This is a genomic window from Pseudomonas sp. 1L-E-NC-VB-C3 (assembly GCF_057291535.1).
In genome coordinates, this window is sequence record NZ_JBXAWD010000006.1 from 57672 (window position 1) to 173014 (window position 115343).

71 protein-coding genes and 8 tRNA genes (2 of these 79 cut by a window edge) are annotated in these 115343 nt (G+C 61.6%); 56 read left to right on the forward strand and 23 right to left on the reverse strand.

What is annotated here, in order from left to right; genetic code table 11:
* Positions 1–687: the beginning of a cytochrome-c oxidase, cbb3-type subunit I gene (gene ccoN / locus AC0Z5Z_RS11825; RefSeq protein WP_024012337.1), read on the reverse strand. 738 nt of this gene lie to the left of the window's left edge; only the first 687 of its 1425 coding nucleotides appear in the window; its start codon is at positions 685–687; the stop codon falls past the left edge of the window.
* A 90-nt stretch (positions 688–777) separates the two neighbouring features.
* On the opposite strand from ccoN, the gene AC0Z5Z_RS11830 reads away from it, so the two are divergent.
* Complete coding sequence (locus AC0Z5Z_RS11830) at positions 778–1458, forward strand: alpha/beta family hydrolase (RefSeq protein ID WP_150635807.1); 681 nt, start codon at positions 778–780, stop codon at positions 1456–1458.
* Positions 1459–2790: 1332 nt separating this feature from the next.
* The gene (locus AC0Z5Z_RS11835; RefSeq protein ID WP_133338899.1) at positions 2791–3144 is read left to right on the forward strand and encodes a DUF6124 family protein; all 354 of its coding nucleotides are present in this window, start codon (positions 2791–2793) and stop codon (positions 3142–3144) included.
* 172 nt (positions 3145–3316) lie between these two features.
* On the opposite strand, the gene AC0Z5Z_RS11840 is transcribed toward AC0Z5Z_RS11835, so the two are convergent.
* From AC0Z5Z_RS11840 to inhA, 4 genes are all read right to left on the reverse strand, one after another.
* Positions 3317–3787 carry a hypothetical protein gene (locus AC0Z5Z_RS11840; protein ID WP_052392185.1) on the reverse strand — a complete coding sequence of 157 codons (471 nt, stop codon included), beginning with the start codon at positions 3785–3787 and terminating at the stop codon, positions 3317–3319.
* 310 nt (positions 3788–4097) lie between these two features.
* Positions 4098–5663, reverse strand: a complete 1566-nt coding sequence (locus tag AC0Z5Z_RS11845; RefSeq protein ID WP_041479077.1) for a methyl-accepting chemotaxis protein — start codon at positions 5661–5663, stop codon at positions 4098–4100.
* 102 nt (positions 5664–5765) lie between these two features.
* On the reverse strand, positions 5766–6557 hold the full coding sequence (locus AC0Z5Z_RS11850) for a CPBP family intramembrane glutamic endopeptidase (protein ID WP_485611123.1): 792 nt from the start codon (positions 6555–6557) through the stop codon (positions 5766–5768).
* 209 nt (positions 6558–6766) lie between these two features.
* On the reverse strand, positions 6767–7453 hold the full coding sequence (gene inhA / locus AC0Z5Z_RS11855) for an isonitrile hydratase (RefSeq protein WP_485611124.1): 687 nt from the start codon (positions 7451–7453) through the stop codon (positions 6767–6769).
* Between the two features lie 89 nt (positions 7454–7542).
* On the opposite strand from inhA, the gene AC0Z5Z_RS11860 reads away from it, so the two are divergent.
* Positions 7543–8526 (forward strand): GlxA family transcriptional regulator, encoded by a 984-nt coding sequence (locus tag AC0Z5Z_RS11860; protein WP_485611125.1) that lies wholly within the window; start codon positions 7543–7545, stop codon positions 8524–8526.
* On the opposite strand, the gene AC0Z5Z_RS11865 is transcribed toward AC0Z5Z_RS11860, so the two are convergent.
* The 3 genes from AC0Z5Z_RS11865 to AC0Z5Z_RS11875 all read right to left on the reverse strand — a co-directional run bounded on the left by AC0Z5Z_RS11865 (position 8495) and on the right by AC0Z5Z_RS11875 (position 12188).
* The gene (locus AC0Z5Z_RS11865; protein WP_485611126.1) at positions 8495–9382 is read right to left on the reverse strand and encodes an alpha/beta fold hydrolase; all 888 of its coding nucleotides are present in this window, start codon (positions 9380–9382) and stop codon (positions 8495–8497) included. The two genes, AC0Z5Z_RS11860 and AC0Z5Z_RS11865, sit on opposite strands and share 32 nt — an antisense overlap.
* A gap of 186 nt (positions 9383–9568) precedes the next feature.
* Positions 9569–11395 carry a glycoside hydrolase family 15 protein gene (locus tag AC0Z5Z_RS11870; protein WP_485611127.1) on the reverse strand — a complete coding sequence of 609 codons (1827 nt, stop codon included), beginning with the start codon at positions 11393–11395 and terminating at the stop codon, positions 9569–9571.
* Complete coding sequence (locus AC0Z5Z_RS11875) at positions 11388–12188, reverse strand: glucose 1-dehydrogenase (protein WP_252885671.1); 801 nt, start codon at positions 12186–12188, stop codon at positions 11388–11390. Before AC0Z5Z_RS11875 ends, AC0Z5Z_RS11870 begins: the two co-directional genes overlap by 8 nt.
* Positions 12189–12422: 234 nt before the next feature.
* Between AC0Z5Z_RS11875 and AC0Z5Z_RS11880 the strand changes: the two genes are divergently transcribed.
* A complete protein-coding gene (locus AC0Z5Z_RS11880) occupies positions 12423–13595 on the forward strand; it encodes an MFS transporter (protein WP_485611128.1) in 1173 nt (390 codons plus the stop codon).
* 111 nt (positions 13596–13706) lie between these two features.
* On the opposite strand, the gene AC0Z5Z_RS11885 is transcribed toward AC0Z5Z_RS11880, so the two are convergent.
* Positions 13707–14840 (reverse strand): cupin-like domain-containing protein, encoded by a 1134-nt coding sequence (locus tag AC0Z5Z_RS11885; protein ID WP_485611129.1) that lies wholly within the window; start codon positions 14838–14840, stop codon positions 13707–13709.
* A 136-nt stretch (positions 14841–14976) separates the two neighbouring features.
* On the opposite strand from AC0Z5Z_RS11885, the gene AC0Z5Z_RS11890 reads away from it, so the two are divergent.
* The 6 genes from AC0Z5Z_RS11890 to AC0Z5Z_RS11915 all read left to right on the forward strand — a co-directional run bounded on the left by AC0Z5Z_RS11890 (position 14977) and on the right by AC0Z5Z_RS11915 (position 41509).
* Entirely contained in the window at positions 14977–15717 is a 741-nt protein-coding gene (locus tag AC0Z5Z_RS11890) for a thioesterase II family protein (protein WP_150741409.1), read from the forward strand.
* A 39-nt stretch (positions 15718–15756) separates the two neighbouring features.
* Positions 15757–16740 (forward strand): TauD/TfdA family dioxygenase, encoded by a 984-nt coding sequence (locus AC0Z5Z_RS11895; RefSeq protein WP_485611130.1) that lies wholly within the window; start codon positions 15757–15759, stop codon positions 16738–16740.
* 187 nt (positions 16741–16927) lie between these two features.
* Entirely contained in the window at positions 16928–20329 is a 3402-nt protein-coding gene (locus AC0Z5Z_RS11900) for an amino acid adenylation domain-containing protein (RefSeq protein WP_485611131.1), read from the forward strand.
* The gene (locus tag AC0Z5Z_RS11905) at positions 20326–28149 is read left to right on the forward strand and encodes an amino acid adenylation domain-containing protein (protein WP_485611132.1); all 7824 of its coding nucleotides are present in this window, start codon (positions 20326–20328) and stop codon (positions 28147–28149) included. The genes AC0Z5Z_RS11900 and AC0Z5Z_RS11905 overlap by 4 nt, the downstream gene beginning before the upstream one ends.
* 13 nt (positions 28150–28162) lie before the next feature.
* Positions 28163–40477 carry a non-ribosomal peptide synthase/polyketide synthase gene (locus tag AC0Z5Z_RS11910; RefSeq protein WP_485611133.1) on the forward strand — a complete coding sequence of 4105 codons (12315 nt, stop codon included), beginning with the start codon at positions 28163–28165 and terminating at the stop codon, positions 40475–40477.
* Between the two features lie 69 nt (positions 40478–40546).
* Positions 40547–41509: an alpha/beta hydrolase gene (locus tag AC0Z5Z_RS11915; protein WP_485611134.1), complete on the forward strand. Its 963-nt coding sequence runs from the start codon at positions 40547–40549 to the stop codon at positions 41507–41509.
* An 892-nt stretch (positions 41510–42401) separates the two neighbouring features.
* Here the strand turns inward: AC0Z5Z_RS11915 and AC0Z5Z_RS11920 are convergent.
* The 5 genes from AC0Z5Z_RS11920 to pvdM all read right to left on the reverse strand — a co-directional run bounded on the left by AC0Z5Z_RS11920 (position 42402) and on the right by pvdM (position 50331).
* Positions 42402–44885, reverse strand: a complete 2484-nt coding sequence (locus tag AC0Z5Z_RS11920; protein ID WP_177342708.1) for a TonB-dependent siderophore receptor — start codon at positions 44883–44885, stop codon at positions 42402–42404.
* Between the two features lie 115 nt (positions 44886–45000).
* Positions 45001–46650: a cyclic peptide export ABC transporter gene (locus tag AC0Z5Z_RS11925; RefSeq protein ID WP_485611135.1), complete on the reverse strand. Its 1650-nt coding sequence runs from the start codon at positions 46648–46650 to the stop codon at positions 45001–45003.
* Between the two features lie 109 nt (positions 46651–46759).
* The gene (gene pvdO, locus AC0Z5Z_RS11930) at positions 46760–47647 is read right to left on the reverse strand and encodes a dihydropyoverdine dehydrogenase (protein ID WP_252885681.1); all 888 of its coding nucleotides are present in this window, start codon (positions 47645–47647) and stop codon (positions 46760–46762) included.
* Positions 47648–47683: 36 nt separating this feature from the next.
* Positions 47684–48970, reverse strand: coding sequence for a pyoverdine-tailoring periplasmic protein PvdN (gene pvdN / locus AC0Z5Z_RS11935; protein WP_485611136.1), 1287 nt, complete (start codon positions 48968–48970; stop codon positions 47684–47686).
* Complete coding sequence (pvdM, locus tag AC0Z5Z_RS11940; RefSeq protein ID WP_095179475.1) at positions 48967–50331, reverse strand: pyoverdine-tailoring dipeptidase-like protein PvdM; 1365 nt, start codon at positions 50329–50331, stop codon at positions 48967–48969. The genes pvdN and pvdM overlap by 4 nt, the downstream gene beginning before the upstream one ends.
* Before the next feature lie 207 nt (positions 50332–50538).
* Here pvdM and pvdP point away from each other — a divergent pair, with 207 nt between their 5' ends.
* A complete protein-coding gene (gene pvdP, locus AC0Z5Z_RS11945) occupies positions 50539–52164 on the forward strand; it encodes a pyoverdine maturation tyrosinase PvdP (protein ID WP_485611137.1) in 1626 nt (541 codons plus the stop codon).
* 580 nt (positions 52165–52744) lie between these two features.
* On the opposite strand, the gene AC0Z5Z_RS11950 is transcribed toward pvdP, so the two are convergent.
* From AC0Z5Z_RS11950 to AC0Z5Z_RS11960, 3 genes are read right to left on the reverse strand one after another with little or no spacing between them, the layout of a single operon-like run.
* Positions 52745–54139, reverse strand: a complete 1395-nt coding sequence (locus tag AC0Z5Z_RS11950; RefSeq protein WP_485611138.1) for an efflux transporter outer membrane subunit — start codon at positions 54137–54139, stop codon at positions 52745–52747.
* 7 nt (positions 54140–54146) lie between these two features.
* Positions 54147–56117 carry a MacB family efflux pump subunit gene (locus AC0Z5Z_RS11955; protein WP_485611139.1) on the reverse strand — a complete coding sequence of 657 codons (1971 nt, stop codon included), beginning with the start codon at positions 56115–56117 and terminating at the stop codon, positions 54147–54149.
* A complete protein-coding gene (locus tag AC0Z5Z_RS11960; protein WP_485611140.1) occupies positions 56118–57281 on the reverse strand; it encodes an efflux RND transporter periplasmic adaptor subunit in 1164 nt (387 codons plus the stop codon).
* A gap of 280 nt (positions 57282–57561) precedes the next feature.
* Between AC0Z5Z_RS11960 and AC0Z5Z_RS11965 the strand changes: the two genes are divergently transcribed.
* The 11 genes from AC0Z5Z_RS11965 to AC0Z5Z_RS12015 all read left to right on the forward strand — a co-directional run bounded on the left by AC0Z5Z_RS11965 (position 57562) and on the right by AC0Z5Z_RS12015 (position 73942).
* Entirely contained in the window at positions 57562–58044 is a 483-nt protein-coding gene (locus tag AC0Z5Z_RS11965) for a sigma-70 family RNA polymerase sigma factor (RefSeq protein ID WP_485611141.1), read from the forward strand.
* Between the two features lie 133 nt (positions 58045–58177).
* Positions 58178–59515: a lysine N(6)-hydroxylase/L-ornithine N(5)-oxygenase family protein gene (locus tag AC0Z5Z_RS11970; RefSeq protein ID WP_016773905.1), complete on the forward strand. Its 1338-nt coding sequence runs from the start codon at positions 58178–58180 to the stop codon at positions 59513–59515.
* 675 nt (positions 59516–60190) lie between these two features.
* Positions 60191–62890, forward strand: coding sequence for a magnesium-translocating P-type ATPase (gene mgtA, locus AC0Z5Z_RS11975; protein WP_485611142.1), 2700 nt, complete (start codon positions 60191–60193; stop codon positions 62888–62890).
* A gap of 230 nt (positions 62891–63120) precedes the next feature.
* The gene (locus AC0Z5Z_RS11980) at positions 63121–63555 is read left to right on the forward strand and encodes an ANTAR domain-containing protein (RefSeq protein WP_041478514.1); all 435 of its coding nucleotides are present in this window, start codon (positions 63121–63123) and stop codon (positions 63553–63555) included.
* 125 nt (positions 63556–63680) lie between these two features.
* Positions 63681–64313 (forward strand): response regulator transcription factor, encoded by a 633-nt coding sequence (locus tag AC0Z5Z_RS11985; protein ID WP_056784337.1) that lies wholly within the window; start codon positions 63681–63683, stop codon positions 64311–64313.
* 10 nt (positions 64314–64323) lie between these two features.
* Positions 64324–67530 carry a transporter substrate-binding domain-containing protein gene (locus tag AC0Z5Z_RS11990; RefSeq protein WP_485611143.1) on the forward strand — a complete coding sequence of 1069 codons (3207 nt, stop codon included), beginning with the start codon at positions 64324–64326 and terminating at the stop codon, positions 67528–67530.
* 158 nt (positions 67531–67688) lie between these two features.
* A complete protein-coding gene (locus tag AC0Z5Z_RS11995) occupies positions 67689–68555 on the forward strand; it encodes a pirin family protein (RefSeq protein WP_150741426.1) in 867 nt (288 codons plus the stop codon).
* Between the two features lie 330 nt (positions 68556–68885).
* A complete protein-coding gene (locus AC0Z5Z_RS12000) occupies positions 68886–70328 on the forward strand; it encodes a mechanosensitive ion channel family protein (RefSeq protein WP_110646436.1) in 1443 nt (480 codons plus the stop codon).
* A gap of 83 nt (positions 70329–70411) precedes the next feature.
* Complete coding sequence (gene xth / locus AC0Z5Z_RS12005; protein ID WP_485611144.1) at positions 70412–71206, forward strand: exodeoxyribonuclease III; 795 nt, start codon at positions 70412–70414, stop codon at positions 71204–71206.
* 100 nt (positions 71207–71306) lie between these two features.
* The gene (locus tag AC0Z5Z_RS12010; RefSeq protein ID WP_236169448.1) at positions 71307–72140 is read left to right on the forward strand and encodes an arylamine N-acetyltransferase family protein; all 834 of its coding nucleotides are present in this window, start codon (positions 71307–71309) and stop codon (positions 72138–72140) included.
* Positions 72141–72418: 278 nt separating this feature from the next.
* The gene (locus AC0Z5Z_RS12015; protein WP_024012376.1) at positions 72419–73942 is read left to right on the forward strand and encodes a nucleobase:cation symporter-2 family protein; all 1524 of its coding nucleotides are present in this window, start codon (positions 72419–72421) and stop codon (positions 73940–73942) included.
* Between the two features lie 113 nt (positions 73943–74055).
* On the opposite strand, the gene AC0Z5Z_RS12020 is transcribed toward AC0Z5Z_RS12015, so the two are convergent.
* Positions 74056–74131 (reverse strand) — tRNA-Asn (locus AC0Z5Z_RS12020).
* 219 nt (positions 74132–74350) lie between these two features.
* Here AC0Z5Z_RS12020 and AC0Z5Z_RS12025 point away from each other — a divergent pair.
* Complete coding sequence (locus AC0Z5Z_RS12025) at positions 74351–74581, forward strand: hypothetical protein (protein ID WP_024012377.1); 231 nt, start codon at positions 74351–74353, stop codon at positions 74579–74581.
* Here the strand turns inward: AC0Z5Z_RS12025 and AC0Z5Z_RS12030 are convergent.
* Positions 74578–74778 carry a hypothetical protein gene (locus tag AC0Z5Z_RS12030; RefSeq protein WP_056784354.1) on the reverse strand — a complete coding sequence of 67 codons (201 nt, stop codon included), beginning with the start codon at positions 74776–74778 and terminating at the stop codon, positions 74578–74580. The genes AC0Z5Z_RS12025 and AC0Z5Z_RS12030 overlap by 4 nt on opposite strands.
* A 230-nt stretch (positions 74779–75008) precedes the next feature.
* Entirely contained in the window at positions 75009–76205 is a 1197-nt protein-coding gene (locus AC0Z5Z_RS12035; protein WP_016773918.1) for an amino acid aminotransferase, read from the reverse strand.
* A 337-nt stretch (positions 76206–76542) separates the two neighbouring features.
* Here AC0Z5Z_RS12035 and uvrB point away from each other — a divergent pair, with 337 nt between their 5' ends.
* The 13 genes from uvrB to AC0Z5Z_RS12100 all read left to right on the forward strand — a co-directional run bounded on the left by uvrB (position 76543) and on the right by AC0Z5Z_RS12100 (position 88239).
* Entirely contained in the window at positions 76543–78558 is a 2016-nt protein-coding gene (uvrB, locus tag AC0Z5Z_RS12040; protein ID WP_016773919.1) for an excinuclease ABC subunit UvrB, read from the forward strand.
* 163 nt (positions 78559–78721) lie between these two features.
* Positions 78722–80203, forward strand: coding sequence for a glutamate--tRNA ligase (gene gltX / locus AC0Z5Z_RS12045; protein ID WP_095180271.1), 1482 nt, complete (start codon positions 78722–78724; stop codon positions 80201–80203).
* Between the two features lie 188 nt (positions 80204–80391).
* Positions 80392–80467 (forward strand) — tRNA-Ala (locus AC0Z5Z_RS12050).
* 79 nt (positions 80468–80546) lie between these two features.
* Positions 80547–80622 (forward strand) — tRNA-Glu (locus AC0Z5Z_RS12055).
* Between the two features lie 53 nt (positions 80623–80675).
* Positions 80676–80751 (forward strand) — tRNA-Ala (locus AC0Z5Z_RS12060).
* A gap of 80 nt (positions 80752–80831) precedes the next feature.
* Positions 80832–80907 (forward strand) — tRNA-Glu (locus tag AC0Z5Z_RS12065).
* A 181-nt stretch (positions 80908–81088) separates the two neighbouring features.
* On the forward strand, positions 81089–81628 hold the full coding sequence (locus AC0Z5Z_RS12070; RefSeq protein WP_041478525.1) for a TetR/AcrR family transcriptional regulator: 540 nt from the start codon (positions 81089–81091) through the stop codon (positions 81626–81628).
* A 30-nt stretch (positions 81629–81658) separates the two neighbouring features.
* A complete protein-coding gene (locus AC0Z5Z_RS12075; RefSeq protein ID WP_150635760.1) occupies positions 81659–82492 on the forward strand; it encodes an alpha/beta fold hydrolase in 834 nt (277 codons plus the stop codon).
* Positions 82493–82538: 46 nt separating this feature from the next.
* Entirely contained in the window at positions 82539–82982 is a 444-nt protein-coding gene (locus AC0Z5Z_RS12080) for an acyl-CoA thioesterase (RefSeq protein ID WP_056784363.1), read from the forward strand.
* A 174-nt stretch (positions 82983–83156) separates the two neighbouring features.
* Positions 83157–84116 (forward strand): tRNA dihydrouridine synthase, encoded by a 960-nt coding sequence (locus tag AC0Z5Z_RS12085; RefSeq protein ID WP_056784367.1) that lies wholly within the window; start codon positions 83157–83159, stop codon positions 84114–84116.
* Between the two features lie 119 nt (positions 84117–84235).
* Entirely contained in the window at positions 84236–84682 is a 447-nt protein-coding gene (locus tag AC0Z5Z_RS12090) for an Hsp20 family protein (protein WP_016773925.1), read from the forward strand.
* A 192-nt stretch (positions 84683–84874) separates the two neighbouring features.
* Positions 84875–85570, forward strand: coding sequence for a DUF1266 domain-containing protein (locus AC0Z5Z_RS12095; protein ID WP_485611145.1), 696 nt, complete (start codon positions 84875–84877; stop codon positions 85568–85570).
* Positions 85567–88239 (forward strand): DUF805 domain-containing protein, encoded by a 2673-nt coding sequence (locus AC0Z5Z_RS12100; RefSeq protein ID WP_485611146.1) that lies wholly within the window; start codon positions 85567–85569, stop codon positions 88237–88239. The genes AC0Z5Z_RS12095 and AC0Z5Z_RS12100 overlap by 4 nt, the downstream gene beginning before the upstream one ends.
* On the opposite strand, the gene AC0Z5Z_RS12105 is transcribed toward AC0Z5Z_RS12100, so the two are convergent.
* The 3 genes from AC0Z5Z_RS12105 to AC0Z5Z_RS12115 form a co-directional block, all read right to left on the reverse strand.
* Positions 88236–89927 carry an Hsp70 family protein gene (locus tag AC0Z5Z_RS12105; protein WP_375123387.1) on the reverse strand — a complete coding sequence of 564 codons (1692 nt, stop codon included), beginning with the start codon at positions 89925–89927 and terminating at the stop codon, positions 88236–88238. The two genes, AC0Z5Z_RS12100 and AC0Z5Z_RS12105, sit on opposite strands and share 4 nt — an antisense overlap.
* Positions 89928–90021: 94 nt before the next feature.
* On the reverse strand, positions 90022–93300 hold the full coding sequence (locus tag AC0Z5Z_RS12110; protein WP_071171649.1) for a PAS domain S-box protein: 3279 nt from the start codon (positions 93298–93300) through the stop codon (positions 90022–90024).
* Positions 93301–93363: 63 nt separating this feature from the next.
* Positions 93364–94254 (reverse strand): LysR family transcriptional regulator, encoded by an 891-nt coding sequence (locus AC0Z5Z_RS12115; RefSeq protein WP_039762039.1) that lies wholly within the window; start codon positions 94252–94254, stop codon positions 93364–93366.
* A gap of 139 nt (positions 94255–94393) precedes the next feature.
* Between AC0Z5Z_RS12115 and leuC the strand changes: the two genes are divergently transcribed.
* The 20 genes from leuC to AC0Z5Z_RS12215 form a co-directional block, all read left to right on the forward strand.
* Positions 94394–95824: a 3-isopropylmalate dehydratase large subunit gene (leuC, locus tag AC0Z5Z_RS12120; RefSeq protein ID WP_485611147.1), complete on the forward strand. Its 1431-nt coding sequence runs from the start codon at positions 94394–94396 to the stop codon at positions 95822–95824.
* A 2-nt stretch (positions 95825–95826) separates the two neighbouring features.
* A complete protein-coding gene (gene leuD / locus AC0Z5Z_RS12125; RefSeq protein WP_024012386.1) occupies positions 95827–96471 on the forward strand; it encodes a 3-isopropylmalate dehydratase small subunit in 645 nt (214 codons plus the stop codon).
* 95 nt (positions 96472–96566) lie between these two features.
* Entirely contained in the window at positions 96567–97334 is a 768-nt protein-coding gene (locus AC0Z5Z_RS12130; protein WP_485611148.1) for a class I SAM-dependent methyltransferase, read from the forward strand.
* 55 nt (positions 97335–97389) lie between these two features.
* Entirely contained in the window at positions 97390–98472 is a 1083-nt protein-coding gene (gene leuB, locus AC0Z5Z_RS12135; RefSeq protein ID WP_016773933.1) for a 3-isopropylmalate dehydrogenase, read from the forward strand.
* A gap of 66 nt (positions 98473–98538) precedes the next feature.
* Positions 98539–99651: an aspartate-semialdehyde dehydrogenase gene (gene asd, locus AC0Z5Z_RS12140; protein ID WP_016773934.1), complete on the forward strand. Its 1113-nt coding sequence runs from the start codon at positions 98539–98541 to the stop codon at positions 99649–99651.
* A gap of 245 nt (positions 99652–99896) precedes the next feature.
* Positions 99897–100907, forward strand: coding sequence for an aspartate-semialdehyde dehydrogenase (locus AC0Z5Z_RS12145; RefSeq protein WP_150635754.1), 1011 nt, complete (start codon positions 99897–99899; stop codon positions 100905–100907).
* A gap of 209 nt (positions 100908–101116) precedes the next feature.
* A complete protein-coding gene (locus AC0Z5Z_RS12150) occupies positions 101117–103777 on the forward strand; it encodes a motility hub landmark protein FimV (RefSeq protein ID WP_150635753.1) in 2661 nt (886 codons plus the stop codon).
* A 266-nt stretch (positions 103778–104043) separates the two neighbouring features.
* A complete protein-coding gene (truA, locus tag AC0Z5Z_RS12155) occupies positions 104044–104868 on the forward strand; it encodes a tRNA pseudouridine(38-40) synthase TruA (protein ID WP_016773937.1) in 825 nt (274 codons plus the stop codon).
* Between the two features lie 64 nt (positions 104869–104932).
* Positions 104933–105565, forward strand: coding sequence for a phosphoribosylanthranilate isomerase (locus AC0Z5Z_RS12160; RefSeq protein ID WP_150741437.1), 633 nt, complete (start codon positions 104933–104935; stop codon positions 105563–105565).
* 198 nt (positions 105566–105763) lie between these two features.
* Positions 105764–106684: an acetyl-CoA carboxylase, carboxyltransferase subunit beta gene (accD, locus tag AC0Z5Z_RS12165; RefSeq protein WP_016773939.1), complete on the forward strand. Its 921-nt coding sequence runs from the start codon at positions 105764–105766 to the stop codon at positions 106682–106684.
* The gene (gene folC, locus AC0Z5Z_RS12170; protein ID WP_485611149.1) at positions 106681–107988 is read left to right on the forward strand and encodes a bifunctional tetrahydrofolate synthase/dihydrofolate synthase; all 1308 of its coding nucleotides are present in this window, start codon (positions 106681–106683) and stop codon (positions 107986–107988) included. The genes accD and folC overlap by 4 nt, the downstream gene beginning before the upstream one ends.
* Entirely contained in the window at positions 107972–108631 is a 660-nt protein-coding gene (locus tag AC0Z5Z_RS12175; protein ID WP_041478538.1) for an SPOR domain-containing protein, read from the forward strand. The genes folC and AC0Z5Z_RS12175 overlap by 17 nt, the downstream gene beginning before the upstream one ends.
* Positions 108632–108729: 98 nt before the next feature.
* Positions 108730–109290, forward strand: a complete 561-nt coding sequence (locus AC0Z5Z_RS12180) for a CvpA family protein (protein WP_016773942.1) — start codon at positions 108730–108732, stop codon at positions 109288–109290.
* 41 nt (positions 109291–109331) lie between these two features.
* Positions 109332–110837: an amidophosphoribosyltransferase gene (gene purF / locus AC0Z5Z_RS12185; RefSeq protein ID WP_485611150.1), complete on the forward strand. Its 1506-nt coding sequence runs from the start codon at positions 109332–109334 to the stop codon at positions 110835–110837.
* A gap of 71 nt (positions 110838–110908) precedes the next feature.
* Positions 110909–112120 (forward strand): O-succinylhomoserine sulfhydrylase, encoded by a 1212-nt coding sequence (locus tag AC0Z5Z_RS12190; RefSeq protein ID WP_485611151.1) that lies wholly within the window; start codon positions 110909–110911, stop codon positions 112118–112120.
* A complete protein-coding gene (locus AC0Z5Z_RS12195; protein WP_252879799.1) occupies positions 112117–112893 on the forward strand; it encodes an SDR family oxidoreductase in 777 nt (258 codons plus the stop codon). The genes AC0Z5Z_RS12190 and AC0Z5Z_RS12195 overlap by 4 nt, the downstream gene beginning before the upstream one ends.
* A 166-nt stretch (positions 112894–113059) precedes the next feature.
* Positions 113060–113135 (forward strand) — tRNA-Val (locus AC0Z5Z_RS12200).
* 55 nt (positions 113136–113190) lie between these two features.
* Positions 113191–113267: transfer RNA gene (locus AC0Z5Z_RS12205), tRNA-Asp, on the forward strand.
* 93 nt (positions 113268–113360) lie between these two features.
* Positions 113361–113437: transfer RNA gene (locus tag AC0Z5Z_RS12210), tRNA-Asp, on the forward strand.
* A gap of 490 nt (positions 113438–113927) precedes the next feature.
* Positions 113928–115343 carry the start of a xanthine dehydrogenase family protein molybdopterin-binding subunit gene (locus AC0Z5Z_RS12215; RefSeq protein ID WP_252869129.1) on the forward strand. 1416 nt of this gene lie beyond the right edge of the window, so 1416 of the gene's 2832 nt are visible here — the first part of the coding sequence; it begins with the start codon at positions 113928–113930; the stop codon falls past the right edge of the window.

The following is a 115343-nucleotide window of genomic DNA, read 5'->3' on the forward strand; positions in this document are numbered from 1 at the left end:
CTGTTTCGGCACGAAGTAATACATCATCCCGAGGAAACCGGCGGTGAGGAAAAAGCCCACAGCGTTGTGGCCGTACCACCACTGCACCATCGCGTCGGTTGCACCGGCGTACACCGAGTAGGACTTGGTGAAACTCACCGGCAACTCAAGGTTGTTGACGATGTGGAGGATCGCCACGGTGATGATGAACGCGCCGAAGAACCAGTTGCCCACATAAATGTGTTTGGTTTTGCGCTGCATGATCGTGCCGAAGAACACGATCGCGTAGGCGACCCAGACGATGGTGATCAGGATGTCGATCGGCCATTCCAGTTCGGCGTATTCCTTGGAGCTGGTGTAACCCAGCGGCAGGCTGATCGCCGCCAGCAGGATCACCAGTTGCCAGCCCCAGAAGCAGAACGCGGCGATTTGCGGCGCAAACAATTGCGTTTGGCAGGTGCGTTGCACCGAGTAGAAGGAGCTGGCGAACAGCGCGCAGCCACCAAAGGCGAAGATCACCGCGTTGGTGTGCAGCGGGCGCAGACGGCCGAAACTGGTCCAGGGCAAATTGAAGTTGAGTTCCGGCCAGACCAATTGCGCCGCGAGAAAAACCCCGAGGCCCATGCCGACGATGCCCCACACCACCGTCATAATGGCGAATTGGCGGACCACCTTGTAGTTGTAGGCGGTACTGATAGAAGTGTTCATGGTTCCCCATCCACGGTTCAGCCGAAGTGAGCGCGCAAACGGCGCGAATCCTTCGCCTGGAGTTATAGGCAGACTAAAAGCGAGGCAAGCATGGACAAACAGCACAAGGCCAGTATTGACGGGGATCAATGGGCGCAGTGTGTGCTCGATCATGGGTGGCTTTGGGATGCCGCTGTTGGTGAGGCTTCGGCAACGCTGATTCTGGCGCACGGGGCGGGGGCGCCGATGGATAGCGACTGGATGATCGACATGGCTGGGCGCCTTGCTGGGCTTGGGGTCAACGTGTTGCGCTTTGAGTTTCCGTATATGGCGCAGCGGCGGGTGGATGGGGTTAAGCGGCCGCCGAATCCTGCTGGCAAGTTGCAGGAATGTTGGCGGGAGGTGTTTGCGGTTGTGCGGCGTCATGTCGCTGGGCCGTTGGCGATTGGCGGCAAGTCGATGGGCGGGCGGATGGCGAGTCTGGTGGCGGATGAGTTGGGGGTGGATGCGTTGGTATGTCTGGGGTATCCGTTTTATGCGGTGGGGAAGCCGGAGAAACCGCGGGTTGAGCATTTGGCTTCGTTGCGCACGCGGGCGTTGATTGTGCAGGGGGAGCGGGACGCTCTGGGGAATCGCGAGGCGGTTGAGGGCTATTCGTTAGCGCCGGGGATTGAGGTGTTTTGGTTGGTGGCGGGGGATCATGATTTGAAGCCGCTCAAGGCTTCTGGCTTTGCGCATTCCGATCATTTGGCGGGTGCTGCGCAGAAGGTGGCTGAATTTCTCGGTGACTGATTTTGAGCCGGGCCGGGATTTTGCGTTGCATGAAGACCTGCTCCCTTTCCCCCTCGCCCCCTTGGGGGAGAGGGTTGGGGTGAGGGGGCTAGCTTTTGATCTTGCTCTTGGGGGCATATCCGTTGCTTCGGGAGCTGCGGCTGGCGGTTTCGCCTGACGGCGACTTACTTTTTTACAAGCGCCTAAAAAAGTAAGCAAAAAACGCTAGCTCCTGCGTTCGGCCCTCGCAGGCTCGGGTCCCTTCGCTCCGGGATCGATCCGGGCGCAGCGGCTCCGGTTTGCTTCGCTGCACCTCCTTCCGCTGTGTCTGGCTGCGCCAGACGGTCGCTGCGCTCCCACCCCCGGATCAATCCCTCCACTCAGCCTTCCGACGTCGCCGGTGGATCAAGATCAAGAGCACTCGAGCTTGCGCTCATTGTTGAGTGGTGCGGCTTCGCCGCGGGCAGCTGCGCTGCCTTGCTTTTCTGTGGGAGCGAGCTTGCTCGCGAAGGCGGCCTGACAGCCGACCTGATTCTTCCTGATGTACACCGCGCTCCTTGTAGAAGTGAGCCAGCTCGCGATGGCGGTCTCCCAGTCGACCAATCTCTACCGTTTGGACCAAATCTCTGTGGGAGCTGGCTTGCCAGCGATGGCGGCCTCCAAGCCGACCAATCCTCACTGACGTACCCGATCCAAATATGGGAGCGAGCCTGCTCGCGAAGGCGGCCTGACAGCCGACCTGATTCTTCCTGATGTACACCGCGCTCCTTGTAGGAGTGAGCCTGCTCGCGATGGCGGTCTCCCAGTCGACCAATCTCTACCGTTTGGACCAAATCCCTGTGGGAGCTGGCTTGCCAGCGATGGCAGCCTCCAAGCCGACCAATCCCCCACTGATGGACCCGATCCAAATGTGGGAGCGAGCCTGCTCGCGAAAGCTCCCTTCCAGACGACATCAAACCACCTGCCTGTCAGAGGCAATCTCTGAACTTAAACATCATCAAATACCAATGTTTAAACTACACGACCCGTTACGCCATCCCGGCTACAACTCCTTGCGCCATTGCCTACGCCTACGCCAGAATCCGCCGGCTTACGCGTCTAGGCGGCGGGCTATATCGTTTGTCTGTCACTGAGAAACAGTGATGGGGTTTGGTAGCCCGCGTCGAAACCGTTGTATAGCGTCACCGTATGCAGTCCCGTTTCGGGGCTCGACTTTTATGGTGGGCATGCGTGGGGCTCCTTTGTGAGCGCCGGGTTTCCTGTTTCGACCGGTCTACCAACCTGCGTATGACCACCACCTTTCGTTTGGTAGCGAGGGTGTTGGCTCCCAATATTCGAAACCGGAGTACGCCCATGTTCAAAGTCACCCCCAACCCGCCACCCCCCCACGACCGCGCTCTCGATCCGCAAAAAATCCAGGAAGCCACCGACCGCGCCCTCGATTACTACCTCAAACCCGAAGATCTGGCCGCTCCACCAAGCTCTCCAAAATATCGCCCGGTCTATGTCGTGGACCCCACGCTGGATGACGAAACCCTGTTGGTCGAGGCCTGCGAGTCGCTTTCATACGCGCATGCCATGGCCGGTAACATCGCCAACTCGATAGGCGGCCCGGAACGCAAACCACTGCTGGCGCTGCAACAGGTGATCATGCTCAACGAACTGTTGGTCAATCGACTGCTGGATAAGCTGAAGTTGCCTCAATAATTTCGCTGGCTGTTATGGCCTCTTCGCGAGCAGGCTCGCTCCCACAGGGGATTGGTGTCTGGCACCTAATCTGTGATCACCGCAGATCCAATGTAGGAGTGAGCCTGCTCGCGAAGCGCCATACGGCTAAAAGTGCGGGGATGCAATCTGATCGAAACGTTGTCGCGAAAAATCACAAATCATCCCTAAGCAAGTTGAAAGTACCTATAGGCTGCGTTCGGTATCCATGGCTTTTGAACTTTGCTTCAAATGTACCTTTAGCAATCCCCTTGGTGGGATGGATGTCGATAGTGACCGTGGCTTCATCAGCATCAACATAAGTAAATCCATAAAACCCAGAGGGTCCAGGTGACGAGTGGCCGTGCTGGAATGTCAGCCCGTCTTCCAACGTATAAGTTTTATGGAACGGGGCGTCACTGGTATAGGGGATCGAGAAAGAGTAGAGAAAGATGTTCTTCTCCTCCAGCGTTCCTGTAGATCCTGAGATTGACCAGCTCTTTTCGCCCGTCGGAATAAAATGACGTAGCTCAAAAGAAATTATAGTGGCCGTGGTTTCAGGGTTGGTGCCGAATTGCCAAGTGAAGACATTAGACTGTTTTGCAATGGCACCTGGTTTTGGGATGAGGATGCTATGTTTGCTCATTTTTTAGCTCCTTGGTCATATCGTGATAACAATGAAAACCATCTGTTCAACGATTTATAGATATGCCCCTGAAGCTTGAATGTCTACTGTAAGACCTGACAGTAGACATACGCTGTGTTCTGTGGATTTTCGCCAGGATTTCCGAATGTGCAGCGCAAAACTTTCTGATGAAGTTCAATATTAGATGTCTCGGTTTTGCAGGCGGCGCAATGCACGACTGAACTACTCAAGTCCTATTGAGTAGTTCATTGACACAACAAAAAACCCGGAAAGCTCACGCCATCCGGGTTTTTTCATTCCAGCCTTCCAATCAGCGGTTAAACCGCGCCACCAACGAATACTGCGTGTTGGCGGTCTTCGTCAGTTCTTCACTGAGCAACGCCGAGTTGTGCGCTTGTTCCGAGGTCTGATCCGCCAGTTCCGAGATATTGCTGATGTTGCGGCTGATCTCTTCAGCCACGGCACTTTGCTCTTCGGTCGCGGCGGCGATCTGGGTGGTCATGTCGGTGATGTTGGCCACCGCTTCGCTGATGCCGACCAGTGCCTGATCCGCTTCCAGGACCCGCGCCACGCCTTCTTCAGCCTGGCGATGCCCGGCTTCCATGGTTTGCACGGCGCTGGAGGCAGTCTGTTGCAACTTGGCGATCAGGGCATGAATCTGCCCGGTGGATTCGCTGGTGCGTTGCGCCAGTTGGCGGACTTCGTCAGCCACGACCGCAAAACCACGGCCCATTTCACCGGCACGCGCTGCTTCAATCGCAGCGTTGAGGGCGAGGAGGTTGGTCTGGTCGGCAATGCCTTTGATCACGTCGACCACGCCGCCAATTTCGTCGCTGTCCTTGGCCAGTTGCGTCACGGTCAGGCCGGTTTCGCCGACGACCACCGACAGGCGCTGAATCGCTTCGCGGGTTTCCCCGGCAATGTCGCGGCCGCGGCCGGTCAGGCGGTTGGCTTCCTGGGTGGCGTCAGCGGTGCGCTGTACGTGGCTGGCGACTTCCTGGGTGGTGGCGGCCATCTGGTTGACGGCGGTGGCGACCTGTTCGGTTTCCACGCGCTGGCGTTCCAGGCCGGTGGAGCTGTTGTGCGCCAGGGCGTCGGACTGCTTGGCCTGTTCGGTCAAGTGCTCGGCGGTGTCCTGCAGACGGGTCAGACAGGTTTTCAGGCGCGCTTCCTGGCTGAGGATCGACATTTCCAGACGCGCCTGGGCGCCACGGCTGTCGGTGTACATCTGCGCGATCAACGGGTCGGAGGTGGTCTGTTCGGCCAGGCGCAGCAGGCGCTTGAGCCCGCGTTGCTGCCATTGCAGGCCCATCAGGCCCAACGGCACCGAAAGACCGGCGGCGAGGGCGAAGCCCCACTGCGAGTTCAGCGTCGCGCCGATCATGAAGCTCAGCTGGCTGACCAGAATGAACGGCAGCCAGTCCTGCAGGAGCGGCAGCCATTTGTCCGTCGAAGGAATCGCCGACTTGCCCTGGTTGATGCGTTGGTAGAGCGCTTCGGCGCGGCGGATCTGTTCGGCGGTGGGCTTGACGCGCACGGACTCGTAACCGATCACCTGGCTGCCATCGAACACCGGTGTGACGTAGGCGTTAACCCAATAGTGGTCACCGGATTTGCAGCGATTCTTGACGATGCCCATCCATGGCAAGCCTTGTTTCAGTGTGCCCCACATGTGCGAGAACACCGCCGATGGCACGTCAGGGTGGCGGACCAGATTGTGCGGCGCACGGATCAGTTCCTCCCGCGAAAACCCGCTGATCTCGACAAAATCGTCGTTACAGTAGGTGATCATGCCCTTGGCATCGGTGGTGGAAATCAACCGTTGCTGAGCTGGAAAGGTCCGCTCGCGTTGTGTAATGGGCTGGTTGTTACGCATGGTTTTTCAATCCGCAAGGCTTTGAATGGTTGTCGGCGCCGACAGGTTTTTATTGAAGTTTTTTTTCAGATTTAAGTACGCCGTCGCAAAACCGCGCTTGCGTCAACTGGCCAGCATCGGATAGGTGAACAGGCCGAAGTGCAACAGATTCAGGCTGAAATGGGTGGCGATCGCCGCGCCCAGTCCGCCGAAACGGTAGGCCAGACCATAGCCGACCCCGGCCAGTCCCGCCAGCAACACCCAGGTCCAGCCAGCGCCGACATGCACCAGACCAAACAACAGCGAGGCCAACAGCAGCGCGAGGTTGTCGCCGTAGGGCAGGTGCTTGAGGCGACGGCTCAGCCCGCCCTGTATATAGCCGCGAAACAGCGCTTCCTCGACCAGCGTCACCAGCAGCAGATTGTTCAGCACCCACAGCCAGGCCTGATCCGGCCATTTCGGTGCCCAGGCGATCACGCCAAGTAAAAGCGCGCCGCCGAGGGCGAGAATCGCGCACAGCGTCAGGGCGAGGGCGGTGGCATAGACCGTCAGGCGCAACGATCGCCGCGCGACGATCCACGGACAAACCAGCAGCAACCAGAAGCCCACCAGCGGTTTGTCGAGATTGAGGTACATCGCGAACGGCACGGCGTTGTCAGTGAAACGTTGCGGATTGATCACGCGGCCGTTGGCGAAGCCCGGCAGCCAGTGCAGCGCCAGTGCCACGGCCAGAACGATGAACAGGCCATGGCCGAGCCAGCGCGCGACTGGCACTTGTTGCTGGCGCACGGCGAATGCGGCGAACAGCAAAAGCCCCACGGAGATCAATGCGAGCCAACCGAGCTGGCCGTAGCTCAGGGCCAATCCGTAACCGAGGCCGAGCAACGCGAGATAGAGCCAGGGCAGCGCCTTCATCGAAAGTCCTTGTGCGAGATTTCTGGAAGGGGCTTTCTACACGGGCGAGGGAGGTGGGACAAGTGAAGGTGTGGCAGTCATGCCAGACACAAATCAAATGTGGGAGCGAGCCTGCTCGCGAAAGCGGTCTTCCAGATGACGTCACTGGCGACTGACACTCCGCTTTCGCGAGCAGGCTCGCTCCCACAGGTTTTGCATTCGGCTGGATATCAGCGCAGGCCCAGTTTGGCCGCCGCGCGTTCAGTAATCTCGGTGCGCAGCTTCAACGAAGGCGCCGCGCGCAACCGCGCTTCATTGACCACCGCACTCGGTGCCACGTCCGGGCTGCCGGCATTGAACGGCGGTGCCGGGGCATATTCCAGTTGCAACTGCACCAGTTGCGCTGTGTCGGCATCGACCAGTTCCGCCGCCAGCACCAAGGCAAAATCGATCCCGGCAGTGATTCCGCCACCGGTAAACAGATTGCCGTCGCGTACCACCCGATCCTTCACCGCAACCGCGCCCAGGGTCGGCAGCAACTCGTGATAGGCCCAGTGCGTAGTCGCGCGCTTGCCCTGCAGCAGGCCCGCCGCGCCGAGCACCAGCGAGCCGGTGCACACCGAGGTTACGTAACGTGCCTGGGCGGCCTGGCGTTTGATGAAATCCAGCGTCTGCTGGTCTTCCATCAACGGCCCGACACCACTGCCGCCGGGCACGCAGATCACATCCAGATCCGGGCAATCCTCAAAGGTCGTAGTCGGTTTCAGCAGCAGCCCGGTGCTGGATGTCACTGGCATCAGATCCTTCCAGATCAGGTGTACCTGCACGCCGGGCAACGAGGCGAGGACGTCGTAAGGGCCGGTGAGGTCGAGTTGCTGGACCTGCGGGAATAACAGAAAACCGATCTGCAGCGTCATCGTTCTTGCTCCGTTGAAAGAAGTGGACGACTGCACTGTAGGCGCGTAGGTTCTGGCGCATACGCCAATCACCCCACGAATTACGCCAAATGCCCAAATCCATTCACGTCCTCGCGTTCGCCAACATGCAGATTCTCGATGTTACCGGGCCATTGCAGGTGTTCGCCTCGGCCAACGATCTGGCCCGCCAGCGCGGCATGTCGGTGCCGTATGCGCCGAGCGTGATCGCCAGCGGTGGCGGGGCGGTGCTGTCATCGGCGGGGTTGGCGGTGCTCGCAGAACCGTTGCCGCAAATGCCCAGCGACACATTGATCATCGCCGGTGGCTGGGGCACTTATGCGGCATCGGAAGATCTGCAACTGGTCGACTGGGTACGCGAACATGCGCGCGGCTGCCGGCGCGTGGCTTCGGTGTGCACCGGGGCCTTTCTGCTCGCCGCCAGCGGCTGGCTCGATGGCCGCCGCGTGGTCACCCACTGGACGCGCTGCGAGCAACTGGCCGCGCAACATCCGAATCTGCACGTGGAAGCCAATCCGATTTTCATCAACGACGGCCCGGTGTGGACTTCCGCCGGGGTCACGGCCGGCATCGATCTGGCGTTGGCCATGGTCGAAGAAGACCTCGGCCGCGATATCGCCCTCGACGTCGCCCGGCACTTGGTCGTCTTCCTGAAACGCCCGGGCGGACAGTCGCAGTTCAGCGTGACGCTGTCGCTGCAACAACAGGGCAACCGCTTCGATGAACTGCACGCCTGGATCGCCGAAAACCTGACCTGCGACCTCGGCATCCCGACCCTCGCCGAACAGGCCGGCATGAGCGAACGCAGCTTTATCCGCCACTACCGCGCCGACACCGGCCAGACCCCGGCGCGGGCGATCGAATTGATCCGCGTCGAAACCGCCCGCCGACTGCTCAGCGATACCGGCCTGCCGGTGAAACGCATCGCCGCCAATTGCGGGTTTGGCAGTGAAGAGACGCTGCGGCGCAGTTTTCTGCGAGCGATTGGCGTGACGCCGCAGGCTTATCGGGAGCGGTTTTCGGTCAGCGTTGCAGCAGATCCAGTATTGCCTTGAGGGTTTCCTGCGGCGCTTCTTCGGGAATGTTGTGGCCGACACCCGCGAGCACGCGCCGCTCATAAAAGCCGCTGAAATGCTCGGCATCTTCATCAATCAGCGAAGGCGGGCCGACGCCATCATCGCCACCGCACAGCGAAATGCTCGGTACGCGGATCACCGGCTGTGTGGCCAGCGCTTCTTCCATCCACTCCAGGGCTGGATCGCCCGGGGCGTAGCCGAAGCGATGCCGATAGGAATGAATCACCACGTCGACAAAGTCAGGATTATCAAAAGCGCCAGCGGTCAGCGGGTAGCGTTCGTCCTTTCGCGCCCATGTCGGCGACCACAGCCGCCAAAGCAACTGACACAACGCCCGGCGATTCTGCTTAAGTCCTTCGACGCCACGCGGCGTGTGGAAGTAGTACTGATACCAGAGCCGATGCTCGTCTTCCGGGTCCAACGGCTGGTTCGCATGGACGATGTCCTGCACGAGGTAGCCGTCGCCGCTGACCAGTCCGCGCACCCGCGCCGGAAACAACGCCGCGACAATACACGCTGCCCGACCGCCCCAGTCATAACCGCAAAGCGTGGCCTGTTCGATGCCCAGCGCATCCATCAGATCGAGCAAGTCCTGCGCCATCGCAGCTTGCTGACCGGAGCGCAGGGTTTGCGCACTGTTGAACCGGGTCGGCCCGTAACCGCGCAAGTACGGCACGATGACGCGGTAGCCTCGCGCGGCCAGCGCCGGGGCGACTTCGTCGAAGGTGCGCGGGGAATAGGGGAAGCCGTGGAGCAGAATTACCGGGGCGCCGTTGTTCTGACCGTGCTGTTCGTAGGCAATGGTCAGGGTTGGGGTAAGAACGCTCTCGATCATGACGAACCACTCCGTTTGAATCGTATTCAGACACTCTGGATCTGCGAACGGAATGCGGGTCACCGCTGCGCAGGTTTCACCATGAATATGGGCCTGAGCCAGTTGTCTGGCATGCAGGCCCGTTGTGGAAACATACCTGTCGATCAGAGATCGGTCTGACAAGCGCTGGCGAAAAAGCGCTCAACGCTACGGCTGCCAGGAACTCTTCTCGCCACTCAACTTGCGATCAAGAAAACTCGCCGCACTGATCAACGCCAGATGCGTCAGCGCTTGCGGCGTGTTGCCCAGGTGCCGCCCATGGCTGTCGAACTCTTCGGCGTACAGCCCAAGCGGATTGGCATATCGCAACAATTGCTCGAACTCCAGGTGGGCTTTTTCCACCTGGCCGGCGCGGGCCAGGCATTCGACGTACCAGAACGAACACGCGGCGAACGCGCCTTCAGTGCCACTGAGGCCATCGATGTTGGCGTCCTCGTTGCGATAGCGATAGACCATGCCGTCACGCACCAGGGTTTTTTCGATTGCTTCCAGAGTCGACAGCCAGCGCGGATCCTTGGCGCTGACGAAGCGCACCAGCGGCATCAGCAGCATCGAGCCATCCAGTGCGGTACCGCCCTTGTACTGGACGAAATGCCCGCGTTCTTCGTCCCAGAAGTTTTCCCAGATGTCGGTGTAGATCGCTTGCCGGGTGTCATCCCAACGGGCGAACGGCGCCGGCAGCGAACGCTTGGAAGCCAGACGGATCGCCCGGTCCAGCGCCACCCAGCACATCAGCCGCGAGTGCAGGAAATGATGGGTCTCACCGCGCATTTCCCAAATGCCGACATCTTCGCTCTGCCAGTTTTCGCAGACCTGATCGACCACTTCGCCGACATGCCGCCAGCCTTCGTGGGAGATCGCATCACCGTACTTGTTGACCAGATACACCGCGTCCATCAGCTCGCCGAAGATGTCCAGTTGGACCTGATCGTAGGCACCATTGCCGATGCGCACCGGTTGCGCGCCGCCGTGGCCGGCCAGATGCGTCAGTTCGGTTTCCGGCAATTCCTGCTGGCCGTCGATGGCATAGAGGATGTTGAGTTTCATCGGTTTGCCGCAGCAATCGCTGACCCGTCCGCGCAGCCATTGCATGTAGTGGTTGGCTTCATCGACAAAGCCCAGGCGCATGAACGCGTAAACGGTGAACGAGGCATCTCGGATCCACGTGTAGCGGTAATCCCAATTGCGCTCGCCGCCGGGAGTTTCCGGTAGGCCGAAGGTGGCGGCGGCGAGAATCGCACCGTGGCGACGCGAGGTCAGCAGTTTCAGGGCGAGGGCGGAGCGATTGACGATTTCCCGCCAGCGCCCGCGATAGTTGGATTGGCCGATCCAGCCGCGCCAGTATTTGAGGGTGCGCTCCATGCACAACTCGCCGGCGCCTTTGGCAAAACGCGGATCGTCGCTGCCGCCGAGCATGAATGCGGCGGTTTCATTGTGCTTGAGGGTGAACTGCGCGACGGCCGCTTGCGCATCGATTTGAAGTGCTTGATCTGAAGCCAGGCGTATCGACGGCTGGCCAGCGGCATGGAACGTTACGTCCTTTGCGTCCATCTCTGCCCGGGTGTCGGCGCGGCCATAGTCGTGGCGCACCGCGCAACGCAGATTGAACGTCGCCGAGCCGCTGACCACGCGCACCCGGCGCATCAGCAGCGGCAGGGCGTCGACATCGTCCCCGATGGGCAACAGATCGGTGATTTCCACCACTGCGTGTTCGCTTAGCCAACGGGTCTGCAAGACGTTGGTGTCGGGCAGATAAATCTGTTCCCGGCGCGCATCCGGCAAGTCCGGCGCGAGCTGGAAAATCCCTGCTTGCGGGGTGTCGAGCAGCGAGCAGAAGATCGTCGGGCTATCGAACTCCGGCCAGCAGAAAAAATCCACGCTGCCCTTGTCGTTGACCAGTGCGGCGCTGCGCATGTCGCCGATGATCCCGTGGGCACCGATGGGACTTTGTTGTTCCATTTCAGGCTCAGCCATTGCCGCGAAACTCCGGATAGAGGCTCATCCCGCCATCGATGAACAGGGTGGTGCCGACGATGTAATCGGACAGATCGGAAGCGAGGAAAACCACTGCGTTGGCGACATCCTCGACATCGCCGATGCGCCCGTACGGAATCAGCTCAAGAAGTTTGTCGCCGGCCGCGCCTTCAGTGGCTTCTGTGTTGATGGCCGTGCTGATCGCACCGGGCGCGATGCTGTTGATACGGATGCGCTGGTGGCTGACTTCCTGGGCGAGGCTCTGCATCAATTGATCGACGCCGCCCTTGGACGCGGCGTAATTGACATGCCCGGCCCATGGAATGCGCTGGTGCACCGAACTCATGTGAATGATCTTGCCCGCCGCGCGCGACACGCCTTCGCGCACGCCCTGACGCTGGAAAATCCGCAACGCCGCCCGTGCGCAGAGGAACTGCCCGGTGAGGTTGACGCCGATCACCGTGTTCCAGTCGTCGAGGGTCATGTCCACGGTGGCAGCGTCTTTTTGCAGACCGGAGTTGGCCACCAGAATGTCCAGCGAGCCGAAGGCTTCGACGGTCTCTTTGAACAGCCGCTCGACATCTTCTTCTTTCGAAACATCGGCGCCGATGGCGAGCGCCTTACCGCCTTCGGCGTTAATTTGCGCGGCCAGTTCTTCGGCGGGTTCGGCGCTGCTGTTGTAGTTGATCACGACCGCAGCGCCGGCCGCAGCGAGTGCTTTGGCGGCGGCATGGCCGATGCCGGAGCTGGCACCCGTGACCAGCGCCACCTGATGAGCGAGGGAAATCTGCATGACGATTCGCGCCTTGGTTCCAGAGACTTAAGTAGCTGACTGATGGCAGACGCTGAGAGTTCATTTGCTGGATGCGGTGATTGCGCCGGCCCCTTCGCGAGCAGGCTCGCTCCCACCGGGGGACGGCATTTCGAATGTGCGAGCGAAGGGGCCTTCACAGACCGCTAACAATTGCGCGCTTCCACGGCATTCAAGGCTATGGCAACTTGGCCGCCCCTGATGAGGCTGCAATCGATGGCAAATCCCTACCGCGAATTGTTCACCGCCCCCGGCGCCCGTGCGTTTGTGCTGGCCGGGATGCTGGCGCGCATGCCCATTTCCATGACCGGCATCGGCCTCATCACCATGCTTGCGCAGTTGAACGGCGGTTATGCGCTGGCGGGGGCGGTGGCGGCGACGTTTGCCTTGGCCACGGCGTTTTGCGCGCCACAGGTATCGCGTCTGGTGGACCGTTACGGGCAGGGGCGGGTGCTGCCGATCGCAGCGCTGACCGGTGGCGGCGGGTTGTTGATGTTGCTGCTGTTCACGCGTCTGCAGGCGCCGAACTGGACGTTGTTCGTGTTCGCCGCGCTGGCCGGGTGCATGCCGAGCATGTCGGCGATGGTGCGGGCGCGCTGGACCGAGATCTACCGTGGCCAGCAGCAATTGCAGACGGCGTATGCGCTGGAGTCGGTGCTCGACGAAGTGTGTTTTATCGTCGGGCCGCCGCTGTCAGTAGGCTTGTCGGTTGCGGTGTTTCCCGAGGCCGGGCCGCTGGCGGCGCTGTTGGCCTTGGCCATTGGCGTGACGGCGTTTGTCGCCCAGCGCAGCACCGAGCCACCGGTGCACGCGCAGGAGTCGCAGCATCAGGGCTCGATCATTCGCTCGACCGACGTGCAATGGCTGCTGGCGTTGATGCTGGCGATGGGCGTGATCGTCGGAGTCATCGATGTGGTCAGCGTCGCTTTCGCTCAACATCAGGGCCAGCCGGCAGCGGCCAGTATTGTTTTGTCGGTGTACGCGATCGGCTCATGCCTGGCCGGCATCGCCTTCGGTGCGATGCGTTCGAAACTGCCGCTGCCGCGCCTGTTTCTCTACGGCGGTGTGGCGACGGCAGTGACCACGCTGCCGCTGTTATTGGCGAGCAATATTCTCGGCTTGTCGATCGCGGTATTTATCGCCGGGCTGTTCTTCTCACCGACGCTGATCGTCGCGATGGCGTTGATCGAACGCATCGTGCCACCGGCCAAACTGACTGAAGGCCTGACCTGGCTGGTGACCGGACTGAGCATCGGCGTGGCGATCGGCGCCGCCGGTTCCGGCGCGCTGGTCGATGCGTTTGGCGCGCGCAGCGGCTTCTGGCTGGCGATTGCGGCGGGGGCGGTGGTGCTGATTTCCGCGTTTCAAAGTTTCCGTCACTTGAAATGAAATTCCACTGTGGGAGCGAGCCTGCTCGCGAAGGCGGTGTGTCAGTAAATATCTTCATACCTGATACAACGCCTTCGCGAGCTGGCTCGCTCCCACAGTTATTTTGCGGTGTTACCAGCCGCGTCCTGAGTTGATCCAGAAGTTGACTGACAGCGACGTCGACACCGACTCCACCTGATGGAACCATCCCTCTGGCAAAAACAGCAGATCCCCAGCCTCCAGCGTCACCCGCAAAAACGTCACCTCCCGCGCTGCCGGGAAACGCTCATAGTCCGGCGCGTCCGGGTTGAAATCGCAGCCATCCAGGCCACCCTTGGGCGCGGTCGACCAGGTGCCCAGCGCTTCGCGATGATGTGGTGCGGCAAGGGTGAATTTTTTCTGCCCCCAAACCTGGGCGAAGAGGTTGTCGGTGTCATCGCGGTGCAACGGCGTCAGCGTGCCCTTGGGGCCGATCCAGATACGTGGCGGAATGAACAGCGACGTGTCGAAGTAGGGCGGGTACTGGATCTGCTGCAACAATTGCGCGGGCAGGATGTTGTTGCCCATGTACGCCGACGGCTCGCCGTCCGCGCCTTTGACTGCCGGGCTGTCCAGCGAGGCGATGAACTCGGCCATTGAGGTCGAGCGGAAATCACGCTCGGTGGAAAACGTCTTCTTCACATAATCGCCATGGCGGGTGATGCCCTGCAGTTCAGCGAAATGCACCAGCGACTCCTCGCGGCTCAGGCTGAACAATGGCCAGTCGCGCAGGGCATTGCTGATCACCAATGGAATGCCGTTGGGCAGATAACGGGTTTCGAATTCGTGCCGGCTCAACCCTTCGCGCGCACGGCGTTCGACGCTGGTCTGCCGAGGCAGCGCGGCAGTGAGCTTTTCGCTGAAGCGCGGTGGCGTCGGGTAGCGCTTGTTCATGTCGACCTTTTCCACCGTGCCGCCTCCCTGGCGGGCGTGGTCGATGATCTGCGGCAGCATTGTCGCCAGGCCCATGTTGCCACCGATCTTCAGGCGACCGCTGGCGAACAGTTCCTCGACGTTGACCACGCCGGCCATGATCCCGAGAAAGTCCTTTTCCGCGACTTCGATGGTCACGTCCGGACGCGGGTGGCGCCCGATTTCCGTGCGCTGGCTGGTCTTGATGTCGTACCAGTACGCCTGTTGCGCGCTGAAGATGAACTGGAAAACGCCCTCGATGCCGACCGCGCCGGCGTTGGCGAACAACTTGCCCAGAATGCTCTGCAGGTCCACGGTGATTCCCTCGCGATTGTTGTTTTTTTCCTGAACAGGCAACGAGCGGCTGGCGGGGGAATTTAGCGACCGGGCGACTAATTTGTCCGGCGAGTGATCCGTCTTTCTTGCAGACACATTTTTCAAGGAAAGCGCGGTGACCAAGCTGACATTGCTGTGCCTGCCCTATTCGGGCGCCAGCGCCATGGTTTACAGCCGCTGGCGGCGTCAACTGCCGACGTGGCTGCAATTGCAACCGGTGGAACTGCCGGGACGTGGCGCGCGGTTCGATGAACCGCTGCAAACCGACATGCGCGCACTGGCGCGGCAACTGGCGCGCGAGCACAAGCCGGGGCTGCAAGGCCCGTATGCGTTGTTCGGGCATAGCCTCGGTGCGTTGCTCGCCTGCGAAATGGCCCATGCCTTTCGCGAATTGGGTGTGCCGGAGCCGCTGGCGCTGTTCGCCTCCGGCACCGCCGCACCGTCCATGCGCAGCGATTACGACCGCGGCTTTGCCGAACCGCGCAGCGATGAGGAACTCATCGAACAGTTGCGCACCTTTCAGGGCACCAGCGAAGAAATCCTCGCCAATCAGGAATTGATGAGCCTGACCCTGCCGGTGCTGCGCGCCGATTTCATGATGTGCGGGCGCTTCACGCCTGCCGAGCGGCCCTTGCTCAATTGCCCGGTGCACGTGCTCGGTGGCAAGGAAGACCGCGCCACCACCGAACAACTGATCGGCTGGAGCAAAGAGACCCTGGGCAGTTTCTCGGTGGACATGATGACCGGCGGGCACTTCTTCATTCATGAGCACGAAGCGCGGGTCATTCGCACGATCAAGACGCATCTGGAAGTGCATCACCGGCGCCATGCGCAGGCCGCGCAACCGGCGTTCTGAGACGCGACTCATCTATCACGCATATTCAGGAGGCCAGTCATGACTGTTGCTCTGGGATTTTCCGTTCGGCCATTGCTGCCGCAGCGCGGACGCTTGCCGCTGTTGATCGAGGCGGACGATGCCGACACCGATCTGTTGGCGGTATTCGATGAATTGAAGGCGCTGGTCGACGAGCATCTGCTGCGCGACGGTGGCGTGCTGTTTCGCGGCTTCCGCCTCGACGGCGCCGAGCAGTTTCGCCAGTTTGCCGCGAGTTTCGGCCATCCATTGCTCAACTACGAGTTCGGCTCGACGCCGCGTACCAACGTCACCCAAGGCGTGTACACCTCCACCGAATACCCGGCGCACCAAAGCATTCCGCTGCACAACGAACAGGCTTATTCCCGCGACTGGCCGATGAAGATCTGGTTCTACAGCATGATCGCCGCCAGGTCCGGCGGTGAGACGCCGATTGCCGACAGCCGCGAAGTGTACCGGCGCATCCCGGTGGCGATCCGCGAGCGTTTCGTCAGCAAAGGCCTGATGTACGTGCGCAACTTCGGCAATGGCCTCGATGTGGCCTGGGAAGACGTGTTCAACACCGAAGACCGTGAAGTCGTCGAGGCCTACTGCAAGGCTCACGGCATTGTCTGCGAGTGGAAGGACGACGGTGAGCTGCGCACGCGCCAGACCTGTCAGGCGGTGGCGGTGCACCCGGTCACGGGCGAGCACGTCTGGTTCAATCAGGCGCACCTGTTTCACATCTCCAACCTGCCAGCGGACGTGCGCGAAAGCCTGCTCGACATCGTTGACGAAGAAGACCTGCCACGTAACGTCTACTACGGCGACGGCTCGCCGATCGAAGACGAAGTGCTGGCGCAGATTCGCGCGGTGCTCGACGACTGTGCGATCAGTTTCCCCTGGCAGGAGGGCGATGTGCTGATGCTCGACAACATGCTCTCGGCTCACGCGCGCTCACCGTTCGAAGGGCCGCGCAAAGTCATCGTGGCCATGGCCGAGGGGCATTCGCAGGACGTGCGCTGACCTGTTCGCAACCCTTCAACTCAAATGCCGAATCCGGGCCTGTACCGGCTTCGGCATTTGTCTGTCTGGCCTTTGAACCGTCGGGCCGTGATTGCCGCTGGCGCGCTAAATCATCGCGCGGGCCATTCGTTCTTGTTGATACGACCGGGTCTCCAGGTCACGCCGCCGATCAGCAAGGACTCCACGCATGAATGCCGCAGACGCACAGAAACTAGCCCGCCGCTTTATCGAATTGCCCCAGGACAAACGCCGTCTGTTCCTCGCCGGCATGGCCCGCGAAGGCATCGATTTTGCGCAGCTTCCCATGACCGCCTGCGACGGCATCGCCGAGCGTGACGGCCTGTCTTACGCGCAGCAGCGCATGTGGTTTCTCTGGCAGCTGGAGCCGACCAGCGCCGCCTACAACCTGCCGATGGCGGTGCGTCTGGATGGTGAGTTGCAAGTCGAGGCACTGGAGCAGGCCTTCAGCCGTCTGGCGGCGCGCCACGAATGTTTGCGCACCACCTTCGGCCAGGACGGCGAGTGTGCCTTCCAGCGTGTGGCCGAACCAAAGCCACTAAAACTGCCCGTCACTGACCTGAGCACGGTGCCCGAAGCGCAGCGCTGGCCGCTGGCGCAGCAGCACATGATGGCCGAGGCGACCCAGGCCTTCGACCTGCAGAACGGCCCGCTGCTGAGTCTGCGTCTGTTACGCCTGGCCGAGCAGGAACATGTGCTGCTGCTGACCCTGCATCACATCATCGCCGACGGCTGGTCGATGAACATTCTGATCGACGAATTCATGCGCACTTACGACGCGTTGGTCGCCGGGCGTGATCCGACGCTGGCGCCGTTGAGCGTGCATTACCGCGACTACGCACTGTGGCAGCGCAGCTGGCTGGAGGCCGGTGAGCGCGAGCGGCAATTGGACTACTGGCGCACGCAACTGGGCGACGAACATCCAGTGCTGGAATTGCCCACCGATCGCGCCTATCCGGCGCAGTCCAGTCATCAGGGCGCACGCCTGGAAACGGTGATCGACGCACCCCTGCGCGAAGAGCTGAAAAACCTTGCCCAGCGTCAGGGCGTAACCTTGTTCGTGGTGTTGCTGGCAGCGTTCAAGACCCTGTTGCATCGCTACAGCGGCCAGACCGATATTCGTGTCGGCGGGCTGATCGCCAACCGCACCCGCAGTGAAACCGAAGGGTTGATCGGCTTCTTCGTCAACACGCAGATTCTGCGCAGCGTGGTCACCGCACAAACGCCCTTCACCGAGTTGCTGCAGAACCTGCGCCAGGCCGCCCTCGGCGCCCAGGCCCATCAGGATCTGCCGTTCGACGCCCTGATCGAAGCCCTGCAACCGGCGCGCAGCCAGAGCCACAATCCGCTGTTCCAAGTGATGTTCAACCACCAGCCGCTGGTCACCGATCTGCACCAGGCGCAACTGGCCTCGGGTTTGCGCGTGGGCTATTTGAGCGAGGAGCAACTGGCCGGCAGCGGCCGGCAACATGCGGCCACCAGTGACCTGATGCTCGACACTCGCGAGGAGGGCGAGCAATTGTTTGCTGCCTTCACTTACGCCACGGATATTTTTGATGCTTCAACCATCGCCGCGCTGGCCGGGCATTGGCGCAACATTCTCCAGTCGGTGTGCCGCGATCCGCAGCAGTTGATCGGCGAAGTGGCGATGCTCGCCGACAGCGAACGCCACGGGTTGATCCAGGCCACCGCGCCAGCGCCTCGTTTCACTAGCGTGCAAAGCCTGTTCGAAGCGCAAGTCGCACGGACTGCGCAAGCGCCGGCGGTGCGGTTGGCCACAGCGTCTGCGCCGGCATTCAGCTACGACGAACTCAACACTCGCAGCAATCGTCTGGCCCACCATTTGCGCGCACAGGGTGTCGGCCCGGACGTGCTGGTCGGTGTTGCGCTGGGGCGTTCGCTGGAACTGGCGATGGCGCTGTTGGCCGTGCTCAAGGCCGGCGGCGCCTACGTGCCGCTGGATCCGCAGACCCCGGCCGAACGCTTGCGCCATGTGCTCGCTGACAGTGGTTTGCAACTGTTGCTCGGCGACCAGCAAAGCCTCGCCAGCCTGCCGCCGCTCGACGGCATCGAATGCCTGTGTCTGGAGCAGTTGCCCGCCAGCGAGCAGAGCGACAACCTGCCGGTCACGGTCGAAGCCGACAACCTCGCTTACGTGATCTACACCTCTGGCTCCACCGGACGGCCGAAAGGCGTGGCGGTCAGTCATGGCGCGCTGAGCGAGTTCATTGCCCGCGCCATCGATTACAGCGATCTGCGCGAAGGCGACCGGGTTCTGCAATTCGCCACCAGCAGTTTCGACGGTTTCGTCGAGCAGTTTTTCCCGCCGCTGTGCCATGGCGCCAGCGTGGTCATGCGCGATGCACCGCTGTGGGACAGCGCGACGCTGCATCAGGTGATCATCGATCAGGGCATTACCCTGGCTGATCTGCCAGCGGCCTACTGGTATTGGCTGGTGCAGGAATATGCGGCGAAACCCCCGGCAAATTTCGGCGCGCTGCGGCAGATTCACGTCGGCGGTGAAGCCATGGCGGTGGACGGTTTGCGCTTGTGGCAACAGGCCGGGCTCGGCCATGTGCGCCTGCTCAATACCTACGGCCCGACCGAGGCCACGGTGGTCTCGACGATTCATGACTGCACTGCGCTGACCGCGCAGGACGTGTCGTGGCGCGGCATGCCGATCGGCAAGGGCCTGGCGGCGCGGCGTCTGTACGTGCTCGACGATGATCTGAACCTGCTGCCGCAAGGCGCGGTGGGCGAGTTGTACATCGGTGGGCCGGGGCTGGCGCGCGGTTATCACCGTCAGCCGAGCCTCAGCGCTGAGCGTTTCATTGCCGACCCGTTTGCCGACGGCCAGCGCCTGTATCGCACTGGCGACCGTGCACGGCTGCGCGGCGATGGCGCGCTGGAGTATGTCGGCCGGGTCGATCATCAAGTGAAGATTCGTGGCTTTCGCATCGAACTGGGCGAGATCGAATCGCGCCTGCAGCAATGTTCGGGCGTTCGCGAAGCAGTGGTGTTGGCGGTGCCGTTCGCCGGCGGTGCGCAACTGGTCGCCTACGTTGTGACAGAACCTGCGGTGCTCGCCAGCGCGGCGACGCAAGCGGCATTCCGTCAGCAGACCCGCGCCGCGCTGCAAGCCAGCCTGCCGGATTACATGGTGCCGGGGCATCTGCTGTTGCTGGCGAACCTGCCGCTGACACCGAGTGGCAAGCTCGACCGCAAGGCCTTGCCAGCGCCGGATCCTGCGCAGTTGCAGGGCGATTACCGCGCCCCGCAATCACCGGCTGAACAATGTCTGGCGCAGGTCTGGGCCGAGGTGCTGCACGTGCCGCGTGTGGGCCTGGATGATCACTTTTTTGAACTGGGTGGTCATTCGTTGTTGGCCGCGCAGGTGATTGCCCGGGTCAAGGAGCAGATGGGCGTGGTGCTGCCACTGCGCAGCCTGTTCGAAAACCCGCTGCTGGCGGATCTGGCCGAGGTGCTCGGGCAACTGGCCGAGGTGAGCGGCGACGACGACTGGTCCGACATGGATCAGTTCATGAATGCTTTGCAAGGAGAAGAAGTATGAGCGGCACGATGGCGGAACGTATTGCAAAAAGGTTCGTCGGCTTGCCGCTGGAACAGCGTCGGCTGTTTCTCGCCAAACTGCGCGAGGAGGGCAAGGACTTCAGCCTGTTGCCGTTGCCGGTCAGCCGCCACGACTGCGGGCAGATTCCCCTGTCGTTCGCCCAGCAGCGCCTGCTGTTTCTCTGGCAACTGGAGCCGCAAAGCGCCGCGTACAACATGGCCGCTGGCTTGCGTCTCAAAGGTTCGCTGAATGAGTCAGCCCTGAGCCGCTCGTTCGATCATCTGCTGGCGCGCCATGAAGTGTTGCGCACGGTGTTTCACACCGACGGCGATCAAGCGCATCAGCTGATCCTCGAGCAGCAAAGTATTGCGCTGCAACGCTTCGATCTGACCGGCACCGCCGCGCAAGAGCGCGAAGAACTGCTCGCGCAACACGTGCAAGACGTCACCGCGCAACCGTTCGATCTGCGCCACGGCCCGCTGTTGCGCGCCAGCCTGTTTGCTTTGGCCGACGATGAGTTCGTGCTGGTGGTGAGCATGCATCACATCGTCTCCGATGGCTGGTCGATGGACGTCATGGTCAAGGAATTCGTGCAGTGCTATCAGGCGTTCAGCCTGCAGCGCGAGCCGCAATTGCCGGCGCTGCCGTTGCAATACGCCGACTATGCGATCTGGCAGCGGCGCTGGCTGGAGGCCGGCGAGGGTGAACGCCAGCTCGACTACTGGCGTCAGCAATTGGGCGACGAACATCCGCTGCTGGAAGTGGCGCCGGACTTTGCCCGACCGCTGACGCAAAGCTTTGCAGGACAGACCCTGAGCTTTGATTTCGGCACCGACCTGTCGCAACAGCTCAACGTCTTCGCGCGCAGCCAGGGCATCAGCCTGTTCATGCTGGTGCTGGCCGGGTTCTCGCTGTTCCTTTCGCGTCTGGCCGGCGAGCGCGACATTCGTGTCGGCGTGCCGAATGCCAACCGTGGCCGCGCCGAAGTCGAGGGACTGATCGGTTTCTTCGTCAACACCCAGGTGCTGCGTTGCCAGGTCGATGAGCGCGGCAGTTTCGCCGATTTGCTCGCGCAGGTGCGTGAAGCGGCGTTCGGCGCACAGGCACATCAGGAGTTGCCGTTCGAGCAACTCGTCGACGAATTGGTCGCCGAACGCACCCTGGGCCACAACCCGCTGTTCCAGGCCAAGTTCAACCAGAACGTCGGCATGCAGAAACAACGCTCGATGGCCTTGCCCGGCCTGACTGTCGGCGAATACCCGCTGGCCAAGGACGGCACGCACTTCGATCTGGCCTTGGATATCACCGACGACGGCGCGCTGATCCACGGCCAGATGACCTACGCCAGCGATCTCTATCGGGCGGAAACGGTCGCCGGTTTTGTGCCGATGTTGCTGGACCTGTTTACACAGTTGCTCAACTCGCCGCAGGCGCCGCTCCACACGGTAGCGACGCCACGGCCTGCTGCGCTTGCCAGCCAACGCGAACCGGCGTTGACGGTGTTGCAACACTGGGCGCGTGAAGTGGCCCGGCAGCCGCTGGCGCTGGCCGCTCGGGATCTCAAGCAAACGGTGACTTTCCAGGCGCTGGATGAACAAGCCAACCGTCTCGCCCATTATTTGCGTGCGCAGGGCGTCAGTGTCGGCGAACCGGTGGCGGTGCTGCTGGAGCGTTCGCTGGACTGGCTGACTTGCCTGCTGGCGATTTTCAAGGCTGGCGCGGTGTACATGCCGCTCGACGTCAAGGCGCCAAGCGCGCGCCTGCAACAGATGCTCGGCGCTGCGCAGGCGCGGGCGCTGATCGGTGCTGAAGGCGACGCACGGCTCAGCGAATTGGCGGCTGAGGGCTGTCAGGGTCTGGAATTTGCACAGGGGCAATGGCAGTCACTGCCGGCATCCGCGCCTGAGTTGACGCTGTATGCGCAGTCGCCGGCCTACGTGATTCACACCTCCGGTTCCACCGGGCAACCCAAGGGCGTGCTGGTCAGCCACGGCGCGCTGGGCAGTTACGTGCGCGGCGTACTCGAACGTCTGGCTCCTGCGCCGGAGGCGAGCATGGCGCTGGTCTCGACCATCGCCGCCGACCTTGGCTTCACCGTGCTGTTCGGCGCGTTGTGCTCCGGTCGTTTGCTACATGTGCTGCCAGAAGAACTCGGCTTCGACCCGGATCGTTTTGCCGAATACATGGCCCGCCATCGCGTTGGCATGTTGAAAATCGTCCCCGGGCATCTCGCCGCGCTGTTGCAGGCGGCCAAGCCTGCCGATGTGCTGCCGGAACACGCACTGATCGTCGGCGGCGAAGCCTGTTCGCCGGCACTGGTCGAGCGTGTGCAGCAACTTAAACCGGGCTGTCGCCTGATCAATCACTATGGCCCTAGCGAAACCACCGTGGGTGTGCTGACCCATGAGGTCGAAGAACTCCCCGCGCAGGCGCGCAGTGTTCCTATCGGCACGGCGTTGGCCGGTGCCCATGTCTATGTGCTCGACGATGTGCTCAACCCGGTAGCCGATCAGGTCGCCGGTGAGCTGTACATCGGCGGCGACAGCGTTGCCCTTGGTTACCTGAATCAGCCGGCGCTGACCGCCGAACGCTTCCTGCCCGACCCGTTCGGCGCAGCGGGCGCGCGGGTCTACCGCAGCGGCGACCGGGTCCGGCGCAATCGCGAGCAGGCGCTTGAGTTCATCGGTCGTGCCGACGATCAGGTCAAAGTTCGCGGCTACCGTGTGGAGCCTGCGGAAGTCGCGCGGGTGTTGCTCAGCCTCGATGACGTCAGCGAAGCCGCCGTGCTCGCGCTGCCACTGGATGACGATCCGGCGCGCCTGCAACTGCTGGCATGGTGCGTGCCGGCAGTGGGCGCGAAGGTGCAGGCGCAGGATCTGCGCGAGCAATTGCAGGCGCGGCTGCCGGATTACCTGGTGCCGGCGCAGTTAGTGTTGCTGGAAAAGCTGCCGCTGACCGCCAACGGCAAGCTCGACAAGCGTGCGTTGCCAGTGCCCGGGGTGGTCAGCCAGCAGTTCGTCGCGCCGGTCGGTGAGATCGAGGAGAAACTCGCCGCGATCTGGGCCGAGGTGCTCAAGCTCGAAAGGGTCGGCAGCAGCGATAACTTCTTCGAACTGGGCGGCGACTCGATCCTCAGCTTGCAGATCATCGCCCGGGCCAAGCGCCAGGGCATCAAGCTCAGCCCCAAGCAGTTGTTCGAAAAACAGACCATCGGCCAACTGGCTGCCGTGGCCAGACTGATCGAAGCCAAACCGGCTGCCGTCGCCGCACCAGTGGCTCGCGGGCCGTTGCCGTTGCTACCGATTCAGGTGCGTTTCTTCGAGACGCCGATTGCCCAGCGCCAGCATTGGAACCAGTCGGTAATGCTGCAACCGACCCTGGCGCTGGACGCCGTGCATTTTCGCAAGGCGCTGGCGACGTTGGTCGAACAGCACGAAGCGCTGGCCTTGAGCTTTGTGCAGTCGGGCGATCACTGGCAGGCACTGCCGCAGCCGCAGGGTGATGCCGAATTGCTCTGGGTTCGCGAGCTGGACAACCTCGATGCCTTGCCCGTCGTGGCCGACGCAGCGCAGCGCAGCCTGGACCTGCAGCGCGGGCAGTTGCTGCGCGCGGTGCTGGTCAACCTGCCGAACGCCGAGCAGCGCTTGTTGCTGGTGATCCATCATCTGGTGGTCGACGGCGTGTCGTGGCGCATTCTGCTTGAGGACTTGCAGCAGGCTTACCAGGCATTGGCGGCGGGGACGGCGCCGGTGTTGCCGGGCCAGAGCAGTTCGCTGCACAACTGGGCCGAGCAGTTGCATCGTTATGCACAGAGCGAAACGTTGGCGGCCGAAAGCGCTTATTGGCGCCAGACCCTGGCGGCGGCTGACGCGGCACTGCCACGGGATTTCGCCGAGGACAGCCAGACCCGCGCCCAGGCTGCCCGCGCCAGTACGCGCCTGAGCCAGACATTGACCGACAAACTGCTGAAAGTCGCCCCGGCGGCCTACCGCACGCAAATCAACGACCTGTTACTGACCGCATTGGCGCGGGTGTTGTGTGACTGGAGCGAGCAGCCTTCGGTGTTGATCCAGCTCGAAGGCCATGGTCGTGAAGACCTGTTCGACGACATCGACCTGAGCCGCACGGTCGGCTGGTTCAGCAGCCTGTTCCCGGTGCGCCTGACCCCGCAGGCCAATCCCGCTGCATCGCTGTGTGCGATCAAGGAGCAACTGCGCGCCGTGCCGGGCAAAGGCATCGGTTATGGCGTGCTGCGTTACCTCACGCGTGCTGCCGAGTTGCAGACGCTGGCGCAACCACGGGTGACCTTCAATTACCTCGGTCAGTTCGACGGCGCGTTCAGCGCCGAGCAAGGCGCGTTGTTCTTGCCAAGCAGCGACGGCACTGGCGCCAATCAGGATGGACAGGCACCGCTGGGCAATTGGCTGAGCGTCGACGGACAGGTTCTCGGCGGTGAGCTGGAACTGACCTGGACCTTCGGCACCGGCATGTACCGCGCCGAGACCATCGAGGCGCTGGCCGAGGCCTATCGCCGCGAACTGCGACGCCTGATCGAACATTGCTGCGCGAGCGGCGCAGGTGGCGTGACACCCTCGGATTTCAACCTCGCCAACCTGACCCAGGCGCAGCTGTCGGCGCTGCCGATGGCGCCGCGTGACATCGTCGATCTGTACCCGCTGTCGCCGATGCAGCAAGGCATTCTGTTCCACAGCCGCAACGAGCCGGACAGTCCGGCTTACACCAATCAGCTGCGCGTCGACGTCGAGCAGCTCGACGCCGAGCGCTTCCACCAGGCCTGGCAGCAGACCCTCGAAGCCCACGATATTCTGCGTACGGCGTTCGTCTGGCCGCAGGATGCCGCCGCGCCGGTGCAGGTGGTCCGCAGCCGTGTGCAGATGCCGTGGCAGGTGCAGGACTGGCGCGGTCGCGCTGGCCTGGATGCCGCGCTTGATCATCTCGCCGCTGAAGATCTGCACAACGGTTTCGATCTGCTCGACGCACCGCTGTTGCGCGTGACGTTGGTGCGCATCGATGAGCACACTCATCACCTGATCTACACCTGCCATCACATCCTCATGGACGGCTGGAGCACTTCGCAGTTGTTCGGCGAAGTGCTGCAACGTTACGCCGGCATCGTGCCGAGCACAGGGCAGGGGCGTTATCGCGATTACATCGAATGGCTCGGCCAGCGCGATCCGCAAGCCAGTCGGCAGTTCTGGAGCACGGCGCTGGCGGATCTCGAAGAGCCGACGCGACTGGCCAGTGCCATGCCGGTCAGGCTCGCGGCCAGCGGCTATGCCGATCACCAGCATGTGTTCAGCGAACCGCTGACCGCGGAACTGAACCGCTTCGCCCGCGAGCAGAAAGTCACCCTCAACACGCTGGTACAAGCGGCGTGGCTGCTGCTGTTGCAGCGCTACACCGGCCAGGATCACGTGGCGTTCGGCGCGACTGTCGCCGGGCGGCCGACGGATTTGCCGGGTGTCGAGCAGCAGATCGGTCTGTTCATCAACACCTTGCCGGTGGTAGCGGCGCCATCGCCGGAGATCGGCGTCAGCCAATGGCTGCAACAGGTGCAAGACCTCAACCTGGCCTTGCGCGAGCACGAACACACGCCGCTGTATGACATTCAACGCTGGGCCGGTATGGGCGCCGGGGCGTTGTTCGACAGCATTCTGGTGTTCGAAAACTACCCGATGGCCGAGGCCTTGGCGCAGGGCCCTGAGACGAGCCTGAAGTTCTCGGCAATCCGCCGGCAGGAGCAGACCAACTATCCGCTGACGCTGGTGGCGGTCACCGGCCGCGAGCTGAGTCTGGGCGTGAGTTACGATCAGGCCAGTTTCGACGCTCAAGCGATCAATGCGTTGAGTGCGCAGTTGCAAGGCCTGCTCGAGCAGTTCCTCGCCGACGCCACGCAGCCGCTGGGGGCGCTGCAACTGCTCGCCGAGCCACAACGGCAACAAGCGATCGAGTGGGGCAAGGCACCCGCGACCGCGCCGGATCAACGCACGGTGCTGGCGTACATTGCCGCGCAAGTGCAACGTCAACCGCAGGCGAACGCGGTGCTGTTCGCTGAGCAATCCATCGCTTACCAAAACCTCGATGCCCGAGCCAATCGTCTGGCGCACAAGCTGCAAGGCATGGGCGTCGGGCCGGAAGTGCGCGTCGGCGTGTGCATGCGCCGCACGCCGGACATGCTGGTCGGCTTGCTGGCGATCCTCAAGGCCGGTGGCGCCTACGTGCCGCTCGATCCGGATTACCCGCAGGAACGCTTGCTGCACATGCTCGACGACAGCCGCGCGGCGGTGCTGCTCACTGAGCCAGCGGCATTGGCGATGCTGCCCGAAACCTTGAGTGCGCAGGTGCTGCTGGTGGACGAGAACGTCGCCAGCGAATGCCCGGCCACTGCGCCGCTGGTTAACCTCGCGGCTGAAAATCTGGCGTACGTGATCTACACCTCCGGCTCCACCGGCAAACCGAAAGGCGTAGCCATCAGCCACGGCAATCTGTCGGCGCTGATTCAATGGTCGGCGGGGGTCTATCGCGAAGAGCAATTACGCGGTGTGCTGGCTTCGACTTCGATCTGCTTCGACCTGTCGGTGTGGGAAATCTTCGTCACGCTGGCCTGCGGTGGCTGCCTGGTGCTGGCCGACAACGCTCTGGCGCTGGCGGATTTGCCGGCGCGCGATCAGGTCACGCTGATCAACAGCGTGCCGTCGGCGATTGCCGCGTTGCAACGGGCCGGGCAGATCCCGACTTCGGTCGGCACCATCAATCTGGCCGGCGAGCCGCTCAAGCAGAGTCTGGTCGACAGCCTCTACGCCAGCACTCAGGTGCAGCAGGTCTACGACCTCTACGGGCCGTCGGAGGACACCACTTATTCGACCTTCACCCTGCGCACACCGCAGGGCCGGGCGAACATTGGCCGGCCGCTGGACAACACCGTGGTCTACCTGCTCGACAGTCAGTTGCAGGCGCTGCCCGAGGGCGTGGCGGCCGAGCTGTATCTGGCGGGTGCCGGGGTGACGCGCGGCTATCTGCGCCGCGCCGCGCTGACCGCCGAACGCTTTGTGCCGAATCCTTACGCGAGCAATGGCGAGCGCCTGTACCGCACCGGCGATCTGGTGCGCCAGGGCGACGATGGCAACATCGAGTACATCGGTCGCGCCGACCATCAGGTGAAGATTCGCGGCTTCCGCATCGAACTCAGCGAGATCGAAGCGCGCCTGCTGGAACTCGACGATATCGGCGAAGCGGTGGTACTGGCGCAGGACGGCGCCGCTGGCAAACACCTGCATGCCTACCTCGTCGCCGCGCCGGACAGCGAGCGGTCGACGCTGACCGAGCGGGTACGCAATGCCTTGGCCAGTCGCTTGCCGGCGCACATGGTGCCGGGGCATCTGCACCTGATCGACGCGATCCCGCTGACGCCCAACGGCAAGCTCGATCGCAAGGCGCTGATGGCGTTGGGCGAGAGCCCGACGCAGGAGCAATACCAGGCACCGCAAAGCGACTTGCAGTGGGAGGTCGCGACGATCTGGCAGCAAGTGCTGGAAGTCGAGCGGGTAGGGCTGGCGGACAACTTCTTCCAGCTCGGCGGCCATTCGTTACTGGCGACGCTGGTGGTGACCCGGGTGCAGGAACGTCTGGGCGACAAGGTGCCGCTCAAGGCGCTGTTCGAAACCGACACGCTCAAGGATTTCTGCGCGCGGATCGAAGCGCTGCGCGTCGAAATGTCGCCCGTTCAGGATGAATTGGCTAAATCACTGGAGGCCCTCAAACGTCTATCCCTCGATGATCTGGAAAAACTGATTTCTTGAGAGGGAAAAACGCGTGCAAGAGTTAATCGAGTCGGTAGGACAACTTTCGGCTAAGCAAAGAAAGGCTCTGGCGGTTCTGCTCAAGCAGAAAGGCGTCAACCTCTTTGACATTGCCCCGGTTTTCAAGCGCGCGGCTGAAGAGCCGCTGCTGCTGTCCTACGCTCAGCAGCGCCAGTGGTTCCTGTGGCAGTGGGCACCGCACAGCGCGGCCTACAACATTCCGACGGCCCTGCGCTTGCAGGGGCCGCTGGATGTGCCGGCACTGGAACGCAGCATTGCGGCGCTGATCGAGCGCCACGAAACCTTGCGCACGGTGTTCTCTCAAGACAGCGCGCAACCCTTGCAAGTGGTCCTGCCCGCAGGACCTTTTACCCTCGATATTCACAACCTGAGCGCTGATCTGGCGAATGACCCGGAGCACTCGATCGAGGCTTTCGTCCAGACCCAGAGCCAGAAGACTTTCGATCTGCAGCACGGCCCGTTGCTGCGAGCCGCGCTGCTGCAGGTCAACCCCGCTGAGCATGTGCTGGTGCTGACCCTGCATCACATCGTTTCCGATGGCTGGTCGCTGCAAGTGATGATCGAGGAACTGGTGCAGCTCTATGCCGGTTTCAACCTCGGTCACGACGCCGGTCTGCCGGCGCTGCCGATTCAATACGCCGATTACGCCTTGTGGCAGCGCCAGTGGATGGAGGCCGGTGAGCAGGAGCGACAACTGGCCTACTGGCAGGCAAAACTCGGCGGCGAACAACCGGTGCTGGAGTTGCCGCTGGATCGCCCGCGCGCGGTCGATCAAAGCTTCGCCGGCGCCAGCCATAACCTGATTCTCGACCCGGCGCTGAGCCATGCCCTCAAAGCGTTTGCCCGGCAGGAAAACGTCACCCTGTTCGTATTGCTGCTGGCTTCGTTTCAGGCCTTGCTGCATCGCTACAGCGGGCAAAGCGACATCCGTGTCGGCGTGCCGGTGGCCAACCGTGGCCGGGTAGAAATCGAGCGCCTGATCGGCTTCTTCGTCAACACCCAGGTGCTCAAGGCGGACATCGACGCAGAGCTGCCGTTTGTCGAACTGCTGCGTCAGGTCAAACAGACCGCCCAGGAGGCGCAGGCGCATCAGGACTTGCCCTTCGAACAACTGGTCGAAGCGCTGGAGCCGGGCCGCAGCCTCAGCCACAGTCCGCTGTTCCAGGTGATGTTCAACCACCAGGCCGAGCGCCGTGCGAGCGTTGCGACGCGCCTTAACGGCCTGAACATCGAACCGCTGGAATGGCAGAGCCAGACCGCGCAATTCGACCTGACCCTCAACACTACCGAACAGGCGCACGGCATCGAAGCGGTACTCAAGTACGCCACCGACCTGTTCGACGCAGCGACCATCGAGCGCCTGGCGCAACACTGGACCGCGCTGTTGCAGGCGATCGTCGCCGAGCCGACCCGGTGCATCGGCCAATTGCCGATGCTCGACGCCGGCCAGCAGCAACAGCTGTTGGCGCAATGGAATCCGTCGCTGATTGAACAACCGCTGACGCCGTGCATCCAGCAAGCCATTGAGGCCCAGGCCGAGCGGCATGCCGACGCGGTGGCCGTGACCTTCGCAGGACAACGCCTGACCTACGCTGAACTCAATCGCCGCGCCAACCTGTGGGCGCATACGCTGCTCGAGCAGGGCGTCGGCCCGGACGTGCGCGTCGGCGTGGCGGTGGAGCGTTCGCTGGACATGATCGTCGCCATTCTCGCGGTGCTGAAAGCGGGCGGCGCCTATGTGCCGCTGGACCCGAGCTACCCGGATGAGCGCTTGAGCTACATGATCGACGACAGCGGTATTCGATTGCTGTTGACCCAAGGCCATTTGCTCGGGCAATTGCCGCTGCCGCCGGGGCTGGTCTGCCTCGATCTGAATCAGGCGCCGGAACACGGCATCTCGAGTAACCCGCCATGCCTGACCACGCCGGACAATCTGGCCTACGTCATCTACACCTCCGGTTCCACCGGCAAACCCAAGGGCGCGTTGCTGCCGCACGGCAACGTCATGCGCCTGTTCAGCGCCACCGCGCACTGGTTCGATTTCGGCGCGCAGGACAGCTGGACGCTGTTCCACTCCTACGCGTTTGACTTTTCGGTGTGGGAGATTTTTGGCGCGCTGCTGTACGGCGGCAAACTGGTGGTGGTGCCCCACGATGTCAGCCGTTCGCCAGAGGATTTCTACACGCTGCTGTGCGATGAAAATGTCACGGTGCTGAACCAGACACCGTCGGCGTTCAAGCCGTTGATGCAGGTCGCCTGCGAGTCGAGCCGCAGTAATACCCTGCGTTACGTGGTGTTCGGCGGCGAGGCGCTGGAAGTACAGAATCTGCGCCCGTGGTTCGAACGTTTTGGCGACCGCACGCCGACGCTGATCAACATGTACGGCATCACCGAAACCACCGTGCACGTGACCTACCGGCCATTGTCGCTGGCCGATCTGCACAGCAATCACAGCAGCCCGATCGGCGCGCCAATTGTCGACCTGTCGTGGTACTTGCTCGACAGTTCGCTCAACCTGGTGCCGCAAGGCTGCATCGGCGAGTTGTACATCGCCGGCGCCGGTCTGGCCCGTGGTTATCTGAATCAGGCCGGAATGAGCGCCACCCGCTTCGTGCCCGACCCGTTCAACCGCAACGCCGGCCAGCGCCTGTACCGTACCGGCGACCTCGCACGGCTGCGCGGCGACGGGGTGATCGAGTACATCGGTCGTATCGACCACCAAGTGAAGATCCGTGGTTTCCGCATCGAGCTCGGCGAAATCGAAGCGCAATTGCTCAAGCATCAACAGGTGCGCGAAGCGGTGGTGCTGGCGGTGGACGGCCTCAGCGGCCAGCAACTGGCGACCTGGGTGGTGCCCGTCGAGACTTTGAATGCGGACGAGCAGGGCGCGCTGCGCGATTCGATCAAGGCGCACCTGCGCGAAACCCTGCCGGATTATATGGTCCCGGTCAGTTGGGCGTTCCTCGACCGACTGCCGCTGACCGCCAACGGCAAGCTCGATCGCAAGCAACTGCCGCAGCCGGACGTTGCGCAGGTGCAAGAAGCCTACGTGGCGCCGCGCAGCGAACTGGAACAGCGTCTGGCGGAGATCTGGCAGGACGTGCTCAAGGTCGAGCGGGTAGGGCTTCACGATAATTTCTTCGAGCTGGGCGGCGATTCGATCATTTCGATTCAAGTGGTCAGCCGCGCTCGGCAGGCTGGCATTCGCTTCACGCCCAAGGACATTTTTCAGCATCAGACCGTGCAGCGTCTGGCCACCGTCGCGCAACAGAGCGACGCGGTGCAAACGGAGCAGGGCGAAGTGTTTGGCGATGCGCCACTGACGCCGATCCAGCAGTATTTCTTCCACAGCGACATCCCGGCGCGGCATCACTGGAACCAGTCGATCCTGCTGACTCCGGCAAACACCCTGCAAGCCGCGGCGCTGCAACAGGCCCTGGCGCAGGTGCAAAAACAGCATGACGCCTTGCGTCTGCGTTATCGCCAAACCGAGCAGGGCTGGCAGCAAAGCCACGGCGCGGCGGATCAGCCACAAGCGTTGTTGCGTACTTTCACGCTGGACGACGGCGCGGCATTGCCAGCGCTGTGCCTTGACCTGCAACGCAGCCTCGACCTGCACAACGGCCCGCTGATCCGCGCGGCGCTGATCGATATGCCGGACGCCAGTCAGCGTCTGTTGCTGGTGATTCATCACCTGGTGGTCGATGGCGTGTCGTGGCGGATCCTGCTCGAAGACCTGCAGAACGCCTATCAGCAGATCAGCAGCGGACAGAGCGTGCATCTGCCGGCCAAGACCAGCGCGTTCAAGGACTGGGGTTTGCGCCTGCAAGAACATGCGCGCAGCGCGGCGCTGGGCAGCGAACTCAGCTACTGGCGCGAGCAGTTGCGCGACGTTCCGCTCGGTTTGCCGCTGGATAATCCGCAGGGCCAGTTGAACAACCGCTTCGAACGCAGCGTCGACACGCGGCTGGACGCCGAACGCACTCGCCAGTTACTGCAACAGGCCCCGGCGGCCTACCGCACTCAGGTCAACGACCTGCTGCTGACCGCACTGGCGCGGGTGCTCTGCGAGTGGACCGCTAGCGACAGCGCGTTGGTGCAGCTCGAAGGCCATGGCCGCGAAGACCTGTTCGATGACATCGACCTGAGCCGCACCGTGGGTTGGTTCACCAGCATGTTCCCGGTGCGCCTGACGCCAAACGCCAGCCTGGAAACCTCGATCAAAGGCATCAAGGAGCAACTGCGCGCGATCCCCAACAAGGGCATTGGCTATGGCTTGCTGCGTTATCTCGGCACCGCCGAAGCACAAGCGGCACTCCATGAACTGGCGCAACCGCAGGTGACGTTCAACTACCTCGGCCAGTTCGATAACAACTTCGATGAAGACGCCTTGTGGCGGCCGGCCACCGAGGACAAGGGCGCCGGTCAGGACGCGAACGCGCCGATGGCCAACTGGCTGACCATCGATGGCCGGGTTTATCAGGGCCAGTTGAGCCTGACCTGGACCTACAGCAGCGACGTTTTCGAAGAGGCGACCATTGTCGGTTTGGCCCGTGCCTACGAAGTGGCGCTGAGCGAATTGATCGACCACTGCCTCAGTCATTCCGGGGGGCTGACTCCGTCCGACGTGCCGCTGGCCGGTTTGTCCCAGGCGCATCTGGACAGCCTGCCGATCGCCGCCCAGCGCATCGAGGACATCTACCCGCTGGCGCCGATGCAGCAGGGCATTCTGTTCCACAGCCTGTACGACGCGGATGCCAGCGCCTACGTCTATCAGATGCTGCTGGACATCGACGGCCTCGACGTCGCGCGGTTCCAGCAAGCCTGGCAGCGCGTGGTCGACCGCCATGAAGTGCTGCGCGCCGGTTTCATCTGGGGCCGCGATGGCCTCGATGCACCGTTGCAGGTGATCAATCGCCAACTGACCCTGGAAATGCCGGAAGTTGATGTACGCGATGCCGCTGATCTGCCGGCGGTGCTTGAGGCGCGGGCGCAGGCCGACCGCGAGCGCGGCTTCGATCTGCAGAATCCGCCGCTGTTGCGTCTGTGCCTGCTGCGCACTGCCGACGATCGCCATCGGCTGATTTTCACCTGCCATCACATCCTCATGGATGGTTGGAGCAACTCGCGGATGTTCGGCGAAGTGCTGCAGGATTACGCCGGCCAGCCGGTGCCGAGCGCGCAGGGCCGCTACCGCGATTTTCTGGTCTGGCTGCAAGGCCAGGACAAGGCTGGGGCACAGGAATTCTGGCGCGGGCAACTGGCCGAACTCGACGAGCAGACCCGACTGGCCTCGGCCTGCCACGGACGCACCGTGCCGGGGCCGGGCAAACAGATGCATCGTCTGCATTTCGATGAAGCGTTGACCCAGCGTCTGAACACCTTCTCCCGTCAGCAACAGGTGACCCTCAACAGTCTGGTGCAGGCAGCGTGGCTGCTGGTGTTGCAGCGCTACACCGGCCAGGCCACCGTTGCGTTTGGCGCCACGGTATCCGGGCGGCCGGTGGATTTGCCGGGCATCGAAGAACAGTTAGGGCTGTTCATCAACACTCTGCCGGTGATCGCCAGCCCGCAGGCCAGCCTCAGCGTCGGCGATTGGGTGCGCTGCGTGCAGGACAAGAACCTGTTGCTGCGTGACTACGAACAGACGCCGTTGCAGGACATTCAGCGTCTGGCGGCGTTGAGTGGCGAAGCGTTGTTCGACACCTTGCTGGTGTTCGAGAACTATCCGGTGTCCGATGCGTTGGAGGCCAATCCGGGCGGGCTGCGTTTTTCCGGTCTGGAGCATCGCGAGCAGACCAACTACGGTCTGACCCTGATCGCCGGCGCCAGCCAAGTGCTCAACCTCGATTTCAACTACCTCACCGAGCACTTTGCCGAACGCAGCGTGCTCGCTCTGGCCGCGCATCTGCGTGAAGTGCTGGAGCAATTTATCGAGGCGCCGCAACGGGCACTCGGCGAGATCGGTCTGCTGCCGCTGGCCGAGCGTCAGACGCTGGCGCAGTGGAACGACAATCACGCGGCTTATCCGGCCGAGCGGTTGATCTCGCAGAGCTTTGAAGCAAGGGTCGCAGCGCATCCGCAGGCACTGGCGTTGAGTCATGCCGGCGTGGCCCTGAGCTACGGCGAACTGAACCGCCGCGCAAACCAGTTGGCCCGGCATCTGGTGACGCTGGGTGTCACCGCCGAAGTGCGCGTCGGCGTGGCGCTGCCGCGTTCGGCGGAACTGGTGATCGCCCTGATGGCGGTGCTCAAGGCCGGCGGCACCTACGTGCCGCTGGACCCGGACTACCCGGCCGACCGCGTGGCCTACATGCTCGATGACAGCCAGGCGAAAGTCCTGCTGACCCAGCAAGCGTTGCTGGCGCAACTGCCGTCCAGCGAAGCACACGTGGTGCTGGTCGAGGCCGGTGGCGAGGCGTTCGCCGCGCAGGCACCGGACAACCTGCCGGCGCGCGCCGACTCGGCCAATCTGGCCTACGTGATCTACACCTCCGGTTCCACCGGCAAACCGAAAGGCGTGGCCATCGCCCATCGCAACGTACAGGCGCTGATCCAGTGGTCCGCCGAGGTCTACAGCGAGGACGATCTGCAAGGCGTACTGGCCTCGACGTCGGTGTGCTTCGACCTGTCGGTGTGGGAGATTTTCGTCACCCTTGCGCGCGGCGGATCCATGGTCATCGCACGCAATGCTCTGGAGCTGGCGGACTTGCCCGAGCGTGATCAGGTGCGCCTGATCAACACCGTGCCATCGGCGATTGCCGCGCTACAACGCATCGGCCAGATCCCGCCGGGCGTACGCATCATCAATCTGGCCGGCGAGCCGCTCAAACAGGCGCTGGTTGACACCTTGTACCGCGAGACTTCGGTCGCCCACGTTTACGATCTGTACGGGCCTTCCGAAGACACCACGTATTCGACCTGGACCCGTCGCGAACTCGGCGGCCAGGCCAATATCGGCCGGCCACTGCGCAACACCACCGCGTACCTGCTCGACGGGCAATTGCAGGCAGCACCGCTCGGCATCGCAGCGGAGCTGTATCTGGCCGGTGAGGGCATCACCCGTGGCTATCTGTTGCGCCCGGGCCTGACCGCCGAACGTTTCGTGCCCAACCCGTTGGCGAGCAACGGCGAGCGTATGTACCGCACAGGCGACCTGACGCGCTGGCTGGATGACGGCCGTATCGAATACGTCGGCCGCATCGACCATCAGGTCAAGGTGCGCGGCTTCCGTATCGAACTGGGGGAAATCGAAGCGCGTCTGCTGGCCCAGGCCAGCGTGCGCGAAGGCGTGGTGCTGGCGGTGGACGGCGTTGGCGGCCAGCAACTGGTGGCTTATGTGGTGCCGGCGGAGGCTGATCAGAGTCTTGCGCAACTGGACGCGCTGAGCACTGCGCTGCAAGCCGCGCTCAAGGCGCATCTGCCGGATTACATGGTGCCGGCGCAGTGGCTGTTCCTCGAACAATTGCCCCTGACACCCAACGGCAAACTTGATCGCAAGGCTTTGCCGGCACCGGATGCCAGACAGGCACAACGCGATTATGTCGCGCCGTCGACGCCGCTGGAGCAGCAGCTGGCCGAGGTCTGGCAGGACATTCTGAAGATCGAGCAGGTCGGCGTGACCGACAACTTCTTCGCCCTCGGCGGCGATTCGATCATCTCGATTCAACTGGTCAGCCGCGCGCGGCAGCAGGGCATTTGCTTCACGCCCAAAGACCTGTTCCAGCAGCAGACGGTGCAGAAACTGGCCGCAGTGGTTTCGCTTGAAGACGCGCAATCCGCCAGCGCCAGCGACTACCCGTTGGCGCAATTGGATCAGGCGCAACTCGATGCCTTGCCGGTGCCGGCGGAGCTGATCGAAGATGTCTATCCGCTGTCGCCAATGCAGGAAGGCATGCTCTTCCACACCCTGTCTGATAACGGCAGCAGCCTCTATGTGCAACAGGTCAGCCTGCCGATCAAGGGCCTCGACGTGGAGCGTTTCCGCCAGGCCTGGGAATTCATCATTGTGCGGCAGGCGATCCTGCGCACCAGTTTCCATTGGCAGGATGGGCTGGCCAAGCCGTTGCAGGTCGTGCATCGCCAAGCGCCGTTGCAGATGCAGGTGCTCGATTGGCGTGGGCAGGACTGCAGCGAGGCGGCGATTGCCGAATTTGCCAGTGCCGACCGCGCGCTGGGCTTCGACTTGTCCGAGGCGCGTTTGCAGCGGGTGACCCTGCTGCAGCTGGGCGACGAGCAGTACCAGATGATCTGGACCAGTCACCACATCCTGATGGACGGCTGGAGCAGTTCGCGGTTGTTCGGCGAGGTCTTGCAGTACTACTCCACGGGCGAGGTGACTGGCGAAAATGGCCGCTATCGCGACTTTATTGCCTGGTTGCAGGCGCAGGATCAGGATGCCCAGGAGCTGTTCTGGAAAGCGCGTCTGGCGGTGGTCAACGAACCGACCGCGCTGAGTCAGGCGATGCACCCGCGTCATAGTGCCGACGTTACTGGTCACGATGCTATCTATTCGAACTGGGACAAAGCGCAAACCGCGCGCCTGCTGGAGTTCTGCCGTGATTTGCGCATCACCCCCAACACGCTGATCCAGGGCGCGTGGCTGCTGCTGTTGCAACGCTACACCGGCCAGCAGACGGTGACCTTCGGCGCCACCGTATCGGGGCGTCCGGAAAGTCTGCCGAACGTCGGCAACATGCTCGGCCTGTTCATCAACACGTTGCCGATCATTCAGACGCCGCAGGCCGATCAGCGCCTGGCCGACTGGCTGGGCGAAGTGCAGGCGTACAACCTCGACATTCGCGATTACTCCCAGGCACCGCTGGCCGATGTGCAGCGCTGGTCGAACCTCGGTGGTCAGGCGCTGTTCGACAGCATCGTGGTGTTCGAGAACTTCCCGATCGACGAGCGCTTGCAGGAAGAAACCGACACAGAGCTGACCTTCGGCAAATCCATCGGCCACGGCGTGACCAACGTGCCGATGGACCTTGCGGTGATGCTCGGCGACGAGTTGTCGATCGAGTACCTGTACCTGCGCAGCCACTTCAGCGCCGAGGCGGTAGAAGGCATTCGCCTGACCCTGGAAAACACCCTCGCGGCGATGATGGCCGCGCCGTATGAGCGACTGGGCAATTTGCAGCGTCTGTCCGCCGAACAATGGCAAGCGGCGCAGACCTGGAGCGCCGAGCCGGCGCACCGCCATGAACCGCGCCTGTTGCCGGAGCTGATCAGCCGTCATGCGCAACAGCAACCGAATGCGATCGCAGTGCAGTGCGCCGGTGAAAGCCTGACCTACGCAGAGCTGGAGCGGCAGGCCAATCGACTCGCGCAGTGCCTGATCGCCCACGGCGCCGGGCCGGAAGTGGTGATCGGCGTGGCGTTGCCGCGCTCGCTGGAAATGCTGGTGAGCTTCCTCGCCGTGCTCAAGAGCGGTGCGGCGTACGTGCCGCTGGACATCGATTATCCGCCCGAGCGCTTGGCGTACATGATCGAAGATTCGCGCATGGCCCTGCTGCTGACGCAAACCAGCCTGCGCGCGACGTTACCGGCGCCGCATGGCGTGTTGCGCCTGGAAATCGATCAGCTCGATCGCAGTCTTTACAGCGATGCCGCACCGGTCTGCGATGTTCACGAGCAGAGCCTGGCGTATCTGGTTTACACCTCCGGTTCCACCGGGCGGCCGAAAGGCGTGGCCGTGACTCAGGGACCGCTGAGCATGCACTGCCAGGCGATCGCCGAGTTGTACGATATGGACGCGAGCAGTTGCGAGCTGCACTTCATGTCCTTCGCTTTCGACGGCGCTCACGAACGCTGGCTGAGTACGCTGTACAGCGGCGGTCGTCTGGTGATCCGTGACGGATGCCTGTGGACCCCGGAGCAGACCTATCAGGCCCTGCACGATTACGGCGTGACCATCGCCTGCTTCCCACCGGCCTATCTCAAGCAACTGGCCGAGTACGCCGCCGCCAGCGGCATTGCACCGCCACCGGTACGCATCTACTGCTTCGGTGGCGACGCGGTGCCGGAACAGACTTTCGAACAGGTGAAAGCGGCGTTGCGTCCGCAGTACTTCACCAACGGCTATGGCCCGACCGAAACCGTGGTCACGCCGATGCTCTGGAAAGTCGCCATCAGCCAGCAGTGCGAAGCGGCATACGCGCCGATCGGTCGCGCGGTCGGTGCGCGTTCGCTGTACGTGCTCGACGACGATCTGAATCCGCTGCCGCCGGGTTTTGCCGGTGAGTTGTACATCGGCGGTTACGGCGTCGCCCGTGGTTACTACGGACGCCCCGACCTGACCGGCGAGCGCTTCGTGCCCAACCCGTTTGCCCCGGGCGAACGCCTGTACCGCAGCGGCGATCTGGTGCGTCGTCGCCCGGACGGCGTGGTCGATTACGTCGGGCGTATCGACCATCAGGTCAAGGTGCGTGGCTTCCGCATCGAGCTGGGCGAAGTCGAGGCCAGCCTGCGTCAGTTGCCGGCGGTCAGCGATGCGCTGGTGATTGCCCGCGACAATGCCTCCGGCAAGCAACTGATCGGTTACGTGGTCACCGCCAGCGGTGAAGACATCGGCGATGAACTCAAGGCCGGGCTGCGCGCTTCGCTGCCGGAATACATGGTGCCGGCGCAGATCGTCTGCCTGAGCGCGTTCCCGGTCACGCCCAACGGCAAACTCGATCGCAAGGCCTTGCCGGAGCCGGAGTTCAAAAGCGACGAATATGTTGCCCCGCGCACCGAGCAGGAAACCTTGCTGGCCGAGATCTGGGCGCAGGTGTTGCAGGTCGAGCAGGTCGGTATCAGCGATAACTTCTTTGAACTGGGCGGCGATTCGATCCTCAGCCTGCAAGTGATCTCGCGGGTGAGAAACCACCCGACCCTGCAGATGGAGCTGAAGCTGCGTGATCTGATGCGCTATCAAACCATCGCCGGCATTGTCGAGCAGCAAGTGGCGAAGGAGGGCGCCGGGCAAGCGTTGCCGGACCAGACTCAGGTTGCCGCAGAGGGTGCGTTCAATTTGCTGCCGATCCAGCAATGGTTCTTCGCCGAAGGCATGGCCGAGGCGCATCACTACAACCAGTCGTTGCTGCTCAGCGCACGTCAGCCGCTGGATCTCGATGCCCTGGAACAGGCGCTGGGCTTGATCGAACAGCATCACGATTCGTTGCGTCTGCGTTTTTCCAATGACGGCGGGCGCTGGTTGCAGCGCTATAGCAGCAGCGCGTCCGACGAGGCTGTGCTGTGGCGCCGTGAAGCGCAAAACAGCGAAGAGGTCGAAGCCTTGGCCAACCTCGCGCAGCGCAGCCTCAAACTCGATGACGGGCCGGTCTGGCGGGTCATGCATGTGGCCTTGCCGGATGGCCAGGCGCGGTTGTTGGTGGTGATTCATCACCTGGTGGTCGACACCGTGTCGTGGCGGATTCTGCTCGACGATCTGAAAGTCGCTTATGAGGCGTGCGTGCAGGGGCTGGCGCCGCAACTGCCGATTCGCACCAGCAGCTATCGTTCGTTTGCCGAGGCATTGCAGGCGCAGGCCCCAGTGATTGCCGAGCAGGAATTGAGCTATTGGCTGGAGCAACTGGATCAGCCCGGCGTTGATCTGCCGTGCGACAACCCGCGCGGCAAGAACCTCGTGCGGCAACAGGCGCAGGCACGGCTCAAGCTGTCCCGCGAGCACACCGAACAACTGCTCAAACAGGCCCCGGCGGTGTACGGCACGCAGATCAACGACTTGCTGTTGTCAGCGCTCAGCCGCGCCCTGTGCCGCTGGAGCCAGCAACCGTCGGCGTTGATTCTGCTCGAAGGGCACGGGCGCGAAGACCTCTTCGAATCGATCGACCTGAGCCGCAGCCTCGGCTGGTTCACCAGCATGTTCCCGGTGCGTTTGCGCCCGGACAGCGATGACATCGGCCAGTCGATCATCGATGTGCAGGCGCAACTGGCGGGCGTACCGCAGAAGGGCATCGGCTATGGCGTGCTGCGTCATCTGGCCGGGCCGGAAATCTCGGCGCAACTGGCTGCATTGCCGCAGGCACGGGTGACGTTCAACTACCTCGGGCAGTTCGACCAGAGCTTCGATGAACAGGCGTTGCTGGTGCCGGCACTGGAGGAGACCGGCGACAACTACAGCCTCAAGGCGAATCTGGGCAACTGGCTTGAAATCGTCGGCCAGGTCTATGACGGGCAACTGGCCTTGCGCTGCATCTACAGCAGCCAGCGTTACCGCGCCGGCACCATGGATGCGCTGATGAGCGATTACCAGCGCGAGCTTGAAGCGTTGATCGAGCATTGCATGGCGCGGGTGGGTTGATCGCCCGGTCTTTTGCGCGGGCGCTGCCCAGGCGCGCCCGTCCTATTGCGGATACAAGGATTTTTATCGATGTCGTTACACCCTGATCTGGAAGCTTTCCTCGACCTCGCTCAAGACAGCCAGGACGCCGGCCTGCCGGCCATGCACCAACTGACCCCGAGCGAGGCCCGCGCCACCTTCGAGCAGACCACCGCGCAACTGCGCTGGCCGGCGCCGCAGGATCTTGAAGTCAGCGAGATTGAGACACTGGCCCGCGATGGTGCGGCGCTGGCGTTGCGTTTGTATCGGCCCAACGGTATTGAATCGCCGCTGCCGGTGCTGGTGTATTTCCACGGTGGCGGGTTCGTGGTTGGCAGTCTGGATTCCCACGACGGCGTCTGCCGCGAGTTTTGCCAGCGCACGCCGTGTGCGGTGCTCTCGGTCGGTTATCGACTGGCGCCGGAGCATCGCTTTCCGACGGCGCTGGAGGATGGCGAGGACGCTTTGGCCTGGCTGGCCGAACAGGCTGCGAGCCTCGGCCTGGATGGTTCGCGCGTTGCGTTTGGTGGCGACAGCGCGGGTGCCACGTTGGCGACGGTGCTGGCGATTCAGGCAGTGCGGTGGCCGCACACGGTGGCTATCGCGCCCAAGGTGCAGTTGTTGTGTTATCCGGTGACCGATGCTTCGCGGGTGCATGATTCGCGGCTGTTGTTTGGCGAGGGGTACCTGCTCGAGAACGACACGCTGGAGTGGTTTTATCAGCACTATGCGCGTGGGCCGGAGGATTATCTGGATTGGCGTTTTTCGCCGTTGCTGGCGGAGGATCTGCGCGGGGTTGCGCCGGCTATTGTGCTGCTTGCCGGGTTTGATCCGTTGCTGGATGAGGGGCAGGCTTATGTCGACAGGCTGCGCGGGCAGGGGGTCGAGGTCGAGGTCGAGGTTTGTGCCGGGTTGACTCATGATTTGTTGCGGTTGGGGGCGGTGGTGCCTGGGGTTCTGGAGGTTTATTCGAGGGTGGGTGGGGCGCTTGCGCGGGCTTTTTGGATGGGGTGAATATCCGTTTTTTTTGGTGTTGCTGCTGGCGGTTTCGCCCTTACGGCGACTTACTTTTTTACAAGCGCCTAAAAAAGTAAGCAAAAAACGCTAGCTCCTGCGTTCGGCCCTCGCAGGCTCGGGTTCCTTCGCTGCGGGATCGATCCGGGCGCAGCGGCTCCGGTTTGCTTCGCTGCACCTACACTCGCTGTGTTCGACTTCGTCGAACGGTCGCTGCGCTCCCACCCCCGGATCAATCCCTCCACTCAGCCTTCCGACGTCGCCGGTGGATCAAGATCAAAAGCACTCGAGCTAACGCTCATTGTTGAGTGGTGAAAAGCGTGTGGTCTGCTTTGGATCTGTGTTGGATTCGCCCCTCACCCCAGCCCTCTCCCGAGGGAGAGGGAGCCGATTTTTGCGGTGTTCAAAACCTGCATTCGACTCGGTATCGCAAGTCGGCGTGTTTCGCCCAAACACCTCGGTCAGTCCCCTCTCCCTCTGGGAGAGGGCTAGGGTGAGGGGCTCTTGATCTGGCTTTGGCTTTTGCTTTTGATCTTTTGCCCCTTCGGCAGGCTTCGTTACGGGATCGATCCGGGGGTGGGAGCGTAGCGACCGTACGACGCAGTCGTACACAGCGAGTGTAGGTGCAGCGAAGCCAACCGGAGCCGCTGCGCCCGGATCGGTCCCGTAACGAAGGTACCCCGAGCTCCAGCGAGCGGGCCGTACGCCGGGGCAAAGCCTTTTGGGTTACCTTTTCGGCGTTTGGAAAAGGTGACTCGCTGTAAGAGCGAAACCGCCAGCGGCAGCACCCGCAGCAACGGATATGCCCCCCAATCCCCAATCCCAAAAACCAAAAAGCCCCGCATCTCACAATGCGGGGCTCTCTCACAGCTCAAATCAAAAAATCAAAAAATCAGAAATCAGCCTTCACCGACATCACAAAATTGCGCGGATCACCGTAGAAGTTACCGAACCCCTCGGTACCAATGGTCGCGTAATAACGCTTGTCGAACAGGTTGTTGCCGTTCAACGCCACCGACCAGGTGTCATCAATCCGATAACCAATGCGACCGTTCCAGACCGCATAACCCGCGCCGTCGACATTGTCCCCGCCCAGAGGCGAAACCCGGTAGGTGCCCGTCTGCGCATTGACACCCGCACCAATCGTCACACGGTCCAGCGGCCCGCTCAGGGCGTAATCACCCCAGACGCGCAACAGGTGACGCGGCACGTAGGAGTTGTAGACCGCGCCATCCTGAGTGGCATCGGCATCTTCCAGCACCTTGGTCTGGGTGTAGGTATAACCGGCCAACAGTTGCAGGCGGTCGATCACTTCACCGCTGACTTCAGCTTCAAAGCCCTGGGCGCGGACCTTGCCCGAGTTGATCTGGCACGAACTGTCTTCGCACCGCAGGTCATCCTGGGCCGCGTCTTTCTGGATGGTGCGGAACAGGTTGAACGTGGTGTTCAGACGACCGTCGTACCACTCACCCTTGATCCCCAGCTCGTAGCTCTGGCCAATCAGCGGCTTGAGCGTGCTGCCGTCGATGGTTTTGTACGAGCCTTGCGGGGTGAAGATGTCGGTGTAGCTGGCGTAGGCGGTCAGGTTGTCGTTGAGGTCGTAGAGCAGGCCGGCGAAGGGCGTGACCTGGCCGGTTTCGGTGGACTGGGTGTTGACCTCGGTGCCTTCGCCACGGAAGTACTGCACCGAGTCAGTGTCGGATTTGTACCAGCTGACCCGGCTGCCGAGTACCAGGGTCATCGGGTCGGCGAGTTTCAGGCGGGCGATCGAGTAGGCGCCGTATTGCTTGATGTGCATGTCCACCGGGCCGCCACGGGAGGCGTTGGCCAGGTAGTAGCTTTCATCCGGCTGCGGGATGTTGTGGTTCGGGTTGAACACGTTCTGGCGCTGTGGCAATGCCGCCACCGCGTAGAAGTCGTCCTTGTGCGAACGGCTGGCGTTGGCGCCGACGATCAGTTCGTGCTGCTGGCCGAATGCGTCGAATTTGCCGTCGACGTAAGCATCGAAACCGTAGTCGCGCTGATCGTAATCATAGGTACTGCCGAGCATCAGCGTGTTGGTGGCGGTCGCGCCCAAGGGCACTGTGCCGCTCGGGAAGGAATATTCCATGTCCTGGGTGTTGCGCGAGTACACGCCAGCGACTTTCAGCGACCAGTCATCGTTGAACTGGTGTTTGACGTCGGCGAAGTAGGTGGCGCGTTTGCTGCGCTGGTTGTTCCACGAGGTGTTCAGGCAGGTGGAGCGTTTCAGGTGCAGGTCGGAGCCGTCGGCGTAGCGCGGCAGGCCGCCCCAGCACGGGGTGGCGTCGACGTCTTCATAGGCCATGCCCAGACCGAGGGTGGTGTCGGGGCTGAGGTCGAAGTCCAGGGCGCCGTAGTAGATCTGGTCGCGGCGTTCAGCCACATCGTAGAAATACTTACGGGTCTGCTGGGTCACCACTGCGCGGCCACGGACAGTGCCGGCGTCGTTCAGCGGTCCGCCGGTGTCGACCTGGCCGCGGTAGTTGTCCCAGGTGCCGGCCGACAGCGACAGCTGCGTGTGCGGGGTGTCCTGGCCGCGCTTGCGCACGAAGTTGACGCCGCCGGCGGTGCCGCCCGCGCCCTTCATCATGCCCGCCGCGCCGCGGAGGATTTCCACGCGGTCGTAGATGGCCATGTCGCTGTTGAAACTGTCCGCCTGCACGTAGCTGCTGCCGATGTCCAGCGGCACGCCGTCGTACTGGTACTGGCCGGTCATGCGGAAACCGCGCGAGTAGAAATATTTGCCGCCCATGGGCGAGTCGTAGACGGTGATGCCCGGGGTCTTCTCCATCACCTGTTCGATGGTGTTGAGGTTCTGGTCATCGAGCATCTTGCGGGTCATCACCGTGACCGACTGCGGCGTTTCCTTCAGCGAGTGCACGCCCTTGCCGATGGTCACGCCGCCGGTGGTGTAGGAGTTGCTGCCTTCGGTGGTGGCGCCGAGGCGGTTGGCGTTGACGTTGGTCGGCGCCAGTTCCATCGCGTTGCCGCTGGTGGCCGGGCCGAGCACGGTGACGGTGTTGCCGTCACGCTGATAGCGAATGCCGGTGCCGCTGAGCATCGCCTTCAGTGACTCGTCATCCTGGTAGCGGCCGTTGAGGGCGCTGGAGCGCAGGCCTTGCAGGCTTTCCGGGCTGTAGATGATTTGCAGGCTGGTCTGCTGACCGAGGGTTTGCAGGGCCTGGGCCAGCGGTTGGGCCGGGATATTCAGGGTCCATTCCTGGGCCTGGACATACGGCGCTGCCGCGAGGGTCAGTGCCAGACCCAGGCCGCTACCGGCCAGGCGTGTGCGGGTCGCGCCGTGCATCAGCAGGGCTCGAGTCAGAGGGCGAAGCATGAAACGGGATGCGGACATGAGGTTAAGACCTTGGCAGGTATAGTTGTTAATGGTTCTTATTCATCTCATTAAGACGAGGAAGCCGCGGCAAACCGGAAAAGTTTTTTCTCCGGCCCGGTCGCGGCTGCCTCGATCAAGCGGTTTGCAGTTCGCTTTTGACCTTGCCGGCCTCCATGCGCACCAGTTGATCGGCGACGTCGAAGTAACGGTCGTCGTGGGAAATCACGATGATGGTCTTGCCCAGACGCTTGAGGTCGGGCAGCAGCTCGGTATAGAAAATCCGCCGGAAGGTCGGGTCCTGATCCGCCGCCCATTCATCGAACACCAGCACCGGGCGCTCTTCGAGCCAGGCGTTGACCAGTGCCAGGCGTTTGCGCTGACCGGTGGACAGGTCAGTGGTGCTGAACGCGCCGTCGCGCACGCTGACCTTGTGCGCGATCTCCAGACGTTCCAGGTAGCGGGTGGCATCCTGCGGCACTTCACGATCGCCCTGAACCAGATCATCGAACAGGTAGTAGTCGGCGAAGATCGTCGTGAAGTTCTGCCGGTAATCATCGCGGTTGACGGCGGTGATCGGCTTGTCGTTAACGCGAATTTCGCCCTCGGTCGGCGCGTACAGGCCCAGCAGCAATTTGATCAGCGTGGTCTTGCCGCAGCCGTTCTCACCGACGATAAACACAATGTCGCCCTGTTCGATGCGCAGGTTCACCGGGCCGAGGCGGAACGGCTCGCTGCCTTCCACGGGAGGGAAGGCGTAGCGCACGTTGCGCAGTTCCAGGCTGTTGACGGCGGCTGGCTTGCTGCCCTGATCCTGCAGCAACAGGTGCGGCTCCGGTGAGGAGAACTGTTCGCTGAGTTCGGCAATGCGACGGAAGGCAATCTGCGCGCGGCTGATGATCGGCAGGGTGCTGATCAGGTGCTCCAGCGGCCCCTTCATGTACAGCAGCACCAGAACGAAACCGCTCATCACCGCTTTGTCGGCACTCGGCCACAGCGATTGCAGGGCCAGGGCCATGCCGATGACCACGAAGAACAGCATCGAGCCAAACGACTTGGCGATGACGAAGGTGTTGATCGATCTGATCTGGGTATCGCAGATTTTCTCGGCGGTTTTCTGAATGCCGGCGACGAACATGCGCTGGCGACGCGGGCGGTGAATGCGCAGTTCCTTGGCGCCTTCGGCAATTGCGTTGTAGTGCTTCTGCAGTTCGTCTTCGGAATCGCGGGCGGCGTAGAAACCGCGCATGCCCTTGGCCCGCGCAATCGCCTGGATGGTGGTGCCGATGGCGATGGCCACCAGCATCATCAGGAACATCGGCCACGACAGCATGGCCAGATAGCCGAGACAACCAAGGGTCACGGTCATGGAAATCGCCAGCGGCGCGAAGGCGAAGGCGAAGTCGCTGATGGTGTCGACGTCGTGGGTCAGCACCGGAATCAGGCGATGGCTGCGATAGCGTTCGATCTGGTCGATCGGCGCCGACAGGACTTTCTCCCCCAGCTCTTTGCGCAGTTTGGCGATGATGTGCTGGCCGACGTAGTTGGTGCCGATGTCCGACAGGATCGTGGTCAGCAGGGCCAGGACACAGAGGCCGGCAAAGATCATCACCACGGTGCGGGTCAGGCCGTCATCGGAATGCAGGGCGTTGTTGATGGTCGCCAGCAGCACGGTGACGCTCAGGCCGCCGAGCATGCCGAGCACGATGGACGCCGAGACGATCAGGCGGAAGGGCTTGAGCAGGGCGAACAATTCGTTGATCGCCCCACGCGTAGGCTTGGTCATGGAGGATTCCTGCTTCGATGCTGAGGGAGTGCCGGTACTTAAGGAAAACGAATGGTTGCGGAGTTTCTTTAACCGAGCGCAGACGTGGCTGCGCTCGTCGAGGGCGGGATCAGAGGTCGCGTACTACGCGAAAGCCCAGCCAGTCGCCCTTGCTGGTCGGCCAGCTGCTGTTGCGGTTGCCCGAGCGCGAGAAGATCGGCGCTTCGCCCCAGTCGTTGCCGCGCATGACCTGGCGTTCGCAGTTTTCCTGGGTCCATGGGCGACCGTCGGCGGGCACGCCGGAGTAGTCCGGGTGATAGCAATCGGCGGTCCATTCGTAGACGTTGCCGTGGGCGTCGAACACGCCAAACGCATTGGCCGGGAAGGTGCCGGCCGGCGAGGTGAAGTTGTAGCCGTCGGCTGCGCCATAGGTGTTGGCGTGTTTGGAGATCTGGTAATCCTTGCCCTCATCGAACGGAAAGGGGAAAGGCCCGGTGCTGCCGCCCCGGGCGGCGTATTCGCGGATCGATTCGCTTTGCAGGCGATAGGCGTGGCCGGTCTTTTTCGACAGCCAGTCGATGTAGCCCTGGGCTTCTGCGACGTTCATGCACACCGCCGGGTCGCGGGGCGTCTGTTTGAATTCGGGCTTGCCGGCGGTGCAGCGGCGGCCGGGGCGGTCATCGAAGTCGTAGGGCTTGTTACCGGTTTCGCGCACATAGGCGTCCCATTCACCCACCAGCACCTGCGAGCGGCTGATAGCGAATGGTTTGCTGAACGTCACCGTGTGCAGCGGGCCTTCGTCGGGCTGCCGGCCGACTTCATCGTCCGGCGTGCCCATGGTGTAGCTGCCAGTCGGAAGCACGACCATTTCCGGGCAGTCCTTGCAATCCTTGAACACTTTGCCCGCAGCGGGGGCTGTCGCCGCGTGCGCGGTGCCGGGCATCAGTGCGCCGCAGAGGGCGCTCAGCGCCAATGCGGGCAGGGCTTTGAAGGTGAGTGACGCGTGAGGCTTTTTCATGAGTCGTCTCTTTGAAAGGAAAACGGCAATCGAGGATCAGGCACGCAGCTTGGTGCCGAGGATGTCCATGAAGCGATCCACTTCGGCTTCGTTGTTGAGCAAGCCCGGTGCGGTGCGAATCACCGGCCCGACGTCGCGGCTGACCGCGTCGCAGATCACCCGGTTCTGCATCAGCCAGGCAGCTACTTCATCGCTGTCCTGGCCCTTGATCCGGAAGAAGGTGAAACCGGCGGAGAACTGCGAGGCGAGCGGGGTCACCAATTCGATGTTGCGGTGCTCCTGCAAGCGTTGCTTGAGGTAGCTGTTGAGCTGATGAATGCGCGTCTGCACCTCGGCTTTGCCCAGCTGCAGGTGCAACTTGAAGGCTTCGTCCAGTGCCCAGCGATGCTCGAAGGCGTGGTAGCCGCCCGGGGTCATGATGGTCGAGAAAGCCGTGGCCTCGGAGAACGTCGGCACGCTGGGGCTGACGTATTTCAGTTCTTCGGTGCGGCTGCAGACGATGCCGGTGCCGCGCGGGCCGAACATCCACTTGTGCGTGCCGGCGATGAAAAAGTCGCAGTTCATCTGCGGAAAACTCAAGTCGTCGACACCGAAACCGTGCACACCATCGACCACGTAGATCAGCCGATCCTTGTCGTCGCGCTGACGGTTGTGCTCGTCGACCAGCCGCGAGATGTCGCTGATCGGCAGCTTCACACCGCTGCCGGAATGCACCCAGGTCATGCCCAGCACGCGGGTCTCGGGGCGGATGTTGCGATTGATCGTGTCGAGTACCTGATCCAGAGAAATGCTCTGCGGGGTTTCGAACAGCTTGAGTTTGCGCACGCGCGTACCGTCACGACGGCTGCGGAAATCGAGAATGTTGCGCGTCGAATAATGTTCGTGAACCGTGGTGAGAATTTCCTGATCCGCGCGCACCTGCACGCTGCCGTAGATCATCGCGAGGCCTTCGGTGGTGCTGCCGGTCAGGGCGATCTGCGCCGGTTTGGCTTGCAGATACTGGCCTGCCCAGTGGCGCACGTTTTCTTCGCGCTTCTCGGTGACGCCCAGATCCCAATCCATCGCCAGACCCGGATTCAGATCCAGCGCCGCGCGATGGCGTTCGATCGCTTCGCGCACCGGTTTCGGATGCGAGGTGACGAGGAAATTGGCGAAGTGAATCGCTTGGGGATCCTGATCGAACATTTGACGCAATTGCGCCCATTTGTCTCGCGACGCAGTCGGCACGGCAGCGATGGCCGCCGGAGCACTCAGGCTGGCGCCCAGGGGCAGGGCGGCGGCGAGCAGGCTGGCCTGCTTGAGAAAAGTGCGACGATCGGTCATGGCCGGGCCACCTCCTGGCGTGACGCCAGCGCCGGTTTCGCGGCTTTTTGCACCTGATCCCAAACGCGCATGAAGTTGCCGCCCCAGAGCTTGGCGATGTCCGCTTCGGAGTAGCCGCGCTGCAGCAGTTCGGCGGTGACGTTGCGAATCTCGCCGACGTTTTCCCAGCCCTTGATGCCGCCGCCATCGTTGAAGTCCGAGGCGATGCCGACGTGGTCGATACCGATCTTGCGCACTGTGTAATCGATGGCGTCGCCGAAGTCCTTTAGGGTGGCTTTCGGTTCTTCTTCGAGGATCGCGTAGAGGCCGCTGGCGTATTGGCCGAGCTTCTGTTCCGACCAGGCGGTGATGATCGGATCGCCCGGCATCAGTGCCATCGCTAGGTTGGGCAGTGGCGGCAGATCGAAGCGCGCACGCAACGCATTGAGTTTGTCCTGCGTGCCCTGGGTCAGCGGTTTCAGGTACTGCGAGAAGGCGACGACTTGCACCACGCCGCCACTGTTTTTGATCAGTTGCAGCTCTTTGTCGCTGAGGTTGCGCGGGATATCCACCGCCGCCCGTGGCGCCGAGTGCGAGGCCACCAGCGGTGTACGGCTCAGTTCGGCGACTTGCTCGAGGGCCTTTGTCGACATTTGCGACACGTCGATGATCACGCCCAGATCGTTCAAGCGCTGCACCGCTTGTTTGCCGATGTCCGACAGACCATCGAGGGCGTCGGGCGAATCATTGAAAAACGGCAGCGGCCGCGACGAGTCGGCCCAGCTGTTGTTACCTATGTAACTGAAACCGAACATGCGCATGCCGCGCCCGGCCCACAGGTCGAGCTTGCTCAGATCGTTGCCCAGCGGGTAGGCGTTGAGCATGCTGATGAAAATCGCAAACTTGCCTTCGCCGTGCAGGCGGCGGAAGTCATCCGGCGTGTAGGCGATGCCGGCCTGATTGGGGAAGTCGCGGACGATCCCGGAAATGATCTTGTAGCGCACTTCCTGCTGGTTGCGCGCCTCTTCGACAAAGCCCTCGGTGGGACGGTGCGGGGCGTTCGGGCCGTTCCACATTTCCGGCCAGCCGAACACCGTCAGCGCCGCGCCGGACAGGCGTCCGCGATTGGCCTTGATGAGGTCGAACTGGCCCGAGCCATCCTTGTCGGCTTCGTGGTCGTGGCTGCCGAAACTCAGCGGCACGGTGATGTGGCTGTCGAACGACAGCAGGCGATCCTGCAACTCCGTCGCCTGTTTCATCACCTTCACCGGATAGCCGGGGTTGTTCCAGTAATCCCAGGCCAGAAATCCTGCGCCGGCACTGATCGCCAGGGCCAGCGGCAGGCCGATGAATAGAGCCTTTTTCCAACGCGGTTTTGTCATTGCCATCTCATTCAGGTTCGCCGTCGAGGTACAGGCGCAGGGGCCTTTGCTATCTGGGAAGAACGAGTGGCTGCACGGCTAATTTAGGTGTGCGTTACAAATGCCCGGCAGCGGCGCAGGGATGTTTTGCCGGCGGCGTAAATTTCCCCGCCGAGCAAACGTTCTAGCTTGGATAAAGCCTGCTTCATGGCTGACACAGGTAGGGCAATGACGATCTCTCGACGCTGGTTCATGGCGGGCATGGCACTCACGGGCGCCGCGCTGCCTGCCGCTTTTTATGCACATCGTGAATTGACCCGCGAGGAGTTTCCGATCACCCCGGGCGAGGCCACGGTCGATCTGGCGGACACCGCCGGGCAACAGCTGGCGGACAATTTGCGTGGGGTCTGGGACATTCGCTTTACCGGTGCGGCGGCCGGGCTTGATGGTTTGCCGGCGCAAGGCCTGGAGCTGTTTCTCGACATCGCTCATCGTGGGCGCGGCCTGCGCGGTTATCTCGACACCGGAGCGAATCTGCGTGCCGAAGGGCCTGTGCGTTATCAAGTGGTTGGCGATCTGGCACCGGGCAACGGCGCCGAGATGTATTGGCGCCTGCTGCGCACCGATGCGCCACTTGCACCGCCGGTGTATGAATTAAAAGTCAAACTGGATGAGGTCTGGGCGGCGTTCGGCAATGCCGGCAGCGCCACGTTCACCGGGCAAGTGCTGCGTCTGGACCGGCCGTTGGCGTTGCCCGAGCTGGACAACCAGTTCATCGCCATCAAACGACGTTTTCCCGAGGCCCGTGAACGCACCGGGCTCAATCCGCAACTGTTGGCCTGGCTGGTGGCGCCCGAGCATCGGTTGTTCCACCAGCTCTGGCACGCCACCCGCGACAAGTGGCACAAGCTCTCGGAGAAAAAACGCGAAGCGCTGCGCGGCATCGGCTGGCAGCCCGGGCCGCGTGACAAGGAGCGCGACGCCCGTGGGCCAAGCAAGGATCGCAATGGCTCGGGCGTGGATTTTTTCTTTATGCATCGGCACATGCTAGGCATCGCCCGCTCGATGCAGGATCTACCTTCCTGGCCGGCGTTCCCGCAGCCGCAGCCTGAGCTGGAGCGGGACCGCCAGGGTTTCGCCCGTTACTTCGACAATCATGACGGCAATTCGCTGCCGCCGACCTGGCTGGCCGAGGGCGATGACGAGTACACCAAGTGGGTCAGCGACATCAAAGCGGCGGAGACTTTCCAGAGCAATTTCCTGGTCTGGGAATCGCAGTACCGTGACCCGCGTTACTTGTCGAAATTGACCCTTGGCCAGTTCGGTTCGGAAGTCGAACTGGGCCTGCACGACTGGCTGCACATGCGCTGGGCTTCGGTGGCGCGTGACCCATCCAACGACATTCCAATGCCGATGGCGCGCGATCAGGCGGACTTCGCTGCGCGCTGGTATGCGCCGGAAAACGACTTTCTCGGTGATCCGTTTTCCTCCCATGTGAATCCGGTGTTCTGGCGTTTCCACGGCTGGATTGATGACCGCCTGGAAGACTGGTTCCGCGCCCATGAACGTTTTCACCCGGGCGAAGTGAGCCGTCTGGAAGTCAACGGCGTGCCGTGGTTTGCGCCGGGACGCTGGGTGGAAGTCGCCGACCCCTGGCTCGGCCCCGACACCCACGGCTGCAGCACCGTGCCCGGCCTGCAAGTCGGACACTCAGTGGAGATGGACCCGGAGACCATGAAGCTGGCGCTGCGTATCACTTTTGGCGACGAAGACAACATGACCGAGCTGTTCCGCAAAGTCCCGCAGCGCCCTTGGTATGCGCGGCACCTGAAGGTCAAGGGCCGACAGCTCTAGATTGGTTCAAACACACACACTCTCTGAATTGGTCGCAATCCCTTGTAGGAGCGAGCTTGCTCGCGGAGGCTTTTTTTGGGGCGGTGGGGGCATTTTGAGTGAGTACATATCCATCGCTGCGGTAACGACTACCTAAGGTTTCGCCCTTACGGCGACTCACTTTTTTTACAAACGCCTAAAAAAAGTAAGCAAAAAAACGCTTGCTCCTGCGTTCGGCCCTCGCAGGCTCGGGTTCCTTCGCTGCGGGATCGATCCGGGCGCAGCGTTTCCGGTTTGCTTCGCTGCACCTCCTTCCGCTGTGTCTGGCTGCGCCAGACGGTCGCTGCGCTCCCACGCCCGGATCAATCCCTCCGCTCAGCCTTCCGACGTCGCCGGTAGATCAAGATCAAAAGCACTCGAGCTAACGCTCATTGTTGAGTGGGGCGGCTTCGCCGCGGGCAGCTGCGCTGCTTTGCTTTTCTGTGGGAGCGAGCCTGCTCGCGATAGCGATCTCAAAGATACGAATGAACAGCAGATTTACCCTGATCCCTGTGGGAGCTGGCTTGCCAGCGAAGGCGTCAGTTCAGTCGACGCATCGCCCTCAGATCACTTCCCAACCACCCCCCAACGCTTTGTACAAGGCAATGCTCGCCTGCAAGCGCGACAGGCGCAGTTGGACGTTCAGGTCTTGCGCCGCATACAGCGTGCGCTGAGTTTGCAGGACGGTGAGCAGGTCTTCGGCGCCGGCCTGGTAGCGGCTCTGGGCGATGTCGAAAGCGGTCTGTGCCTGGTTCAGTTCTTCGCTTTGCCATTGCCGTTGTTCGTCGAGGCCGCGAATGCTGCTGAGGGCTTTTTCGACGTCGGCGAAGCCGTTGATGATTGCCCCGCGATAGGTCTCCAGCAGTTCATCCTGCCGCGCCTTGGCCTTGTCGCGTTCGGCGCTGAGGCGGCCGTTGTTGAAGATCGGCGCGGTCAGCCCCGAGGACAGGTTGTAGAACGTCGTGCGCAGCAGGTCGGCGGCAAGGTCGGCGCCGCTGCCGAGGCTGGCGGTCAGGGTGATTTTCGGCAGCATCGCGGCGCGGGCGACGGTGACATCAGCCTGCGCCGCCGCCAGTCTGGCCTCGGCGCTGGCAATGTCCGGGCGGCGACTGAGCAAGTCGCTCGGCACGCCACTGGCGATGTCCGGCCAGTGCAATTGGGCGAAGGATTGCTCGGGCAACGGCAACGCTTGCACCGGTTGGCCGAGCAGGGCGGCGAGGCTGATCAGTGCTTCGCGGGCCTGTTGTTGCACCAGCGGCAGGCGACGCTGTTGTTCCGCCACCAGGCTTTTCTGCTGGGCCAGTTCCAGCGCGGTGGCGCTGCCGGCGTCGAAACGGGTCTGCACCAGATGCAGCACATTCTGCGCATTTTTCAGATTGAGTTCGGCAATGCGCGCCTGCTCACGCAGGGCCAGGGCCTGGGTGTAACTGTTGGCGACGCCGCTGAGCAAGGTCAGTTCGACGGTGGCGCGGTCAAACTCGCTGGCCTGCACACCGAACACGGCACTGTCGCGCGCGGCACGCTTGCCGCCCCAGAAATCGATTTCGTAACTGGCGCTGAGCTCGGCATCGTAATAATCCAGCGAGCGATTCTCCGGGCTGACATCCAACTGGCTGTAGCCCTTGCCGTGGATCAGTTTCTGCCGGTTGGCGTTCAGCCCGGCCTTGAGTTCGGGCAGCAGCGGGGCGCCGGCAATGGTTGCGCTGGCCTCGGCCTGTCTGACCCGTGCCACGGCGGCGGCGAGGTCGTAGCTGCCCAGCCGCGCCTGTTCGACCAGTCGCGCCAGCTCGGGGCTGCCGAATTGCGTCCACCATTGTCGATTGCTCTGCAGCGCGCCATGGCTGTCGGCGGACTGCCACGCGCTCGGTGGTTGCACGCCGCTGTCGAGGCGCGGCGCCGGGCTGCTGCAGGCTGCCAGCAACAGGCTGGCGGCGAGGAACGTCAGTCGCACTTTCATAGGTCGATCATTCACTGGTAAGGGCCGTGACCGGGTCAAGCCGGGCAGCTTTGCGGGCCGGCATAAAGCCGAAAATGACGCCGGTGACCAGCGCACAGGCAAACGCACCGATCACCGCCAGCGCTTGAAAGGCGATCGCCACGCCACTGAGCAACAACACGCCGCCGACCAGCAGCGCCAGGCCGATTCCGGCGATACCGCCGACCAGCGAGAGCATCAATGCTTCAGTGAGAAACTGACGGAGGATGTCGCGCTGACGGGCGCCGGTGGCCATGCGAATACCGATCTCGCGGGTACGTTCGCGCACGGTCATGAGCATGATGTTCATCACGCCAATGCCGCCGACCAGCAGGGAAATTGCTGCAATCGCCCCCAGCATCAGCGACAGCGTGCCTTGCGTGCGCGCTTCGGCCTGGATCATCGCGGCATTGTTGGTCAGCTCGAAATCCTTCTTGCCGTGGTGCCGACGCAACATCGCCTGTTCGATGGCCTGTTCGGCGTCCTTGACCTTGCGCGCATCCTTGGCCGCGATCACCACGTATTGTGGATTGCGGCTGCCGAACAGGCGCGTGCTCGCCGCCGAATAGGGCACGGCGATGCGGTTGTCGCTATCGGAGTCGCCGGAGCTGGCGCCTTTTTCAGCGAGCACGCCGAGGATCTGGAACGGCACGTTCTCGATGAGGATGTATTGACCGATCGGGTCGGCGACATCCTTGAGTAACTTGTCGCGGACCTTGGTGCCGATCACCGCGACGGCGGCGGCGCTGTCCTCGTCGGCCTGGGTGAAGTAGCTGCCCTGAATCACCGGCCAGTTGAAAATCTGCGGAAAGTTGGTGTCATTGCCGCCGACGTAACTGCTGTGGTCGGCGTTGCCAAAGCGCACGCCGGCGGTCGAGCCGTTGACCGGCATGATGCGCTCCACCTGGGGCAGGGCGGACAGTTCGGCGACATCGTCGAGGGTGATGATGCCTTCCGGTGTACGCGGGTTCGGCGCCGAGCCGCTGAGGTAAATGATGTTGGAGCCGAACGCGCCCATTTGCGCCATGACCTGACGCTTGCTGCCTTCGCCGACGGCGAGCATGACCACCACCGAGGCCACGCCAATGACGATGCCCAGCAGGGTCAGCGCGGTGCGAAAGCGGTTGATCCACATCACTCGCCACGCCGCTTGTACAGCGTCGACCAGTTCACCTTTCCAGGCGCCGGTCTGGCTGCTGCCGTTGCTCAGGCGCTGGCGCAGGTCGACCGCTTGCAACGCCCCGGGATTGGCCACAGGCGGCGCGCACGCGTGCTCGGCGCTGTCGCTGATGATCAGGCCGTCGCGGATTTCGATGATGCGTTTGGCCCGTTGCGCCACTTCGCGGTCGTGGGTGATAAGGATCACCACATGGCCCTGATCGGCGAGTTCGTCGAGCAGGGTCATCACTTCAGCGCCGCTGTGGCTGTCGAGGGCGCCGGTCGGCTCGTCGGCGAGGATGATGTGGCCGCCGTTCATCAGCGCACGGGCAATCGACACCCGCTGTTGCTGGCCGCCGGAAAGCTGATGCGGACGATTGCCGGTGCGAGTGCCGAGACCGAGACGTTCCAGCAGCGCGTGAGCTCGGGCATGGCGCTCGGCGGCCGGGGTGCCGGCATAGATCGCTGGCATCTCGACGTTTTCCTGCGCCGAGCCGGACGGGATCAGGTGATAGCCCTGAAAGACAAACCCGAACGCTTCGCGGCGCAGCCAGGCCAGTTCATCACTGTCCAGATGAGCGACGTTTTCCCCGGCGAAGCGGTATTCGCCGCTGGTCGGTCGGTCGAGGCAGCCGAGGATGTTCATCAGCGTCGATTTGCCTGAACCGGAGGCGCCGACAATCGCAACGAATTCGCCGGCGTGGATCGACAGATCGATCCCGCGCAGCACCTCCACCAGTGGGCTGTCATCACCGCCGTAGGCTTTGCGGATCTGCCGCAGGTCGATCAGGGGCGTGTGCATTCAGCCTCCATGACCAGTGGCCGGCGCGCTGAGAACATGCTCGCCCTCGGCCAGACCTTCCAGCACCTGGGTGCGCAGGCGATCGTTGATGCCGGTGCGCACTTCCCGCGTTTGAATATCACCGTTGGCAGCGACGATCTGCGCCCGCTGCCACTGCGGACGCGAGCCCGGTTGCAGGGCAGCAGTCGGCACGGTCAGGGTGTCTTGCGCCTGTTCGGCGACGAAGAACACCTGGGCGGTCATGTCGGTCATCAGGCTGTGATCGGCGTTGTCGACGTCGAGCAGCACGGTATAAAGAACCACGCGTTCGCTGCCGCTGCGACCACTGGTAGGGCTGCCGCCCTGATTCTGTTCAAGCGGACGTGGTGGCACCGGCAGGATCTGCCGCACCGTGCTGCTCCAGCGCCGAGTGCCACCGCTGAGGGTGGTGAAGTAAGCGGTCATGCCCGGTTTGACGTGGCCAATGTCGGCCTCCGAAACTTCGGCCCATACCGTCATCGGCGACAGTCGGGCGATGCGCAGGATCAGCGGGGTCTGTTGCTGCGCGTTGAGGGTCTGGCCTTCGCGCGCACCGACTGCGACCACGGTGCCGCTCATCGGCGCGTAGATGCGCGTGTAACCGAGCTCCGCTTCGTCGCTGCGCAGGCTGGCCTGGGCCTGGCGGATCTGCGCCTGGAACATGTCGATGCGCGCCTGGGTTGCGCGAACCTCGGCGCGCGCGGTCTGCACGTCTTCCTCGCGGGTGGCGCCACCGGCGGCGAGTTTCTGCTGGCGCTGGTATTTCTGCTGCGCCAGATCGTGCTGGGCGCGTTGCTCCTGCAACTGCGCCTTGAGGTTTTCGATGGAAAAGCGCCCGGCATCGAGCTTGGCTTTCTGTGTCGACGGGTCGATTTCCACCAGCAACTGGCCTTCCTTGACCGTATCGCCGGCCTCGACGTGAATCTTCTGAATCTGCCCCGAAGCCTGTGCGCCGACATCCACGTAGCGGCGCGGCTGCAAGGTGCCGAGCGCCGTCACGCTGTTTTCGATATCGCCGCGGCTGACCTGCACAGTGGCAACGGCGTCGCGACCGGGTGGCAAGACTTGCCAGGCAGCTAGGGCGATCACGGGAATCAGACAGAGGGCGACAAACAGCGCGCGACGGGCGGGGCGGGGACGATTCATGCAGGGTTCCGGCCAGTGGTTGCGGCCCATCGCAAGGCACGACAGACACAGGGGCTGTCCTGTAAACGAGGCATGGGCGACGGAATTTAGCCGCAGACACATCGAGTTACCGGACGCCGGGCCACGACTATTTGTCCGGGATATGGAATCAACTCTTTAAATCTATATGAGAATTACTATAAATTACGCACCTCAAGTTGCCACTATCTTGCTACTGCGTGATCCGCAGGTCTGATCAGTGCGCTCAAGGACAGAAACGGCATCGATGCGGTCGGGAGTCATGTTGGAAAACTACTATCGTGAGCTGGTGTGTTTCCTCAACGCCAGACTGGGCAACCGTCAGGTCGCCGAGGATGTGGTGCATGACGCCTATGTACGCGTGCTGGAACGCTCCAGCGAGGTACCGATCGAACAACCCCGGGCCTTCCTCTATCGCACCGCATTGAACCTGGTAATCGACGATCACCGTCGCAACGCGCTGCGGCAGATCGAATCGCTGGACGTGCTCGACAATGAAGAGCGCTATTTCACCCCGTCCCCCCACGGCACCCTCGATCACGGCCAGCGTCTGGAAATGCTCCAGCGCGCACTGGCCGAGCTGCCGCCGCTGTGCCGCGACAGTTTTCTGCTGCGCAAGATCGAAGGAATGTCCCATCCGGAAATCGCCCAGACCCTCGGCATCTCCCGGGCGCTGGTGGAAAAACACATCGTCAACGCCATGAAACATTGCCGCTTGCGCATCCAGCAATGGGATGGCCAGTGATCCGCGCCGGTTAAATTTCCTTTCATCGTCCTCGTTCCTACTCAACAGACGACCTGCTGACCTGATTCAGGCCGGTCAGGCCACCCAGGCTTTATTTCCCCGCGTTGAGGGGTTCATCCAGAGGACACTGGAAATGACACAGGCAATTGCATCGCCCATCGTTCACGACCTGATCGGCGTCGGTTTCGGCCCTTCGAACCTGGCACTGGCCATCGCTCTGCAGGAGCGCGGCCGGATCCAGGGCGAACTGGATGTGCTGTTCCTCGACAAGCAGGCCACCTACAGCTGGCACGGCAACACCTTGTCGACGCAGAGCGAGTTGCAGATTTCCTTCCTCAAGGACCTGGTGACCCTGCGCAATCCGACCAGCCCTTACTCGTTCGTCAACTACCTCAAGCACCACGGGCGTCTGGTCGACTTCATCAACCTCGGCACCTTTTATCCATGCCGCATGGAGTACAACGACTACCTGCGCTGGGTGGCCGGGCAGTTCACCGCGCAGAGCCGTTATGGCGAAGAAGTGCAATTCATCGAACCGGTATTGCACAACCAGCAGGTCGAAGCCTTGCGGGTGATTTCCCGGGGCAGCGACGGCCAGCAATTCGTGCGTACCACGCGTTCGGTGGTGGTCAGCGCTGGCGGCACACCGCGCATTCCGGAGGCGTTCAAGGCGCTGAAGGGCGATCATCGGGTGTTCCACCATTCGCAGTATCTGTCGCAAATGGCCAGGCAGCCGTGCGTGAACAATCAACCGATGAGCATCGCCATCATCGGAGGCGGGCAGAGCGCGGCGGAAGCCTTTATCGACCTGAATGATTCTTTCCCGTCGGTGCAGGTCGACATGATCCTGCGCGGCTCGGCGTTGAAGCCTGCGGATGACAGCCCGTTCGTCAACGAAGTGTTCTCGCCGGAATTCACTGATCTGGTGTTCCAGCAGAACAGCGTCGAGCGCGAGCGTCTGGTCAACGAGTACCACAACACCAACTATTCGGTGGTCGACATCGACCTGATCGAACGCATCTACGGCATCTTCTACCGGCAGAAGGTTTCCGGGATTGCCCGCCATGCGTTCCGCACCCTGACCACCGTCGAGAGCGCCACTGCCACGGCAAACGGCATCGAACTGGCCGTGCGTAACAACGCCACCGGCGAAGTCACGGTGCGAATCTATGACGCCGTGGTGCTGGCCACCGGTTACGAGCGCCAGATGCACCGCAAGTTGCTCGCGCCGCTGGAGGAATACCTCGGCGAATTCGAAGTGGATCGCAACTACAAACTGATCACCGACGAGCGCTGCAAGGCCGGCATATATATGCAGGGCTTCTGCCAGGCCAGCCATGGCCTGAGCGATACGCTGCTGTCGGTGCTGCCGATTCGCGCCGATGAAATCGCTGGCTCGTTGTACGAGCATGGCAAACAGCGCGGGCACAGCCGTTCTGTGGCGGAGTTGCTGTTGGCGACTGCCAGCTGAGTTCTGCGGCGCCTGTCACACCGCTTTCGCGAGCAGGCTCGCTCCCACAATGGATCTGTGAACGCAGGGCAAAATGTGGGAGCGAGCCTGCTCGCGAAGGGGCCATGGAAAGCCCCACATATGATCGTTCCCACGCTCTGCGTGGGAATGCAGCCGGGACGCTCCGCGTCCCTTTCAGAAGCCGAACGCGGAGCGTCCGATGAGGCGTTCCTACGCTGAGCGTAGGGACGATCGCGGGGAAATTCTGAACCCTTCCTGAACACCCCCCACATTCCCGGCAAACACCTCTTCCAGCGGTTTAGCTGCGGGCGTAAGCTGCGCGCGTTTTCATCAATTGCGGAGACCCACAGTGGGTACTTGTTCGAGTGACAGTTGTCGGCCGGTCTCGATCACCGGCAGATTCTCGGCAAGATAACGCGCAGCCTTTCCCTGCCGTTGTCTCGCCGTAACAGCGAGCAGCGGCATCCCGTGCACGACCCGTTCCGGATCGTGTCTCGACGTCCTTCTCAACGACGCTGAACCAAGCGTGATGGCGACCTCAGTCGTCAGCGCCGCCTATCGACACGCCTGTCGTTCCTGACCGGCGCGCTACGCCTTGCCGTGCCGGTTGTTCCGGCGGCGAGGCGCGGCGGTACCTGCTCGACGGTTTCCCGGCTGACCACAGGGGACACAGCCATGAAACTCACGCTCAAGGAATTTTTCGCAGGTTTTCTGCGCAGCCGCCACATCGCCCGGCACTTCCGTCGTCTGGCGCTGCTGGATTCGATCAACGACACCAGGGTCAACCGTGAAGTGCCGCCGACGCTGGCCAGTACGCTGGTGGCTGCCGCCCATGCCGACAGCGCCGCGTTGCTGTCGTCGTTGGGCACGCACGGCGAGGGGCTCACTGACGTCGAAGCCGATGCACTGCGTGCGCAACACGGCCTCAACGAAGTCGAACACGAGCAGCCGCTGCCGTGGTGGACTCATCTGTGGCACTGCTACAAAAATCCGTTCAACCTGCTGCTGACCTTGCTCGCGGTGATCTCCTGGCTGACCGAAGACCTCAAGGCGGCCGTGGTGATTTTCTCCATGGTGGTGCTGTCGACGCTGCTGCGCTTCTGGCAGGAGAGCAAATCCAATCAGGCCGCCGATGCGCTCAAAGCCATGGTCAGCAACACCGCCACGGTGCTGCGCCGCGATGGCCCACGCCGGGAGCTGCCGATCAGGCAACTGGTGCCCGGCGATCTGATCGTGCTCTCGGCCGGCGACATGATTCCCGCCGATTGCCGCGTGCTCAGCGCCAAGGACCTGTTCGTCAGCCAGGCAGCGATGACCGGTGAATCGATGCCGGTGGAGAAATTCACCCGGCAGACCGATCGCGACACGCGTAACCCGCTGGAGCTGGACAATATTCTGTTCATGGGCACCAACGTTGTCTCCGGCAGCGCGATTGCGCTGATTCTCACCACCGGCAACAGCACCTACTTCGGTGCGCTGGCGCAACGGGTCGGCGCGACGGACCGGGCGGTGACCTCGTTCCAGCAGGGGGTCAACAAGGTCAGTTGGCTGCTGATCCGCTTCATGTTCGTCATGGCGCCACTGGTGCTGTTCATCAACGGTTTCACCAAGGGCGACTGGACCGAAGCGCTACTCTTCGCGCTGTCGATTGCCGTCGGCCTGACCCCGGAAATGCTGCCGATGATCGTCACCTCGACCCTGGCCAAAGGCGCCGTGTTTCTATCGCGCAAAAAGGTCATCGTCAAACGCCTCGACGCGATCCAGAACTTCGGCGCGATGGACGTGCTGTGCACCGACAAGACCGGCACTCTGACTCAGGACAAGATCTTTCTGGCGCGTAATGTCGATGTCTGGGGTGAGGATTCTGACCATGTGCTGGAACTGGCCTACCTCAACAGCTACTACCAGACCGGCCTGAAAAACCTGCTGGATGTGGCGGTGCTGGAACACGTGGAAATCCATCGCGAATTGAAAGTCGGCAGTGCCTTTCGCAAGGTCGATGAAATCCCGTTCGATTTCAATCGCCGGCGCATGTCGGTGGTCGTGGAGGGCCGCGGTCAGCCCCACCAATTGATCTGCAAAGGTGCGGTTGAAGAAGTGCTGGCGGTGTGCAGCCGGGTGCGTCACGGCGAAGTTGATGAGGCTTTGAGCGATGAATTGCTGGCGCGGATTCGCCAGGTCACCGGCGCTTTCAATGCCGAAGGTCTGCGCGTGGTGGCGGTCGCGGCTCGCTCAATGCCAGCAGGCCGCGAGATTTACAGCCTGGCCGATGAGCAGGAACTGACGCTGATCGGTTACGTGGCGTTCCTCGATCCGCCGAAGGAAAGCACCGCGCCAGCGCTCAAGGCCTTGGCCGAGCACGGCGTGGCGGTCAAGGTACTGACCGGCGACAACGAGCTGGTGACGGCGAAAATCTGCCGTGAGGTCGGCCTCGCGCAACAGGGTTTGCTGCTGGGCAATGACATTGAGCGCATGAGCGATGCTCAGCTTGCGGTGGCGGTCGAGACGACCAACGTCTTCGCCAGACTCACGCCGTCGCACAAAGAGCGCATCGTCCGTGTGCTCAAGGGCAACGGCCATGTGGTCGGGTTCATCGGTGATGGCATCAACGACGCGCCGGCGCTGCGCAGCGCCGACATCGGCATTTCCGTGGACAGCGCGGTGGACATCGCCAAGGAAGCGGCGGACATCATCCTGTTGGAAAAAAGCCTGATGGTGCTGGAGGAGGGCGTGCTCGAGGGGCGGCGCACCTTCGCCAACATGCTCAAGTACATCAAGATGACTGCCAGTTCCAACTTCGGCAATGTGTTCTCGGTGCTGGTCGCCAGCGCGTTCATCCCGTTCCTGCCGATGCTGCCGATGCACCTGCTGGTGCAAAACCTGCTGTACGACATTTCGCAGATTGCCATTCCGTTCGATAACGTCGACGAAGAGATGCTGAAACAGCCGCAGCGCTGGCAGCCGGCTGACGTAGGGCGTTTCATGCTGTTCTTCGGCCCGATCAGTTCGATCTTCGACATCACGACATTCGCCTTGATGTGGTACGTGTTCGACGCCAATACCCCGGATCATCAGACACTCTTCCAGTCCGGCTGGTTCGTGGTCGGGTTGCTGACCCAGACGCTGATCGTGCACATGATCCGTACGCCGAAGATTCCGTTCCTGCAAAGCCGTGCAGCCATGCCGCTGATGGTGATGACGGCGATTATCATGGCAGTCGGCATCTTCCTGCCCATGGGCCCGCTGGCGCATTACTTCAAGTTGCAGGCATTGCCGTCGCTGTATTTCGCGTTTCTGCCAATGATTCTGCTCGCGTACATGGCCCTGACCCAGGCAGTGAAGGGCTTCTACATCCGTAGATTCGGCTGGCAATAGCAGCCATGGAATGCTCTCCCCTGTGGGAGCGAGCCTGCTCGCGAAGGCGCCGTGTCAGTCAATACGTCTCTGACTGGTATAGCCCCTTCGCGAGCAGGCTCGCTCCCACAGGGGATATTGGTGCGTCTGGGGCGCCGGATGAATGGCCTGCTTTTTAGGAAAAGTCCTACAGAGCTATCCCCGACGCTTGCGTAGTCTTGCCCTCCCCAAACCTCACCGGGAGAATGACCATGAGCAACAAAGCGTTGCGCATCCTGATCGCCGACCCGCAGCATTTTCATCGCATGAAAATCGAGCGCCTGTTCAACTCGCTCGGCTACTACCGCGTCGCCCCGGTGCAGAATCTCGGCGAACTGTTGACCCTGGTCGACTACGGCTGCGAGCCGTTCGATGTATTGGTGATCAATGCCGAGCTGGCGGCAGGCTCCCTCGATCTGTCGGGCTTTCTGCTCGATCACCCACAGGTTCGCCACGCTCTGATCTACAACGAACCGTCGGCGCCCTTGCTGGCGGTTGCGGGGTTTGCTCAGGAAAACGCGCAGATCAGCCCGACGCCATTGCCCAATTCACAGCTCATCGGGCAGGTGATGGCGAGAGTCGAAGCTTGCGACGAACGCCAGGCACCGCCCGACTCTCATGCGTCGTTGCGCCATGCCAATGCATAAAAAACCACTCTGCACAACTGTCAGACCTGACAGGTGATTCTCTTGCTCATCCATGTAACAGTGCCGGCGCAGCCACCGACTCCGGGACAGACTGTTGCGGTGTCTTCGATTTTGCAGGAGTACCAATGAAGTCAGCGCTGATCGTCGATGATCACCCAGTCGTGCGCGCGGCCATTCGCATTGTCCTGCAGGCTCAAGGCTTCACGCAGATTCATGAAGCGTCCAATGGCAATGAAGTCGTGCCGTTGATTTGCGCGCATGATCCGCACCTGGTCGTGCTCGATCTCGGCTTGGGGTCCATGGACGGGCTGGAAGTGCTGACGCGAATCCAGATCAAAGCGCCGACGGCACGCTGCCGGATCCTGGTGTTCAGCATGCATGAGCCCACGCATTACCAGGAGCGCTGTTTGCGCGCGGGCGCGCGGGGTTACGTGACCAAGAGCAATCATCTGACGCTGCTGCACGATGCTATCAAGGCGCTGATGTCCGGCCACACCTATTTCTCTGCGTTGCCCAATACCAGCGGTCTGTACAACGCGGTGCAACGCACTGAACAGGAGCTGATCGCTCAGCTGTCCGATCGAGAGTTATGCATTTTCGTGAACCTGGCGTTGGGCAAACCAAACAAAGCCATCGCCCAGGAGATGCACCTGAGTCACAAGACCGTCAGCACCTACAAGACCCGCATGATGGCGAAACTTGGCCTGGGTTCGCTGGTGCTTCTGCGTGAGTTCGCCAAGCGCAATCACTTGATCTGAGTACCTCGACATGACGCAGGGACTGCGGGTTTTAGGACTGTGGCTGGGGCTTGTTGCCTCGGTCGGGGCGAATGACCAACCGCAGACACTGGAGGTGCTGGCGCGCCTCGAACCTGGGGGTATCCAGGTCCGCCTCGATGATCGGGAGCGCCATTGGCTGCGTGAGCATCCAGTTTTGCGCATGGGCATCTCCGGCCCGGATTACCCGCCCTTCGAAATCACCCGCCAACAGCATGAGCTGGAAGGGCTGACCGCCGATTACGCCGATCTGCTGGCGCAACTGCTCGGCATCAGGATCGAAGTGCGGCGTTTCGCCGATCGGCCGGCACTGATGGCCGCACTCAAGCGCGCTGACGTTGATCTTTTGGGCACCTCGAACAGTTTCGAAGCGGCGGATCCGGCCTTTGTTCTGTCGCGGCCGTATGCTGAAGATCAGCCTATGCTGGTCACGCGTCACGACGAGAAGCTGACCGCCGACCTGACGGCCAAACGCATCGCCATGGTCGAGGATTACCTGCCACTGGCCCATGTTCAGGCGTTCTACCCCGGCGCCCACGTGCAGCTTTATGCTTCGGCCATGGATGCACTCGGCGCGGTCGCCTTCGGTGCCGACGACGTGTACCTGGGCGACTTCATCAGCGCCAATTATCTGATCAACACCAACTATCGCAACGACCTGCAATTGGCCGGGCCGTCGGGGCTTGATGCCAATCCGTTCGCCTTTGCGTTGTTGCGCAGCGATGTGGTGCTCAAACGCATCGTCGACAAGGCCTTGCTGGCCGTGCCCATGGAGCGTCGGCATCTGATCGAACAGCGCTGGAGCGTCGGCCTCGCCGAGATGGCCGAACAGTCGCGGGTACAGCTCAGCGCCGCTGAACAGCAGTGGCTTGATCAGCACCCGGTGGTGCGGGTGGGCGCGGTCGAAGACTTCGCGCCGTTGGCGTTTTTCGATGCCGAGGGACGCTTCAACGGCCTGGCAGCGCAGTTGTTGAGCCTCATCGCTCAGCGCAGCGGGCTGAATTTCGAGATCGTGCGTGGCACCTCGTTGAACGATCAGTTCGAGCAGCTCCAGGCGGGTGAACTTGATGTCCTGCCGGTGGTGACGCCGAGCACCGAGCGGGAAGCGCAGCTGCAATTCACCCGCGCCTATCTGAACAATCCGTTCGTGCTGGTCAGTGCGGCGAACGGGCCACATCCATTGCCGCTCGACGACTTGGCGGGCAAACGCCTGGCCATCTATCGCGGCCACCCGTTGCGCGAATACCTGCTGCAACGCGTGCCCGGACTACGTCTGGTCGAAGTGAAAAGCCCCGCCGAAGGCATGGCGCTGATTGCCCGAGGACAGGTCGACGTAACGGTGAGCTCGTTGCTGGTGGCGCGTTTTCTGATTGCCCGGCAGTACCGCGATCGCCTGCGAATTACCGGCACCGTTGGCGATCAGCCGGCGCGCATCGCATTGGCCACGGCGCCGCAATCGGCATTGCTGCACTCGATCCTGAACAAGGCGTTACTGAGCATTGCGCCGCAGCAAATGGATGAACTGGTGGAGCGCTGGAGCCACGATGTAGTGGTCGAGAACAGCTACTGGCTGCGCCACCGTCAGGAGATTCTGCTTGGTTTCGCCAGCGCAGCTGCCTTGCTTCTGTTGGCACTGCTGTGGATTGGCTGGCAGCGCCGGCAGATCCACCAGCGTCAGCAATGGTTGCTGCAACTGCAACAGGCCAAGGACGCGGCGGACGAAGCCAGTCGGGCCAAGAGCACTTTTCTGGCGACCATGAGCCACGAGATCCGCACGCCGATGAACGCCCTGATCGGCATGCTCGAACTGGCCCTCAAGCGCGCAGAGGAGGGCGTGACCGATCGACTCGCCATTCAGGTGGCGTCGAATGCCGGCCAGCAATTATTGGCGTTGATTGGCGACATTCTCGATATCGCTCGTATCGAATCGGGGCATTTGTCCCTCGCGCCCGAGCGGGCCAACCTGCGGGAGACGGTGTCGTCGGTATGTCGGGTGTTCGAAGGGCTGGCGCGGCAGAAACGGCTCTTGTGGCGCATCGAACTTGATCCGCGCGCCGACGTGGATGTGCTGGTCGATCCGACGCGCTTCAAACAAGTGCTGTCCAACCTGTTGAGCAATGCGATCAAATTCACCCAGTCAGGTGACGTCAGCCTGCGACTGCAGATCGTTGCGATATCGCACGAGCAAGTGAGTGTGCAAGTGCTGATCGAAGACAGCGGCATCGGTATAAGTGCTGAAGATCAAAAGCGCCTGTTCAGCCCGTTCGTTCAAGCGAGCAATAGCCTTCAAGCGGCGCGCAGCGGTTCCGGCCTGGGGTTGGTGATCAGCCGTAACCTCTGCGAAATGATGGGCGGCACGCTGGGTCTCGATAGTGATCTCGGGCAAGGCACGCGAGTAAAAATCAATATCCAGTTGCCGCTGCTGACGTCGGTGACGACCACACTGGCAACGCCCGAGGCGGCGGCCGCGACCTGTGTATTAAGCGTGTTGGTAGTCGACGATCACCCGGTCAATCGCTTGCTGATGTGCTGGCAACTGAGTGAATTGGGGCATCGCACGGTAGACGTGGGCGACGGAGAACAGGGGCTGGACCGCTGGCGAACCCAGGCCTTCGATGTGGTGATCACCGACTGCAACATGCCGCGACGCAATGGCTATGAACTGGCACAGGCGATTCGCAACGAAGAAGCCGCCAGCGGCCGCAGGCCCTGTCTGATCCTCGGTTTTACGGCCAACGCGCAGATCGAAGAGCGCCTGCGTTGTCTGGATGCCGGCATGGACGGCTGCCTGTTCAAACCGATTCGCTTGCACGATCTGGCTGAAGCCATGAACGGCGCCCGCCGTTGCGAGCTTCACGAAGATGAACCGCCTGGCGCCGAGTCGGTCGAGATTGACCTGAGTGCCCTGGAGCAGATGGCCGGGACCGATCACTCGTTGATCGAGCGTTTGCGCAAGGAAGTCGGCAACAGCCTGCGTGATGATCTCCAGGCTCTGGATCATATCCACGTCGGCGACCGCAACGGCCTGCGTGAGCTGGCCCATCGCATCAGGGGCGGCGCGCAAATGGTCGGCGCTGCGCGGGTTGTTGCGGCGTGTGTTGAGCTGGAAACGGCTTGCCGAGGCAGTGAAAACGCAGTTATCAACCGTGCCATCGACAGGTTGCGCGAAGCCATGCACGGCCTCGCACGGTGCCTCTGAACCAATGCAGTCTGCTGTGGGAGCGAGCCTGCTCGCGAAATGCGCGCTGCTGACCCAATTGTTCTGCACATGGAACACTCAAGCCGGTTTTCACCGTCTAGTCGAATATTCGATATGCCTTTAGGCTTAATCCAATGCATTTACACATTGGAGACCCCATGAAAAACATCATCGGCATTTACACCAGCCCGCGCGGCCATTGGGTCGGCGATGGTTTCCCGGTGCGCACACTTTTCTCTTACGACAACCTGGGCAAGCACATCAGCCCGTTTTTGCTGCTCGATCACGCCGGTCCCGCCGAATTCACCCCGACCACCGAACAGCGTGGCGTCGGCCAGCACCCGCACCGTGGTTTCGAAACCGTGACCATCGTTTACGACGGCGAAGTGCAACACCGCGACTCCACCGGCAGCGGCGGCACCATCGGCCCGGGTGATGTGCAGTGGATGACCGCAGCGTCCGGCATCCTCCATGAAGAGTTTCATTCGGAGAATTTCGCCAGAACCGGCGGCAAGCTGGAAATGGTCCAGCTGTGGGTCAACCTGCCGGCCAAGGACAAAATGGCCGCGCCGGGTTACCAGACCATTCTCGACCGCGACATTCCCAGCATCGCGCTCAAGGACAACGCCGGCAGCCTGCGACTGATCGCCGGTGAATTCGACGGGCACACCGGACCTTCGCGCACCTTCACGCCGATCGACGTCTGGGATCTGCGCCTCAATGCCGGCAAGTTGCTGACGCTTGATCTGCACGAAGGACGCAATACCGCACTGGTGGTGCTGAAAGGTTCGGTGCAGGTCAACGGTGCGGAATCGGTAGGGGTCGGGCAGTTGGCGCTGTTCGAACGCGACGGTGATCGACTCACTCTCCAGGCCAGCGAAGACGCGGTGGTATTGCTGCTCAGCGGCGAGCCGATCGACGAACCGATCGTCGGCCATGGCCCGTTTGTGATGAACACCGAGCAGGAAATTCATCAGGCCTTCGCCGACTTCCAGTCCGGGCGTTTTGGCCGGATGCACGCCTGACCCCGAGCTTTACTGGCAACTGAAACTCCCCTGTGGGAGCGAGCCTGCTCGCGAATGCTCTGATTCAGTCGAAGAGGTAGTGACTGACAGGACGCCTTCGCGAGCAGGCTCGCTCCCACAGGTTTTTCAGCGTCTGATCGTTCCCACGCTCTGCGTGGGAATGCAGCCGGGGACGCTCCGCGTCCCACATCTTCAAGATCGCAGCCTTCGTCAGCTCCTACAGGGTTTCGCAGTGTTTTCAAGTGGCGGTTCATCCACCGAAATCAATTGCTCCTACACTGTGCCAATCTGTGCGATCTTCTCGCGATTGGCCTTTGTCGGAGTTGTTTGATGCTGTCTCTGCTGACCGAACACCCGTTGTTTAGCGCGTTGATCCTGATCCTGCTCGATCTTGGCCTGTGGCGGCTGATCAGCTCTCGCGGCAGCGAATGGAAGCTGCTGGTGCGGGTGCTGATTTTCGCCCTGTTCAGCATTGTGCTGTTCAACGAAGGTCTCAACCCGATGGAACCGGCGCCGTGGGCCGACAACGTGCCGCTGCATCTGGCGGCAACCGGGCTGCAGATCGGCTGGTGGCTGTTTGGTGCGCGCACCCTGACGGTGTTGATCGGCGCGGTGATGATGCAGCGGGTCGGCCATACCGGCCGGCTGTTGCAGGACTTGCTCGGCGCGGTGATTTTCCTCATCGCGATCATTGCGGCGCTGGCGTACGTGCTCGATCTGCCGGTCAAGGGCGTGCTGGCGACGTCCGGCGCGTTGGCGATCATTGTCGGTCTGGCCTTGCAGAGCACCTTGAGCGACGTGTTCTCCGGCATCGTCCTCAACACCACCAAGCCCTATCAACTCGATGACTGGATCTCCATCGACGGCACCGAGGGCCGCGTCACCGACATCGACTGGCGCGCCACGCGTCTGCAAACCAGCCAGGGCAGCATGGCCGTGATACCCAACTCGCTGGCGGCGAAAGCCAAAATCATCAACTTCAGCCGACCGAGCAATATGTTCGGCGTTTCCGTCAGCGTGCCTGTCAGCCCCCATGCCCGGCCCAGCTCAGTGATCGAGGCGCTGGAGCGGGCAATGCAGGGTTGCCGGCAATTGCTCGACACGCCGGCGCCGAGCGTATCGTTGAAGAGTTCTGCCAGCGGCGGCGCGGAATACGAAATCAGTGGATTTGTCGCCTCGATGGGCGAGAAGCGCGTGGTGCGCAATCAGTTGTTCGACCTCGCTTACCGGCATTTGCAGGCCTCCGGCGTCAACCTGCTGTCGAGCAACGAGACCAGCGCCGCACCGCAGTTGTCGCGGCCAAGGGCGTTGTTAGAAAGCTCACCGATCTTCTCGACTCTGCGTGAAGAAGAGAAAGACACCTTCAGCCAGAACATGACCCTGCAAACCTTCCGCGCCGGCGAAACGATTCTGGCGGGCGGGGAGGTCAGCGATCATTTGTTCATCATTGAATCCGGCGTGGTTTCGGTGACGCTCAAGCGCCATGGTGCACCCCTGGAATCCGGGCGCATGGGGCCGGGCGAGGTGATCGGCGAGGCCGGGATTCTTTCCGACACCGCGTTGCCGGCGGATTTTTCCGCGAAGACTTTCTGCGCCCTGTATCGCATCGAGAAGTCCTACCTGAAACCGTGCCTGGACGCGCGCCATGACATCCATGATGCGATGCAGGCGTTGCTCGATTTTCGTCTGCACAAGGCGCAGTCGCTGACCGAGGACGCGCCCGTGGTCGCGCCGAAAAGAGGCTTCCTGCAATGGCTGCGTAATCGCGTCTGAGCTGTCGCATTGTCATTCGATGCAACCTGCGCGGCGTTCTCAGGGTCACAATTTGCAATCCCACCGGGCAGGAGTTGCAGACGATGAAAAACCTGCGGATCGCCACCTTCAACGTCAACGGCATGCGCGCGCGGCTGCCGAATCTGCTGGAGTGGCTCAAGCGCGACCAACCGGACATCGTCTGCCTGCAAGAGCTCAAGTCGGTGGACAGCGCATTTCCCGCCGCCGAACTGGAGGCCGTCGGTTACGGCGCGATCTGGCAGGGCCAGGCGTCATGGAATGGCGTGGCGATTCTGGCGCGTGATGCGCAGCCGCTGGAGAGTCGACGCGGTTTGCCCGGCGATCCCGATGACACGCACAGCCGCTATATCGAAGCGGCGGTGCACGGTGTGCTGGTCGGTTGCCTGTATCTGCCCAACGGCAACCCACAGCCGGGGCCGAAATTCGATTACAAACTGGCCTGGTTCGAGCGTCTGATCAATTACGCCAAAGACCTGCAAAGCAGCGATCACCCGGTGGTGCTCGCCGGTGACTTCAATGTCGTGCCCACCGACATGGACATCTACAACACGCGATCCTGGCTCAAGGATGCTTTGTTGCAACCCGAAAGCCGCGAGTGCTATCAGCGCCTGCTGGGCCAGGGCTGGACCGATTCCCTGCGCCACGTGTATCCCGAAGAACGCATCTACACCTTCTGGGATTATTTCCGTAACCATTGGCAAACCAACTCCGGCCTGCGCATCGACCACCTGCTGCTCAACCCGGCATTGAGCCCGTATCTGCACGATGCCGGCGTCGACGCCTGGGTGCGCAACGAACCGCACGCCAGCGACCATGCACCGACATGGATTCGCATCGCTTCGCGGAAAAAGCGCTGAGCGGGCGATTGGCGAAATCAATTGTCGGAAGCCGTGCCTGATCCCGTATACAGGGCAATATCCACGCAGTGTTCTGCGGCCCATGCATAAGGATCGAGCAATGAGTGCGCTACGGCTGAGCAATACCAATCTGTATCTGCAACGTTTGGGTTTCGATGCGCCGCCGCCACCGACACTGGATACGTTGCGTCAGTTGCAACTGCGCCATACCGCCGAATTTGTTTTCGAAAATCTGGCTACGATCATGGGTGAACCGGTGTCGATCGACCTGGACTCCATCGAAAGCAAGGTGCTGCAGCAAGGGCGGGGCGGCTACTGCTATGAGCTCAATCATTTGTTTTATGCGCTTTTGCTTGAACTGGGATTTGAGGCGCGCGGCATCAGCGGGCGCGTGGTGATGAATCAACCGGAAGGCAGCTGGACGGCGCGCACCCATCGTTTGAGCCTGGTCACCATCGACGGCACTCGCTATATCGCCGACGTCGGCTTTGGCGGCATGGTGCCCACCGCGCCGCTTTTGCTCGACAGCGAACATGAACAACCCACCCCACACGAACCCTATTGCATCGACAAGCAAACCGATGGCTACCTGCTGCGCGCCAAGGTCGCAGGTGAATGGCGGCCGATGTACCTGTTCGATTTGCAACGCCAGGAAGACATCGATTACACCGTTGGCAACTGGTACGTCTCGACGCATCCCGAGTCACCTTTTGCCCAGCGCCTGATGCTGGCGCGCACCGGCGCTGGTTGGCGCAAAACCCTGAACAACGGCAGTTTTGCCATTCATCACATGGGCGCGGACAGTGAGCGGCGCGAGGTGGCGGATGTCGACGAGCTGATGAAATTGCTGCGGCGTGAGTTTGATCTTCAAGTGCCTGATTCACCGCGTGTGCGGCAAGCGCTGGCTCGGGTAATCGCGCCAGCCTCCATCTAAGGCTTTACATCAGGCTCCAATACGCGACGGATCTCCCCGATTGCCGCTGAAAGAGCGCGACTGCACCGTCGGTCGCCTTGAACACTTCAGCCTGGTGGGCACTGGCGCGGACGCAGCGGGGATGTGTTGCCGAATTTGTTGGGGCAAGAAGCGCAGACTAGAAGGTTGGATGGCTACCTAACCATTATGTGACTGACAAGTTGTATACAACTCTATGGACATTTGTCCTGAGTATTGAATACAGTGTGCGCATAACAAAAACCAGGGAACCCCCCACCATGAAAACGCCCCATGTTTCACACCAACGGCCCGAGGACGAAAACCTCGGGGTCGGCGCGAATATGGCTTACGGCCTGCAACATGTTCTGACCATGTACGGCGGTATCGTTGCGGTGCCACTGATCATTGGCCAGGCGGCCGGTCTGTCGCCGGCGGACATTGGTCTGTTGATTGCTGCTTCATTGTTTGCGGGGGGGCTGGCGACGTTGCTGCAAACCCTGGGTCTGCCGTTTTTTGGCTGTCAGCTGCCGCTGGTCCAGGGCGTATCGTTCTCTGGTGTGGCGACCATGGTCGCGATCGTCAGCAGTGGCGGGGAGGGCGGTTTCCAATCGGTGCTGGGCGCGGTGATTGCCGCCTCGTTGATCGGCTTGCTGATCACGCCAGTGTTTTCGCGCATCACCAAGTTCTTTCCGCCGCTGGTAACCGGCATTGTGATCACCACCATCGGCCTGACGCTGATGCCGGTGGCCGCACGCTGGGCAATGGGCGGCAACAGCCACGCGCCGGACTTCGGCAGCATGCAGAACATCGGTCTGGCAGCGGTGACGCTGGTGCTGGTGTTGCTGTTGAGCAAGGTTGGCAGCGCGACCATTTCTCGGCTGTCGATTCTGCTGGCCATGGTCATCGGCACGGTGCTGGCGGTGTTCCTCGGCATGGCGGATTTCTCCAGTGTCACCACCGGTCCCATGTTCGGCTTCCCGACACCGTTCCACTTCGGCATGCCGACCTTCCATTTCGCCGCGATCCTGTCGATGTGCATTGTGGTCATGGTGACGCTGGTGGAAACCTCGGCAGACATCCTTGCCGTGGGCGAAATCATTGACACCAAGGTAGATTCCAAACGCTTGGGCAACGGCCTGCGCGCCGACATGCTGTCGAGCATGTTTGCGCCGATCTTCGGTTCGTTTACGCAAAGTGCTTTCGCGCAAAACGTCGGCCTGGTGGCGGTGACCGGGATCAAGAGCCGATTCGTGGTGGCCACCGGCGGTCTGTTTCTCGTCGTCCTCGGGCTGCTGCCGTTCATGGGCCGGGTGATTGCCGCCGTGCCGACTTCTGTCCTCGGCGGCGCCGGGATCGTGCTGTTCGGCACCGTGGCGGCGAGTGGCATTCGCACGTTGTCGAAGGTGGACTACCGCAACAACGTCAACCTGATCATCGTCGCCACTTCGATCGGTTTCGGCATGATCCCGATCGCAGCGCCGAACTTCTACGATCACTTCCCGAGCTGGTTCGCGACGATTTTCCATTCGGGCATCAGTTCATCGGCAATCATGGCGATCCTGCTCAATCTGGCCTTCAACCACTTCACAACCGGCAACTCGGATCAACAGTCGGTGTTCGCCGCAGCCGAAGAGCGCACGCTGCGTTATCGCGATCTCGCCGCGCTGCGTGAAGGCGATTACTTCAGTGACGGCAAGCTGCATGATTGCGATGGCAAGGAAGTGCCGGTGATCGAGCCGGATGACCATGATCATGGCCACGGCGCGCCGAAGGTGCAGGTGAAAAGCAGCGAACATGTCTGACCGCTGCGTCTGAAACAGGAAAGGCCGATCTGCCCAAACAGATCGGCCTTTTGGTATTTTTAATGCGCCCACAAAAAAGCCCCTGAACCTTGCGATTCAGGGGCTTTGCTATTTGGCTCCACAACCTGGACTCGAACCAGGGACCCAGTGATTAACAGTCACTTGCTCTACCAACTGAGCTATTGCGGAATTGGTGCGTATGTTACTGATTCAAAAAGAGAAGTCAAGCATCGCCTGGCAACTTTTGCGATTCATGGGGACGGACGGCATTTTGTCAGCGATTGGCGGTTACCAGGAAGGCCTCAGAGGTCTACCATGGCAGCCCGGAAGTGGTCACACGCGCTGCCGGCCATTAGCCGCAAAGGTACGCGCCATGATTCAAATCACCCGCAACACCGAGGTGCTCGCATGAGCACCGCACAGATCAGCCTGCCCAAAGGGATCGGCCCGCACGCCGAAAAACTTTTCGATGCAATCACCGGGGCAAGTACTGCCGAAGAATTGAACCGCGCCGGCGGCAAGGCCGAAGGTTTCGTCCTCGGTCTCGAAAGCAGCAAGGCCATCAAAAGCCAGGTCGCCGAATCGCTGTATGTGATTTACGACGATGCCGCCACCCAGCGCTCGGCTGAACTGGCTTAACTGCCGAAAGTAATCGTGCCGAGCATCAGCTTGGCATAGACCGCTGTCGCCGCCAGTTGCACCAGCCACAGGGCCAGGCCACCGAGGAATACCCCGGTGGCGACTTGCAGCACCAGGCTCTTTTCACGCTTGGCCGGAGCGCGCGGGACGAAATCATCCAGGTCGTCACGGTCGGCGCGCAGGTTGTCGTTTTTCATGTGGGTTCTCTTCAAAAATCTCGGGTGTACACAAAACCGGTAGGAGCTGCGGAACGCTGCGATCTTTTGATCTTGATCTTAGAAACAAGATCAAAAGATCGCAGCCTCGTTGCACTCGTCAGCTCCTACACTTTGAATTGTGTGCAGTCTAGAGGTTGCACGGCGGTTCCAGGGACAAATAAAAACGGGAAGCCGTTCAAGGCTTCCCGTTTTTTCATCACTCGCCGAAATCAGATGACCTGAACGATCGCGTCCGTCACAGCCTTGATGTTGCTCTGGTTCAAGGCAGCCACGCAGATGCGGCCGGTGTCCAGGGCGTAGATGCCGAACTCGTTGCGCAGGCGATGCACTTGTTCAGTGGTCAGGCCGGAGTAGGAGAACATGCCGCGCTGACGACCAACGAAGCTGAAATCGCGGCCCGGGGCTTTTTCCGCCAGCAGGGCAACCATCTGCTCGCGCATGCCGCGAATGCGCAGGCGCATCTCGGCCAGCTCGGCTTCCCACTGTGCGCGCAGTTCCGGGCTGTTCAGCACCGCAGCAACAATGCTGGCGCCATGGGTCGGCGGGTTGGAGTAGTTGGTGCGGATCACGCGCTTGACCTGCGACAGCACGCGCGCGCTTTCTTCTTTCGATTCGCTGATGATCGACAGTGCGCCAACGCGTTCGCCGTACAGCGAGAACGATTTGGAGAACGAGCTCGAGACGAAGAAGGTCAGGCCGGATTCGGCGAACAGGCGCACAGCGGCGGCGTCTTCATCGATGCCGTCGCCGAAACCCTGGTAAGCCATGTCGAGGAACGGCACGTGACCTTTGGCCTTGACCACTTCCAGTACCTTGTTCCAGTCCGCCGGGGTCAGGTCGACGCCGGTCGGGTTGTGGCAGCAAGCATGCAGGACAACGATCGAGCCGTTCGGCAGGGCGTTGAGGTCGTCGAGCATGCCGGCGCGGTTCACGTCGTGGGTGGCAGCGTCGTAGTAACGATAGTTCTGCACCGGGAAACCAGCGGTCTCGAACAGCGCGCGGTGGTTTTCCCAGCTCGGGTCGCTGATCGCCACGACGGCGTTCGGCAGCAGTTGCTTGAGGAAGTCGGCACCGATCTTCAGCGCGCCGGTCCCGCCGACGGCCTGAGTGGTGATGACGCGACCGGCGCTGATCAGCGGCGAGTCGTTGCCGAACAGCAGTTTCTGCACGGCCTGGTCGTAGGCAGCGATGCCATCGATCGGCAGGTAACCGCGCGAAGCGTGTTGCGCGACGCGAATCGTCTCGGCTTCGATCACCGCGCGCAGCAGTGGAATTCGCCCCTCTTCGTTGCAGTACACGCCTACGCCCAGGTTGACCTTGGTGGTCCGGGTATCGGCGTTGAATGCTTCGTTGAGGCCCAGGATTGGATCGCGGGGTGCCATTTCGACAGCGGAGAACAGGCTCATTATTACGGCGGCTCTGAATGGAGAGTGGAGGGACGTGTAGCGCTCCAGCCGAATGCACTAGAGCGGTGCACAAACGGGGAGCTAGTATAGAGGCCATCACCGCGCAATGGCGACAGGCGAATCGGCTTTTGGGGTAAGTTTTTCCGATTATTTCTGGACCGTTAGTCGATTGACTTTGTCAGACTCTTTACCGGATGTAGGACGTTTGCCTTGAAAGGTCAGGCAATCGCCACCACATTCAGCACAATCCAGGTTTTTTCTTGCGCGACATCGGTCGTTTGCGGTCGTCCTCGTGGTGCTCCGTCTGACGCGGAGCGCCGCGAATCCAGAGGTGTGTATGTCGGAATTCCAGCTAGTCACCCGCTTCGAGCCTGCCGGCGATCAGCCGGAAGCCATTCGCCAGTTGGTTGAGGGCATTGACGCCGGACTGGCGCACCAGACATTGCTCGGTGTGACCGGCTCGGGCAAGACCTTCAGCATCGCCAACGTCATCTCCCAGGTACAGCGTCCGACGCTGGTTCTGGCGCCGAACAAGACCCTGGCCGCGCAGTTGTACGGTGAGTTCAAGGCGTTCTTCCCGAACAACGCCGTTGAATACTTCGTTTCCTATTACGACTACTACCAGCCCGAAGCCTATGTGCCGTCGTCCGACACCTTCATCGAGAAGGACGCGTCGATCAACGACCACATCGAGCAGATGCGACTGTCCGCGACGAAAGCGTTGCTGGAGCGCAAGGACGCGATCATCGTCACCACGGTGTCGTGCATCTATGGTCTGGGCAGCCCGGAAACCTATCTGAAAATGGTCTTGCACGTTGATCGCGGCGACAAGCTCGATCAGCGCGCGCTTCTGCGGCGCCTGGCTGACCTGCAATACACCCGCAACGACATGGATTTTGCCCGGGCGACGTTCCGCGTGCGCGGTGATGTGATCGATATCTTCCCGGCGGAATCCGATCTGGAAGCGATCCGCATTGAGCTTTTCGACGACGAGGTCGAGAGCATTTCCGCGTTTGATCCGCTGACCGGCGAAGTCATCCGCAAGATGCCGCGCTTCACTTTCTATCCGAAGAGCCACTACGTGACGCCTCGGGAAACCCTGCTCGACGCCATCGAAGGCATCAAGGTCGAATTGCAGGAGCGCCTCGAATACCTGCGCAGTAACAACAAACTGGTGGAGGCCCAGCGCCTGGAGCAGCGCACCCGTTTCGACCTGGAGATGATCCTCGAACTGGGTTACTGCAACGGCATCGAAAACTACTCGCGCTACCTTTCCGGGCGTCCATCCGGCGCGGCGCCACCCACGCTTTACGACTACCTGCCTGCCGACGCCTTGCTGGTGATCGACGAATCCCACGTCAGCGTGCCGCAGGTCGGCGCGATGTATAAGGGCGACCGTTCGCGCAAGGAAACCCTCGTTGAGTACGGCTTCCGCTTGCCTTCGGCGCTGGACAACCGGCCCATGCGTTTCGACGAGTGGGAAGGGGTCAGCCCGCAGACCATTTTCGTTTCGGCGACGCCTGGCAACTATGAAGCCGAGCACGCCGGGCGCGTGGTCGAACAAGTGGTGCGGCCGACCGGCCTGGTCGACCCGCAGGTTGAAGTGCGGCCGGCACTGACTCAGGTCGATGACTTGCTCTCGGAAATCACCAAGCGCGTGGCGATCGAAGAACGTGTGCTGGTCACCACGCTGACCAAGCGCATGGCCGAAGACCTGACCGATTACCTCGCCGACCACGGCGTGCGCGTGCGGTACCTGCACTCGGACATCGATACCGTCGAGCGCGTCGAGATCATCCGCGATTTGCGCCTCGGCGTGTTCGATGTGCTGGTCGGGATCAACCTGCTGCGTGAAGGCCTCGACATGCCGGAAGTGTCGCTGGTGGCGATTCTCGATGCCGACAAGGAAGGCTTCTTGCGTTCCGAGCGCTCACTGATCCAGACCATCGGCCGCGCGGCGCGTAACCTCAATGGCCGGGCGATTCTCTACGCCGATCGCATGACCGGTTCGATGGAGCGGGCGATTGGCGAGACCGAGCGCCGTCGCGAGAAGCAGATCGCCTTCAACCTTGAGAACGGCATCACCCCGAAAGGTGTGATCAAGGACGTCGCCGACATCATGGAAGGCGCCACCGTGCCCGGTTCGCGCAGCAAGAAGCGCAAAGGCATGGCCAAGGCCGCCGAAGAGAACGCCAAGTACGAAGCCGAACTGCGCTCGCCAAGCGAAATCACCAAACGCATCCGCGCGCTGGAAGAGAAGATGTACCAATTGGCGCGGGATCTGGAGTTTGAAGCGGCGGCGCAGATGCGCGACGAGATTGCCAAACTGCGCGAACGATTGCTTACGGTATAAGGGATCGTTCCCTGTGGGAGCGAGCCTGCTCTTGAATGGCCTTCACACCATCCGAAGGGCTTAGGGCATCTGGCTTAAATACCCTGCCCGCTGGAGCGGGGCGGGTGTCGCCTGTTACCATTCGCCGCTTGATTGTTCTGCTCTTCATTTTTCGAGACAAGCCATGACCACCGTCCGCACTCGCATCGCGCCATCGCCTACCGGGGACCCCCACGTAGGTACCGCTTACATCGCATTGTTCAACTACTGCTTTGCCAAGCAGCACGGCGGTGAGTTCATCCTGCGCATCGAAGACACCGATCAGTTGCGTTCGACCCGCGAGTCCGAACAGCAAATCTTCGACGCCCTGCGCTGGCTCGGTATCGACTGGAGCGAAGGCCCGGACGTCGGCGGCCCGCACGGCCCCTATCGGCAGAGCGAGCGCGGCGACATCTACCAGAAGTACTGCCAGCAACTGGTCGACATGGGGCATGCGTTCCCGTGCTTCTGCACCGCTGAAGAACTCGACCAGATGCGCGCCGAGCAAATGGCTCGGGGCGAAACTCCGCGCTACGACGGCCGCGCACTGCTGCTGTCGAAGGAAGAAGTCGCGGCGCGCCTGGCTGCTGGCGAACCGCACGTGATCCGCATGAAGGTGCCGAATGAAGGCGTCTGCGTGGTGCCGGACATGCTGCGTGGCGACGTCGAGATCCCGTGGGATCGCATGGACATGCAAGTGCTGATGAAGACCGACGGCCTGCCGACGTACTTCCTCGCCAACGTCGTCGACGATCACCTGATGGGCATCACCCACGTGCTGCGTGGCGAAGAATGGCTGCCATCGGCACCGAAACTGATTTTGCTGTACGAATACTTCGGCTGGGAACAACCGGAGCTGTGCTACATGCCGCTGCTGCGTAACCCGGACAAGAGCAAGCTGTCCAAGCGCAAGAACCCGACCTCGGTGACGTTCTACGAGCGCATGGGCTTCATGCCGGAAGCGATGCTCAACTACCTCGGCCGCATGGGTTGGTCCATGCCGGACGAGCGCGAGAAGTTCTCGCTGCAGGAAATGGTCGACAACTTCGACCTCAAGCGCGTTTCCCTCGGTGGGCCGATTTTCGATATCGAGAAGCTGTCGTGGCTCAACGGCCAGTGGCTGCGCGATCTGCCGGTGGAAGAGTTTGCCGCGCGCGTGCAGAAGTGGGCGTTCAATTCCGACTACATGATGAAGATCGCGCCGCACGTGCAGGGCCGGGTTGAAACGTTCAGCCAGGTCGCACCGCTGGCGGGGTTCTTCTTTGCCGGCGGCGTGAATCCGGATGCCAAGCTCTTCGAGTCGAAAAAGCTCTCCGGCGATCAGGTTCGCCAGTTGATGCAGTTGATCCTGTGGAAACTGGAAAGTCTGCGGCAGTGGGAGAAGGACAGCATCACCGCGACGATCCAGGCGGTGGTCGAATCCCTCGAGCTGAAACTGCGCGATGCGATGCCGTTGATGTTTGCTGCGATCACCGGGCAGGCGAGTTCGGTGTCGGTGCTCGATGCGATGGAAATCCTCGGCCCGGATCTCACCCGTTTCCGTCTGCGCCAGGCGATTGACCTGCTGGGCGGCGTGTCGAAGAAAGAAAACAAGGAATGGGAAAAGCTCTTGGGCGCCATCGCCTGATTGCTTTTGCTTCTTTGCAGGACTGCCGAAGGCTGCGATCTTTTGATCCTGCCTTCGGCGTTTCTCCCGAATTTACGGGGGAGGGCGGTAAGTGATTGTTATCCCGGCAAAAAATTTTGAAATTTTTCAAAAATAAGTTTGACAGGCTTTCGATACGCCCTTAAGATTCGCCCCGTCCTCAGCGATGAGGGGCTATAGCTCAGCTGGGAGAGCGCTTGCATGGCATGCAAGAGGTCGACGGTTCGATCCCGTCTAGCTCCACCAATTTACACTTCGAGGTCTGGCCACACCGGCCTTGAAGCGATCAACACTCAGCGTTGATCAGTTGTATAGAAGGGTTTGCGTCCCCTTCGTCTAGTGGCCTAGGACACCGCCCTTTCACGGCGGTAACAGGGGTTCGAGTCCCCTAGGGGACGCCAGTTTTACAGAAGTGATGTTGCAAGAGATCACTCCGCCGCGAGGCGAAAAATCCGGGGCTATAGCTCAGCTGGGAGAGCGCCTGCATGGCATGCAGGAGGTCAGCGGTTCGATCCCGCTTAGCTCCACCAATTTTACAGTTCAAGGTCTGGCCACACCGGCCTTGAATCGATCAGCTCTCAGCACTGATCAGTTGTATAGAAGGGTTTGTGTCCCCTTCGTCTAGTGGCCTAGGACACCGCCCTTTCACGGCGGTAACAGGGGTTCGAGTCCCCTAGGGGACGCCACGATTACCCGCTCTGCGGGATTTATAAGGGTCATTCAATTATTGAATGGCCCTTTTGTTTGTCCGGCGTTTGGCCAACTCTCCTTTTTCCTTACACTGTGCTTCAGACCAGCGGTCATATTCATGACTTGCGGAATATTATTATGCGAATAATATTCTAGTCGTAATATTCGGAGGCAACGATGAACGATAAAAAAGCTCAAACCCGCGAACGCATCCTCAAGGCTGCCAGCGCCGCATTGATTCAACGCGGCCCGGCAGACCCGAGCGTGGGTGAAGTGATGGGCGCCGCCGGGCTGACTGTCGGCGGCTTCTATGCGCACTTCGAAAGCAAGGACGCGATGATGCTCGAGGCGTTCAAGCAGCTGCTGGGCCGCCGTCGCGATCTGATTGCCGACATGGACGCCGATCTGACCGGCGAAGAGCGTCGCGCTTTGGTGGCTGCGTTCTACCTGTCACGCAAACACCGGGATTCCAGCGAGGCCGCATGCCCGATCCCGGCCTCGATTGGGGAGCTGGGGCGTTTGCCAGAGTCGTTCCGCATTGCGCTGAACGAGCATTTGGAATTGATGGTCGCGCAACTGGCGGCCAGCCCTGAAGACACCGACAAGGCTTTGGCCGATGTCGCGTTGATGGTCGGTGGTCTGGCCTTGGCCAGAGCGCTGGGTCCGGGAGATTTATCCGATCGATTGCTGCGCGCCGCCAAGTCGGCGGTGCGTTGACCTGAAGGCAACAAGCCTGAGGAGAGTGCGATGAACGCGTTGAAGTGGGTTCGTGGCGTTAACGGTACCTTGGGCTGGTTTGCACCGAGACTGGTGGCAAGCAAAATGCGTCTGGCGTTCATGACGCCCCGCGCGCTACCGCTGCGCGATTGGGAGCTGCCGCTGTTGGCCAGCTCCGAACGCATCACATTGCGCTTCGGCCTGTCGGCGCTGCGCTGGGGCCAAGGTCCTGCAGTGTTGCTGATGCATGGCTGGGAAGGGCGGCCAACGCAATTCGCCTCGCTGATCAATGCTCTGGTCGATGCCGGCTATACCGTCGTCGCGCTCGATGGCCCGGCCCACGGTCGTTCCCCTGGGCGAGAAGCCAATGTAGTGCTGTTCGCCCGCGCCATGCTTGAAGCCGCTGCCGAATTGCCGCCGCTGCAAGCGGTTATCGGCCATTCCATGGGCGGCGCCAGCGCGATGCTCGCCGTGCAATTGGGGCTGCGCACCGAAACCCTGGTCAGCATCGCCGCACCGTCGCGGATTCTCGGCGTGCTGCGCGGTTTCGCGCGAATGGTCGGCATGCCGCCGCGCGCGCGTTCGGCGTTCATTCGTCAGGTCGAGCAGGACGTCGGCATGCGCGCCGCGACGCTGGACGTGGCCCACTATCAACTGGATATGCCCGGCCTGATCGTGCATGCCGAGGACGACAATTTTGTCTCGGTCAAAGAATCGCAATTGATTCACGAAGCCTGGTTCGACAGCCGCCTGCTGCGCCTGGAAAGCGGCGGCCATCAACGCGTGCTGGCCGACCCTCGAGTGATTGATGGCGTGTTATCACTGCTCGCCGGTCGCAGTCTCCAGGCGCGCCAATCGGCCTGAGCTCCGTTACACTGCCTCGGTTGAATACTTTGACCGGGAGTGGGGCATGGGCTGGGATCGGGCAACGCCGTTTACCATTGATCTGCAAGTAGGCGCCGAAGACATCGACGGGCTCGGGCACGCCAATAACGCGGTGTACGTCACCTGGCTCGAGCGCTGCGCCTGGCGCCATTCGCAGCGCCTCGGCCTGGACCTGGTCGAATACCGGCGTCTGGACCGAGCAATGGCCGTTGTCCGCCACGAAATCGATTATCTGGCCGCCGCCTATGAAGGCGATGAACTGCAACTGGCGACCTGGATCGTCGATTGGGATCAGCGCCTGAAAATGACCCGGCATTTCCAGCTCAAACGCCCCAGCGACAACGCCATCCTGTTGCGCGCGCAGACCACGTTTGTGTGCATCGAACTGTCGACCGGCAAGCCCAAGCGTATGCCGGCGGAATTTATCGAAGGCTATGGCCCGGCGATCCAGATCGCAGAAGCCATGTGAATCTCACCCTGTGGGAGCGAGCCTGCTCGCGAAAGCATCGCGTGAGTTACGCATGCGTCAACTGACAGACCGCCTTCGCGAGCAGGCTCGCTCCCACAGAGATATGTGTAGTTCTGCGGATTTGTGCGATATCCAGTAAACTGCCGCACGTTTTTTTTCAAGTAGTGTTTCCCCATGCAAATTGCTCTGGCGCCCATGGAAGGGTTGGTCGACGACATCCTGCGCGACGTGCTGACCCGCGTTGGCGGCATCGATTGGTGCGTGACCGAATTCATTCGGGTCAACGACCAGTTGCTCACGCCGGCCTATTTCCACAAGTTCGGCCCCGAGCTGCTCAACGGCGCTCGCACCGCGTCCGGCGTGCCGCTGCGCGTGCAATTGCTCGGTTCCGATCCGGTGTGCCTGGCGGAAAACGCGGCGTTGGCCTGCGAGCTTGGCTCGGAAGTGATCGACCTCAACTTCGGCTGCCCGGCCAAGACCGTCAACAAATCCCGTGGCGGCGCCGTGCTGCTCAAGGAGCCGGAGCTGCTCAACCAGATCGTCGAGCATGTCCGTCGCGCCGTACCGACGCACATCCCGGTCACCGCGAAAATGCGCCTGGGTTTCGACAGTCCTGACGGCTCGCTGGTCTGCGCCACGGCACTGGCCGAAGGCGGGGCAGAGCACATCGTCGTACATGCGCGGACGAAACTGGACGGCTACAAACCGCCGGCGCATTGGGAGTGGATCCCGCGTGTGCAGGATGTGGTCAAGGTCCCGGTCTTCGCCAACGGAGACATCTGGAGCGTCGAAGACTGGCGCCGTTGCCGCGAAATCAGCGGCGTCGAAGACATCATGCTCGGTCGGGGGCTGGTCTCCCGCCCGGATCTCGCTCGGCAGATCGCTGCCGCTCGCGCTGGTGAAGAGGTCGTCGAGATGACCTGGGCCGAGCTGATGCCGCTGATTCAGGACTTCTGGCTGCAGGCCAAGGCGCAGATGACCGCGCGCCAATCGCCCGGTCGCCTCAAGCAATGGCTGGCCATGTTGACGCGCAACTACCCGGAAGCCGCCGAGCTTTTCACTGTTCTGCGTCGCGAAACCGAGCCGGATCAAGTCTCGCGCTTGCTCGGATTGCCGCTCGTCGAAGCCGCATAAAAAATCTCAAAATATTCTCTTGAAATCAAAACAGCGGTCCCTATCTAAGGGTTACGCGATGCCGAATTCGGGTCGCGGAGACACAAAACCTTGCTGATTGTTTTCAGGAGATTTGAATCATGAGTACTGCATTTTCTCTCGCGCCACTGTTCCGTTCCTCGGTAGGTTTCGACCGTTTCAACGACCTGTTCGAAACCGCCCTGCGTAACGAGCCTGGCAGCAGCTATCCACCCTACAACGTCGAAAAACACGGTGATGACCAATACCGTATCGTCGTCGCGGCCGCCGGTTTCCAGGAAGAAGACCTGGACCTGCAAGTCGAAAAGGGTGTGCTGACCATCAGTGGCGGCAAGCGTGACACTGACGAAAGCGTCACGTTCTTGCATCAAGGCATCGCCCAGCGAGCCTTCAAGCTGTCGTTCCGTCTGGCCGATCACATCGAGATCAAGGACGCTGCGCTGCGCAACGGCCTGCTGAGCATCGACCTGCTCCGTGTGATCCCGGAAGAAGCGAAAGCCAAGCGCATCCCGATCAATGGAGCGCAGCAGCCGGCATTGCAGCATTGATTCATGTGCTGACACACAATCGCCCGAATCGGCGATAAGCCGCTGAACGAAAGGCCCCGATACGTCGGGGCCTTTTTTGTGCGCGCAAAGAAAGCCGACGCAACGTTTGCTGCTGGCTTTGTGGCTCTTTACAATCCGCGCCATCAAGGCCAGCCCCCCCCTTAATTCCCGCTGGCCCCGGAGCCTTTGTTCATGGACGAAATGGAACAGCGCTGGCTATACGCGCTTTCTGCGCCTTTGGTCGCCCTCAATCCCGACGCCGATTACACCGCACCCACCTATTGCTTTGACCTCAAACATGTCGATGTCAAAGGTGGTTGGGGCATCACTACGCGCGAACAGCTGTTGGACATGCTGCGTACTGCCGATGACGGCCACGCTACGCAGTTGAACGAAGCCTATCGGCAGTGGCAGAGGTGTCTGCCGTCCGAATGGCAGGCCTTGCTCGCAACACTCGACACTCGCCAGCGAGCTTTCTACGAATTCGCCAGTCGCACATTTGGCGAGTGCGGTTCAGGTGGCATCCGTGCCTGGGACCTTGGTCGCATGGGTTTTCTGCTGCGTTCTGCAGTGCTGCACGGCTGGATTGATCTCACCGAAAGCCTTTGGCTGCATGGTCGCATGGCGGCACGCGCGCGCTACTACTACGACAGTTGGACGAGCTACCTTAACGGCTTTGTCTTCGGCAAAGCCTTCTGGCATTGCCTGGGCAACAAGGATGAAGAGCTGGAGCACGAATATGACCGGCAAGGCGATTACATAGGCACCACCGTGGTCATCAGAAAGCTTGATCGTGATGCGCGCGCGCTGTTCGCACAACTGCCTTGGGACATGCCCTTGTATCCACCCGAGCGGCCTGATTCGCTAGGGGAGTTCGACTGGTCATGAGCTGCTGGATTCGCTTGGGTATCGAGCCCACCAAAGACAACGACGTCATTCGCGGCGCCTATCGCGCACGCTTGCCGCAGCACCATCCGGAAACCGATCCGGAAGGTTTTCAGGCGCTGCGTGAGGCTTATGAGCTGGCATTACGCTTTGCCCGCGAGGAAGCCGGGGAGCCGGATCAACCGGTTGCCGATGAGATCAGTCCTGCCGATCAGACGATGGCCGACTTTGAAGCATTGCTGCTTGATCCAGCGCGTCGCTTCCAACCGGTGGCCTGGCAGGCATTCAACCTTGAGCTGGACCGCCTGCCGCTGGAGGTGCTGGACGAAGTTTGCTGGCCATTGCTGCGCGAGTTGCTCGACGCCGGCCCGATTTCCCATGTCTGCGCCCGTTTGTTGGCCCAGCGCCTGGGCTGGGCGAGCCGCATGCTGGATCTGGATTTCGACAACGCACGGCATGTCGACGAGTTTTTGCAGCGGATCAGCGCGGCGGATCCGTTCGACACCTCGTTGATGAGCCATTGGCCCGCTGTCGCGCAGTTGGAAACTCTCTGGTATGTGCGAACCCTGAATCACCTGCACCGAGAGGCGTCGCTCGACGACTACCGTCATTTCGCCGGCCTGCACACTTGCATCCCCCTGCCTGCTGATGACGGGTTATTGCAACGCCTGGCCATACAGTTCAGTCAGGCTGATATCGCCAACAAAGACTTTCTCGACATTATCAGCGAGCAGCATCGGCTTGCGCCTGAAGATGTCGACTGGCTGTATCTGTTGGCCTGTCAGCGCAGTGCGCTGGGAATGGAAGAGTTGGCACTGCAGGCATGGGTGCGGCTCTGGCGCGAACATCAGCATCCGAAAGCGGCGACGTGGTTACTGGCGTTGTGCGCGCGACATCAGCCTCAGCGCCTGCCGCTGCTGATTCAGGCCTTTGATCGTCTGGAAAACTTCCGCGACTGGTCCGAGGATCTAGGTGATGTCACTCAAGAGTACGGCAGTCCATCACAGCGCCCGGAAACACTCGGGCGTTGGTTCAGGGCCAAGCAGCTCGAGTTGCAGGACATTGCCGGTGCATTTGTCGAATGGCGTGTCAGTGGTGACGAGTTGCCGTTGTTGGCGGCCCTGATCATTGACAGTGATGACCGTCCGTTGCAAACGCTCTACCAGCATGCCTGGGCTTTGCACCGTGGTGATGTGCCATTGCTGCGACGCATCATGCAGGCATCCGAGCCGGGGGATGTGCTCGATCAACTGGTGCTGGAAGGCTTGCAGTATCAGGCCGGGCAGCAGATCTGCTGGTTGACCCGAGCGCCGATTCCTCAGGCCCTGGAAGCGTTTCTGGCCAGCGACTCGGCATCGACACTGCCGTCGGCGCTGGAAAAGGGCGAACCGCTTGAGCTCAGTCTGCTGTGGATGCGCCGTTTGCGTGCTTACGACGCCCGATCGCTGGCGCGGCTTGCCGAAGCGTTCAGTCTCGACAAGCGTGACGAACGGCTTGCGGGGCTCAAGTTGCAAGCGCAACTGGCCGCGCAAGGCATGCTGCTTCCGGCGGTCGATAGCTACTCTGATGTCTGGGAATGGCATCGTCAGGCGATTTACCTGCTGGCCACCCTCGACGATCCGACGCGTTGGCTGGGCGCGCAATCGGGACACTGCGTCGACGCCATGAGCATTGCGCGTGAACACCCCTTGGCCCGTTTGCAGCCGCTGCTCTGTCGCCTGAGTCGCGAGCAGGGCAGCGCCAGTTGCCTGCTCGGCTGGCTGCAAGCGGCGGATCCGGTGCACTCGCTGCTCGCGCGCAAGTTGTTCAGTGTGCATGAGGCGCTCGATAGCACTCGGCTGTTGGGTAATGACCGTTTGTTCGAGTGCATGCGCAGCGACATCGCCAGCTTCAACGAAGATTTGCTCGGGCGCATGCTCTTGGGTGGAGTCCTTTACCACGATCCGTTGCTCACTGCGCAACAGCGTAAATACCTGCTGGAAAGTATCACCGAGGTGGTCAATCCACAGGACTGGTTCGACGGCTTCCGTCACAGTCTGATCAAGGGTGAGCCTGTTCACCCGCCCCGTGAGGCTCTCGCGGAGGAGGGTGTCAGCGACGCCTTTTACCTGGCGCTGGATGTGCTGAAGGATCTGGTGCGTTTTGGCAATCTGGGCTTGCCAAGGCAGAAGGTTCTGTTACGCATGCAGCGGGCCAAGGATGACTCGGAAAATGGACTCGGTTTGCGCTTCGCATTCAGTGCATTGCTGTCGTGGTCTGAGCGTTTGCTGTTAGCCAAGGCAACGACCCGTCCAACCCCCGCCGCTGCGTTCTGGAGCCTGGGTACCCGGCTGGGGCGCGGGGCGTTTATCTGGCAGGTCATTGGCGCGTTGCTGGTGACGCCCGTGGCGGCGTTGCTCAGCGGTACGCCCGTATCCGGCATCGTCGTGTTTCTACTGGGCCTGGCGTTTCTGCTCGGTGCGGTCCTGCGCCGGTTGCATGACATGGGGCGGGGCATTCCGATGTTGCTGATTTTGGTAATGCTGTCGCCGGTATTGCCGTTTCTGCCGCTGATACTGTTCGGTTTTCCCGGAGAGAAGCTGCCCAATCGTTATGGCGTGCCACCGGACAGTGGCGGTGAAGATACCTTGTCCGGTGGTTTGCAGGCGACCTTACGGCGACTTATCGGCTAGAGGCGTAACTCATCCAGAACCTTGTTGAGTTGTGAGCGGTGGCTGGCGATTTCTTCCGATCGCTGGTCGCCCAGCACCGTGGTGAAACTGTCCAGCCAGTCGGCAATCCGCTGGCGTTCTTCGCCCAGACTTTGCGTCCACGCCCGTTCCAGTCGAGCCAGCAGGGTTCGATTGGGCAGAGTGTCGCGGGGGTGAATTTTCAGCGTACTCAAGCGTTCATGACTGGTTTGCCGCGATTGCGCATCGAGTCCGGTCGGGCTGCGGTCAATGCTGTGGCTGTGGCGTTCGCCCGTCCTTGGCAGGGTGACGTCAACTTCGAGCAAACCGTTGATGTCATAACTGAACCGCACATCCAGCGCCTGGATATCATCGCTCGGCGTCAGCGTGACATCGAAAGCATCGATAAAAATGTTGTCGCGTACCCACGGACGTTCGCCCTGATAGACCGCAATACGGATGACTTCCTGTCGTGGAGATGTCGTGTGGTAACGCTCCACCCTTGAGGTCGGGATGATGGTGTTGCGCTCGATGATCGGCGAGAACGCGCCACTGACGCCTTCGCCACGATTGGTCGAAATCCCCAGCGTATAAGGGCAGACATCGGTCAGAATCAATTCCTCGACCGCACCATCCCGCGCCTTGCATGCCGCCTGCGTCGCCGCCCCCAGCGCCACGATAGTGTCTGGATCAAGATGCCGATAAGGCAGGCGTCCAAACAACGTGGCGACCATTTGCTGTACCGCCGGCATGCGCGTGGCGCCACCGACCAGCACCAGGCTGTCGAGGTCGCGCGGTTTCAGTCGGGCATCGCGCAGAGCCTGTTCGATTGGCGCGCGCAAGCGGGCCAGCAACGGCTCCCATATTTTCACTGCAGCGGCTTCATCCAGTTCCCATTCGAATGTCTGCTCGGCATGCCGCCAGCTCAACTGCTGTGCGCCTTCGCCGAGTTTGCATTTCAGCTGTTCCAAGGCATCACCGAGGCTGGCCATGGCTTGTGCATCGATCGTTGAGGGTGTGAGCTGCCAGTCTTGCAGACAGGCCTGCAACAGGGCGGCGGTGAAGTCTTCGCCGCCGAGAAAGTTGTCGCCAGTGGAGGCATGCACTTCAATCAGCGGCAATGCGTATTCGAGCACGGTGACGTCGAACGTGCCGCCGCCGAGATCGAAAATCAGCGTGCGTTCGAACTTCTGTTCGTGCAGGCCGTACGCCATGGCGGCGGCGGTCGGTTCGTTGATCAGGCGCGTCACGGACAGCCCGGCCAGTTCGGCGGCGAACAAGGTACGCTTGCGCTGCTCGTCACTGAAATATGCCGGTACGGAAATGACCGCTTCTGTGACCGCCTGGCCGAGAAAGGCTTCCGCGTCTTGCTTGAGGGAGCCAAGCACCAGCGCCGACAACTCTTCCGGGCTGAACTGGCGAGAGCCGAGCTGGATTTGCCTGTCGCTGCCCATGAAGCGCTTGAACGCGGCGGCAGTGCGTTCCGGGTGCGTGGTCAGGCGGGCGCGGGCGGCTTTGCCGACCAGAATCGTGTCGTCTTCATCAAGGCTGACCACCGACGGTGTCAGCACATCGCCGAGGGCGTTAGGAATCAGTTCGGCGCGGCCTTCACGCCAGACGGCGATCAGGCTGTTGGTGGTGCCAAGGTCGATGCCCAGCAGGGCCGGGCGGGGAAGGGATGCATCCTGCATGGTTGATCTCGAAGCGGCGCAAAAAACGCGACCCTACAGGCTGACGCAAACCGTGGCAATTGTTGCTCTGTTGCCAGTCTGTGCGACCGCCGATTCAGGGCAGCAGTTTTTTCAGATCCTCCAACCCCACCGGCCGGCTGTGCAGATAGCCCTGATACAAATGGCATTCCAGGCCCTGCAAAAACGCCAGTTGCGCGGGCGTCTCCACGCCCTCGGCAATCACTTCCAATTCCAAGCTGCGGGCCATAGCGACAATTGCGCGAATGATCTCCGCGACATTGGAGTCAGTGGTTGCATCGCGGATGAACGACTGGTCGATCTTCAGGGTGTCTACCGGTAGCCGCTTCAAATACGTCAGCGATGAATAACCGGTGCCGAAATCGTCCATGGCGAAGCTCACGCCGAGCTTTTTCAGCCGGCGCATTTTGCTGATGGTGTCTTCCAGATTCTGAATGACGATGCCTTCGGTGATTTCCAGTTTCAGCAGCGAGCAGGGCAGGCCGTGGCTGGTCATGCTGTGTTCGATGCGTTCGACGAAATCGTTCTGGCGGAACTGCCTCGGGCTGATGTTCACGCACAGGCTGAAGTTCAGCGGGTCAACGAGTTTCAACGCGATCAATTGTTTGAAGGCGTTACAGGCTTCATCGAGGATCCAGGTGCCGACTTCGAGAATCAGGCCGCTATCTTCCAGCACCTTGATGAACTCGGTAGGCGATTGCGCACCCAGTTCGGGATGGTTCCAGCGCACCAGGGCTTCGGCGCCGATGATGCGGTTGTCGCGGGCATCGACTTGCGGCTGAAAGTGCACGTTGAACTCGCCGCGCGATAGCGCAAGACGCAGGTCGGTCTCCATGCGCAGGCGTTCGCTGGCCGCTTTCTGCATGGTGTTGTGATACATCTGCGTGGTGTTGCGCCCGGAATCCTTGGCCCGGTACAGGGCGATGTCGGCGCGTTTGAGCAGGTCGGTCGGGGTCGAGCCGTGATCGGGAATCAGCGCCACGCCAATGCTCGGCGTCACTTGCAGGCGCTGGCCATCGAGGAACATCGGCTCCGAAAGCAATTCGCGAATGGTGTCGGCCAGCGCGCGCACTTGTTCGCTGACTTCACTGCGCGAACCTTCGAGGCCGCTGAGCAACACCACGAACTCATCGCCACCGAGGCGCGCTACCGTGTCTTCCATGCGCACGCTGGCTTCGAGCCGCGCGGTGATGATTTTCAGCACGGTGTCGCCGACCGGGTGACCGAGGGAATCGTTGATGTGCTTGAAGTGGTCGAGGTCGAGAAACAGCAAGGCGCCGCGCAGATTGTGGCGCTTGAGCAGGGCGATCTGCTGACTCAGGCGATCCATCAGCAAGGCGCGGTTGGGCAGGTTGGTCAGCGGGTCGTGATAGGCCAGGTGACGAATCTGCGCTTCGGCGTTCTTCAACAGGCTGACGTCGCGCGCGGTCAGCAGCAGGCAGGCGGTTTCATTGAGGGTGATCGGCTCGACCGAAACTTCCACCGTGAGCAACTCGCCGCGCTTGTTGCGCCCGAGCATTTCCTGATGATGCACGCGGCCCTTGATCTGCAACTCGGCGAGTAAGGTCGAGCGCTGTTTCTCTTCGGCCCAGATCCCCACCTGATAAACGGTTTTGCCCACCACTTCGTCGGCGCGGTAGCCGGTGAGGCGACAGAAACCGTCGTTGACCTCCAGATAACGCCCGGTGTCGCGCTCGGTGATGGTGATCGCGTCTGGACTTGAGTGAAACGCCTTGGCGAACTTTTCTTCGCTGGCCTTCAGCGCCGCTTCCGAGCGCTGTTGCTGAGTAATGTCGCGCAGGGTGGTGACGATGCACGGCTGATCGCCGACGCTGATCTGCCGGCTGGAAATCACGCAGGTCAGCGACTGGCCGTCCTTGTGCTGGACGAGAATGGCCACGTTGCTCAGGCCCTGTTCGCGAATCACCCGTTCGATGCGTTGCAGGCTCTTTGCCGAGGCGTCCCACAGGCCGATTTCCTCGGCGGTGTGGCCAATCACATCGGCGGCACTCCAGCCAAAAGTCTGGCTGAAGCTCGAATTGATCTCGATGAACTCCCCGGTTTCCTGGCGCGTCACGCAGATCGGATCGGGGCTGACCTGAAACAGCGTGGCGAATTTCTCTTCCGAGGCTACCAGCCGCTGCTCGCGCTCGACCTGATCGGTGATGTCCAGCAACGTGCCGGCCATGCGCAGCGGCGCGCCGTTGTCGTCGCGATAGAGACGCGCGCGGCTTTCCAGATAGCGCGAGCTGCCGTCGGGCAATTGCACGCGATAGGTCAGTTGATAATTGCCGGCCGGGCCTTCGCGCAGGCTGCGGTAGGCGTCGCGCATGCTGTCGCGCTCCTCGCCCGGCACGCCTTCGAAAAACTCCTCGAATGATTCATGGAATGGAATCGGCTCCAGCCCGTGCAATTGCGCAGCGCGCGCCGATCCGTAGAGCATGCCGCTGGGGATGTGCCAGTCCCAGGTGCCGAGTTGCGCCGAGTCCAGCGCCAGGTCGAGGCGTTCCTGGCTGTCCTTCAAGGCCAGTTCGGCGGCTTTGCGTTCGGTGGTGTCGAGGAAGGTGCTGAGCAGATAGGGCTGGCCTTCGAGCTCGACCTTCTGCGCGCTGAGGATGCCGTCGTGCACCTGGCCATTGCTGGCGCGGAACTGCACTTCCATGCTGATCAGCTCGCCCTTGGCTTTGGTTTTCTTCACCAGTTCGGCGCGTTGCTCGGGATGCACCCACAAGCCCAGTTCCAGGGTGGTGCGGCCGATTGCGCTTTGCACCGGCCAGCCGAACAGGCTTTCGAAATACTGGTTGGCCTCGCTGATCAGACCGTCATCCTGACGGGTCAGCAGAACCATGTTCGGGCACAGGTGGAAAAGTGTCGCGAAACGTTTCTCCGAGCTGCTCAGGGCCTGCTCGCGCTGGCGTTGGTGGGTGATTTCGCGAATCACCCCGATCATTCGGGGCCGGCCGTTCTTGTCTGGCAGCAGGCTGCCGCTGATCTCCAGCCAGTGCAGGCTGCCGTCGGGCCAGCGAATACGGTGATGCATCGCCTGCTCCAGCGGGGCGCCGGCGATCACCGCGTGGAAGGCGCGCACGGTTTTCGCGCGGTCTTCCGGCGGCAACAGGTCGAGGTATTCCAGGTCGGCAGGTAATGGCTGCCGTGGATCGAAACCGAACAATGCCTGAGTGCCCCGTGACCAGCTGATCTGCCCACGTTCGATGTCCCAATACCAGGCACCGAGCCGCGCGCCGTTGAGCGCGGCGAGCAATTGCGGCGCGCTTTCCCAGCTCTGCTCGGAATGGCGCGGATCAACAGCCTGGATTCGCGGCATCGGCGGAATTCGGTCAACAGATTTCGGCATTGTCAGCGGGCCTTGAGCTGAGTGGCGTTAGGCACAGGAGCGGCTCTATAGGAGTAGCACAAGTCAGGCCGGGATCCCTGGCCGATCGATTTGTGCATCCAGCAGGGCCATGAAGGCGCGTGCTGCATTCGATAGCGTCCGTTCGGTGTGCAAGATATAGCCTAGCTGGCGAGTGAGCTGTATGCCCGGCAATGCGATGCTTGCCACTTGTTCGTCGAGCATGGTGCGCGGCAGCACGCTCCAGGCCAGGCCGATGGAGACCATCATCTTGATGGTTTCCAGATAGTTGGTGCTCATGGCGATGTTCGGCGTCAGGCCCTGAGCTTCGAACAAACGCTGGACGATGTGGTGGGTAAACGTGTTGCCGCCGGGGAAAACCGCCGGATGGCCGGCGATGTCCGCCAGACTGACGACACCGTTGTTGATCAGCGAATGCTCCGGGGCGACGACGAAATCCAGCGGGTCGTCCCATACCGGCGTAGCTTTGACCAGGGTATGCGGCTCTGGCGCGAGGGTGATGACCGCCAGTTCTGCGCGGCCGTGGAGAATTTCCTCGTAGGCCACTTCCGAATCAAGGAACTGAATATCCAGCGCAACCTGTGGGTAGCGGCGGGTGAACTCCCTTAATAGAGGCGGCAAGCGGTGCAGGCCGATGTGGTGACTGGTGGCCAGCGTCAGGCGACCGCTGACCTCGCCGGTCAGGTTGGTCAGGGCACGGCGGGTGTCGTCGAGCACGTTGAGAATTTGATAAGCCCTTGGCAGCAGGGCGCGACCCGCCTCGGTCAGACCGACTTCGCGACCCAGTCGATCAAACAGGCGTACCTTCAATTGCTGCTCAAGCCCGGCGATGCGCTTGCTGATCGCCGGTTGGGTCAGATGAAGGCGTTCGCCGGCGCCGGAGAAGCTGCCGGTCTCGGCGATGGCAATAAAAGCATTCAGGTTAGCCAGATCCATGTCGCATTCCAGTTGGTTATCCAAAGCATAAAAAATATGAATTTGAGTTATTTAATCTAACCCCATAGGATCGGCCTCACAAGCCAAAGGGTTATTGATGAGCCCAGGGCATAGAAACAAGCTGATGAGGAACCGTCTGATGGCCGGCAAAACGCTCTACGACAAGCTCTGGGATTCGCATTTGGTCAAGCAGCGCGACGATGGCTCGGCGCTGATCTACATCGATCGTCACATCATCCACGAAGTGACTTCGCCGCAAGCTTTCGAAGGCTTGCGTCTGGCCGGGCGCAAGCCTTGGCGCATCGATGCCAACATCGCGACCCCGGACCACAACGTACCGACCACTCCGGAGCGCAAGGGCGGGATCGAAGCCATTGCCGACCAGGTCTCGCGTTTGCAGGTACAGACCCTCGATGACAACTGCGATGAATACGGCATCGTCGAATTCAAGATGAACGACGTGCGTCAGGGCATCGTTCACGTGATCAGCCCGGAGCAGGGCGCGACCTTGCCGGGCATGACCGTGGTCTGCGGTGACTCGCACACTTCGACCCACGGCGCATTCGGGGCATTGGCCCACGGTATCGGTACATCTGAGGTCGAGCACGTGCTCGCCACCCAGTGCCTGGTCGCCAAAAAAATGAAAAACATGCTGGTGCGCGTCGAAGGCCAATTGCCGTTCGGCGTGACCGCCAAGGACATTGTCCTTGCGGTGATCGGCAAGATCGGCACCGCCGGCGGTAACGGCCATGCCATCGAGTTTGCCGGCAGCGCGATCCGCGATCTGTCCGTCGAAGGCCGCATGACCATCTGCAACATGTCCATCGAAGCCGGCGCCCGCGTGGGCCTGGTGGCGGCGGATCAGAAGACCATCGACTACGTCAAAGGTCGTCCATTCGCGCCGAAGGGCGAGCAGTGGGACATGGCCGTCGAAGCCTGGAAAGACCTGGTCTCCGACGCCGATGCCAAATTCGACACCGTGGTCGAGTTGGACGCCGCGCAGATCAAGCCGCAAGTCAGCTGGGGCACTTCGCCTGAGATGGTTTTGGCTATTGATCAGAACGTGCCGGACCCGGCCAAGGAAATGGATCTGGTCAAACGTGACTCGATCGTTCGCGCCTTGAAATACATGGGTCTGACCGCCAATCAGGCGATCACCGACATTCAGCTTGATCGCGTATTCATCGGTTCCTGCACCAACTCGCGCATCGAAGACTTGCGCGCCGCTGCGGTCATCGCCAAGGGCCGCAAGGTCGCCTCGACCATCAAGCAGGCAATCGTCGTGCCGGGCTCGGGTCTGGTCAAGGCGCAGGCTGAAGCCGAGGGGCTGGACAAGATTTTCCTCGAGGCCGGTTTCGAATGGCGCGAGCCGGGTTGCTCCATGTGCCTGGCGATGAACCCGGACCGTTTGGAGTCCGGCGAGCATTGCGCCTCGACTTCCAACCGTAATTTCGAAGGCCGTCAGGGCGCCGGTGGCCGTACCCACTTGGTCAGCCCGGCCATGGCGGCGGCAGCAGCGGTGAACGGCCGTTTCATCGATGTTCGTGAATTGATCCAAGGAGCACAGTAAAGATGAAGGCATTTACTCAGCACACTGGTCTTGTCGCGCCTCTGGATCGTGCCAACGTCGACACCGATCAGATCATTCCCAAGCAGTTCTTGAAGTCGATCAAGCGCACCGGTTTCGGTCCGAACCTGTTCGACGAGTGGCGTTATCTGGATGTCGGCCAGCCGTACCAGGACAACTCCAAGCGCCCGTTGAACAAGGATTTCGTCCTCAACGCCGAGCGTTATCAGGGTGCCAGCGTATTGCTCGCCCGCGAGAACTTCGGCTGCGGCTCGAGCCGTGAACACGCGCCGTGGGCGCTGGAAGAGTACGGTTTCCGCAGCATCATCGCGCCGAGTTACGCCGACATCTTCTTCAACAACAGTTTCAAGAACGGCCTGCTGCCGATCATTCTCAGCGATGCAGAAGTTGATGAACTGTTTAAACAAGTTGAAGCCGAGCCGGGTTATCAATTGCAGATCGACTTGCAGGCGCAGACCGTGACCCGCCCGGATGGCAAGGTGTACAGCTTCGAGATCGATGCGTTCCGCAAGCACTGCCTGCTCAATGGTCTGGACGATATCGGCCTGACCTTGCAGGACGGCGATGCGATCGCGACGTTTGAAGCCAAGCATCGGGTTAGTCAGCCGTGGTTGTTTCGCGACGCTTGATTCGGGATTGATGTAGTCAGGGCGGGCCTCTTCGCGAGCAGGCTCGCTCCCACAGGGAATGTATTTCAAACAACACTGCTTACAGGATGTGACCCATGACCAGCACCGCCCAACACACTCAGGTCGTACAAAAGCAATTCGGTGAACAGGCCGCCGCCTACCTGAGCAGCGCCGTTCACGCTCAAGGCACCGAATTCGCATTGCTACAGGCTGAGCTGGCCGGGCAGGGCGAGGCTCGTTTGCTGGACTTGGGTTGCGGCGCAGGCCATGTCAGTTTCCATGTCGCTCCATTGGTCAAGGAGGTGGTGGCTTACGACATGTCGCAGCAAATGCTTGATGTGGTTGCCGGCGCTGCCGTCGATCGCGGCTTGAGCAATATCATTACCGTCAACGGTGCTGCCGAGCGCTTGCCGTTCGCCGATGGCGAGTTCGATTTTGTGTTCAGCCGCTATTCGGCGCATCACTGGAGCGACCTCGGTCTGGCCTTGCGCGAAGTGCGCCGGGTGCTGAAGCCGGGCGGGGTGGCGGCTTTCGTTGACGTGTTGTCACCGGGCAGTGCGTTGTTCGACACTTACCTGCAAAGCGTCGAAGTGCTGCGCGACACCAGCCATGTCCGCGACTACTCCGCCGCCGAGTGGCTGCGCCAGGTCAGCGAGGCCGGTCTGCATGTGCGCAGCACCACCCGTCAGCGCCTGCGTCTGGAGTACAGCAGTTGGGTCGAGCGCATGCGCACACCTGACGTGATGCGCGCGGCGATCCGCCAGTTGCAGCAGTCGATGGGCAACGAAGTGCGTGAGTATTTTGAGATAGATGCCGACGGCTCGTTCAGTACCGATGTGATCGTGCTGATGGCCGAGCGATAGGAATTTTTCCCGGCGCGCCGTTCACTGGCGCACCGCTTGAAGACACGAGGAAAGCATGAGCAAGCAAATTCTGATTCTCCCGGGTGACGGTATTGGTCCGGAAATCATGGCCGAAGCGGTCAAGGTGCTGGAATTGGCCAATGACAAGTACAGCCTGGGCTTCGAGCTGAGCCACGACGTGATTGGCGGCGCGGCCATCGACAAGCATGGCGTGCCGCTGGCCGACGAAACCCTCGATCGCGCCCGCGCCGCCGACGCCGTGCTGCTGGGCGCGGTCGGTGGCCCGAAATGGGACACCATCGAGCGTGACATTCGCCCTGAGCGCGGTCTGCTGAAAATCCGCGCGCAACTGGGCCTGTTCGGCAACCTGCGCCCGGCGATCCTCTATCCGCAACTGGCCGACGCGTCGAGCCTGAAACCGGAAATCGTTGCCGGCCTGGACATTCTCATTGTCCGTGAGCTGACCGGCGGCATTTACTTCGGCGCGCCGCGTGGCACCCGTACGCTGGACAACGGCGAGCGTCAGTCCTACGACACGCTGCCGTACAGCGAAAGCGAAATCCGCCGCATCGCCCGTGTCGGTTTCGACATGGCCATGGTTCGTGGCAAGAAGCTCTGCTCGGTGGACAAGGCCAACGTCCTGGCATCCAGCCAGTTGTGGCGCGAAGTGGTCGAGCAAGTGGCCAAGGATTACCCGGAAGTCGAACTGAGCCACATGTACGTCGATAACGCCGCCATGCAGTTGGTGCGCGCACCCAAGCAGTTCGACGTGATCGTCACCGACAACATGTTCGGCGACATCCTCTCCGACGAAGCGTCGATGCTCACCGGCTCGATCGGCATGCTGCCTTCGGCCTCCCTGGACTCCAATAACAAGGGCATGTACGAGCCGTGCCACGGTTCGGCCCCGGACATTGCCGGTAAAGGCATTGCCAACCCGCTGGCGACGATCCTGTCGGTATCGATGATGCTGCGTTACAGCTTCAATCTGCACGACGCTGCCGATGCCATCGAAAAAGCCGTCAGTGTCGTGCTCGATCAGGGCTTGCGCACCGGCGACATCCACTCGGCCGGTTGTACCAAAGTCGGTACGCAGGAAATGGGCGACGCAGTAGTCGCCGCGCTGCGGAATCTGTAATCTCTCGGGCCCGCTGCGAAATTCAATACAAAGCAGCGGCCCACTTTTCAAGAAGGTGTAGTTGCGATGAAACGTGTAGGTCTGATCGGTTGGCGCGGGATGGTCGGTTCCGTGCTCATGCAGCGGATGCTGGAAGAGCAGGATTTCGATCTTATCGAGCCGGTGTTTTTCACCACGTCCAATGTCGGTGGCCAAGGCCCGTCCGTGGGCAAGGACATTGCTCCGCTCAAGGACGCTTACAGCATTGACGAGCTGAAGACCCTCGACGTGATCCTGACCTGCCAGGGCGGCGACTACACCAGCGAAGTATTCCCCAAGCTGCGCGAAGCCGGCTGGCAGGGTTACTGGATCGACGCGGCGTCGAGCCTGCGCATGAACGATGACGCGGTGATCATTCTCGACCCGGTCAACCGCAAGGTCATCGACCAGCAGCTGGACGCGGGCACCAAGAACTACATTGGCGGCAACTGCACCGTCAGCCTGATGCTGATGGGTCTGGGCGGTCTGTTCGAGGCCGGTCTGGTCGAGTGGATGAGCGCCATGACCTATCAGGCGGCCTCCGGTGCCGGCGCGCAGAACATGCGTGAACTGATCAAGCAGATGGGCGCGACCCACGCCGCTGTCGCCGATCAACTGGCCGATCCGGCCAGCGCGATCCTCGACATCGACCGTCGCGTGGCCGAAGCCATGCGCAGCGACGCGTACCCGACCGAAAACTTCGGCGTACCGCTGGCCGGCAGCCTGATCCCGTGGATCGACAAGGAACTGCCGAACGGCCAGAGCCGCGAAGAGTGGAAGGCCCAGGCCGAGACCAACAAGATCCTCGGTCGCTTCAAGAGCCCGATCCCGGTCGACGGCATCTGCGTGCGCATCGGCGCCATGCGCTGCCACAGCCAGGCGCTGACCATCAAGCTGAACAAAGACGTACCGATCGCCGATATCGAAGGGCTGATCAGCCAGCACAACCCTTGGGTCAAGCTGGTACCGAACAACCGCGAGATCAGCATGCAGGAGCTGAGCCCGACCAAGGTCACCGGCACCCTGAATGTACCGGTCGGTCGTCTGCGCAAGCTGAACATGGGTTCGCAATTCGTCGGCGCCTTCACCGTCGGCGACCAACTGCTGTGGGGCGCGGCCGAACCGCTGCGCCGCATGCTGCGGATCCTGCTGGAGCGTTGATCGCTTGAAGCATTGAAGAAGCCCGTGCCTTGTGAGAGGTGCGGGTTTTTTTATGCCAAGGATTTCTCCGGTGTCTGTACTGCCTTTTTCGCGAGCAGGCTCGCTCCCACATTGAAATGCGGTCCCTGTGGGAGCGAGCCTGCTCGCGAAAGGGCCGGTCCAGCCGCCGCAAATCCTGCAGAAATTGCCTGCGCGCCACCCACCCGGTAAAGTGCCGCTCCCCCCGTTTTGCCAGAGGTAGCTCCATGACCCAGACTTTCGATATCGCCGTTATCGGCGCCACCGGTACTGTCGGCGAAACCCTCGTACAGATTCTCGAAGAACGCGACTTCCCGGTCGGCAACCTGCACCTGCTGGCCAGCAGTGAATCGGCCGGCAGCTCGGTGCTTTTCCGCAACAAAAACGTACGCGTGCGCGAGGTCGACGAGTTCGATTTCAGCAAGGTCAGACTGGTGTTCTTCGCCGCCGGCGCTGCTGTGTCGCTGAGCTACGCCGCTCGCGCCCATGCTGCCGGTTGCTCGTTGATCGACTTGTCCGGCGCCTTGCCCACCGATCAGGCGCCACAAGTGGTGCCCGAGGCCAATGCCGATATTCTCGCCAGTCTGAAAAGCCCATTCCAGGTCAGCAGCCCAAGCCCGTCTGCGACGACGCTTGCGGTGGTGCTGGCGCCGTTGCTCGATCTGCTCGATCTGCAATACGTCAACGTCACCGCCAATCTGGCCGTTTCGGCACAAGGCCGCGAGGCAGTCACCGAGCTCGCGCGGCAGACCGCCGAGCTGCTCAACATGCGCCCGCTGGAGCCGACGTTCTTTGATCGGCAGATGGCGTTCAACCTGCTGGCACAAGTCGGTACGCCTGATGCGCAGGGCCACACGCTGCTGGAAAAACGATTGGTTCGAGAGCTGCGCCAGGTTCTGGCAAAACCTTTATTGAAGATTTCTGCCACTTGCGTTCAAGCCCCGGTGTTTTTTGGCGATAGCTTTAGCGTGACCTTGCAGTCAGGCAGCGCTGTTGACCTGGAAAAGGTCAACGCAGCGCTTGAGGCTGCACCGGGCATCGAGCTGGTCGAGGCCGGTGATTATCCGACCGCGGTCGGCGATGCGGTGGGGCAGGACGTGGTCTACGTAGGCCGCGTGCGCACGGGCGTCGACGACCCGGCGGAACTAAATCTTTGGCTGACGTCAGATAACGTACGCAAAGGCGCGGCGCTCAACGCCGTGCAACTGGCTGAGTTGTTGATAAAAGACCTGCTGTAAAAGATACTTGGCAACAATTTGTCGACTGATTCTAGGTGAGCGCTATGCTTGCCCGAAGCGCGTCGATGACGAGTCACCCTCCGGGACTTTCCGGGGCAGCACCGAAATGATCGCGCGCGGCGACCCCCGTCGTCGCGCGCAATGCCTTACGGCAGCGGTATTCAAAAGCTTCTCGCTGGCCGAGGAACGTTCAAACAAAGGATGAGGCTATGGTTCAAGTTCGCAAACTGGTGTTAGCAATAGCGGCCGCCTCGGCGCTGTCCTCCGGTATGGCGCATGCCCTCGGGCTCGGGGAGCTGACCCTGAAGTCGACCCTGAACCAGCCGTTGGTGGCTGAAATCGAGCTGCTCGACGTCAAGGATCTCACCGCTGCCGAAGTGGTGCCGAGCCTGGCTTCCCCTGAAGATTTCGCCAAGGCCGGCGTCGACCGTCAGGCTTTTCTCAATGACCTGACGTTCACCCCGGTGCTCAACGCCAACGGCAAAAGCGTGTTGCGCGTGACCTCGAGCCAACCGCTGTCGGAACCGATGGTGAAGTTCCTCGTGCAGGTGATGTGGCCCAATGGCCGCTTGTTGCGTGATTACAGCGTGCTGCTCGATCCGTCGAAATTCTCGCCGCAGACCGCAGACGCCGCCGCGCAACCGGCGCCGTCGCAGACCATCACCGCGCCAACCACTGGCGCCACCCATCGCAATCAATACACCACCACGCCGCGCGACACCCTGTGGGAAATCGCCGCGAAGGCGCGCAACGGTGGCTCGGTGCAGCAGACCATGCTGGCGATTCAGGCGCTCAATCCGAATGCCTTTATCGACGGCAACATCAACCGTCTGAAAACCGGCCAGGTGCTGCGTCTGCCTGACCCGGTACAAAGCACAGCGCTGCCGCAGTCGGCTGCCATCGCTGAAGTGGCGGCGCAGAACGAAGCCTGGCGTCAGGGCCGGCGTTATGTGGGCAAGCCTGGCACCGGTCAACAGCAGCTGGATGCGACCAATCGTGGCCGTGGCAATACCGGTGCAGCGGCCAACACCCAGGACAATCTGAGCCTGGTCTCGGCGGAAAGCGCCAAGCCCGGTGCGAAAGGCCCGGCGGGCGACGCCAAGGCGCTGAGCAACAAACTGGCAATCACTCAGGAAAACCTCGACACGACCCGTCGTGACAACGAGGAACTGAAAAGCCGCATGGCTGATCTGCAGAGCCAGTTGGACAAGCTGCAAAAGCTGATCGAGCTGAAGAACAATCAACTGGCGAAGATGCAGGCCGACGGCGCCGGCGCTGCGCCTGGCGCCACTGCTGCTGTGCCGCCGGTGCCGGCGATCACTGCCGAACTGGCCGCAACACCGCCAGCCACCCCGGCCGACGCCGCAGCGGCTTCACCGACTCCAGAGTCGGCCATCGCGCCGCCAGCGGAAACCCCGGTTGAGCCAGTCGTCGAGCCGGTGGTCGAAACTACGCCGCCTGCTGCCGCCGATGACGACAAAGCCTTCAATGAGCTGCTGACCAATCCGATCCTGCTCGGCCTGATCGGCGGCGGTGCGATTGTTCTGCTGCTTCTGCTGTTGCTGCTGGCACGCCGTCGCAAAGCCCAGCAGGAAGCCGAAAAGCACCTGCGCATGGCCCGCGCTCTGGCTGAAGAGCAAGAGTTCTCCGCTGAGCAGGATCTGCCGGAAAGCAGCTTCTCCGGCCTGGAAACCCCGGCAGCCAGCGTCAAGCTCAACACGCCAGCTCCGGCACCTGCGCCAGCCCCTGCACCGGTCGTCACTCCGGTGGTGATGGCTGCGCCGATTGCCGCACCACTGGTGGCCCCGGCCGGCGAACGCTCTGATGATGTGCTCGACAAAGCGCAATCGCACATCAATGCCGGCCGCCTTAATCAGGCCGCTGCGCTGCTGGAAGAGGGCGTCAGCCTTGAGCCGGAACGCAGCGATCTGCGCCTGAAGCTGATGGAAGTCTACGGTCAGCAGGGCGACCGCGATGCGTTCGTTGCGCAAGAGCGTCAACTGGTGGCCAATGGCGATAACTTCGCCAAGGTCGAAGCGCTGAAAAGCCGCTTCCCGGCCATGGCTGTGGTCGCTGCCGGTGGGCTGGCAGCTGCCGCCGTCGCTGCCGAACTGGACGCGCAGTACGTCAAGGAATTGCTGCAAGACGAGCCGCAAGCGCCCGAGGCTGCCGCTGACGATCTCGACACCGCGTTCGATTTGAGCCTGGACGACCTCGACAACATCACCCCGGTCGATCCTGCGCCAGCGGTCGAGCCAGAAGCGCCTGTCGAGCTCGACGCGTTTCCGGCCGAAGACGATCTGAGCTTCGCTTCGGTGCTGCAAGAGCAGACCGAGATGAAAGACAATCTCGACGATCTGTCGGACTTCGATCTGGACATGGATCTGGGCGCCGAACCATCGCCGGCCACGTTGGCTGAAGATGACTTCCTGCTGGATCTGGACGACGGCGTGAAGGACTTGCCACCGGTCGAGACGCCGGTAGTTGCTGACGTGCCGCAGGACGACCTGGAGCTGCCAGCCGATTTCGACCTGTCGCTGGCCGACGAAATGGACACCAACCCAGCCGCCGAGCCGGATGCTTTCGCGGCCGAGCTCGACGACGTCAATGCCGAGCTGGATCGCCTGTCGCAAAGCATGGCCGAGCCGAGCTTCACCGAAGCGGACGCTGCGTTGGGCGATGATCTGGGCGAAGACGATTTCGACTTTCTCGCCGGCACCGACGAAGCAGCGACCAAACTCGATCTGGCCCAGGCTTACATCGACATGGGCGACGCTGACGGTGCGCGTGACATCCTCAACGAAGTGTTGACCGAGGGTGACGAGAAGCAGCGGGGCGAGGCCAAGGAAATGCTTTCCAACCTGGCGTAAGTTCAGCGGTAAACAACAAGCGGCAGCCCGGTGGGGCTGCCGTTTTTGTTTGTGCCGGATTCGGCGGTGTTTGATCGATTGCTTTCGCGAGCAGGCTCGCTCCCACAGGGGGGCGCATTGCAAATGTGGGAGCGAGCCTGCTCGCGAAGGGGGCGGTACTGCCGATAGAGAACTCTGGCATCCCCAGCCCACCGCCTTATAATGCCCGCCTTTGCAAATCAGCAGGCTGTCCCACCTTGGCAAACATAGATAACCCGGTCGCCGAAATGGCGCCCGACGGCTTTTACCGCGTCGCGCTGGGCGTTGAGTACAAAGGCTCGCGCTACAGCGGCTGGCAACGGCAGCTGACCGGAGTGGCGACTGTGCAGGAAGAGCTTGAAAAAGCCCTGTCGAAAGTCGCCAATTCGCCGGTTTCCCTGCAATGCGCCGGGCGTACCGATGCCGGCGTGCATGCCTGCGGCCAAGTGGTGCACTTTGACACCCAGGTTGATCGCTCGCTGAAAGCCTGGGTCATGGGCGCCAACATCAATCTGCCCCACGACATCAGCGTCAGTTGGGCCAGGGTCATGCCGGCGCATTTTCATGCGCGCTTCAAAGCCATTGCCCGGCGTTATCGCTATGTGATCTACAACGATCAGATCCGCCCGGCGCACCTCAATGAAGAAATCACCTGGAATCACCGTCCGCTCGACGCCGAGCGCATGGCCGAGGCCGCGCAGTACCTGATTGGTACTCACGACTTCAGTGCGTTCCGGGCCGGTCAGTGCCAGGCAAAGTCGCCGATCAAGAAGATGCATCACCTGCGCGTGACCCGTCACGGCAAGATGATCGTGCTCGACATTCGGGCCAATGCCTTCCTGCATCACATGGTGCGCAATATCGCTGGTGTGCTGATGACCATCGGTGCCGGTGAGCGTCCGGTGGAGTGGATGAAGGAAGTGCTGGAAAGTCGCGAGCGTCGCTCCGGCGGGGTCACGGCGCATCCCTACGGGTTGTATCTGGTGCAGGTCGAGTACCACGACGAATTTCCGTTGCCCGAGCGCTTTATCGGGCCACATTTCCTTACGGGTTTCTCCGAACTTGACGGCTGACGCCCTCGAACGCTTTTGTTACCATCCGGGACGTTTTCGGATTTTGCCTTGAGGTTTTCCTGACATGTCAGCCGTTCGCAGCAAGATCTGCGGCATTACCCGCATCGAAGATGCGCTGGCCGCCGTCGAAGCCGGTGCTGACGCGATCGGCCTGGTGTTTTACGCCAAGAGTCCGCGAGCGGTGAACGTGCAGCAGGCGCGGGCGATCATCAAGGCGCTGCCGCCGTTCGTTACCACCGTGGGGCTGTTCGTCAATGCCAGCCGTTGCGAGCTGGGAGAAATCCTTGATGCGGTGCCGCTGGATCTTTTGCAGTTCCATGGCGACGAAGGTGCGGAGGAGTGTGAAGGCTGGCATCGTCCGTACATCAAAGCGCTGCGGGTCAAGGCGGGTGATGACATTGCTGCTGCCTGCGATGCCTTTCCCGGCGCCAGTGGCGTACTGCTCGACACCTATGTCGAAGGGGTGCCCGGTGGAACCGGCGAGGCGTTTGACTGGTCACTGATTCCGCAACACTTGAGCAAACCGCTGATTCTGGCCGGCGGCCTGACGCCGGAGAACGTTGCCGACGCGGTAGCACGGGTCAAGCCCTACGCGGTGGATGTCAGCGGCGGGGTAGAAGCGAGCAAAGGCATCAAGGATCACCACAAGATTCGCGCATTCATCAACGCGGTGCGCGGCAATACATCGTCGATGTGACGGCTGGCAGTCTGCCGCCGTCCATCAATGCACTTGCACAAAGCAGGCGCGGCTGAGGGTTGCTGAATCGTCGCAGGTCATGTTCCGCGCTGACCGCCACTGTTCGGCAACCATCGCCACACACATGAATTTAGCTCAAGGGCATACGCGGGGCTGCGAACCAGAGCGTTCGGGCCGCCGGTACTGGAGAAAGAAAGCATGAGCAACTGGTTAGTAGACAAACTGATCCCTTCGATCATGCGCTCGGAGGTCAAGAAGAGCTCGGTGCCTGAAGGTCTGTGGCACAAATGCCCGTCCTGCGAGGCGGTGTTGTACCGTCCGGAGCTGGAAAAGACCCTGGACGTTTGCCCCAAGTGCAACCATCACATGCGCATCGGCGCACGTGCCCGCATCGACATTTTCCTCGACCCGGAAGGCCGCAACGAACTGGGTGCTGACCTGGAGCCGGTTGACCGTCTGAAATTCCGCGACGGCAAGAAGTACAAGGACCGCTTGGTCGCTGCGCAGAAGCAGACCGGCGAGAAAGATGCGCTGATCTCGGTCAGCGGTACCTTGCTGGGCATGCCGGTAGTGGTTTCGGCATTCGAATTCAACTTCATGGGCGGTTCCATGGGCGCCATCGTCGGTGAGCGCTTCGTTCGCGCTGCCAACTACGCACTGGAAAACCGCTGCCCGATGATCTGCTTCGCCGCCTCCGGTGGTGCACGCATGCAGGAAGCGCTGATCTCGCTGATGCAGATGGCCAAGACTTCGGCCGTGCTGGCGCGTCTGCGTGAAGAAGGCATTCCGTTCATCTCCGTACTGACCGACCCGGTCTACGGCGGCGTTTCCGCCAGTCTGGCGATGCTTGGCGACGTCATCGTCGGCGAGCCGAAAGCCCTGATCGGCTTCGCCGGTCCGCGGGTGATCGAGCAGACCGTGCGCGAGAAACTGCCGGAAGGCTTCCAGCGCAGCGAATTCCTGCTGGAGCACGGCGCGATCGACATGATCATCCACCGTCAGGAACTGCGTCCGCGTCTGGGTAACCTGCTGGCACAGATGACCGGCAAGCCGACGCCGAAGTTCGTCGCCGCGCCGATCGAACCGATCGTGGTGCCGCCGGTGCCTGCCAACGTATGACCCAGCGCACCCTTGGTGAATGGCTCGCCTACCTTGAGCAGTTGCATCCGTCGGCCATCGACATGGGCCTGGAGCGTTCGCAACAGGTAGCGTCCCGCATGGGGCTGGGCCAGCCGGCGCCTCGGGTGATCACGGTCACCGGCACCAACGGCAAGGGTTCGACCTGCGCGTTCGTGGCTTCTTTGCTGCGTGCGCAGGGCCTGAGCGTTGGCGTCTACAATTCTCCGCACCTGCTGCGTTATAACGAGCGGGTGCAGCTCAACGGCGTCGAAGCCACTGACGCGCAGCTGTGCGAAGCCTTTGCTGCGGTCGAGGCGGGCCGCGGCGAGACTTCCCTGACTTACTTCGAAATGGGCACTCTGGCAGCGTTCTGGCTGTTCCAGCAGGCGGCGCTTGACGCTGTGGTGCTTGAGGTCGGGTTGGGCGGGCGTCTGGATACCGTCAATGTGGTCGATGCCGATATTGCGCTGGTCACCAGCATTGGCGTCGATCACGCCGATTATCTGGGCGATACCCGCGAATCCGTGGCCTTCGAGAAGGCCGGAATTTTCCGCCAGGGCAAGCCTGCTCTGTGTGGCGACCTGAATCCTCCGCAACCACTGCTCGACAAGGCGCACGAACTGGCTTGCCCGTTCTTCCTGCGTGGACGCGATTTCGATCTTGGCTTCACCGAGCAGCATTGGCAGTGGCGCGGCACCGATGCCCTAGGCCAAGTGGTCGAGTTGCGCGACTTGCCGCTGCTCGATCTGCCGATGGAAAACGCCGCGCTGGCGCTGCAAGCTTATCTGCTGACAGGTTTGCCGTGGAATGCCGAACAGATTGTCGCGGCGTTGCAGGCGACGCGCGTGGTTGGGCGCCTCGATCGTCGGTCATTCGAATGGAATGGCAAGCGCCTGAACCTGTTGCTTGATGTTGGTCACAATCCGCATGCCGCTGAATATCTCGCCCGGCGTCTGGCCGCGCGGCCGCCGGTTGGCAAGCGTCTGGCGGTGTTCGGGTTGCTGGCGGACAAGGATCTGAATGGTGTTGTTGGCGAATTGAATGCTAGTGTCGCGCATTGGGCTGTCGCGCCGCTGGATTCGCCGCGCGCGCGTCCGGGGGCTGAACTTGAGGCAGCGCTGCAGAACCTTGGTGCTTCAGTAACGTCCTATGCCAGCGTTGCGGCCGCTCTGGAAGGGCAGTGCGCTATAGCAACCAGCGACGACGAGATTCTCTTGTTCGGATCATTTTATTGTGTCGCCGAGGCCCTTGAATGGCTGGCCCGGCGCTCCACGGAGGAAGCGGCAAATGGCTTTGCTGGATAAAGCGTACAAGCAGCGCATGGTTGGCGCGCTGGTGCTGGTGGCGCTGGCGGTGATCTTCCTGCCGATGCTGTTTTCCCGTCAGGACGAGCAGCGTCAGGTGACCGTCGAGGCCCCGGCTGCGCCTCAGCCTTCGGCCATGCCGCAGGTGCAAATTGACCCGGTGGCTGTGCCCGAGCCGCAAGCCTTGCCGCAAGAGCCTGTGCCGACTGACGAAGAAGTCGCTGAAGAAGCGGTGCCTGCGGCCCCGGCTGCACCGGCTGCGCCAGCACCGACCATCCCTGCGCAGATAGCCCGTCCGGCAACGCCGCCACCGGTGGCCAAGCCGATTCCGGCGCCGGCTCAGCCGATCACATCCGCAACCAGCAAGCCTGACACCACGCAGAGCCGCGTCGATGCCAACGGTCTGTCGGTGAGCTGGTCGGTGCAACTGGCCAGTCTGTCGAGCCGCGCCAGCGCCGAGAGCCTGCAGAAGAACCTGCGCAGCCAGGGTTATAACGCCTACATTCGTTCTGCCGATGGCAAGAATCGGGTGTTCGTCGGTCCGCTGATCGAGCGTGCCGAAGCCGATCGTCTGCGCGATCTGCTGAGTCGTCAGCAGAACCTCAAGGGCTTCGTTGTCCGTTTTCAGCCTGAACGTGGCTGAAATCTATCACCTCGATTGAAAAGCACTGACAATCGCAGCTTACCGACAGCCATGCGCTCTGCTAAAATGCGCCGCCTTATCCGTCTGTAGGCTGCACTGTGCCATTTACCTGGGTTGACTGGGCGATCGTTGCAATCATCGCCATCTCCGCTTTGATCAGTCTGAGCCGCGGCTTCGTAAAGGAAGCTTTATCGCTGCTGACCTGGATCATCGCAGGAGCGGTTGCCTGGATGTTTGGTGGCTCACTGTCCGAGTACCTCGCCGGATACATCGAAACCCCATCGGCTCGCGTGATCGCGGGCTGTGCCATCATGTTTGTCGCCACACTGATCGTGGGCGCAATGATCAATTATCTTATCGGCGAGTTGGTTCGCGTCACCGGGTTGTCCGGGACCGATCGATTCCTCGGCATGGCCTTCGGCGCAGCGCGTGGCGTGTTGCTGGTGGTCGTGGCGGTCGGGCTGTTGAGCCTGGGGCCGGTACAGCAGGACGGCTGGTGGAAAGAATCACAGCTCGTGCCCAAGTTTCTATTGGTCGCCGACTGGTCCAAAAACCTGATACTGGGGTGGAGCAGTCAGTGGCTTGCCAGCGGAATCAGCGTACCCGCTGAGATTCCGTTCAAGGAGCAGCTCTTGCCGACGGCGAAAACGCCTCAGTGAGTGCTGTTCAGTTCAGATCCATTAAGTAGGGGTTGCGTCGCATGTGTGGCATCGTCGGTATCGTCGGTAAGTCGAACGTCAATCAGGCGCTGTATGACGCGCTAACCGTGCTCCAGCACCGCGGCCAGGACGCTGCCGGTATCGTGACCAGCCATGATGGCCGGTTGTTCCTGCGCAAGGATAATGGCCTGGTGCGTGACGTGTTCCAGCAGCGTCACATGCAGCGTCTGGTCGGCCACATGGGTATCGGCCACGTCCGTTACCCGACTGCCGGCAGCTCGACGTCGGCCGAAGCCCAGCCGTTCTACGTCAACTCGCCGTACGGCATCACACTGGCGCATAACGGTAACCTGACCAACGTTGAACAGTTGGCCAAAGAGATTTACGAATCCGATCTGCGTCACGTCAACACCAGTTCCGATTCGGAAGTGCTGCTCAACATATTCGCCCACGAGCTGGCCCAGCGCGGCAAGCTGCAGCCGACCGAAGAAGACGTGTTCGCCGCCGTGACCGACGTGCACAACCGTTGCGTTGGTGGTTACGCCGTTGTGGCGATGGTCACCGGTTACGGCATCGTCGGTTTCCGCGATCCGCACGGCATCCGCCCGATCGTGTTTGGCCAGCGACACACCGACGAAGGCGTCGAGTACATGATCGCCTCGGAAAGCGTTTCGCTGGACGTGCTCGGTTTTACCCTGATTCGCGACCTGGCCCCGGGTGAAGCGGTCTACATCACTGAAGACGGCAAGCTGCACACCCGTCAGTGCGCAACCAACCCGTCGCTGACCCCGTGCATTTTCGAACACGTCTACCTGGCGCGTCCGGACTCGATCATCGACGGCGTGTCGGTTTACAAGGCGCGTCTGCGCATGGGCGAGAAGCTTGCCGAGAAGATCCTGCGCGAGCGCCCTGAGCACGATATCGACGTGGTCATCCCGATTCCGGACACCAGCCGTACCGCAGCGCTGGAGCTGGCCAATCACCTGGGCGTGAAATTCCGCGAAGGTTTCGTCAAGAACCGTTACATCGGTCGCACCTTCATCATGCCGGGCCAGGCTGCGCGCAAGAAGTCGGTACGCCAGAAGCTCAATGCCATCGAGCTGGAATTCCGTGGCAAGAACGTCATGCTGGTCGATGACTCGATCGTGCGCGGCACCACCTGCAAGCAGATCATCCAGATGGCCCGCGAAGCTGGCGCGAAAAACGTCTACTTCTGCTCGGCGGCACCTGCGGTGCGCTTCCCGAACGTGTACGGTATCGACATGCCGAGCGCCCACGAACTGATCGCGCACAACCGTTCGACTCAGGACGTGGCCGACCTGATCGGTGCAGACTGGCTGATCTATCAGGACCTGCCTGACTTGATCGAAGCGGTCGGCGGCGGCAAGATCAAGATCGAGCACTTCGATTGCGCAGTGTTCGACGGCAAGTACGTGACCGGTGACGTCGACGAGGCTTACCTGAACAAGATCGAGCAGGCGCGCAACGATGCCTCGAAGGTCAAGACCCAGGCAGTCAGTGCGATCATCGATCTGTACAACAACTGAGTTTCCACCGGCCCTGAGGGGCCGGTTTTGTATCTGATATTTATTGTTCGAGAACAGCAAGGAGAGACAGCATGAGTCAGGAATGGGATGCCGGTCGGCTGGACAGCGACCTCGAAGGCGTAGCGTTCGATACCCTGGCCGTCCGTGCCGGTCAGCACCGCACGCCGGAAGGCGAACACGGTGACCCGATGTTCTTCACCTCCAGTTACGTATTCCGCACCGCTGCCGATGCAGCGGCGCGCTTTGCCGGCGAAGTGCCTGGCAACGTCTATTCGCGCTACACCAACCCGACCGTGCGCGCGTTTGAAGAACGCATTGCCGCGCTGGAGGGCGCCGAGCAAGCCGTCGCCACGGCAACCGGCATGGCCGCGATCATGGCGGTGGTGATGAGCCTGTGCAGTTCTGGCGATCATGTGCTGGTGTCGCGCAGCGTGTTCGGCTCGACCATCAGCCTCTTCGAGAAATACTTCAAACGCTTCGGCGTCGCAGTCGATTACGTCCCGCTGGCCGAGCTGTCGGCCTGGGACGCGGCGATCAAGTCCAACACCAAGCTGCTTTTTGTCGAATCGCCGTCCAACCCGTTGGCCGAGCTGGTGGATATCGCCGCGCTGGCAGAAATCGCGCATGCCAAGGGCGCGCAGCTGGTGGTCGACAACTGCTTCTGCACCCCGGCGTTGCAGCAGCCGCTGAAGCTCGGCGCGGATATTGTCGTGCACTCGGCGACCAAGTTCATCGACGGTCAGGGCCGCTGCATGGGCGGCGTTGTCGCCGGTCGCGGTGAACAGATGAAAGAAGTGGTGGGTTTCCTGCGGACCGCCGGGCCGACCCTCAGCCCGTTCAACGCGTGGATCTTCCTCAAAGGCCTCGAGACCCTCAACCTGCGCATGAAAGCGCATTGCGCCAACGCTCAGGCGCTGGCCGAATGGCTGGAGCAGCAGGACGGCATCGAGAAAGTCCATTACGCCGGCCTCAAGAGCCATCCGCAGCACGAGTTGGCCCAGCGCCAGCAGAAGGGTTTTGGTGCGGTGGTCAGCTTCGAGGTCAAGGGCGGCAAAGAAGGCGCCTGGCGCTTTATCGATGCTACTCGGTTGATTTCGATCACCGCCAACCTCGGCGACAGCAAAACCACGATCACCCATCCAAGCACCACCTCCCACGGCCGTCTGGCGCCGCAGGAGCGTGAAGCAGCGGGGATTCGCGACAGTCTGATCCGCGTCGCGGTTGGTCTGGAAGATGTCGCTGACCTGCAGGCTGACCTGGCGCGCGGTCTGGCGGCATTGTGATCGAGTTGTCCACACCGGCAGCCAATACCCATGGCCGCGTGGCGCTGGTCACTGGCGCTGCACGCGGTATCGGCCTCGGAATCGCCGCTTGGCTGATCAGCGAAGGCTGGCAGGTAGTGCTGACCGATCTTGATCGGGTGCGTGGTTCGAAAGTGGCGAAGGTGCTGGGCGAGAATGCCTGGTTCATCGCCATGGACGTCGCCGAGGAAAATCAGGTCGCACTGGGCGTGGCCGAGGTGCTGGGGCAGTTTGGTCGCCTTGATGCGCTGGTCTGCAACGCGGCGGTGGCCGATCCGCACAACATTACTCTGGAAAGCCTCGATCTCGCCTATTGGAATCGAGTGCTGGCGGTGAATCTGAGCGGGCCGATGTTGCTGGCCAAGCACTGTGCGCCTTATCTGCGTGCGCACAACGGTTCGATCGTCAATCTGGCCTCGACCCGTGCGCGACAGTCGGAGGCGGACTCCGAGGCGTATGCGGCGAGCAAGGGTGGGCTGTTGGCGCTGACCCATGCGCTGGCAATCAGCCTTGGACCGGAAATCCGCGTGAATGCGGTCAGTCCGGGCTGGATCGATGCGCGTGATCCCTCGGTGCGTCGCGCCGAACCGTTGGCCGATGCCGATCACGCCCAGCATCCGGCGGGCAGGGTGGGGACGGTCGAAGACGTGGCGGCGATGGTGGCGTGGTTGCTGTCGCGCAATGCGGGATTTGTCACCGGGCAGGAATTCGTCGTCGATGGCGGCATGACCAAGAAGATGATCTACACGGAATAACAAGCGAAGCCGCGTCCTGTGGGAGCGAGCCTGCTGGCGAATGCGGTCCATCGGTCGATGGCTTCTTCAGGAATGAAGCAATTTCGTCTTTTTCAGAAAAACTCCAATCCTGCTATTGACTTAGCTTCGCCACCTGCGTAAATTTCGCGGCCTCGGAGATGCAAACGGGTGATTAGCTCAGCTGGGAGAGCGTCTGCCTTACAAGCAGAATGTCGGCGGTTCGATCCCGTCATCACCCACCACTACCGAGAAGCTTGCGCAAGCAAGAGAGTAGGCTGAAAGTGCCTGCACCGACGCGCAGCGGTAGTTCAGTCGGTTAGAATACCGGCCTGTCACGCCGGGGGTCGCGGGTTCGAGTCCCGTCCGCTGCGCCATATTTTACGAGTCAGATTCATCTGGTTCGCGATTGCAAGGCACCGAAGCCGGCAATCAAAACGAGTTACTTGAGCGCAAGCTCAAAGCGATACGCAGCGGTAGTTCAGTCGGTTAGAATACCGGCCTGTCACGCCGGGGGTCGCGGGTTCGAGTCCCGTCCGCTGCGCCATATCTGTTTCAAGGACCACTGAACGCCTTGAAGCGCCGAAATCAGCCATTGGCTGAATCGGATCGATAGCAAAGACCCTGGTCGAAAGACCGGGGTTTTTTGTGTCTGAAATTTGGTTATTCCTCATTCCTCTCTCCTTAAGTCCATGCGAATCCCTGTGGGAGCGAGCCTGCTCGCGAAAGCGCCGGCACGTTCAAAATCTGTATTGCCTGGAAAAACGTTTTCGCGAGCAGGCTCGCTCCCACATAGGCACGCTCTGTTATCTCGGCAGATCGGATGCGGTGCTACGTCGCATTGATTTTTTGATTATTTAGTCAGGTTTTTGTAACTGGTTGTTTGCTGTGGGCGCAGAAACCTTTAAAGTTAACCTTTCGGTCAGCTTTGCACTGTCAACACAGCTCTTTGCTTCGCCAGAAAGAGCTTCTGCACGACTCGAGATCCCCAGTAGATAACCACAAGGGCGGACCTATAACCGCCCAGAGGATGATCCATGTCCAACCGTGAAATATCCCGGCGCTCGTTCCTCCAGGGCGGGCTGGTGGCGGGTGTGAGCGTTACGCTTACGCCGCTCAGCAGTCAGGCGCTGGCTGCCTTGATGGAAAACAGCGTCACCGTGCCGTCCGAGAAATGGCTCGGCAATAACGGCAAGGCCCGTCAACGCAACGATGCCTTGTCCAAGGTCTGCGGCAGCAAGGTGTTTGCCCGCGACATCCGCGCCAAGGACATGCCTGGCTGGCCTGAGCAACAGGGCCACGCCATGCTGCTGAAAACCATCAAGGCCGACCGTATCTACGCAGGTTACGACCTGTCGTGGCTCGGCGCTGATCTGCAGCCAGACCGCATCGTTACCGCTGCCGATCTGGACAAGGACGGTATCGTCTTCCCCGAAGAGCACGCGCCTGATCCATTGCTGCCGGAAGGTAAAGTGCCGATGTTCATCGGTCACCCGGTGGCGATCCTGATCTGGAACGATTTCGAGCGTTTCCGTCAGGCCAAGAATCAACTCAAATTCAATGACAAGGCGATTCGTTACGGCGCCAAAGTGCCGTTCTACGAAGGCGATCCCTACGGCAGCTTCCGCTATGTGCGCGTCGGTGGCGCGACCTCGGCGGATGAAGACGAGTTCGCCAGCCTCAAGGATTCGATTCTGTTCCCGATGCTGAAGAACCGCCGTCCAGTGTGGAACGCATCGCCGAACCTGCATGGCAACCTCACCGAGCGCGGTCTGTTCTACGCCGACCGCATGAAGCAGGAGATCGACACGCCGCCAGACAACTGGCTGGTGTTCGATGAGCGCTACAAGACGCCGTCGATCGAACCGGCCGCCCTTGAGCCGGACAACGGCAACGGCTGGTACGACCCGAAAACCAAAACCCTGCATTTCGTCGTGGCGACGCAGTGCCCGCTGGAAGTCGCGACCGAGACTGCGAAGATGATCGGGCCGTCGCGTTTCGGCTTGGCCAACCTGAACATGCACCCGGGCTATACCGTCGGCTATGGCTCCAAAGACCACAACATTTTTGTCTACTATGCAGCCCTGGCCGCGCTGTACGGCGCCGGTGTGCCGGTGCGTCTGGCCAACGACCGCTATGAGCAATTCCAGAGCGGTATCAAGCGTCACCCGTTCGACATCCGCTACCAGTTGGCCGTGGACAAGAACGACTACACCTTCAAGATTTTCCGTGCAGAAATGAGCGTCGACGGCGGCGGTCGGGTCAACTACAGCCCATCGGTGGCGGCGGTTGGCGCCACCGCAGCGCAGTCGATCTACTACATGCCGCAGAACGACCTGCAAGTCACCGCGTATCACTCGCGCGCGGTCGAGGCGGGTTCGATGCGCGGTTACGGCACCCTGCAAAGCATGGCGGCGACCGAAATGATGGTCGACGAGATCGCCAATCGTCTG

What these genes read in the sequence shown, in the direction of transcription:
- AC0Z5Z_RS11985 (WP_056784337.1), top strand. Translation starts at nt 63,681, where the DNA reads ATGAAGTCAGCGCTGATCGTCGATGATCACCCAGTCGTGCGCGCGGCC.
- AC0Z5Z_RS11915 (WP_485611134.1), top strand. Translation starts at nt 40,547, where the DNA reads ATGTCGTTACACCCTGATCTGGAAGCTTTCCTCGACCTCGCTCAAGAC.
- AC0Z5Z_RS11895 (WP_485611130.1), top strand. Translation starts at nt 15,757, where the DNA reads ATGACTGTTGCTCTGGGATTTTCCGTTCGGCCATTGCTGCCGCAGCGC.
- AC0Z5Z_RS11875 (WP_252885671.1), bottom strand. Translation starts at nt 12,188, where the DNA reads ATGCAGATTTCCCTCGCTCATCAGGTGGCGCTGGTCACGGGTGCCAGC.
- mgtA (WP_485611142.1), top strand. Translation starts at nt 60,191, where the DNA reads ATGAAACTCACGCTCAAGGAATTTTTCGCAGGTTTTCTGCGCAGCCGC.
- AC0Z5Z_RS11835 (WP_133338899.1), top strand. Translation starts at nt 2,791, where the DNA reads ATGTTCAAAGTCACCCCCAACCCGCCACCCCCCCACGACCGCGCTCTC.
- leuB (WP_016773933.1), top strand. Translation starts at nt 97,390, where the DNA reads ATGAGCAAGCAAATTCTGATTCTCCCGGGTGACGGTATTGGTCCGGAA.
- AC0Z5Z_RS11955 (WP_485611139.1), bottom strand. Translation starts at nt 56,117, where the DNA reads ATGCACACGCCCCTGATCGACCTGCGGCAGATCCGCAAAGCCTACGGC.
- accD (WP_016773939.1), top strand. Translation starts at nt 105,764, where the DNA reads ATGAGCAACTGGTTAGTAGACAAACTGATCCCTTCGATCATGCGCTCG.
- AC0Z5Z_RS12095 (WP_485611145.1), top strand. Translation starts at nt 84,875, where the DNA reads ATGGACGAAATGGAACAGCGCTGGCTATACGCGCTTTCTGCGCCTTTG.
- AC0Z5Z_RS12075 (WP_150635760.1), top strand. Translation starts at nt 81,659, where the DNA reads ATGAACGCGTTGAAGTGGGTTCGTGGCGTTAACGGTACCTTGGGCTGG.
- AC0Z5Z_RS12160 (WP_150741437.1), top strand. Translation starts at nt 104,933, where the DNA reads ATGTCAGCCGTTCGCAGCAAGATCTGCGGCATTACCCGCATCGAAGAT.
- AC0Z5Z_RS11900 (WP_485611131.1), top strand. Translation starts at nt 16,928, where the DNA reads ATGAATGCCGCAGACGCACAGAAACTAGCCCGCCGCTTTATCGAATTG.
- purF (WP_485611150.1), top strand. Translation starts at nt 109,332, where the DNA reads ATGTGTGGCATCGTCGGTATCGTCGGTAAGTCGAACGTCAATCAGGCG.
- AC0Z5Z_RS11960 (WP_485611140.1), bottom strand. Translation starts at nt 57,281, where the DNA reads ATGAATCGTCCCCGCCCCGCCCGTCGCGCGCTGTTTGTCGCCCTCTGT.
- AC0Z5Z_RS12085 (WP_056784367.1), top strand. Translation starts at nt 83,157, where the DNA reads ATGCAAATTGCTCTGGCGCCCATGGAAGGGTTGGTCGACGACATCCTG.
- AC0Z5Z_RS12150 (WP_150635753.1), top strand. Translation starts at nt 101,117, where the DNA reads ATGGTTCAAGTTCGCAAACTGGTGTTAGCAATAGCGGCCGCCTCGGCG.
- leuD (WP_024012386.1), top strand. Translation starts at nt 95,827, where the DNA reads ATGAAGGCATTTACTCAGCACACTGGTCTTGTCGCGCCTCTGGATCGT.
- AC0Z5Z_RS11965 (WP_485611141.1), top strand. Translation starts at nt 57,562, where the DNA reads ATGTTGGAAAACTACTATCGTGAGCTGGTGTGTTTCCTCAACGCCAGA.
- folC (WP_485611149.1), top strand. Translation starts at nt 106,681, where the DNA reads ATGACCCAGCGCACCCTTGGTGAATGGCTCGCCTACCTTGAGCAGTTG.
- pvdO (WP_252885681.1), bottom strand. Translation starts at nt 47,647, where the DNA reads ATGAAAAAGCCTCACGCGTCACTCACCTTCAAAGCCCTGCCCGCATTG.
- AC0Z5Z_RS11990 (WP_485611143.1), top strand. Translation starts at nt 64,324, where the DNA reads ATGACGCAGGGACTGCGGGTTTTAGGACTGTGGCTGGGGCTTGTTGCC.
- AC0Z5Z_RS11980 (WP_041478514.1), top strand. Translation starts at nt 63,121, where the DNA reads ATGAGCAACAAAGCGTTGCGCATCCTGATCGCCGACCCGCAGCATTTT.
- AC0Z5Z_RS11845 (WP_041479077.1), bottom strand. Translation starts at nt 5,663, where the DNA reads ATGCGTAACAACCAGCCCATTACACAACGCGAGCGGACCTTTCCAGCT.
- pvdP (WP_485611137.1), top strand. Translation starts at nt 50,539, where the DNA reads ATGACGATCTCTCGACGCTGGTTCATGGCGGGCATGGCACTCACGGGC.
- AC0Z5Z_RS11850 (WP_485611123.1), bottom strand. Translation starts at nt 6,557, where the DNA reads ATGAAGGCGCTGCCCTGGCTCTATCTCGCGTTGCTCGGCCTCGGTTAC.
- AC0Z5Z_RS12090 (WP_016773925.1), top strand. Translation starts at nt 84,236, where the DNA reads ATGAGTACTGCATTTTCTCTCGCGCCACTGTTCCGTTCCTCGGTAGGT.
- AC0Z5Z_RS11830 (WP_150635807.1), top strand. Translation starts at nt 778, where the DNA reads ATGGACAAACAGCACAAGGCCAGTATTGACGGGGATCAATGGGCGCAG.
- AC0Z5Z_RS12110 (WP_071171649.1), bottom strand. Translation starts at nt 93,300, where the DNA reads ATGCCGAAATCTGTTGACCGAATTCCGCCGATGCCGCGAATCCAGGCT.
- AC0Z5Z_RS11870 (WP_485611127.1), bottom strand. Translation starts at nt 11,395, where the DNA reads ATGGCTGAGCCTGAAATGGAACAACAAAGTCCCATCGGTGCCCACGGG.
- AC0Z5Z_RS12100 (WP_485611146.1), top strand. Translation starts at nt 85,567, where the DNA reads ATGAGCTGCTGGATTCGCTTGGGTATCGAGCCCACCAAAGACAACGAC.
- leuC (WP_485611147.1), top strand. Translation starts at nt 94,394, where the DNA reads ATGGCCGGCAAAACGCTCTACGACAAGCTCTGGGATTCGCATTTGGTC.
- AC0Z5Z_RS12030 (WP_056784354.1), bottom strand. Translation starts at nt 74,778, where the DNA reads ATGAAAAACGACAACCTGCGCGCCGACCGTGACGACCTGGATGATTTC.
- AC0Z5Z_RS11950 (WP_485611138.1), bottom strand. Translation starts at nt 54,139, where the DNA reads ATGAAAGTGCGACTGACGTTCCTCGCCGCCAGCCTGTTGCTGGCAGCC.
- gltX (WP_095180271.1), top strand. Translation starts at nt 78,722, where the DNA reads ATGACCACCGTCCGCACTCGCATCGCGCCATCGCCTACCGGGGACCCC.
- AC0Z5Z_RS11920 (WP_177342708.1), bottom strand. Translation starts at nt 44,885, where the DNA reads ATGTCCGCATCCCGTTTCATGCTTCGCCCTCTGACTCGAGCCCTGCTG.
- AC0Z5Z_RS12025 (WP_024012377.1), top strand. Translation starts at nt 74,351, where the DNA reads ATGAGCACCGCACAGATCAGCCTGCCCAAAGGGATCGGCCCGCACGCC.
- AC0Z5Z_RS12115 (WP_039762039.1), bottom strand. Translation starts at nt 94,254, where the DNA reads ATGGATCTGGCTAACCTGAATGCTTTTATTGCCATCGCCGAGACCGGC.
- AC0Z5Z_RS12145 (WP_150635754.1), top strand. Translation starts at nt 99,897, where the DNA reads ATGACCCAGACTTTCGATATCGCCGTTATCGGCGCCACCGGTACTGTC.
- AC0Z5Z_RS12080 (WP_056784363.1), top strand. Translation starts at nt 82,539, where the DNA reads ATGGGCTGGGATCGGGCAACGCCGTTTACCATTGATCTGCAAGTAGGC.
- AC0Z5Z_RS12175 (WP_041478538.1), top strand. Translation starts at nt 107,972, where the DNA reads ATGGCTTTGCTGGATAAAGCGTACAAGCAGCGCATGGTTGGCGCGCTG.
- AC0Z5Z_RS12130 (WP_485611148.1), top strand. Translation starts at nt 96,567, where the DNA reads ATGACCAGCACCGCCCAACACACTCAGGTCGTACAAAAGCAATTCGGT.
- truA (WP_016773937.1), top strand. Translation starts at nt 104,044, where the DNA reads ATGGCGCCCGACGGCTTTTACCGCGTCGCGCTGGGCGTTGAGTACAAA.
- AC0Z5Z_RS11880 (WP_485611128.1), top strand. Translation starts at nt 12,423, where the DNA reads ATGGCAAATCCCTACCGCGAATTGTTCACCGCCCCCGGCGCCCGTGCG.
- AC0Z5Z_RS12035 (WP_016773918.1), bottom strand. Translation starts at nt 76,205, where the DNA reads ATGAGCCTGTTCTCCGCTGTCGAAATGGCACCCCGCGATCCAATCCTG.
- AC0Z5Z_RS12105 (WP_375123387.1), bottom strand. Translation starts at nt 89,927, where the DNA reads ATGCAGGATGCATCCCTTCCCCGCCCGGCCCTGCTGGGCATCGACCTT.
- pvdN (WP_485611136.1), bottom strand. Translation starts at nt 48,970, where the DNA reads ATGACCGATCGTCGCACTTTTCTCAAGCAGGCCAGCCTGCTCGCCGCC.
- xth (WP_485611144.1), top strand. Translation starts at nt 70,412, where the DNA reads ATGAAAAACCTGCGGATCGCCACCTTCAACGTCAACGGCATGCGCGCG.
- AC0Z5Z_RS12000 (WP_110646436.1), top strand. Translation starts at nt 68,886, where the DNA reads ATGCTGTCTCTGCTGACCGAACACCCGTTGTTTAGCGCGTTGATCCTG.
- AC0Z5Z_RS12010 (WP_236169448.1), top strand. Translation starts at nt 71,307, where the DNA reads ATGAGTGCGCTACGGCTGAGCAATACCAATCTGTATCTGCAACGTTTG.
- pvdM (WP_095179475.1), bottom strand. Translation starts at nt 50,331, where the DNA reads ATGACAAAACCGCGTTGGAAAAAGGCTCTATTCATCGGCCTGCCGCTG.
- inhA (WP_485611124.1), bottom strand. Translation starts at nt 7,453, where the DNA reads ATGACGCTGCAGATCGGTTTTCTGTTATTCCCGCAGGTCCAGCAACTC.
- AC0Z5Z_RS11970 (WP_016773905.1), top strand. Translation starts at nt 58,178, where the DNA reads ATGACACAGGCAATTGCATCGCCCATCGTTCACGACCTGATCGGCGTC.
- AC0Z5Z_RS11995 (WP_150741426.1), top strand. Translation starts at nt 67,689, where the DNA reads ATGAAAAACATCATCGGCATTTACACCAGCCCGCGCGGCCATTGGGTC.
- uvrB (WP_016773919.1), top strand. Translation starts at nt 76,543, where the DNA reads ATGTCGGAATTCCAGCTAGTCACCCGCTTCGAGCCTGCCGGCGATCAG.
- AC0Z5Z_RS11860 (WP_485611125.1), top strand. Translation starts at nt 7,543, where the DNA reads ATGCCCAAATCCATTCACGTCCTCGCGTTCGCCAACATGCAGATTCTC.
- AC0Z5Z_RS11865 (WP_485611126.1), bottom strand. Translation starts at nt 9,382, where the DNA reads ATGATCGAGAGCGTTCTTACCCCAACCCTGACCATTGCCTACGAACAG.
- asd (WP_016773934.1), top strand. Translation starts at nt 98,539, where the DNA reads ATGAAACGTGTAGGTCTGATCGGTTGGCGCGGGATGGTCGGTTCCGTG.
- AC0Z5Z_RS11905 (WP_485611132.1), top strand. Translation starts at nt 20,326, where the DNA reads ATGAGCGGCACGATGGCGGAACGTATTGCAAAAAGGTTCGTCGGCTTG.
- AC0Z5Z_RS12190 (WP_485611151.1), top strand. Translation starts at nt 110,909, where the DNA reads ATGAGTCAGGAATGGGATGCCGGTCGGCTGGACAGCGACCTCGAAGGC.
- AC0Z5Z_RS12015 (WP_024012376.1), top strand. Translation starts at nt 72,419, where the DNA reads ATGAAAACGCCCCATGTTTCACACCAACGGCCCGAGGACGAAAACCTC.
- AC0Z5Z_RS11925 (WP_485611135.1), bottom strand. Translation starts at nt 46,650, where the DNA reads ATGACCAAGCCTACGCGTGGGGCGATCAACGAATTGTTCGCCCTGCTC.
- AC0Z5Z_RS12070 (WP_041478525.1), top strand. Translation starts at nt 81,089, where the DNA reads ATGAACGATAAAAAAGCTCAAACCCGCGAACGCATCCTCAAGGCTGCC.
- AC0Z5Z_RS11840 (WP_052392185.1), bottom strand. Translation starts at nt 3,787, where the DNA reads ATGAGCAAACATAGCATCCTCATCCCAAAACCAGGTGCCATTGCAAAA.